The organism is Stenotrophomonas sp. PD6 (genome assembly GCF_049199305.1).
GTDB lineage: Bacteria > Pseudomonadota > Gammaproteobacteria > Xanthomonadales > Xanthomonadaceae > Stenotrophomonas.
Genome location: NZ_JBLZQD010000006.1, coordinates 98,342 through 182,120, shown reverse-complemented (window position 1 = coordinate 182,120; position 83,779 = coordinate 98,342). Strand labels below are relative to the sequence as shown.

Annotated in this window: 60 protein-coding genes, 1 pseudogene and 1 riboswitch; of the genes and pseudogenes, 22 read left to right on the top strand and 39 right to left on the bottom strand. The window is 66.1% G+C overall.

All coding sequences use genetic code 11. The annotated features are described in order from the left end of the window. Nucleotides 1-131: 131 nt before the first annotated feature. From ACOZHM_RS11240 to ACOZHM_RS11210, 7 genes are all read right to left on the bottom strand, one after another. Complete coding sequence (locus ACOZHM_RS11240) at nucleotides 132-3,056, bottom strand: TonB-dependent receptor domain-containing protein (protein WP_421569332.1); 2,925 nt, start codon at nucleotides 3,054-3,056, stop codon at nucleotides 132-134. Nucleotides 3,057-3,189: 133 nt separating this feature from the next. Further along, nucleotides 3,190-4,140, bottom strand: coding sequence for a FecR family protein (locus tag ACOZHM_RS11235; protein WP_421569401.1), 951 nt, complete (start codon nucleotides 4,138-4,140; stop codon nucleotides 3,190-3,192). 20 nt (nucleotides 4,141-4,160) lie between these two features. Then, complete coding sequence (locus ACOZHM_RS11230; RefSeq protein ID WP_421569331.1) at nucleotides 4,161-4,658, bottom strand: RNA polymerase sigma factor; 498 nt, start codon at nucleotides 4,656-4,658, stop codon at nucleotides 4,161-4,163. A gap of 81 nt (nucleotides 4,659-4,739) precedes the next feature. After that, entirely contained in the window at nucleotides 4,740-5,408 is a 669-nt protein-coding gene (locus tag ACOZHM_RS11225) for a glutaminyl-peptide cyclotransferase (protein ID WP_421569330.1), read from the bottom strand. 45 nt (nucleotides 5,409-5,453) lie between these two features. Next, the gene (locus ACOZHM_RS11220; protein ID WP_421569329.1) at nucleotides 5,454-6,674 is read right to left on the bottom strand and encodes a helix-turn-helix domain-containing protein; all 1,221 of its coding nucleotides are present in this window, start codon (nucleotides 6,672-6,674) and stop codon (nucleotides 5,454-5,456) included. Nucleotides 6,675-6,759: 85 nt separating this feature from the next. After that, nucleotides 6,760-7,260 (bottom strand): hypothetical protein, encoded by a 501-nt coding sequence (locus ACOZHM_RS11215; RefSeq protein WP_421569328.1) that lies wholly within the window; start codon nucleotides 7,258-7,260, stop codon nucleotides 6,760-6,762. Nucleotides 7,261-7,299: 39 nt separating this feature from the next. Next, nucleotides 7,300-7,806 carry a hypothetical protein gene (locus ACOZHM_RS11210; protein WP_421569327.1) on the bottom strand — a complete coding sequence of 169 codons (507 nt, stop codon included), beginning with the start codon at nucleotides 7,804-7,806 and terminating at the stop codon, nucleotides 7,300-7,302. 188 nt (nucleotides 7,807-7,994) lie between these two features. Here ACOZHM_RS11210 and ppa point away from each other — a divergent pair, with 188 nt between their 5' ends. Together ppa and ACOZHM_RS11200 are read left to right on the top strand one after the other, a co-directional pair. Continuing rightward, on the top strand, nucleotides 7,995-8,531 hold the full coding sequence (gene ppa, locus ACOZHM_RS11205; protein WP_421569326.1) for an inorganic diphosphatase: 537 nt from the start codon (nucleotides 7,995-7,997) through the stop codon (nucleotides 8,529-8,531). A gap of 151 nt (nucleotides 8,532-8,682) precedes the next feature. After that, entirely contained in the window at nucleotides 8,683-9,804 is a 1,122-nt protein-coding gene (locus tag ACOZHM_RS11200) for an HDOD domain-containing protein (protein WP_421569325.1), read from the top strand. Between the two features lie 150 nt (nucleotides 9,805-9,954). Here ACOZHM_RS11200 and ACOZHM_RS11195 read toward each other — a convergent pair whose 3' ends face one another. The 5 genes from ACOZHM_RS11195 to thiC form a co-directional block, all read right to left on the bottom strand. Next, nucleotides 9,955-12,807: a TonB-dependent receptor gene (locus tag ACOZHM_RS11195; protein WP_421569324.1), complete on the bottom strand. Its 2,853-nt coding sequence runs from the start codon at nucleotides 12,805-12,807 to the stop codon at nucleotides 9,955-9,957. 68 nt (nucleotides 12,808-12,875) lie between these two features. Beyond that, entirely contained in the window at nucleotides 12,876-13,757 is an 882-nt protein-coding gene (locus ACOZHM_RS11190) for a helix-turn-helix transcriptional regulator (RefSeq protein WP_421569323.1), read from the bottom strand. 123 nt (nucleotides 13,758-13,880) lie between these two features. Further along, complete coding sequence (locus tag ACOZHM_RS11185; protein ID WP_421569322.1) at nucleotides 13,881-16,193, bottom strand: winged helix-turn-helix domain-containing protein; 2,313 nt, start codon at nucleotides 16,191-16,193, stop codon at nucleotides 13,881-13,883. 273 nt (nucleotides 16,194-16,466) lie between these two features. After that, on the bottom strand, nucleotides 16,467-17,144 hold the full coding sequence (locus tag ACOZHM_RS11180; protein ID WP_421569321.1) for an ion channel: 678 nt from the start codon (nucleotides 17,142-17,144) through the stop codon (nucleotides 16,467-16,469). A 133-nt stretch (nucleotides 17,145-17,277) separates the two neighbouring features. Beyond that, nucleotides 17,278-19,155, bottom strand: coding sequence for a phosphomethylpyrimidine synthase ThiC (gene thiC / locus ACOZHM_RS11175; RefSeq protein ID WP_421569320.1), 1,878 nt, complete (start codon nucleotides 19,153-19,155; stop codon nucleotides 17,278-17,280). 114 nt (nucleotides 19,156-19,269) lie between these two features. Further along, nucleotides 19,270-19,371, bottom strand: a riboswitch (TPP riboswitch). 220 nt (nucleotides 19,372-19,591) lie between these two features. Here thiC and ACOZHM_RS11170 point away from each other — a divergent pair. Further along, nucleotides 19,592-21,163 carry a BCCT family transporter gene (locus tag ACOZHM_RS11170; protein ID WP_421569319.1) on the top strand — a complete coding sequence of 524 codons (1,572 nt, stop codon included), beginning with the start codon at nucleotides 19,592-19,594 and terminating at the stop codon, nucleotides 21,161-21,163. Between the two features lie 821 nt (nucleotides 21,164-21,984). Here the strand turns inward: ACOZHM_RS11170 and ggt are convergent. Both ggt and ACOZHM_RS11160 read right to left on the bottom strand, forming a co-directional pair. After that, nucleotides 21,985-23,703 carry a gamma-glutamyltransferase gene (gene ggt, locus ACOZHM_RS11165; RefSeq protein WP_421569318.1) on the bottom strand — a complete coding sequence of 573 codons (1,719 nt, stop codon included), beginning with the start codon at nucleotides 23,701-23,703 and terminating at the stop codon, nucleotides 21,985-21,987. A 73-nt stretch (nucleotides 23,704-23,776) separates the two neighbouring features. Beyond that, nucleotides 23,777-24,121, bottom strand: a complete 345-nt coding sequence (locus tag ACOZHM_RS11160) for a hypothetical protein (RefSeq protein WP_421569317.1) — start codon at nucleotides 24,119-24,121, stop codon at nucleotides 23,777-23,779. Between the two features lie 76 nt (nucleotides 24,122-24,197). Between ACOZHM_RS11160 and ilvC the strand changes: the two genes are divergently transcribed. From ilvC to leuB, 9 genes are all read left to right on the top strand, one after another. Further along, a complete protein-coding gene (ilvC, locus tag ACOZHM_RS11155) occupies nucleotides 24,198-25,172 on the top strand; it encodes a ketol-acid reductoisomerase (RefSeq protein ID WP_145479266.1) in 975 nt (324 codons plus the stop codon). Between the two features lie 39 nt (nucleotides 25,173-25,211). Then, on the top strand, nucleotides 25,212-26,948 hold the full coding sequence (ilvG, locus tag ACOZHM_RS11150; RefSeq protein ID WP_421569316.1) for an acetolactate synthase 2 catalytic subunit: 1,737 nt from the start codon (nucleotides 25,212-25,214) through the stop codon (nucleotides 26,946-26,948). Beyond that, complete coding sequence (locus tag ACOZHM_RS11145; protein WP_421569315.1) at nucleotides 26,932-27,192, top strand: ACT domain-containing protein; 261 nt, start codon at nucleotides 26,932-26,934, stop codon at nucleotides 27,190-27,192. Before ilvG ends, ACOZHM_RS11145 begins: the two co-directional genes overlap by 17 nt. 138 nt (nucleotides 27,193-27,330) lie before the next feature. After that, nucleotides 27,331-28,428 carry a threonine dehydratase gene (locus ACOZHM_RS11140; RefSeq protein ID WP_421569314.1) on the top strand — a complete coding sequence of 366 codons (1,098 nt, stop codon included), beginning with the start codon at nucleotides 27,331-27,333 and terminating at the stop codon, nucleotides 28,426-28,428. Beyond that, nucleotides 28,425-29,978 carry a 2-isopropylmalate synthase gene (locus ACOZHM_RS11135; RefSeq protein ID WP_421569313.1) on the top strand — a complete coding sequence of 518 codons (1,554 nt, stop codon included), beginning with the start codon at nucleotides 28,425-28,427 and terminating at the stop codon, nucleotides 29,976-29,978. Before ACOZHM_RS11140 ends, ACOZHM_RS11135 begins: the two co-directional genes overlap by 4 nt. A gap of 10 nt (nucleotides 29,979-29,988) precedes the next feature. After that, nucleotides 29,989-30,771, top strand: coding sequence for a class I SAM-dependent methyltransferase (locus ACOZHM_RS11130; RefSeq protein ID WP_421569312.1), 783 nt, complete (start codon nucleotides 29,989-29,991; stop codon nucleotides 30,769-30,771). Nucleotides 30,772-30,819: 48 nt separating this feature from the next. After that, nucleotides 30,820-32,241: a 3-isopropylmalate dehydratase large subunit gene (leuC, locus tag ACOZHM_RS11125; RefSeq protein ID WP_421569311.1), complete on the top strand. Its 1,422-nt coding sequence runs from the start codon at nucleotides 30,820-30,822 to the stop codon at nucleotides 32,239-32,241. Beyond that, nucleotides 32,241-32,819: a 3-isopropylmalate dehydratase small subunit gene (gene leuD, locus ACOZHM_RS11120; RefSeq protein WP_421569310.1), complete on the top strand. Its 579-nt coding sequence runs from the start codon at nucleotides 32,241-32,243 to the stop codon at nucleotides 32,817-32,819. The genes leuC and leuD overlap by 1 nt, the downstream gene beginning before the upstream one ends. Next, nucleotides 32,809-33,867: a 3-isopropylmalate dehydrogenase gene (leuB, locus tag ACOZHM_RS11115; protein WP_421569309.1), complete on the top strand. Its 1,059-nt coding sequence runs from the start codon at nucleotides 32,809-32,811 to the stop codon at nucleotides 33,865-33,867. Before leuD ends, leuB begins: the two co-directional genes overlap by 11 nt. A gap of 142 nt (nucleotides 33,868-34,009) precedes the next feature. On the opposite strand, the gene ACOZHM_RS11110 is transcribed toward leuB, so the two are convergent. Further along, nucleotides 34,010-37,168: an efflux RND transporter permease subunit gene (locus ACOZHM_RS11110; RefSeq protein WP_421569308.1), complete on the bottom strand. Its 3,159-nt coding sequence runs from the start codon at nucleotides 37,166-37,168 to the stop codon at nucleotides 34,010-34,012. Nucleotides 37,169-37,172: 4 nt separating this feature from the next. Then, nucleotides 37,173-38,303: an efflux RND transporter periplasmic adaptor subunit gene (locus tag ACOZHM_RS11105; RefSeq protein ID WP_421569307.1), complete on the bottom strand. Its 1,131-nt coding sequence runs from the start codon at nucleotides 38,301-38,303 to the stop codon at nucleotides 37,173-37,175. A gap of 122 nt (nucleotides 38,304-38,425) precedes the next feature. Here ACOZHM_RS11105 and ACOZHM_RS11100 point away from each other — a divergent pair, with 122 nt between their 5' ends. From ACOZHM_RS11100 to ACOZHM_RS11090, 3 genes are all read left to right on the top strand, one after another. After that, on the top strand, nucleotides 38,426-39,097 hold the full coding sequence (locus ACOZHM_RS11100) for a TetR/AcrR family transcriptional regulator (protein WP_421569306.1): 672 nt from the start codon (nucleotides 38,426-38,428) through the stop codon (nucleotides 39,095-39,097). 136 nt (nucleotides 39,098-39,233) lie between these two features. Continuing rightward, nucleotides 39,234-39,881 (top strand): protein-L-isoaspartate O-methyltransferase family protein, encoded by a 648-nt coding sequence (locus tag ACOZHM_RS11095; RefSeq protein ID WP_421569305.1) that lies wholly within the window; start codon nucleotides 39,234-39,236, stop codon nucleotides 39,879-39,881. 16 nt (nucleotides 39,882-39,897) lie between these two features. Next, nucleotides 39,898-41,262: a TolC family outer membrane protein gene (locus ACOZHM_RS11090; protein WP_421569304.1), complete on the top strand. Its 1,365-nt coding sequence runs from the start codon at nucleotides 39,898-39,900 to the stop codon at nucleotides 41,260-41,262. Between the two features lie 192 nt (nucleotides 41,263-41,454). Here ACOZHM_RS11090 and waaA read toward each other — a convergent pair whose 3' ends face one another. Continuing rightward, on the bottom strand, nucleotides 41,455-42,753 hold the full coding sequence (gene waaA, locus ACOZHM_RS11085) for a lipid IV(A) 3-deoxy-D-manno-octulosonic acid transferase (protein ID WP_421569303.1): 1,299 nt from the start codon (nucleotides 42,751-42,753) through the stop codon (nucleotides 41,455-41,457). Between the two features lie 96 nt (nucleotides 42,754-42,849). Between waaA and ACOZHM_RS11080 the strand changes: the two genes are divergently transcribed. Then, complete coding sequence (locus ACOZHM_RS11080) at nucleotides 42,850-43,770, top strand: LpxL/LpxP family Kdo(2)-lipid IV(A) lauroyl/palmitoleoyl acyltransferase (RefSeq protein WP_421569302.1); 921 nt, start codon at nucleotides 42,850-42,852, stop codon at nucleotides 43,768-43,770. A 193-nt stretch (nucleotides 43,771-43,963) separates the two neighbouring features. On the opposite strand, the gene ACOZHM_RS11075 is transcribed toward ACOZHM_RS11080, so the two are convergent. From ACOZHM_RS11075 to ACOZHM_RS11060, 4 genes are all read right to left on the bottom strand, one after another. Next, nucleotides 43,964-44,413 carry an REP-associated tyrosine transposase gene (locus ACOZHM_RS11075; protein ID WP_421569400.1) on the bottom strand — a complete coding sequence of 150 codons (450 nt, stop codon included), beginning with the start codon at nucleotides 44,411-44,413 and terminating at the stop codon, nucleotides 43,964-43,966. Nucleotides 44,414-44,583: 170 nt separating this feature from the next. After that, nucleotides 44,584-45,906 carry an O-antigen ligase family protein gene (locus ACOZHM_RS11070; protein ID WP_421569399.1) on the bottom strand — a complete coding sequence of 441 codons (1,323 nt, stop codon included), beginning with the start codon at nucleotides 45,904-45,906 and terminating at the stop codon, nucleotides 44,584-44,586. Next, nucleotides 45,887-46,999, bottom strand: coding sequence for a glycosyltransferase (locus tag ACOZHM_RS11065; RefSeq protein ID WP_421569301.1), 1,113 nt, complete (start codon nucleotides 46,997-46,999; stop codon nucleotides 45,887-45,889). Before ACOZHM_RS11065 ends, ACOZHM_RS11070 begins: the two co-directional genes overlap by 20 nt. A 16-nt stretch (nucleotides 47,000-47,015) precedes the next feature. Next, nucleotides 47,016-47,213 (bottom strand): zinc-finger domain-containing protein, encoded by a 198-nt coding sequence (locus ACOZHM_RS11060; RefSeq protein ID WP_411852073.1) that lies wholly within the window; start codon nucleotides 47,211-47,213, stop codon nucleotides 47,016-47,018. A gap of 326 nt (nucleotides 47,214-47,539) precedes the next feature. Here ACOZHM_RS11060 and ACOZHM_RS11055 point away from each other — a divergent pair, with 326 nt between their 5' ends. Next, nucleotides 47,540-50,890: a GH92 family glycosyl hydrolase gene (locus tag ACOZHM_RS11055; RefSeq protein ID WP_421569300.1), complete on the top strand. Its 3,351-nt coding sequence runs from the start codon at nucleotides 47,540-47,542 to the stop codon at nucleotides 50,888-50,890. Between the two features lie 659 nt (nucleotides 50,891-51,549). Here the strand turns inward: ACOZHM_RS11055 and ACOZHM_RS11050 are convergent. Together ACOZHM_RS11050 and ACOZHM_RS11045 are read right to left on the bottom strand one after the other, a co-directional pair. Further along, the gene (locus ACOZHM_RS11050) at nucleotides 51,550-53,838 is read right to left on the bottom strand and encodes an NADP-dependent malic enzyme (protein ID WP_421569299.1); all 2,289 of its coding nucleotides are present in this window, start codon (nucleotides 53,836-53,838) and stop codon (nucleotides 51,550-51,552) included. A 254-nt stretch (nucleotides 53,839-54,092) separates the two neighbouring features. Beyond that, on the bottom strand, nucleotides 54,093-55,454 hold the full coding sequence (locus ACOZHM_RS11045) for a dicarboxylate/amino acid:cation symporter (RefSeq protein WP_421569298.1): 1,362 nt from the start codon (nucleotides 55,452-55,454) through the stop codon (nucleotides 54,093-54,095). Nucleotides 55,455-55,714: 260 nt separating this feature from the next. On the opposite strand from ACOZHM_RS11045, the gene ACOZHM_RS11040 reads away from it, so the two are divergent. Continuing rightward, nucleotides 55,715-56,887: an OprO/OprP family phosphate-selective porin gene (locus tag ACOZHM_RS11040; RefSeq protein WP_421569297.1), complete on the top strand. Its 1,173-nt coding sequence runs from the start codon at nucleotides 55,715-55,717 to the stop codon at nucleotides 56,885-56,887. A gap of 50 nt (nucleotides 56,888-56,937) precedes the next feature. Here the strand turns inward: ACOZHM_RS11040 and ACOZHM_RS11035 are convergent, their stop codons facing one another. After that, nucleotides 56,938-57,597: a hypothetical protein gene (locus ACOZHM_RS11035; RefSeq protein WP_421569296.1), complete on the bottom strand. Its 660-nt coding sequence runs from the start codon at nucleotides 57,595-57,597 to the stop codon at nucleotides 56,938-56,940. Between the two features lie 157 nt (nucleotides 57,598-57,754). Between ACOZHM_RS11035 and ACOZHM_RS11030 the strand changes: the two genes are divergently transcribed. After that, nucleotides 57,755-60,409, top strand: coding sequence for a PAS-domain containing protein (locus ACOZHM_RS11030; protein ID WP_421569295.1), 2,655 nt, complete (start codon nucleotides 57,755-57,757; stop codon nucleotides 60,407-60,409). 176 nt (nucleotides 60,410-60,585) lie between these two features. Here the strand turns inward: ACOZHM_RS11030 and ACOZHM_RS11025 are convergent, their stop codons facing one another. The 15 genes and pseudogenes from ACOZHM_RS11025 to ACOZHM_RS10955 form a co-directional block, all read right to left on the bottom strand. Continuing rightward, on the bottom strand, nucleotides 60,586-60,921 hold the full coding sequence (locus tag ACOZHM_RS11025) for a hypothetical protein (protein ID WP_421569294.1): 336 nt from the start codon (nucleotides 60,919-60,921) through the stop codon (nucleotides 60,586-60,588). Between the two features lie 451 nt (nucleotides 60,922-61,372). Next, nucleotides 61,373-61,735, bottom strand: coding sequence for a hypothetical protein (locus ACOZHM_RS11020; RefSeq protein ID WP_421569293.1), 363 nt, complete (start codon nucleotides 61,733-61,735; stop codon nucleotides 61,373-61,375). Nucleotides 61,736-62,775: 1,040 nt separating this feature from the next. Continuing rightward, the gene (locus tag ACOZHM_RS11015; RefSeq protein WP_421569292.1) at nucleotides 62,776-63,183 is read right to left on the bottom strand and encodes a hypothetical protein; all 408 of its coding nucleotides are present in this window, start codon (nucleotides 63,181-63,183) and stop codon (nucleotides 62,776-62,778) included. Then, on the bottom strand, nucleotides 63,180-63,530 hold the full coding sequence (locus tag ACOZHM_RS11010; RefSeq protein ID WP_421569291.1) for a hypothetical protein: 351 nt from the start codon (nucleotides 63,528-63,530) through the stop codon (nucleotides 63,180-63,182). Before ACOZHM_RS11010 ends, ACOZHM_RS11015 begins: the two co-directional genes overlap by 4 nt. Nucleotides 63,531-63,675: 145 nt before the next feature. Next, complete coding sequence (locus ACOZHM_RS11005; protein WP_421569290.1) at nucleotides 63,676-64,284, bottom strand: hypothetical protein; 609 nt, start codon at nucleotides 64,282-64,284, stop codon at nucleotides 63,676-63,678. A gap of 90 nt (nucleotides 64,285-64,374) precedes the next feature. Then, complete coding sequence (locus ACOZHM_RS11000; protein WP_421569289.1) at nucleotides 64,375-64,833, bottom strand: ankyrin repeat domain-containing protein; 459 nt, start codon at nucleotides 64,831-64,833, stop codon at nucleotides 64,375-64,377. 333 nt (nucleotides 64,834-65,166) lie between these two features. Next, the gene (locus ACOZHM_RS10995; protein ID WP_421569288.1) at nucleotides 65,167-65,511 is read right to left on the bottom strand and encodes a hypothetical protein; all 345 of its coding nucleotides are present in this window, start codon (nucleotides 65,509-65,511) and stop codon (nucleotides 65,167-65,169) included. 259 nt (nucleotides 65,512-65,770) lie between these two features. Beyond that, on the bottom strand, nucleotides 65,771-66,061 hold the full coding sequence (locus tag ACOZHM_RS10990; protein WP_421569287.1) for a hypothetical protein: 291 nt from the start codon (nucleotides 66,059-66,061) through the stop codon (nucleotides 65,771-65,773). A 421-nt stretch (nucleotides 66,062-66,482) separates the two neighbouring features. Beyond that, nucleotides 66,483-69,153: pseudogene (locus ACOZHM_RS10985) on the bottom strand (RHS repeat-associated core domain-containing protein); the annotation flags it as partial. A gap of 958 nt (nucleotides 69,154-70,111) precedes the next feature. Further along, nucleotides 70,112-74,740: an RHS repeat-associated core domain-containing protein gene (locus tag ACOZHM_RS10980; RefSeq protein ID WP_421569286.1), complete on the bottom strand. Its 4,629-nt coding sequence runs from the start codon at nucleotides 74,738-74,740 to the stop codon at nucleotides 70,112-70,114. Between the two features lie 450 nt (nucleotides 74,741-75,190). Then, a complete protein-coding gene (locus ACOZHM_RS10975; protein WP_421569285.1) occupies nucleotides 75,191-75,691 on the bottom strand; it encodes a hypothetical protein in 501 nt (166 codons plus the stop codon). A gap of 571 nt (nucleotides 75,692-76,262) precedes the next feature. Further along, nucleotides 76,263-76,916, bottom strand: a complete 654-nt coding sequence (locus ACOZHM_RS10970) for a LuxR C-terminal-related transcriptional regulator (protein ID WP_421569284.1) — start codon at nucleotides 76,914-76,916, stop codon at nucleotides 76,263-76,265. 57 nt (nucleotides 76,917-76,973) lie between these two features. After that, a complete protein-coding gene (locus ACOZHM_RS10965; protein WP_421569283.1) occupies nucleotides 76,974-78,032 on the bottom strand; it encodes an ABC transporter substrate-binding protein in 1,059 nt (352 codons plus the stop codon). After that, complete coding sequence (locus tag ACOZHM_RS10960) at nucleotides 78,029-79,414, bottom strand: sensor histidine kinase N-terminal domain-containing protein (protein ID WP_421569282.1); 1,386 nt, start codon at nucleotides 79,412-79,414, stop codon at nucleotides 78,029-78,031. Before ACOZHM_RS10960 ends, ACOZHM_RS10965 begins: the two co-directional genes overlap by 4 nt. Then, nucleotides 79,401-80,090 carry a response regulator gene (locus ACOZHM_RS10955; protein ID WP_421569281.1) on the bottom strand — a complete coding sequence of 230 codons (690 nt, stop codon included), beginning with the start codon at nucleotides 80,088-80,090 and terminating at the stop codon, nucleotides 79,401-79,403. Before ACOZHM_RS10955 ends, ACOZHM_RS10960 begins: the two co-directional genes overlap by 14 nt. 217 nt (nucleotides 80,091-80,307) lie before the next feature. Here ACOZHM_RS10955 and ACOZHM_RS10950 point away from each other — a divergent pair, with 217 nt between their 5' ends. From ACOZHM_RS10950 to phbB, 3 genes are read left to right on the top strand one after another with little or no spacing between them, the layout of a single operon-like run. After that, on the top strand, nucleotides 80,308-81,489 hold the full coding sequence (locus ACOZHM_RS10950) for an OprO/OprP family phosphate-selective porin (protein ID WP_421569280.1): 1,182 nt from the start codon (nucleotides 80,308-80,310) through the stop codon (nucleotides 81,487-81,489). Nucleotides 81,490-81,522: 33 nt separating this feature from the next. After that, nucleotides 81,523-82,848 carry a CitMHS family transporter gene (locus ACOZHM_RS10945; protein ID WP_421569398.1) on the top strand — a complete coding sequence of 442 codons (1,326 nt, stop codon included), beginning with the start codon at nucleotides 81,523-81,525 and terminating at the stop codon, nucleotides 82,846-82,848. 16 nt (nucleotides 82,849-82,864) lie between these two features. Beyond that, complete coding sequence (gene phbB, locus ACOZHM_RS10940; RefSeq protein ID WP_421569279.1) at nucleotides 82,865-83,605, top strand: acetoacetyl-CoA reductase; 741 nt, start codon at nucleotides 82,865-82,867, stop codon at nucleotides 83,603-83,605. The last annotated feature ends 174 nt before the right edge of the window (nucleotides 83,606-83,779 follow it).

Here is an 83,779-nt window from a genome sequence, read left to right as displayed (position 1 = left end):
GGTTTGAGAGCGGGGGTTCGGTGGCACACCCTTGGGGGGGCGCTACTTGGTGATAGCGGGGGTGCGGGGGCACACCCTGGGGGTGTCGCTAGGGTGTGGCGCGGCGGTTCACCCGCCGCGCCTTGTCCTGATCAATACCGCCAGGTCAGCGCGAGGCGCATGATCCGGCCCGGTGCCGGCATCACGCCCAGCGCCAGTGGGTCCAGGTAGTAGCGGTCGGTCAGGTTGTCCACGTTGAAGTCCAGCGCCAGCCGCTCGCTGGCCTGCCAGCTGGCGAACACGTCCACGATGGTGGCCGGCCGGTACAGCTGCTGGATCGCCGACAGGCCTACGTTCCACTCCTTGTCCAGCTTGCTGATCGGCCCGCCGTTGTGGATGACGCGGGTGCCGAAGCTCAGCCGCTGGTCGAGCAGGCGCGCGCCCAGGGTCAGGTTCGCCGTGTAGCGCGGCGGGTTCTGCGTATTGCTGTAAGACCCTTCGAAGCCACCGTCCACGCAGTCCGGCGTGTTGGCCAGCTCCTCGATCTTGCGCTGCACGCCGTACGCGCGCCGCTCGGCGGCGATGTCCGGGGCGCAGGTCTTGGCCTCGAAGTAGTAATGCGCCGAAAGATCGGCGAACACCTTGCCGCCGTCATAGCTGGACTGGAACTCCAGCCCGGACACCTTGAAGCGGTCGATGTTGCGGATGTACCCCGCCGACAGCGTGCGGTAATCGCGGGTGATCAGGTCGTCGATGCGGGTGTTGAAGTACGCCAGCTTGAACGCGGCCTGGTCGCCTGCCCCGAACAGATCATTCCTGACCGTGCTCACGCCCACTTCCCAGGTGCCTGCGCGCTCGGGCTTGAGCTCGTCGCCTACCGGCTTGGCGGCGGTGAACAGACCGAGCGTGCTTTCGAACAGGCTGGGCAGCTTCACGCCTTCGGCGTACTTCACGTACACCATCGTCTCGTCGTTGAAACGGTAGGTGACGCTGGCCGTCGGCATGAACGCGCTGTCGGTGCGCCGGATCGGCTGCGACCAGGTCCAGCTGGTCGGCACGATCAGGTCTTCGGTGGCGGTGACATCGTGGAAGTTCCAGCCGCTGATGTCGGCCACGGTGCCCTTCTTGTACGGCGAGGCCAGCAGCGAGGCTTCGGTGAACTGGCCGTTCGCATCGGGATACCAGTTGAGCATGGCGATGCGCTGCGCGCGCCACGCCGGCAGCGCCGGGTTGCCGTTGAGCAACTGGGTGTAGCGGTACTGCCCGATCACCTCTTCGCCGTCCGGCGTGGCCAGCCGGTTGCGGTCATGGATGCTGACGCGGTTGAAGCGCCCGCCCACCAGCAGCTCCCAATGCTCGTCGGGCAGCCACTTCATCGATGCCACCGCGCTGTATTCCTTGCGCTCGGCATTGCGCAGGAAGCGGTTGTTGATCAGGTCGTCATGCATGATCGGCGAGTCGCGGCCCGGGCCGACGTCCTCGTCGCTGTACGACACGCCATAGTCGAAGGTGAACAGACCGGCGCTGTCGGTGGCCACGTGCGTGGTGTTGGACACGTCCAGGCCGAAGCGCTGCTGCTGCATGCCGTTGCGGTAGGCGTCCTTGTAGCCCGGGTCGGTATTGAAGGTCGGGCCGTCATACCACTCGGTGCGGCGGTCGAAATACCACGGCGTGATGCCGGTGAGGCCGTTGTACATCAGGCTGTCGGCGTCGGTGTACCAGAGGTTGGCCTTGAGATCGACGACGTCGTTGTCCGGGTTGAAGCGGTAGCGCAGGTTGTAGGCATCCATGTCCACGCTGCCCGGCTCCCACTGCGGCACGCGGTCGCGGTCCACGCGGATGATCTGCGAGGCCATGATCTCGCCCTGCCGCCCGCTGTAACGGCGGTAGCCGGCTTCCAGGGTCTGGCTCTCATCGATCCGCCAGGTGCCCTTGAGCAGCACCGAATTGGACTTGGACGAGGTGTTGAAGACCTCGGTGTTGGGCGGATTCAACGGCGCGAGCGTGCGCCGCGTCTGCGGGAAATCGTCGTAGCCGTGCTTGCCGGAATAGTAGTTGCCGGTGTCGCGCCAGGCGTAGGCTGCAACCAGGTCGAAACGGTCCCAGTGTTTGGCGCCGGCAATGTTGAAGAACTGCCCGCCCAGGCTGTTGCGGTGGGTGCCCGGCGTGCCGCCGTAAGCCGGCAGGTCACGCGCGCTGCCGTTGGACACGCCGCTGCGCACGCGCAGACCGCTGTCCTGGCCGTCGCGCAGCACGTCGCCGGCGTTGAGCGTTTCCATTTCCACCACGCCGCCGATGCCGCCGGACGCGTTGGCGCCCAGGCTCGGGCCCTTGGTGACGGTGAGGCTGGAGATCAGGTCCGGGTCGAGGTAGGTCCGCTGCGACTGCCCGGCGTACCCGCGATAGGTGTCCATCGTGGACTGGCCGCCGTCGATGATCACCGGGATGCGGCTCTGGCCCTGGATGCCGCGGATGTTGAGGTCCAGCGCATTGGCGCTGCGCGGATCGCCTGCGGTGACGCCGACCACGCCCTTGACGATGTCGGCGGTGGACGTGCCGCGGAAGCGTTCAATCGTGGCGCGCGGCACGAACACGCTGGAGCCGGCGTTGCGGTACACATCCAGCGCGCGCTCGGCATCGCTGCCGGCATCGAATTGATCGCCGGCCACGCGCAAGGGCGCGCTGACGATCACGCCTTCGGCGCGCGCAGCAGGCGCGGCACGCTCCAGCGTGACCGCACCGGCGCCGACCGCACGCGGCGCAAGACCACTGCCCTGCAGCAGCTGCGCCAACGCGGCCTGCGCGTCGAGCGAACCGCTCACCGCCGTGGAGTTCACCCCCGCCGCGAGCGCCGCCGGATAGGCGACCTGCACGCCGGACTGGCGCATGTAGCTGCGCAGCGCATCGGCCAAGGGTTGGGCGGGAATGTCGAAGCGGTGCGTGGCACGCGTCATGGCGCTGTCGGCGGACTGGGCCAGCGCCGGCAACACGCTCACCGGTACCAGGCCGGCAGCGAGCAGCGCGATGCAGAGACGGGACGGGCGCGGACGGCGGCCCGGTCGGGAAGTGGGGTGCATGTTGAAACCTGTTGAAGAGGCGATGCCGTGGACACGGCGTCCCCGCACGGGGTGCGGGCGCTGCGAAGTACGTGGCGGCGGCGGGTACGTTCGGGGGTAAGACGAATGGGAAAGGCCATTCCCCAAGACCGCGTCAGCGATCGGCAGGCGCCACGATCGCCACGCCCATCGGCAGCCGCGTGATGCGCAGCCCGGCAGACATGGCCAGCGCATCCAGCGCCTGTTCGGGCTGGTCGACGCGCAACGCGGCGTTGACCGCGGGCAGTGCCGCAAGATCGCCGCGCAGGAAGGTCGGGCCGGACCGGTAGCGCGCGATCTGCGTTACGGCATCGGCCACGTCGGCCGTTTCCAGCAGCAGCTCGCCATCGCGCCAGGCCGCGATCCGGTCCGGCGCCACGTCGCTGCGACGTGCGACCCGGCCATCGGGCGTGAATCCGGCGCGCTGCCCGGCCAGCAGATAGGTCCAGCCGCCGTCGGGCGTTGCCGCGATCCGCACCTGCCCCTGCGAGACCTCGGTGTCCACCCCGTGCGCGGTGCTGGCCACGGAGAACGCCGTGGCGATGTCCTCCACTACCCCACCCTGTGCGGTGACCCGGAACGGCTGCTCGCGGCCCGGGGCAACCTCGAACCACACCCGCCCGCGCAGCAGGCGGATGGTGCGCTGGGTGTCGTCGTACTCAACCGCAATGGCCGAATCCGCATCCAGCACCGCACGGCTGCCATCGGGCAACGCCACCGTGGTCACTTCATCGGTCGTCAGGTGATCGGCGCGCAGGCGCAGCCAGGCATCCGGTGCGACCCAGACCAGCGCCAGCGCGGCTGCCAGGGCCAGGCCGATGCGCGCAACGCGTCGCCGCGGCGGCGCCGCTGCGGCCGGGGCCTCGCCGACGGCGCGCCACAGCTGGCGTTCGAATTCGAAGGTACGCCGGTGCCCCGGCGCCGACAGCCAGCGCTCGAATTCCTGCATGCGCGGCTCGTCCACCGCGCCGGACGCCAGCCATGCGATCCAGGCCTGCGCTTGTTCGGCGACCAGGTCGGGATGGGACGGCGGTGGCGGTGCGGCTGGGGTGTCGTGCGGGCTCATGGCTGGCGTGGCGTGGCGGGTCAGGCGTTGCGCGCCCACGCCAGTCGTTGCAGCGCGGCGCGCACATGGTTTTCAACGGTGGTCACCGACACCCCCCGACGCCGGGCAATTTCCGCCTGGGTCAGGCCCTGCAGCCGGTTGAGGCGGAAGATCGTGCGGGTGGGCTCGGGAAGATGATCGGCCGCGGCCAGTACCCGCTGCAGCTCATCCTGTGCCATCGCCTGCTCTTCCGTGGACAACACCTCATCCGGCCCCCACAGGTAGTGGTCGGCCAGCAACCGCGCGCGGCGGCTGCGCTCCCGGCCATGGTCGGTGGCAAGGTTGGTGGCCAGACGGTACAGATAGGCGCGCGGGTTGTCGATTGCCACGCCGCCATCGACCCCGCGCGCCTTGAACCAGATCGCCTGGATCACGTCTTCGGCGCTGCCGTCGCTGCCCAGGATGCGCTGCACCAGGCGCAGCAGCGCCGGGCGTTCGCGGATCAGCAGTTCGGTCAGCGTGGCGGCGTTGGAGGACATGCGAAGGCGGCGCGGCGGACCGCGCCGGTCGATCCGGGGGAGAGGCGCGGCATGTTACGCCTCAAATGAGAATGAGTCACGTTAAGCGCGGGGCCGGCGCACCGCACGCACCACGCCACTGCGGCCCCCGCCGCAGTAGAACAGCCCGGCACCGTCGGCCTCCACGCCGCTCACATGCATGCGTTCGGGCATGCGCAGCTGTTCCAGCACCTGCCCGCTGGTGGGATCCACCCGGCGGATGTCGCTGTGCTCGCCATCATCGGTGCCGTGCCAGAGCTGACCGTCGACCCAGGTCACGCCGGTGACGAAGCGATCCGATTCGATGGTGCGCAGTATCTGGCCGGTGGCCGGATCGATCTGGTGGATGCGGCGTTCCCGGTACTGCCCGACCCACAGGCTGCCATCCGCCCAGGCCATGCCGGAATCGGCGCCCGCGCCGGGCGCGGGGATGGAGGCCAGTACCTCGCCGCTGCGTGGGTCGATCCTGTCGATGCGCGCTTCGGCAATCTGGTACAGGTGGGTGCCGTCGAAGGCGGTGCCGGCGTCGCACGGCACGGCCAGCGAGCGTACCGGCCGCCCGCTGTCCGGGTCGAACGCCAGCAGCGCCGCGCCGGTGGCGGCCCACACGTAGCGTCCATCGAAGCTGACGCCGTGAATGCAGTCGGCACCGTCGAACGGCCCGTATTCGCGCGCCACGTCGGCGTCGTGAACCTGTGGTGCGGCGGATGCGGCAAGGGGTGCACTGTTCATTGCGGATTCTCCTGGCACGTCCGTCATGGGTGCCTGCGAAAGACACTAGTCGCCCGGCAACGATCCCGGGAGTAACAAGATCGTCGTGAATCCGGCCAGCGGCGCCGCCAGCCAGCGCTGCGTGCGCCCCCGCCCGTGCGCGCGCGCCTGCCCGGAATCTTCGAGTGCCACCAACGCCCGCTGCACCGTGCGCTGGCTGGTGCCCAGCGCCAGGGCAAGCGCGGAGGTAGACCACGCCGCGCCGTCCGCCAGCAGCGCAGCCACCGCCGCCTGCTCACCGTCGATCGGCGGTGCCAGCACCGCCACCTCCTGGCCGGGTGCTGCCTGCAGCCGGTACCCGGTGGCAGTCGCCTCGATCCGCAGCAGCCCCTGCACCAGGGCGCGTGCCCGGCCGATGTCCACCCGCAGCCGCGCGCGGTGGGCATCGTCGGCATCGCGCAGGCGGAACACCTGCGCAATCAGGTGATCACGGTCTACCCCGCCCGGCCACGCTTCACCCAGCGCGCGCAGCAGCGCGAAGGGCAGCGGGCGCCGGGCCAGGGATCGCCACCGGCCACCTGCCCACACACCGCGCCGGCAGCCGTCGATCACGCAGCATGGCGAGGCGAGCAGTTCCTGCACGGCAGCCAGGTCCAACAGGCGCTCGGCACCGCCGTCGGTCCTGCGCGCGGCGGGCCGGGCCAGCTGCTGCCGCGCCTGCGCCACTTCTGCCTGCAGTGCGCCAATGCCCGAGGCCTGCGCTGCAGCGCTGGCGTCATTGAGTGCGGCCGTGGCCTGTTCCATCTGCAGGGCATGCGCCGCGAGCGCGGCGTCGGTCAGTGCCGCCATGGCCGCCAGCGCGGGCGTCAAGGCGCGTCCCTGCAGCTTGGCCAGCGCCTCGGTCGCCTCCTGGCGCCGCCCCAGCAGCAGCCAACGCCGCGCCAGGATCAACCAGGCCTGCAGGGCATTGTGGGGATCGGCGCGTGCCTCCAGCGCAGTGGCCGCTGCCCGCAACGCCGCGCTGGAGCCGGCCAGATCGCGGAGTGCCAGGGCCACTTCCGCCTCGGCTACCACGCAGCGCGCCCGCGCCAGCACCTCGTCGGCGCCGAACCCGCGCCAGGCCAGCCGAAGCAGCTCACGCGCCCGCTCCAGTTCGCCCAGCTGGGCCATGGCCACCCCGCGCAGGGCAAGCGCGGGCGGGTCCGTGCGCAGGGCGACGTTGCCCAAGGCGGTCAGGACGTCGCCTGCGGCGAGGGCGCGTGCGGCGGCGGCAAGGAGCGAATCCATCGGCGCAGACTAGCGTAGGCGGTGCCGTCGCTCGTAAACGGTGCCCACGGCTTGCCGGCAAGCGGCAGCAACGGCACGTTTGGGCTCACGAGGGCGACTGGTGCAGGGTCAGGCAGTCACCCACCGCTTCGTAGACGCTGGTGCCGGCGCCGGGCAGGCGCGCGAAGATCGCGTTCGGCCCGGCCAGCGCGTTGAACAGCGTCTCGACCGACGTCCCGGCGGGAATGGGCAGGCGACACAGCCAGGTGGGCTGGCGCGCCACAATGCGCCCGGTCTGCTCATCCACCTCCACCTCGCTGGCGGCGAATGCCCACCGGCACTCGCTGACAGATCCGGTGGCACGTTCCACCGCGCAGCGCAGGCGGAACGCTTCGATGTCGCTGAACTCCCCTTCGCAGAAGGTATCGGCGCAGACGTTGTCGAATCCGACGGCCAGCCGGCGCGCAAGGTCGTGGAACCTGTCCCAGTTGGCCTGCACGGTGGGGAAATCGACCAGGTCGACATGGGTGGACGCAGCGACGGCCGGCGCCGGGGTGAACGCGGTGGCCAGCAGGAGGGGAAGCAACCGCAGGGACAGCTTGATCATCGAACGACTCCTTCGGAGAGGGACGGCCCGGGGCGGGCCTCAGGGCAGGCAGTCCTGCAGCGCGTCGAACAGGGATCGACCCGAACCGGGCAGGACGTTGAACAGGTGGCCGGAGCTGTCGGGTTGCCAGTCCAGCGCGCCCAGGAAGGCGGTCACCGGCAGGCCGCGCGGCAGCGGGACGGGGCAGAGCCAGTGGCGGACATCGGTCCGCAGCGCGCCGGTTCCCGGATCGACCTGGTCACGACTGGCCGCGACGGGTAGACGGCAGTGGCGGATGCTGTCCGAGCGGGTGTCGACCACGCAGCTCAGACGCAGCAGGCGGTAGTTGGCATAGCCGCCGGAACAGAAGAAATCGGCGCATATGTCGTTGAATTCATAGATGATCCAGTCATTCAGCTCATGAAACTGCCTGTCGCCGGGCGTGTCATCGGGGCCGACCCGGTCGGCCAGGTCGATATAGCGCGGCGCGGCGGCCGTCGCCGCGAGCGGCAGCAGCACGGCCGTGCCAGCGAGAAGGCAACGCAGCGGCATCGGGACGGTCGGCATCGCACAGTCTCGGGGGTGGAGGAGCCCCCACACTGCGCCTCGGCCATGCCCGCCGGGATCGGCGGGAAGCGCGCTGGCGGGTCGGAAAGCACCGCCCGGCCACGTCGGTGAGCGCCGGCCTGCACGGCGGGCGGCAAACGCATAAAATGGGAGGTCTTATCGCGACAATCCCCCTCTCGGAGCACACCATGGGTCTGGAACTCGTCTCGCCCGGCAAGAACCCGCCGGAAGAAATCAACGTCATCATCGAGATCCCGAAGGACTCGGAGCCGGTCAAGTACGAAGTGGACAAGGAAACCGGCGCGATCTTCGTGGACCGCATCCTGTCCACCCCGATGCGCTACCCCTGCAACTACGGCTACGTGCCCAGCACCCTGTGCGGTGACGGCGACCCGGCCGACGTGCTGGTGGTGCTGCCGCTGCCGCTGGTGCCCGGTTCGGTGGTGCGCTGCCGTCCGGTGGGCGTGCTGAAGATGAGCGACGAAGCCGGCAGCGACGAGAAGATCCTGGCCGTGCCGATCTCCAAGGTGTTCAGCGGCTACGCGCACGTGGAAGACATCGAGCAGGTGTCCAGCCACTGGCTGGAACGCATCGGCCACTTCTTCGAGCATTACAAGGACCTGGAGAAGGGCAAGTGGGTCAAGCTGGACGGCTGGGGCGGCGCCGCCGAAGCCAAGCAGATCCTGGTGGACGCGCACAAGCGCTACCTCGCCGAGCCGCGCTGAGCCCGGCTGCCCCGCTCCGGCGCCTGCCGCCGGAGCGATGGGCATCACGTTTTTACGATGCGGCACATCACTCTTTGTGCCGGATTGGGTACATTGCGACTTCAACACCGTCCACGGTGCGTTTCACCGTGGTCACCCAGGGGACTGTGTCGTGCGTATTCTGCTAGTTGGGGACGAAGCCAGCCTGTCGGCTGAGCTGATGGATTTCATTGCCGATCTTGGGGAAGAGTGGCAGCCGCTGACGGCGCCGGATGGCCAGTCAGCCATGAGCATCGTGGCGTCCACGCCGATCGATGCGGTGATTGCCTGCCCCGTATTGCCCGATCTCACGGCCACCACGCTGCTGGGCCAGATCCGGACGCTGCGTCCGGAGACGATCCGCATTGCACTGGTGGACGCCGCCCAGGGCAACCGGCCGCCGCCGGCACGCCTGATCGGCGTGGCCCACCGTTTTCTGCCGTTGCCGCTGGCACCGGAAGTGCTGCTTGAAGCGCTGACCAGCCTGGAAGAGCTGCGTGAACTGCTGGACAGCGCGCGCCTGCGCAGCGCCATCGGCCGCATCGAAAAGCTGCCCTCGCCGCCGCACCTGTACCTGAGCCTGACCCAGGCGCTGGAGCATGACGACGACACCGATACCGCCGACGTCTCCAAGCTGGTCTCGGCCGACCCGGCCATCGCCGCGAAGGTGCTGCAGCTGTCCAATTCGGCGTTCTTCAACAGTGGCCGGACCATTTCCGACCTGCGCACGGCCGTGACCCGGCTGGGCCTGGCAACCCTGCGCGACCTGGTGCTGGCGAGCGAAGTGTTTTCCGCATCGCCGCTGTCCGGCGCCGAACGCAACGCGCTGCAGCAGCGTGCGCTGCTGGCCTCGCGGCTGGCAGCGAAACTGCTGCCCGATTCCAGCGCCGAGCTGGGCGCGACCGCCGCGCTGCTGGCCGATATCGGCCTGCTGCTGCCGGGCGTGCGCAACGAACGCACGGAACCGGCCAGCGACGCCGACCCGCGCCCGGGCCACAGCGAAGCCGGTGCCTACCTGCTGGGCCTGTGGGGCCTGCCGATGCCGATCATCGAGGCGGTGGCGTTCCACCTGCAGCCGCAGCGCTCGAACACGCGCAGCTTCTGGGTGACCGGTGCAGTGCACGTGGCGCTGGCGCTGGTCAACGGCGACCCGGTGGACGAGGAATACCTGCAGCGTGCCGGCGTGCTGGGCAAGCTGCCGCAGTGGCGTGACCACGCCAATGGGTTGATGGGGCTGGCTACAGCCGACGCCTGATTCTTCAACCGAAGATCAACGGCCGGCCAACGGCCGGTGCTACCGAAAAGCCGACCTTTGCAGGTCGGCTTTTTCTTTGCCCTTCGGGCAAAGAAGAAGGGCGGCCCTTGCGGGCCGCCCTTCTTTTTATTGCACCAGTGGTTCGATGGATCAGAACTTCTGGGTGTACTTCATGTACAGGAAGCGACCGATATCGAAGCCGCCGTAGTAGGCGAAGCTCGAGTTCGGCGCCGAGTACATCAGCGGACCCTTGTGGTCGAACACGTTGTTCGCGCCCAGGGCGATGGTGGCATCCCACGGTGCCTTCCAGCTGACCTGCAGGTCGTGGAAGGTGTTGGAGCCGGTCTTGCGCAGCGGGTCGGCTTCGCCATTGGCCATGTGGTCCGGAGCATTGCACCAGAACTCGCCGGTGTCGATGCAGCCTTCCTTCATGCCGGAGTAGTAGCGCGCGGTGTAGTTCACACCGAAATCGCCGTACTGCCAGTTCACGCCCAGGTTCGAACGCACGCGGAACAGGCCGGCTTCGCCGACACGACCGATCGTGATGTTGTCGCCGGCAGCGTTCTGGCCCAGCTCGTCGTACTTGGCCATGTAGCTGGTCTGCCAATCGATGTTGAACTGGCCGATGGCCAGCTCCGGCAGACGGTACTTGACGCCCAGGTCGTAACCTTCGGTTTCCATCTTGCCGAGGTTGGCGGTGCCGTAGGTGATCGCGCTGACGTGGCCGTCATCGGCACGCACGACGCTTTCGCAACGGGCGCTGTTACCCAGCACATAGCAGTCACGCAGGATGCGGTCGACGCTGTCAGCAATGATCATGTTGCTGATTTCGTAGCGGTACCAATCCAGCGAGACGTCCAGGCCCTGCACCCAACGCGGGCTCCAGACCAGACCCATGGTCTTGCTCTTGGAGGTTTCCGGCGACAGGTTCGGGTTGGCACCCGAGATGAACTGGTCACCCGACTGGCACGGCAGGGTCGAGCACGGCCGGTTGCCCTGGCCCAGCTGCACGTAATCGGCCGGAACGCCAGCGGCGGAGCACGCACCGTTGCCGGCAACGCTGCCCGGCGCGGTGGTGCCGCACGGATCGATGTACGACTCGAAGCTCGAGCTAAGGCCACCGTACAGGTCGCTGATGGTCGGAGCGCGGAAGCCCTCGGCGTAGGTGCCGCGGACCAGCAGCTCGTCCATCGGACGCCAGGTCAGACCGAACTTGCTGTTGGTGGTGCCGCCGAAGTTGCTGTAGTCCGAATAACGGCTGGCAACATTCAGGGTCAGTTCCTTGGCGAAGGCCATGTCGGCCAGGATCGGCACGTTCAGTTCGAGGTAGACCTCGTTCAGATCGTACTCACCCTGGGTCGGCTTCTGGCCCAGGCCGGTGGACTGGCCCGACTGTGCGAAGGCGTCCGGGGTGTAGCTGCCTTCTTCCTTGCGGTGCTCCACGCCCACGGCGAAGCCGAGGTCGCCGGCCGGCAGGGTCACGATGGAACCGGCCAGGTTGGCGGTGAAGCTGGTGGTCTTGGTGACGCCACGGGTGGTGTAGGTCGGGAACAGGAAGCTCTGCAGTTCCGGATCCGACAGCGAACCGGCGCCATCAACGCCGTACGGCAGCAGCGGGTTCCACGGGCGGCAATCGCCCAGGACCGGGCTCGCCGCGGTGCCGCAGCGGGCAACGCCGCCGGCATCGATGTACGACGGACCGAGCGCCTGCTTGGCTGCGATCAGGCTCATGTCGCCGTAGTTGGACTTGATCGACTCGTTGCGGTTCCACAGCGCGCCGACGTCCCAATCGAAGGTCTTGCCGGCCAGCTCGAAGTAGCCGCTGACGGTCGGGGCGAAGCGCAGGGTCTTCAACTGGCTGTCGGTGGTGCGCGGCACTTCCCACAGGCGGCGACGGAAGTCGACGTTCTGGCCAACCGGGTTGAACGCGCTACCGGCGGTCAGCGGGGTGGAGAACGAGGACGACTGGTACGGGTAGCCGGCGATCTGCTGGAACGTGTTGCGCTCGTTGTAGAGCACATCGGTGTTCAGGCTGATGGTGTCGGTGAAGTCGTAGGTGCCGTTGATGTACAGCGACTTGCGCTCAACACCGGTCAGCAGGGTCATCTGCTGGTTCGAGTTGGCGTACTCGTCCGGGGTCAGCTCGTGGTAGTCGTTCGGGTTGGTCGGGTTGCCGCCCTGGTTCAGGGTCTGCCACACCGCCGTCTTGGAGGTACGCGAGCAGTCATAGACCAGCGGGTTGCACCAGCTGCCGTTCTGGCTGATCGGGCTCCAGTCTTCCGAGGTCGACAGCGGGCCGAGGCTGCCATCACGGCTGTACCAACGGTCCTTGGCCCACACCGGATCCTGCTTGGAGTATTCGGCCGACAGGGTCAGGCTGCCGCGCTCGCCGGTGGCACCCAGGGTCATCGAGTACTGCTGGCTCTGGCCATCGCCCTGGTCGTACTGGCCGATGTAGACGCTGGCTTCGCCACCGTCGACGTTCTTGCGGGTGATCACGTTGACCACGCCGGCAATGGCGTCGGAACCGTAGATGGACGACGCGCCGTCCTTCAGGATTTCGATGCGCTCGACGGCCGACATCGGGATCTGGCTCAGATCCTGCAGACCGGCGGTGGAGGCGCCCAGGCGCTTGCCGTTCATCAGCACCAGGGTGCGCTCGGCGCCCAGGTTACGGATGTCGACGTAGTAGCCGCCCACGTTCTCGCCCGAAGCCAGCGACTCCGAACGCGAGATGGCCGGCGAACCGGCCGAGGTCAGGTTGTTCAGCACGTCGGCGACGCTCGAGAAGCCCTGCTTTTCCAGGGATTCGCGGGTCATCGTCAGGATCGGCTGCTGGGTCTCCATGTTGGCGCCGCGAATGCGCGAGCCGGTGACCGAGATGCGATCGAGGTCAGTGGTGCCGGAGGCTGCTTCCTGTGCCGAGGCAAGGCTCGGCACGAGCGCCAGCGCAATGCTGGCCGGCAGAAGACCCAGCCGCACTGCGGGAGTACGAAAATTCATCAATCTCTCCAAGGTACGTTAGTAGCGTGTTAAACCGCCTCGGAAAGTTACGATTGCGTTACCGTTAATTATTTGCGCGATGCCACGGGACGCTTTGCCGACTTTGGCGGAAGCATTCCGCCGGTCTGGCGGAAGCCCGATGCCGACTGCCCGAAACGGGCGCGGAACGCACGTGCGAAGCTGCAGCAGTTGTCGAAACCGCTTGCGGCAGCGACTTCGCCGATCATCATGTCGGTGTCGCGCAGCAGGTCGGCGGCACGTTCCAGGCGCAGGCGCGCCGAGAGCGACTGCGGGCTCTCTTCGTACAGGCTCTGGAAGGTTTTGGACAGATACCAGCTGGAGAAGTTGGTCAGTTCGGCCAGCTCGCCGATGCGCACCACGCGGTGGCTGTTGCCTTCCAGGAACAAACGCGCACGCTGCATGCGGCCGAACACCTGGCGCTTGCGCAGACGCGAACGGCCCGGGCAGCGCTGCACGCCGGTGGCGAGTGCGCCCTGCAGCGAGGCCAGGTGCAGCAGCACCGGGCGCAGCGACTGCGCCGGCTGGCCATCGGCGAGCGCTTCACGCCACAGGCGCAGGGCAACCCGCACTTCGCTGCGCGACATGCTGCCGCGGCCGGCATAGAGGCTGCAGTCGGCCAGCTCGCCGAGCGCGCGCAGCGCTTCGGGGGTCAGGCTCAGGCCGATGCACAGACCATCGCGTCCGGCCTGGATCATCGGCTTGGATTCCTTCTCGAACGCAATCCACTCGCGCTGGCGCAGCCGGAACTTGCCTTCCTTCGATTCCACCCAGGCGCTGCCGCGCAGCTGCATCCACACGGTGAACGTGGTGCCGGCGGTCTGCAGGCTACCCAGCCGGGCCACGCCCAGGCAGGTCGGCAACGGGCCGTCGTCGACGATCTTGTCCAGGGAAAGCGATTGGCCGCGATCGGCGAGAGTGAGCTGACGCATGACGTGCACCGGGGTTTGCCGTTATGGGGCACCCGTTTTGCCAAATCAGGCGGTCAGCGTCAGGAACGAACGACGAGATTGATCCGAATTCGACACGAGGTCGGCACGAAAGAATCACGAAGGCTATTTTGCCTTCCAGAACAATACGTTGCTGATCGACGAGAACACCGGACGCGGGGGTTCAGGCATCGTCATCACGCCGATGTCGGCACCGTCGGCCACCGCCAAGGCCAGGTACAACGCGCTGCCGTCCGGCTGCGCACTGAATCCGTTGCCGGCGCTGAGCCGTTCGGTGTCCAGGCAGTACTCGGCGCCGGCCGACGGCGCACTCATTCGTACAAACGCGGTCGCGCACTCGGCGCTGGTGGACAGGTAGTCCAGGCTGCCGTCGCGGGCTACGGTCCAGGTCCGGTAGCGCCAACGCGAGGGCCGGTCCTCACTGACCTGGCGGATGCTGGCCGGATCCAGGCGCGCATCGGCCGACCACAGCCCGCCGGCCGACAGCCGCGTAAACAGGACGCGCTGGTGGGCGGTATCGAACCGTGCCTGCGACACGCCATCGATATGCCCCAACAGTTTCCAGGGGGTGCTGCGCCGGTCGAACAACGACAGCCGCATGCGCTCGTCCTGGTCACGCTCGACCACCAGCACGTGGTCGTTGTCGCCGGCATACAACGCCTGCAGCGGCTGCGCTACGGGCACTGGCAACACCACCACCTGTTCGTCGCGCGGCGACACCTCATAGATGACCGGCCGCGCCTGCGCGTCGCGGCCTGATACCAGCAGATGCGTGCTGTCGGCCGACCAGTCGGCGGCCTGGCGGGTTTCCGGGCGCAGGCCCTCCACCGGGCGCAGCGACTCCGGGCGCGACAGGTCCGCCCACCACAGGCCGTAGTTGCCCGAACGGTCCGAGGTAAACACCAACTGCCGCCCGTCCGGCGCCAGCATCGGCTGGCCATCGCGGCCGTTGGACGGGAACAGGCGCTCGGGCGTGCCGGGGCGCCCGTCGGCGACCGGCACCCGGAACAGGCCGAACTGCGCCTTGCGGTGCACGAACGCCAGCATGTTGTTGTGCCGCGACAGCGCAGGCGACTGCGCATCGTCGATGCCCACGTCGCGCAACGTACGCGTCTCGGTATCCAGTTCGTACAGCCGCGCCTCGCTGTCCACGCGGCGGCCGAACACGATGTGGCGGCTGTCGCTGCGCCAGGCCCAGCCACGGATTTCAGCCGAATCGTCGGTGAGCTGCTCGGGCACCCCACCCTGCGCCGGCAGGCGCCACAGGTCGCCGATCTGCGGGTTGCGCACGAACACGATCCAGCGCCCGTCCGGGGAGAAGCGCGGGGCGTAATCGAAACTGTCTTCGGCCACCACATAGTTCAATGCGGTCCACTGGCCACTGGCGATATCCAGCACGCGGATGCCGCGATGGGCATACCGCCCGGCCAGCGAGCCGAACACCAGCCCACGCCCGTCCGGCGTCCAGTCGAAACTGAGCAGTTCGGTGCCATCACAGCGCGTCACATGGCGCAGCGCGCCCCCGGTGGCGCTGCCGATCAACACCTCGCAGCTGGCTTCGGGCCCGAACCGGGCGAAGGCGATCTCGCGCCCGTTGGGCGACCAGTTCGGAAAGCGGTCCGAGTGGCCCGACGGCGTGTCGGCCAGCGCACGCGCCGGCGCATTGCCCGAGGTCTGTACCTTGATGGTGCTGCCCCCATGGGCGGTGCCGTCGGCCTCGTAGGCAACCTGGGAGCCGTCCGGGGACACCGTGGGATAGGTTTCAAAGCCGGAGGTGGCCGTGATCAGCCGGTACGGGCGCTGCGGGCTGCCCACCACGCGGCTGCCGTCGGCCAGCACGCCACTGCCGCCCGCCTGCTGCTCAGGACGCTGCAGCAGCAGCGCGGTCATCACCAGCAGGGCAACGACCATGCCGAGCCCGATCGCCAACAGAACGTAGCGACGCATGCGCCGCCAGCGGCTGCGCGGGCGCGGCACGGGGCTGGCCGCCGCAAACACCGCCGCCAGCGCGTCACGCTCGTCTTCGCTGGGCGCCGCGTCGTTCGTGCTCCCGGCAACGGGCTCGGCCAGCTCCGTCACCGGCTGCAGCAACCGATAGCCGGACTTGGCGATGGTTTCGATATAGGCCGCGCCGCTCTCGTCGTCGCGCGCGAACGCCTTGCGCAGCTGGGTGATGGCCTGGGTGAGCACATCGTTGGTGGGCAGGGTGTCCGGCCAGACCTCGGCAAACAGCTCGTCGCGCGTCACCACGGCACCGGGCACGCGCATCAGCACGCGCAGCACGCCCAGCGCCTTCGGCGTGAGCCGGCGCACACGACGCGCACCATCCACCATCACTTCACGCGATGAGATCGTGATCGTGCAGTCGCCGATCCTGATGCGGTCGGCAATGGGTGGCCCACTCTCTATGCTGATCATTCCGGTGCTACGTACAACAGCAGGACAACAGGAATGCAGCATTCATCGAATCAACTACCGATCGAACGAACCGCCAGATTCCGCACAAGCCATCAGCGCAAAGCGCAAAAACACTGAAGGGCGATAATCCTAGCCTATGCAGGTTAAACCGCGCCTGTGCGCGGGGACGACATCAGGCCCTCTCTCGCCGACGAATCCACATAAACTGCTTCACTATTCGCGCCTTCGGGCGCGAATTTTTTATGTTCGATTCAGAATTATTTTATCTTTGATTCAGTTTCGCGCGTTGCGGATCATGGTCAACCCGACCAGTCGCGACACCACCAGCGCCACGTACATTACGCCCGCGAACTGCTCCAGCATCACCAGCGCCCGCGCCTGCGGATGAACGGGGACTACATCGCTGAGTCCTACGCCTGACAGAAGACTGAAGCTCAGATAAAGCAGCTCCATCCACGTGCGCAGCTCACTCTCGCTGGTGGCCATGAAGCTGCCGGGGTACCACTGCTGGCACACCGCGAAGGCGAACGCGAATGCCCACGCCAGCAACGTGAAGGTGGCACCGGCGGCGAACAGCTCGTCGCGGGTGACCTTGTGGTCCTGCAGCATGTAGGCGATCAGGCTGCCGGCGGTATAGAAGTACAGCAGGCATTCGAGCAGCTGCGCCGTGGTGACCAGGGTCGGCCGGCCCAGCAACGCGCCGGCGACGGAGAACACCACCGAGGGAATGGCCAGCACCAGCGCCACCCACATGCCCAGCGGGCTGCGCCGCACCACCCACAACGCCAGGCCGAGCACGGCGATACCGAACGCGCCGAACAGCGCCCGGCCCGCGCCGGACTCGTCCATGGCCGGGTACAGCAGCACGCCCAGCAGTTGCACGCCAAGCAGCCAGGCCGAGGGGTGCCGGCGGGCGATGGCCAGCCATTTGGTGGTGCGTGCGATCGCCATCGTGGTGGTCCCTGCCCCTGTGTCGGTGGGCCGAAGCTTAGCGGAGCGCGCACCGAGGCGGCATGATGGCCGCCCCGGCACCCGCGCGTTTGGCGGGTCATGACCCTATGGCGTCACGACCAATGGTCGTGACCTACCCCGGTCGGTAGACCTCGGCGCCCAGTTCGCGGAACTGCGTGGACTTCTCGGCCATGCCGGCCGCCAGCGCCGCCTGCTCGTCCAGCCCCTGCCCCGCCGCATAGTCGCGCACGTCCTGGGTGATCTTCATCGAGCAGAAATGCGGGCCGCACATGGAGCAGAAGTGCGCCAGCTTGTGCGCATCCTTGGGCAGGGTCTCGTCGTGGAACTCCTTGGCCTTCTCCGGATCGAGGCCGAGATGGAACTGGTCCTCCCAGCGGAACTCGAAGCGTGCCTTGCTCAGCGCGTTGTCGCGCACCTGCGCGCCCGGGTGGCCCTTGGCCAGGTCGGCGGCATGCGCGGCGATGCGATAGGCCATGATGCCGTCGCGCACATCCTGGCGGTTGGGCAGGCCCAGGTGCTCCTTGGGCGTGACGTAGCAGAGCATGGCGGTGCCATACCAGCCGATCATGGCCGCACCGATCGCGCTGGTGATGTGGTCATAGCCCGGTGCGATGTCGGTGGTGAGCGGCCCCAGCGTATAGAACGGCGCCTCGCCACATTCGCGCAGCTGCTTGTCCATGTTCTCCTTGATCAGCTGCATCGGCACATGGCCGGGGCCCTCGATCATGGTCTGAACGTCATGTTTCCACGCGATCTTGGTCAACTCGCCCAACGCTTCGAGTTCACCGAACTGCGCGGCGTCGTTGGCATCGGCGATGCAGCCGGGGCGCAGGCCATCGCCCAGCGAGAAGGTCACGTCGTAGGCCTTCATGATCTCGCAGATGTCCTCGAAGCGCGTGTAGAGGAAGTTCTCGCGGTGGTGGGCCAGGCACCACTTGGCCATGATCGAACCGCCGCGCGAAACGATGCCGGTCACGCGCTTGGCGGTCAGCGGCACGTGGCGCAGCAGCACACCGGCATGGATGGTGAAGTAGTCCACGCCCTGCTCGGCCTGTTCGATGAGGGTGTCGCGGAAGATCTCCCAGCTCAGTTCTTCCGCGCGCCCGTCCACCTTTTCCAGCGCCTGGTAGATCGGCACCGTGCCGATCGCCACCGGCGAATTGCGCAGGATCCATTCGCGGGTTTCGTGGATGTGCTTGCCGGTGGACAGATCCATCACGGTGTCGCCGCCCCAGCGGATCGCCCACACCAGCTTCTCCACCTCCTCGGCGATGCCGGAGGACACCGCGCTGTTGCCGATGTTGGCGTTGATCTTGGTCAGGAAGTTGCGGCCGATGATCATCGGCTCGCTTTCGGGGTGGTTGATGTTGTTGGGCAGCACCGCGCGGCCGCGTGCGATCTCCTCACGCACGAACTCGGGCGTGATCGAAGCGGGAATCGATGCCCCGAACGACTGGCCCGGATGCTGCATCAGCAACGCCTTGTCGCGGATCGCCTCGATGCGCTGGTTCTCGCGGATCGCCACGAACTCCATTTCGGGTGTGATGATGCCGCGCCGGGCGTAGTGCATCTGCGTGACGTTGGCACCGGCCACCGCGCGGCGCGGCTGCAGGCGCGAGGGGAAGCGCACTGCGTCCAGGCGGGCGTCGGTTTCGCGCGAACGCCCGAACGCCGAGCTCAGCCGCTCCAGCAGCTCGGTGTCGCCGCGCTCGGCCACCCAGCCCGCGCGCAGCGCCGGCAGGCCGGTGGACAGGTCGATGCGGGCCTCCGGATCGGTATACGGACCCGATGTGTCGTACACCGTCAGCGGCGCGTTCTCTTCGCCGCCGAACAGGGTGGGCGTGCGGGTCAGCGCGATCTCGCGCATGGGCACCTGCAGGTCGCTGCGCGAACCCGCCACGTGGATCTTGCGCGAGCCGGGAATGGGTCGCGTGACCGATTCGGACAGCTGCTGGGCCTGTTGCTGCAGGGCGGAAGGGTGTGCGTTCATCGGGCATCGTCCTGGGTTATCGGTGCGAGGGTTCGCACGGCAAGGGACGAAGCGGCGGCGCACGGCAGGCGCACGGCGCGCGGATGCCAGGCGGGGAGCTGGGCGGCGCGGTGCATCGGCTGTTGCGAAGCTTCCCTACGCCGGTATCAACCGGATCAGGTTCGAAGGGACTGTCTCAACCGTGGCCACCTGGCCGCGGTACCCCCGCTTCGGGGCGGATTAGACCACAACCACGGCGAAGTTGCCTCGCCGCGTGTAGCCAGGCGCGCACCGTGAACAGGGTTGTCATGCCGCATTGGCTAGACTGCCGCGCAGCGACGCCGCTGCTGCGCTGTCCGCTGTGTCCGGCTCGACCGGCCCGAATCATGCCAGTCGTTGCCGCCGTGCCGCTGGAGACTGCGAGCTGCGGCTCGCGCCTGTACGGAGACGCGCCTGCATGGTGTTCCGAATTTCAATCGCACTGGTGCTGTTGCTGGTGCTGGTCGCCGGCGTCGCGCCGGGCCCGTTCAACACCGTGGTGCAGAGTGGCCTGGTGCATATCATCCGCAGCACCGGCTGGCTGTATCTGCTGGTGGTGTTCATCACCCTTTCGTTCCTGCTCTACCTGGCGTTCGGCCGGCTGGGCTCGCTGCGCATCGGCGGTGAGGATGCCGAGCCCGACTTCTCCAACGCCAGCTGGATGTCGATGCTGTTCGCCGCCGGCATGGGCATCGGCCTGGTGTTCTGGGGCGCGGCCGAGCCGGTCTCGCACTTCGTCACCCCGCCCGAAGGCCTGGCCCCGCAGAGCATGGAAGCCGCCCGCGCCTCGATGCGCTACGCCTTCTTCCATTGGGGCCTGCACCCGTGGGCGATCTACGCCCTGATCGGCCTGGCCATGGCGTGGTTCCAGTTCAACCGCAATGGGCGCGGCCTTGTCAGCGACCTGCTGCAGCCCCTGATCGGCGCGCATCATCGCGGCTGGATCGGCACCGTGGTGAACGTGGCCGCCGTCGTGGCGACCGCAATCGGCGTGGCCACCACGCTGGGCTTCGGCACCATCCAGATCGCCGCCGGGCTGGAGCGCGTGTTCGGCATCCACGCCGGCGTCCCGCTGCAGCTGACCGTCATCGCGGTGGCGTTCGTGCTGTACATGGCCTCGACCACCAGCGGCGTGCACCGTGGCATCAAGTGGCTGTCCAACATCAACCTTGCCCTGGCCGCCCTGCTGCTGGCGCTGGTGCTGGTGCTGGGTCCGACCGGCTTCATCTTCGACACCTTCACCACCACCATCGGCGCCTACCTCAACCAGCTGGTGACCATGAGCCTGCGCATGTCGCCGTTCTCGGGCAGCACCTGGGTGGCAGACTGGACGATCTTCTACTGGGCCTGGTGGATCGCGTGGGCCCCGTTCGTGGGCTCGTTCATCGCGCGCGTGTCGCGCGGGCGCAGCATCCGCGAGTTCGTGCTGGGCGTGGTGATCGCGCCGAGCCTGCTCGGCTTCCTGTGGTTCTCGGTGTTCGGCGGCACTGCGTTGTGGTCGCAGATCTTCGGGCATGTGGACCTGGTGCAGGCGCTGGGCAACGGCTACGAGACGGTGCTGTTCACCATGTTCGACAGCCTGCCGATGCCCACGGTGCTCTCAGTGATTGCGCTGGTGCTGCTGATGATCTTCTTCGTCACCTCGGCCGACTCGGCCGTGCTGGTGCTGGCCAGCATGTCCACCGACGATGCGGGCGACCCGCCGCTGTCGCGCAAGATCACCTGGGGCGTGGCCATCGCCCTGATCGCGGGCGCGCTGCTGCTTGCCGGCGGGCTGGACGCGCTGCAGGGCATGATCACCATCGCCGCCCTGCCCTTCGCGCTGCTGATGTTGGCGGTAATGTGGTCGCTGTACCGCGTGCTGGACATGGAATACCAGCTGCAGCGCCGCCGCGCGCTGCGCGCGCGGCGGATGATGGATGCGTGGATCGAGCGCGAGATTGCCGCGCAGGAAGAGACACGCGATGAGGCGTCGCGGGCGGATACCTAGCGCTCAAGAGCAGCGTTTCAGTTTCTGCGTGCCGGGGCGGCCGTCGGGCAGCCACGCTCCGGGACACGCCGTGAACCCTTCCTTATGAGGCATCGCGAGCAGATACCTGGCGCTCAAGAGCAGCGTTTCAGTTCATCCGTGCTGGGGCGGCCGGCGGGCAGCCCCGCTCCGGGACACGCCGTGAACCCATCGTTATGAGGCATCGCGAGCGGATACCTAGCGCTCAAGAGCAGCGTTTCAGTTCATCCGTGCTGGGGCGGCCGGCGGGCAGCCCCGCTCCGGGACACGCCGCAAGTACGTCCTTGTAGGCTGCTCCAAAACATCCATGTTTTGGAGCGTCCCTCCGGGGGCTACCCGCCGGCCGCCCCCGATAGTTGGTCGCGTGCGGATACGAAGAGCAGACACGCACGGCGTGTCCCTACGCGGCGGTTACGCCGAATGGGTCTGGGGTCGGTTACGCCGCACGGGCCTGGGCCGGTAGATTCGGTTCCCGAACGAATGCACGGAACCCACCAACGTCCGGTAACGCAGGAAAAATAATCGGCATCGCCGTTGATCTTCCGTGGCCACCAACACACCGTCGAGGGTCGGCGGGGGCGGGTTTGCGGGACTGTAGAAAACATGGATGTTTTCTACAAGCCTCCAAGGACGGATTCACGGCGTGTCCCGCAAACCCGCACCCGCCGGCCCAGCTCAGGCCATGATTGAACCAACGGCTGTTCGCACAGATGCATGAAGCAGCCGGGCAGAGCCCGGCTCTACGCGGAGCAGAAAGCAGCCGGGCATCGCCCGGCGATACGGCGATCCAGGATCGCCGTGGGTCAGTAGCCTGCCGCCTGGCCGTCCTTGCGGCTCTCGGAGGCGCCGTAATACACACCCGTTTCCGGGTCGCGCATGATCGCCTGGTAGCCACCGTACGGGCCGTCGGCGAACACCACGCGGTGGCCCTTGCGCATCAGTGCGCGCACCGTCTCGTACGGGTAGCCGGTCTCCAGGTTCACTTCACCGCCATCGCTCATCGCCGTGGCCTGGCCGGTCGGCTCCGTCGAGCCCTCATGCTGGATGCGCGGCGCGTCGCCGGCTTCCTGCAGATTCATCCCGAAGTCCACCAGATTCATCACGATCTGCGCGTGGCCCTGCGGCTGCATCGCCCCGCCCATTACCCCGAAACTCATCCACGGCTTGCCGTCCTTCGTCACGAAGCCCGGAATGATCGTCTGGAACGGGCGCTTGCCCGGCGCGTACCCATTCGGGTGGTCCTTGCGCAGCACGAACATCTCGCCACGATCCTGCAGAATGAAGCCCAGCCCCGGCGGCGCCATGCCACTGCCCATCCCGCGGTAGTTCGACTGGATCAGCGACACCATCATGCCGTCGGCATCGGCGACGGTCATGTAGATCGTGTCGCCCTCCTCCAACTGCTTCGGCGTGCCCGGCTGCACCTCACGCAGCGCCTTGTCCATCGAAATCAGCTTGCGTCGCTCCGCCGCATATTCCTTCGACACCAGCTTCGCCACCGGCGCCGGCTGGAACGCCGGGTCGGTGTAGAAGCGCGCACGGTCCGCGAACGCCAGCTTCTTCGCTTCCACGAACAGGTGCACATGCTCCGGCGAGCCGAACGCAATCTTCGAGAAATCGTAGCCTTCCAGCACGTTCAGAATCTGCAGCGCCGCAATGCCCTGGCTGTTGGGCGGCAGCTCCCACACATCGTAACCACGGTAATTGCTGCTGACCGGCTCCACCCACTCACCGTGGTGGCTGGCCATGTCCTCATAGCTCAAGTAGCCGCCATTGGCCTTGAAGTACGTGCCGATCGTGCGCGCGATGTCACCCTTGTAGAACGCATCGCGGCCGCCCTGCGCAATCTGCTCCAGCGTATTGGCCAGGTTCGGGTTCTTCCACAGCTCGCCCTTGCGCGGCGCATGCCCGTTGATCGTGAACTGCTCCTTGAAGCCCGGGTACTGCGACAGCTTCGGCACCGAACGGTCCCAGTAGTACGCGATCACCTCCGCCACCGGATGGCCCTCGCGCGCATAGCGGATCGCCGGGGCCAGGTTGTCGGCCATCGGCTTGCGCCCGAAGCGGTCGTGCAGCGCGAACCAGCCGTCCACCGCGCCCGGCACCGATACCGGCAGCGGCCCGGTCGGCGGAATGTCCTTCAACCCGCGGCGCTGGAACTCGGCCAGCGTCAGCGACTTCGGCGAGCGGCCCGAGCCGTTGTAGCCGTACAGCTTCTGCGTTTTCGGGTCCCACACGATCGCGAACAGGTCGCCGCCGACCCCGTTGCCGGTCGGCTCCATCAGCCCCAGCGCGGCGTTGGCCGCGATCGCCGCATCCACCGCCGAGCCGCCGCCCTTCATCACATCGAGTGCGATCTGGGTGGCCAGCGGCTGCGAGGTGGCGGCCATCGCGTGCGGGGCGATCACCTCCGAGCGGGTGGCGAAGCCGTGGCCGGTCACCCGGTCGGCGGCGGAAGACAGCAGCGGCAGCGCGCAGAGCAGTGCGGTGGCCAGGACGGCGCGGGCAAGGGGTCGGGGCACGGGAGGGAGTTCCTGGAAGGAGGTCAGCCCTCGATGGTCGCCGCTGCGGGCCGTCGCGCACATCCGACAATGGTCATGCAAAGGGCCGTCCACGACAGTCGAATCCGCGCAGAAACCACGCTTCAAAACTTGAATTGGCGTTCACCGGAACGCTTTCAGCCGCAACCATCCTTATGCGGCGCGGCTTTGCGCTGGATACAGGCGAAACCGTTGGAAATTGTGGGAACACGGTTGACAGCGGCAAAACCGCTGTGGTTTTCTCGATCACATGTTGCAGCGCCACACGCCCATTCGCGAATCCATCGAGCCCGCCGGTTCCGGCGCGGTCTCCATCCGTTCGCTTCTCGTCCTCGTACTTATTACCCAACCAACAGGTGCGGGACGGACCGGCGTGTAAGTAGAACTGCCAGGTATCCATCAAAACCCGCACCCACCCAGGTGCGGGTTTTTTCGTTTCAGAACCCTCCGATTCTTCCTCCAAAGGACCTCCCCCCATGAGCACCAACGACCTGCCCCAGATCAAGATCGCTGTTGTCGGCTACGGCAGCCAGGGCCGCGCGCACGCACTGAACCTGCGCGAATCCGGCTTCGACGTCGTCATCGGGCTGCGCCCGGGCGGCCCCACCGAGGTCAAGGCGCAGGCCGACGGCTTCACCGTGAAGGCGCCGGCCGAGGCCGTGAAGGACGCCGACCTGGTCGCCGTGCTGACCCCGGACATGGTGCAGAAGAAGCTCTACGAAGACGTGCTGGCGCCGAACATGAAACAGGGCGCCGTGCTGCTGTTCGCCCACGGCCTGAACGTGCACTTCAACATGATCGCCCCGCGCGACGACCTGGACGTGGTGCTGGTCGCGCCCAAGGGCCCGGGCGCCCTGGTCCGCCGCGAGTACGAAATTGGCCGTGGCGTGCCGTGCATCTGGGCCGTCTACCAGGACCGCAGCGGCAAGGCCGCCGAGTACGCCCTGGCCTACGCCACCGGCCTGGGCGGCGCGCGCGCCAACCTGATCGAAACCACCTTCAAGGAAGAAACCGAAACCGACCTGTTCGGTGAGCAGGCCGTGCTGTGCGGCGGCGCCTCCGCGCTGGTCCAGGCCGGTTTCGAAACCCTGGTGGAAGCCGGGTACCAGCCCGAGATCGCCTATTACGAAGTACTGCACGAACTGAAGCTGATCGTGGACCTGTTCTACGAAGGCGGCATCACCCGCATGCTGGAATTCATCTCCGAAACCGCGCAGTACGGCGACTACGTCAGTGGCCCGCGCGTGATCGACGCCGGCACCAAGGAGCGCATGAAGGCCGTGTTGACCGACATCCAGGACGGCACCTTCACCAAGAACTGGGTGGCCGAGTACGAAGCGGGCCTGCCGAACTACAACAAGTTCAAGCAGGCCGACCTGGAGCATCCGATCGAGAAGGTAGGCAAGGAACTGCGCGCCAAGATGGTCTGGTTGCAAAGTCAAGCCGCGTAACCGCGCGGCTCCCCCACCCGCTTTCGCAAAGGTCACCGCATGAACACCTCCGCACACAGCACCGCGCCCCGTAATGGCGCACGCTGGTTGACGCAGGCCCTGGAAGCCGAGGGCGTCGACACGCTGTTCGGCTATCCGGGCGGCACCATCATGCCTTTCTACGACGCCCTGGTGGATTCGGGGCTGAAGCACATCCTGGTCCGCCATGAGCAGGGCGCGGCACTGGCCGCCAACGGCTACGCCCGTGCCAGCGGCCGGGTCGGCGTCTGCGTGGCCACCTCCGGCCCGGGCGCGTCCAACCTGGTGACCGGCATCGCCGACGCGATGCTGGACTCGGTGCCGATGGTCTGCATCACCGGCCAGGTCGCCACCCCGCTGCTGGGCACCGACGCGTTCCAGGAACTGGACGTGTTCGGCCTGACCCTGCCCATCGTCAAGCACAGCTGGCTGGTGCGCTCGGTCGACGACCTGCCGCGCGTGGTCCGCGAGGCCTTCCGCATCGCCCGCGAAGGCCGCCCCGGTCCGGTGCTGATCGACCTGCCCAAGGACGTGCAGGTCGCCGACGCCAGCCACCTGCCGGTGCACGTGCCGGAGACGGTCAACCCGCCGGTGGCCCCAAGCGACGCGGCCCTGGCCGACGCCATCGCCGCGATCCAGGCCGCCGAGAAGCCGGTGATCTACGCCGGCGGCGGCGTCGCCCTGGGCGATGCGGTGGAAGACTTCCGCGCCTTGGTCGACGCCACCGCCATCCCCACCGTGCTGACCCTGCGTGGCCTGGGTGGGCTGCCGGCGCACCACCCGCACTACCTGGGCATGCTGGGCATGCACGGTACCCGCGCGGCCAACATGGCCGTGCAGGAAAGCGACCTGCTGGTGGTGGTCGGCGCGCGCTTCGACGACCGCGCCACCGGCAAGTTGAACGAGTTCGCGCCGTTTGCCCGCGTCATCCATATCGACGCCGACGCGTACGAGATCTCCAAGCTGCGTACCGCCGATGTGGCGGTGCCGGGCAATGTCGGCACCGCGCTGCGTGCGCTGACCGCGGCACTGCCCAGCGCAGCCGCCTCGCAGCAGGCGTGGCGCAAGCGCTGCGCCGGGCACCGCGAGCGCTTCGCCGCCCGCTACGACGCACCGGGCGCGCACATCTACGCCCCGGCACTGCTGAAGCGCCTGAGCGAAGTGGCCCCGGCCGACGCGATCATTGCCTGCGATGTTGGCCAGCACCAGATGTGGGTGGCCCAGCACTGCCGCTTCAACCATCCGCGCAACCACCTGACCAGCGGCGCGCTGGGCACCATGGGCTTCGGCCTGCCGGCGGCGATGGGCGCGCAGTTCGCCTGCCCCGACCGCACCGTGGTGCTGGTCTCCGGCGACGGCAGCTTCATGATGAACGTGCAGGAGCTGGCCACCATCGCCCGCTGCCGCCTGCCGGTGAAGATCGTGCTGCTGGACAACAGCTCGCTGGGCATGGTCCGCCAGTGGCAGGAACTGTTCTTCGCCGAGCGTTATAGCGAGATCGACCTGTCCGACAACCCGGACTTCGCCGCACTGGCCCAGGTGTTCGGCATTCCGGCCACCCGCATCGAGAACCGCGATGACGTCGAAGGCGGCCTGGCCGCGCTGCTGGCCGAACCGGGCCCGGCCCTGCTGCACGTGGCCATCGACGCGCGCGCCAACGTGTGGCCGCTGGTGCCGCCCAACAACGCCAACAGCACGATGCTGGAAAGCAACCCCGCCCATCAGTCCCAGGAGTTCCCCCATGCAATACCGGCTTGACCTGGTGCTGGTTCCGGCCGAAGGCGCGCTGCTGCGCGTGATCGGCATGGCCGAACGCCGTGGCTTCGCACCGCGCGCGATCGTGGGTGCGCCCAATGCCGCCGACGACGGCCGCTGGCACCTGCAGCTGGTGGTGGACAGCACCCGGCCGCCGGAGACGTTGTGCCGCCAGATCGAGAAGATCTACGACTGCGTTTCGGTGCGGATCAGTGCGCTGGAATCGGGTAGTGGAGTGAACGTATGAACGCCCGCGCCGTGGTTTCGGTGCCGGTACGGGGGGGTCTTCTTCAAGGCTCCTCGCCGCCGTACAGCCGCACGGTTCGTTTCCGCGAAGCCACCCATGGGGTGGCTCTACGCCGAGCCTGCAACCTACGGAGTGGCCATGCCGGCTAGCCGTACCCCGCAGGAACCGGAAGTAGGCGATGTAAGCGTCGCCGACGTGCTGGCCGCGCAGGCGCGGCTGCGCCGGTTCCTGCCGCCCACGCCGCTGCACTATGCGGAGCGGTTCGGCACCTGGCTGAAGCTGGAAAACCTGCAGCGCACCGGTTCCTACAAGGTGCGGGGCGCATTGAATGCACTGCTGGCCGGGCGCGAGCGCGGCGATGACCGCCCGGTGATCTGCGCCTCGGCCGGCAACCACGCCCAGGGCGTGGCGTGGTCGGCCTACCGCCTGGACATCCCGGCCATCACCGTGATGCCGCACGGCGCCCCGGCCACCAAGATCGCCGGTGTCGCCCACTGGGGCGCCACCGTGCGCCAGCACGGCAACAGCTACGACGAGGCCTACGCCTTCGCGCGCGCCCTGGCCGACCAGCACGGCTACCGGTTCCTGTCTGCGTTCGATGACCCGGACGTGATCGCCGGCCAGGGCACGCTGGGCATCGAACTGGCCGCGCATGCACCGGACGTGGTGATCGTGCCGATCGGCGGCGGTGGGCTGGCGTCGGGCGTCGCGCTGGCGCTGAAGTCGCAGGGCGTGCGCATCGTCGGCGCGCAGGTCGAGGGCGTGGATTCCATGGCCCGCGCGATCCGTGGCGACGTCCGCGAGATCGCGCCCGTGGCGACCCTGGCCGATGGCGTGAAAGTAAAGATTCCCGGCTTCCTGACCCGCCGCCTGTGCAGCGCACTGCTGGACGACGTGGTGATCGTGCGCGAAGCCGAGCTGCGCGAAACCCTGGTGCGGCTGGCACTGGAAGAACACATCATCGCCGAGGGTGCCGGCGCCCTGGCGCTGGCCGCCGGCCGGCGCGTCGCCGGCAAGCGCAAGTGCGCGGTGGTGTCCGGCGGCAACATCGATGCGCTGGTGCTGGCCCAGCTGCTCGCCGACATCCGCCCACGCGCGCCGCGCAAACCGCGCCGGCGCGCCAGCGAGCGAACACGGCCCCCGCTACCGACCGTACTCGCGCCCTCCCCCCATTCCTTACCCCTTCCTGCTTCTGCCATCCCATCCGACCTTGCCGTCGAGGAGACCTCCTGGTGACTACGCCCAACTCCCCCCGAATTCGAATTTTCGATACCACCCTGCGCGACGGCGAACAGTCGCCGGGCTGCAGCATGAGCCCGCAGCAGAAGCTGGTGATGGCCCGCGCACTCGACGAACTGGGTGTGGACATCATCGAGACCGGCTTCCCGGCCAGCTCGCAGTCCGACCGCGACGCCATGGCCATGATCGGCCGTGAAGTGCGCCGCCCGACGCTGGCGGTGCTGTCGCGCTGCCTGGCCGCCGACATCGAGACCTCGGCCAAGGCGCTGGAGGCCGCGGCCAACGCGCGCCTGCATGTGTTCCTGTCCACCAGCCCGCTGCACCGCGAGCACAAGCTGCGCATGAGCCGCGAGCAGGTGCTGGAATCGGTGCACAAGCACGTCAGCCTGGCCCGCAGCTACATCGACGACGTGGAATTCTCGGCCGAAGATGCCACCCGCACCGAGGAAGACTTCCTGATCGAGGTCGCCCGTGTGGCGGTCGCCGCCGGCGCCACCACCATCAACCTGCCCGACACCGTGGGCTTCACCACCCCGGAAGAAATCCGCGGCATGTTCCAGCGCGTGATCGCCGGCGTGCCGGACAGCGACCGGGTCATCTTCAGCACGCACTGCCACAACGACCTGGGCCTGGCCGTGGCCAACTCGCTGGCCGCCATCGAGGGCGGTGCCCGCCAGGTGGAATGCACCATCAACGGCATCGGCGAGCGCGCCGGCAACTGCTCGCTGGAAGAGCTGGCCATGGTGCTGAAGGTACGCAACGCCTTCTACGAGGAAGACACCCGCATCAACACCCCGCGCATCGTCTCCACCTCGCAGCTGCTGCAGCGCCTGGTCGGCATGCCGGTCCAGCGCAACAAGGCCATCGTGGGCGCCAACGCCTTCGCGCACGAATCGGGCATCCACCAGCACGGCATGCTGCGCCACCGTGGCACCTACGAAATCATGCGCCCGGAAGACGTGGGCTGGGAAAACTCGCAGATGGTGCTGGGCCGCCACAGCGGCCGCGCGGCGGTCGAGGCACGCCTGCGTGCGCTGGGCTTCTGGCTGGAGGAAGAAGAGCTGAAGCTGGTGTTCGAACAGTTCAAGACCCTGTGCGAACAGCAGCGCGTGGTGACCGACGCCGACCTGCAGGTACTGATGCAGGGCAGCTCCACCCAGAACGGTTACCGCCTGGCCTCGATGACCATCAGCGACGTGGGCAGCCGTGCCAACGCGCTGGTCGAACTGTCCGATCCGGACGGCAACCGCGTGGCCGAAACCGCGCAGGGCGACGGCCCGGTGGACGCGCTGTTCGGCGCACTGGCGGCTGCCACCGGCGTGCAGCTGATGCTGGACAGCTACCACGTGCACAGCGTGGGCATCGGCGCCGATGCACGCGGCGAAGCCAACCTGAGCGTGCGCCACGACGGCGTGGAGTACGAAGGTACCGGCACCAGCCGCGACATCATCGAAGCCTCTGCATTGGCCTGGCTGGACGTGGCCAACCGCCTGCTGCGCCAGCGCCAGGCCAGCGCCGAACAATCCGCGGCCACTGCCGCCGCCTGAGGAAGCAACCATGAGTGCCTTCGACAGTCCGTATGCCCCCGACGCCACCCAGCAGTGGAATGCGCACGACTACGCCATCGACGCCGGCTTCGTTCCGCTGCTCGGCGGCGCGGTGGCGCGCCTGCTCGATCCGCAACGCGGCGAGCGCATCCTCGACCTGGGCTGCGGCGATGGCGTGCTGAGCTTCGACCTGGCACTCAGTGGCGCCCATGTCACCGGCATGGACAGCTCGCCCGAGCTGATCGGCGGCGCGCGCGCACGCGGCATCGACGCGCACCTGATGGACGCGCACGCCATGACCTTCGAACGCCGCTTCGATGCGGTGTTCAGCAATGCGGCACTGCACTGGATGCGCGAGCCGGACAAGGTGATCGACGGGGTGCGCCGTGCCCTGCGCAGCGGCGGCCGCTTCGTCGCCGAGATGGGCGGCCAAGGCAACGTGGCCACCATCACCAGCGCGCTGCAGGCCGCCCTGTGCAGCAACGGCCATGCGCTGCCCGCGTTCCCGTGGTACTTCCCCAGCGACGACGAATACGCCGAGCGCCTGCGCGCGCACGGTTTCCAGGTGCGCCACATCGAGTGCCTGCCGCGCCCGACCGTGCTGCCCACCGGCATGCAGGGCTGGCTGCGCACGTTTGCTTCTCCCTTCCTGGTCGGGTTGGATGCGGCCCAGCGCCAGCGCGTGCTGGATGACACTGTGGCGCTGCTGGCGCCGACCCAGCGCAACGGGCACGGCCAGTGGACCGCCGATTACGTGCGGCTGCGCTTCGATGCGCGGCTGCGTACTTCCTGAAAGATCCGAACCGCCCTATCGTCACACGAACCACAGCAAGGCCATTCCATGACCCCAGCTCCCCGCACCCTGTACGACAAACTGTGGGACGCCCACGTTGTCGTGCCCGAATCGGACAGCGCGCCCGCCGTGCTGTACATCGACCTGCACCTGATCCATGAAGTGACCTCGCCGCAGGCCTTCACCGAACTGCGCGAGCGCGGCCTCTCCCCGCGCCGCCCGGACCGGACCAAGGCCACCATGGATCACTCCACCCCGACCCTGCCGGCCGGGCCTGACGGCAAGCTGCCGTATGCCAGCGCAGCCTCCGAGGCACAGGTGGCGATGCTGGCGCGCAACTGTGCCGAGTACGGCATCGAACTGTTCGACCTGCAGTCGGCCAACCGCGGCATCGTGCACGTGATCGCGCCCGAGCAGGGCTTCACCCAGCCGGGCATGACCATTGTGTGTGGCGACAGCCACACCTCCACCCACGGGGCGTTCGGCGCGCTGGCGTTCGGCATCGGCACCAGCGAAGTCGGCCATGTGCTGGCCACCCAGTGCCTGCTGCAGCGCAAGGCCAAGACCATGGCGATCACCGTCGATGGCGCGCTGGCGCCGGGCGTGGGCGCCAAGGACGTGGTGCTGCACATCATCGGCGTGATCGGGGTCAACGGCGGCACCGGCCATGTGCTGGAATTCCGTGGCAGCGCGATTGAGGCGATGGACATGGAGCAGCGCATGACCCTGTGCAACATGTCGATTGAAGCGGGCGCGCGCGCCGGCATGGTGGCGCCGGACCAGGTCACCTTCGACTGGGTGGCCAACACCCCGCGTGGCCCGAAGGGCGTGGAGTTCGACATCGCCGTGGCGCAGTGGACGCAGCTGCGCAGCGATGCCGGCGCGCGCTTCGACGTGGAGGTCCACATCGATGCGGCCGACATCCGTCCCACCCTGACCTGGGGCACCCACCCGGGCACCGCCATCGCCGTGGACGCGCCGATTCCGGCGGCCAACGATGCGGCCGACCAGAAGGGCCTGGACTACATGCACTTCCACGCCGGGCAGACACTGGCCGGTACGCCGGTGGACGTGGTGTTCGTCGGCTCGTGCACCAACGGCCGGCTGAGCGACATGCGCGAAGTGGCGCAGGTGCTGCAGGGCCGCCGCGTCGCCACCGGCGTGCGCATGCTGGTGGTGCCGGGCTCGGAGATCGTCAAGCGCCAGGCCGAGGCCGAAGGCATCGACGCCATCGTGCGCGCGGCCGGTGCCGAATGGCGTGAGCCGGGCTGTTCGATGTGCATCGCCATGAACGGCGACCTGGTCGCCCCCGGCCAGCTGGCCGTGAGCACCAGCAACCGCAACTTCGAAGGCCGCCAGGGCCCCGGCTCGCGCACGCTGCTGGCGTCGCCGATGACGGCCGCCTGGGCGGCGGTAAACGGCCGCGTGGCCGATCCGCGTGAACTGTATGCCGCACAGGAGGTGGCCTGATGAGTGGCTTCCGCACCCTGACCTCGACCAGCGTGGTGCTGCGCGAGACCAACATCGATACCGACCAGATCATTCCGGCCCGGTTCCTGTCCACCACCGAGCGCGTGGGCTTGGGCAAACACGCCTTCAATGACTGGCGCTGGCAGGCCGATGGCGCGCCGAACCCGGCGTTCGCCTTCAACCAGCCGCACAACGCCGGGCGCAGCATCCTGCTGGCCGGGCGCAACTTCGGCTGCGGCTCCTCGCGCGAACATGCGCCGTGGGCGCTGACCGACCTGGGTCTGCGTGCGATCGTGAGCAGCGAAATCGCCGATATCTTCCGCGGCAATTCGCTGAAGAACGGCCTGCTGCCGATCGTGCTGGCCGAGGCCGACGTGCAGGTGCTGATGCAGCGCCCGGACGACGAACTCACCATCGACATCGCCGCGCGCGAGCTGCGCACGCCCGATGGCCGTACCTATTCCTTCCCGCTGGACGGCTTCTCGCAGACCTGCCTGCTGGAAGGCGTGGACCAGTTGGGGTATCTCTTGGGGCGTGTCCCCGAAATCGAACGCTACGAGAGTGAACATGCACGCTGAGATTGTCGTATTGCCCGGTGATGGCATCGGTCCCGAAGTCGCCGCTGCCGCTGTTGCGGTGCTGGGCGCGGTGGCCGAGCGCTTTGGCCACACCTTCCACTTCAGCGAACACGATATCGGCGGCATCGCCATCGACCGCCATGGCGAGCCGCTGCCGGCCGCCACACTCGACGCCTGCCGGGCCGCCGATGCGATCCTGCTGGGCGCGGTAGGTGGCCCGAAGTGGTCCGACCCGAATGCCAAGGTGCGCCCGGAACAGGGCCTGCTGGCGATCCGCAAGGCACTGGGGCTCTATGCGAACCTGCGCCCGGTGCGCACCCACCCCGCCGCGCTGGGCGCCTCGCCGATCAAGGCCGAGCTGCTGGAAGGCGTGGACTTCGTGGTGGTGCGCGAGCTCACCGGCGGCATCTATTTCGGCGAGAAGACCCGCACCGCCGACACCGCCAGCGACCTGTGCAGCTACAGCGTGGGCGAGATCGAGCGGGTGATGCGCAGTGCGTTCCGGCTGGCGCAGCAGCGCCGCGGCAAGGTCACTTCGGTGGACAAGGCCAACGTGCTGGAAACCTCGCGCCTGTGGCGCGACGTGGCGGCCCGGATCGGCCGTGAGGAATTCCCGGAGATCGCGCTGGAGCACCAGCTGGTGGATTCGATGGCCATGCACCTGCTGGCCAAGCCGCGCGAGTACGACGTGATCGTGACCGAGAACATGTTCGGCGACATCCTCACCGATGAGGCCTCGATGCTGGCCGGTTCGCTGGGGTTGTTGCCATCGGCGTCGCTGGGTGAGCCGGGTGCGGTCGGCATCTACGAGCCGATCCATGGGTCCGCGCCGGACATTGCCGGCAAGGGCATTGCCAACCCGTACGCCACGATCTTCAGCGCCGCGATGCTGCTGCGCCATTCGTTGGGGTTGGAGGCCGAAGCGGCCGCCATCGAGGCGGCCGTGCATGCGGCGTTGGATGATGGGGTGTTTACTGCGGACCTGGCGGCGAAGGGCCAGGCGGTGAGCACGAGTCAGGCGACTGATGCGGTGCTTGCGCGTTTGTAATTCGCGGTAACGATCGTAACGACGGGGTAGAGCGGACTGTTAGTCCGCTCTACCCCGTCGAATGCCACCCGTCGGGGATCCCGATGGGACCGCCCGCCGGGATGCCACACCCTCTCGGGGTGTGGCATGGCCCGACGAGGCGCTATTGCGCCTCGTCGGGCTTCACCCGGAACCACGCCGCATACAGCGCCGGCAGGAACACCAGGGTCAGCACGGTGCCGACAATCAGCCCGCCCATGATCGAGATAGCCATCGAGCCGTAGAACGCGCTGCGCGACAGCGGGATCATCGCCAGCACCGCCGCCAGTGCGGTCAGTACGATCGGGCGGAAGCGGCGCACCGTGGCATCGATGATCGCGTGCCAGCGGTCATGGCCCGCATCGATGTCCTGCTGGATCTGGTCGATCAGAATCACCGAGTTGCGCATGATCATGCCCGCCAGTGCGATCGTGCCCAGCAACGCCACGAACCCGAACGGCGCACGGAACAGCAGCAGGAACAGCGTCGCCCCGATGATGCCCAGCGGCGCGGTCACCAGCACCATCGCCGCACGCGAGAAGCTGCGCAGCTGCAGCATCAGCAGCGTGGCCACCACGATCAGGAACAGCGGCATGCCGGCCTTGATCGAGTTCTGCCCACGTGCCGAATCCTCCACCGTGCCACCGGTCTCCAGCAGGTAGCCGGACGGCAGTTCGGCGCGGATGCCATCCAGCGTCGGCAGGATCTGCTGCACCACGTCCAGCGCCTGGCTGTTGTCAGCGATGTCCGCACGTACCGTCACCGTCGGCAACCGGTTGCGGTGCCAGATGATACCGTCCTCGAACACGTACTCCAGCCGCGCCACCTGCGACAGCGTCACCGAGGTGCCGCTCGCCGTGGGAATGGCCAGGCTGCCCAGCATGTCCAGGCGTACCCGTTCGTTGTCCGGCCCACGCAGCAGCATCTCGATCAGGCGGTTGCCTTCGCGATACGTGCTCACGCTCGTGCCCGACAGCGAGGTGCCCAGCAGCTGGCTCACCTGCGCACTTGTCACCCCCAGCGCGCGCGCACGGTCCTGGTCGATCACCAGCCGCACCACCTTGCTCGGCTCGCTCCAGTCCAGGTTGACGTTCATCACGTGCGGGTTCTCGCGCACCTTGGCTTCCACCTGGCGCGCAATGGCCTGCACCTGCTCGATGTGCTCGCCCGAGATGCGCATCTGCACCGGGTAGCCGACCGGCGGGCCGTTCTCCAGCCGGGTCACGCGCATCTGCACGTCCGGGAACTGCGGAATCACGTCCTTCAGCAGCCAGGCGCGGGTGGCCTCACGCGCTTCGGCGTTTTCGGTCAACACCACGAACTGCGAGAAGTTGGTGGCCGGCAACTGCTGGTCCAGCGGCAGGTAGAAGCGCGGCGAACCCGTGCCCACGTAGGCCACGTAGTTGCTGATGCCCTCGCGGCCCTTCAGCAGCTTCTCCAGCTTGGTCGCCTGCGCCTGGGTGGCCTGCAGCGAGGCACCTTCGGCCAGTTCGATGTCCACCATCAGCTCCGGCCGGGTCGAATCCGGGAAGAACTGCTGCGGCACAAAGCGGAAGATCAGCAGCGAGAACACGAACAACGCCGCCGTGGCCGCGATCACCCACCAGCGGTGGCGCAGGCATGCATCCAGGAAGCGCCGGAAGCGCGTATAGAACGGCCGCTGGTACGGGTCATGATCGTGCGCCAGTTCCTTCGGCGCGATCCAGCGCGCGAATGCCGGGTAGCGGTCGGCCCAGCGCAGGCGCCTGGCGTGCCAGCGCCCGGCCAGGCTTTCCGGCTTCGGCGGCTGCGGATTGAACAGGTCCGGCAGCATCTTGTCGCCGAGGTACGGAATGAACAGCACCGCGGCGATCCACGACACCACCAGCGCGATGGTCACCACCTGGAACAGCGAACGGGTGTACTCACCGGTACTGGACGCGGCCGTGGCGATCGGCAGGAAGCCGGCGGCGGTGATCAGCGTACCGGTCAGCATCGGGAAGGCCGTGCTCTCCCAGGCGAAGCTGGCCGCGCGCAGGCGGTCGTAGCCCTGCTCCATCTTGGTGGCCATCATCTCCACCGCGATGATCGCATCGTCCACCAGCAGGCCCAGCGCCAGCACCAGCGCGCCCAGCGAGATCTTGTGCAGGCCGATGTCGAAGTAGTGCATGACGAAGAAGGTCATCGCCAGCACCAGCGGAATGGTCACGCCCACCACCAGGCCGGTGCGCAGGCCCAGCGAGAAGAAGCTGACCAGCAGCACGATCACCACCGCCTCGGTCAGCACCTGCACGAACTCGCCGACCGATTCTTCCACCGCGTGCGGCTGGTCGGAGACCTTGCGCAGCTGCATGCCGGCCGGCAGCGTCTTCTGCAGGCGCTCGAACTCGGCGTCCAGGGTGGCGCCCAGCTTGAGGATGTCGCCGCCGTCCTTCATCGCCACCGCGATGCCAATGGCGTCTTCGCCCATGAAGCGCATCTTCGGCGAGGCCGGGTCGGCGAAGCCGCGCTTGACCTCGGCGATATCGCCCAAATGCACCGTGCGGTCGCCGGCCTGGATCGGGAAGCGGCGGATGTCGTCCACGCTCTTGAACTGGCCGGTTACGCGCAGCTGCACGCGGTCGGTGGGAGTTTCGAAGAAGCTGGTGGCGGCCATGACATTCTGGTCGGCCAGCGACTGCTGCACCTGCTGCAGCGACACGCCCAGCGTGGCCAGCTTGGTGTTGGACAGCTCGATCCAGACCTTCTCGTCCTGCAGGCCCTCCAGCTCGATCTTGCCCACGTCCGGCACCCGCTGCAGCTCCAGCTGGATGCGGTCGGCGTAATCGCGCATGACCGCGTAGTCGAAGCCCTGCCCCGTCAACGCATAGATGTTGCCGAACGTATCGCCGAACTCATCGTTGAAGAACGGGCCGACGATTTCGCGCGGCAGGGTCGGCTTGATGTCGCCCACGCGCTTGCGCACCTGGTACCACAGGTCGGGAATCGCCTTGGAACGCAGGCTGTCGCGGGCCACGAAGATCACCTGCGATTCGCCCGGGCGCGAGTACGAGCGGATGAACTCGTACTGCCCGGTGTTGAGCAGGGCCTTCTCGATCGGCTCGGTGACCTGCCGCGAGACCTGCTCGGCGGTGGCGCCCGGCCACATCGTGCGTACCACCATCACCTTGAAGGTGAACGGTGGATCCTCGGACTGGCCCAGGTGCTTGTACGACCACGCGCCGATGATCGCGAAGGCCAGCATCGCGAACAGCACCAGCGCGCGGTTGCCCAGCGCCCATTCGGAAAGATTGAAGCGGCGCACGGGGTCAGTGCCCCTTGGCTGCGGCAGCGGGGGCAGCGGCCGGCTTCAGCACCGGGCGATTCTGCCGGTCCACCGGCGTCACCGTCTGGCCCTCGCGCAGCAGGTGCCCACCGGCAGCAACGACCCAATCCTGCGCGGCCACGCCGGACAGCACCGGCACCGCATCGGGGCCATAGGCGCCCACCGTGACCGGCGTGGCCTTGATCGCGCCGTTGGACGGATTGACCACCCACACGCTGGCGGTGCCATCGGCGCCCCGCAGCACCGCACCCAGCGGCAGCTGCAGCGTGCCGGTGCGGCCGGCGGCGGCGAACACGCGCGCGCTCTGGCCGAGTTCGACTTCCTTCGCAGCATCCGCCGAGAGGCTGACCCGGGTGGCGTAGGTGCGGGCCTGCGCATCGGCGGCCGGTGCGATCTCGCGGATCGTGCCCGGCAGCATCTGGCCCGGCTTGTTCCACAGTTCCACCTGCACTTCCTGGCCGACCTGGTAATCGCGGATGTTGCTTTCCGGCAGCGCGATCAGCACCTCGCGGCCACCGTCGGCGGCCAGCGTGAACACCGTCTGCCCGGCGCCCACCACCTGCCCGGCTTCGGCCTGGCGGCTGGCGATCACGCCGTCGGCCGGCGCGCGCAGCTGCGCATAGCCGGTCTGGTTGCGGGCCACCGCCAGGTTGGCGCGGGCGGCGTTGGCCTGGCCCTGCGCGGCCTTGTAGGCGGCGGTCTGTGCGTCGAGCGTCGACTGGCTGACCAGCTGCTGCTCGGCGAGCTTGGCGTAGCGCTTCTGGTCATCGCGGGCGCGCACCAGGTCGGCTTCGGCAGCGGCCAGCTGCGCCTGCGAGGCGCTTGCCTGCGAGGCGAAGTCGGCCGCATCCAGTTCGGCCAGCAGGTCGCCCTTGCGCACGCGCTGGCCGGCATCGACATGGCGTTTGACCAGATTGCCGCCCACCCGGAACGACAGCGGGCTCTCCTGCAGGGCATGGACCTCGCCCGGGTACGCCGCCACTTCCTGGCCGCTCACCGTGCCCGGCTGCACCACCAGCACCGGGATCGGCGCGGCCGGCTCGGCGTCCTGTTTGCCACACGCTGCCAGCATCAACGCCAGCAGCCCACTGCCTATCCATCGCAAGTTGTTCATGAGGTCCTGGACCTTGAGTACCGGGGGAGACCGTCTGGAAGCGACACTCTATTCCATGACGGCTAATAGTGAACCAGTCGGTATAGTATAAATATCGAACCGATTGGTCTAGTATTGATTGAATGACTGATCCGACCACTTCCGCAGCGCCGCCCAAGCCCTCCGCCAAGGCCGCCGGACCCGGCCGCCCGAAGGATCTTGGCAAGCGCGCGGCGATCCTGGACGCGGCCAAGGCCCTGTTCGTGGAGCAGGGCTACAGCGGTGTCAGCATGGATAGCATTGCCGGGCAGGCGGGCGTGTCAAAGTTGACCGTTTACAGCCATTTCGGCGACAAAGAGACCCTGTTCACCGAAGCAGTGAAGTCCACCTGCGTCGAGATGCTGCCCGACGCGCTGTTCGTCACCGACGCCGACGGCGCGCTGGACGAGCAGCTGCTGGGCATCGGCCGGGCCTTCTTCAACATGATCACCTCGCCGGCCGCGGTGGCCGTGCAGCGGGTCATGATGGCGCCCGATACCGACGACCGCATCCGCGAAATGTTCTGGCTGGCCGGCCCGCAGCGGACCAGCGATGCGCTGGCCGAATTCCTGCGTGCCCGTACTGCCCGGGGCGAACTGGAGATCGTCGACTTCCAGACCGCGGCCCTGCAGTTCTTCACCCTCATCAAAGGGGAGCTGCATACGCATATGATGTGCGGGCTGCGGCCGGCCCCGGCCGAGTGCGACGCGGACGCCCACGTGGCGGCCTGCGTCGCCTTTTTCCTGAGGGCGTACGCCACCCGCCCGGGGCTGTAACACCAATATGAATGGACCGGAGGTCGCGGTGACTTCCGGCACTGCGACCCCGGCGCGACGGCAGCGATGCTCTCAGCGCGCCGCCGGCTCCCGGCACCGGTAAAATGGCCGGCCCACTGCGCTGGATTAGAACCTCATGACGATCGATTACGCCCACGCCCGCGAACTGATGGTTGAACAACAGATCCGTCCCTGGGACGTGCTGGAAATTCGCGTGCTCGATGTACTGGCACGTTTGCCGCGGGAGGCGTTTGTCGCTGAATCGCACAAGGCCCTGGCTTACGCCGACATCGAACTGCCGCTGGGCTTCGGGCAGAAGATGATGAAGCCGGTGATCGAAGGCCGCACCCTGCAGGCGCTCGACCTGCAGCCGGGCGACGAAGTGCTGGAGATCGGCACCGGCAGCGGCTACCTCAGCGCCTGCATGGGCGAACTGGCCCGCGAAGTGCTGAGCCTGGAAATCCAGCCGGAACTGGCCGCCGGCGCACGTGCGCGCCTGGATGCCGCCGGCCTGGGCAACAACGTCCGCATCGAGACCGCCGACGCGCTGAGCTGGGACACCGAGCGCCGCTTCGACGCCATCTGTGTCACGGCCGCGGTGGACACCATCCCGTCACGTTTCACCCAGTGGCTGCGTCCGGGTGGGCGTCTGTTCGTGATCCACGGCAAGTCGCCGGTCATGGAAGCGGTGCTGGTCAAGACCGATGGCAGCACTGAGTCGCTGTTCGAAACCGATATCGATTACCTGCGTGGTGCCGCTCCGGCGCCCCAGTTCCAACTCTGAGTCCAAGGAAGCCGCAATGATCCGCCGATCCCTCGCTATTGCGCTGGCCGCCGCCCTGCTGCCGATGACCGCCTCTGCCGCCGACCTCCTGCAGGTCTACGAAATGGCGCGCAACGGCGATCCGCAGCTGTCCGCGGCCGAATCGACCCGTCTGTTCGACAAGGAAGGCGCCGTGCAGGCGCGTGCGGCCCTGCTGCCGCAGATCAACGGCGAGGCCTCGCTCACGCAGAACCGCGTCACGCCGAACCACGACGTCAGCTCGACCTCGTTCACCACCAAGAACCGCAACTACGGCCTGAGCGCGTCGCAGACGCTGTTCAACTGGACGCAGATCTCGAACCTGCGCTCTCAGCGTGACCTGAGCAAGGCGGCGGACTTCACCCTGGATTCGGCCAACGACAGCCTGATCGTGCGCACCTCGGCGGCGTACTTCAACGTGCTGGTGGGCATTGAATCGCTGTCGGCGGCACAGACCAACGAAGCGGCGGCCAAGAAGCAGTTCGACTTCGCCGACAAGCGCCTGGAAGTGGGCCTGGCGCCGATCACCGACGTGCATGAAGCGCGCGCCCAGTACGACCAGGCCCGCGCCAACACCATCATTGCGCAGAACACCCTGGCCGACGCCTACCAGGCGCTGACCGAACTGACCGGCCAGCCGGTCACCGACCTGCGCGCACTGCCGGCCGACTTCCGCCCGGAACTGCCGGCCAAGTACGCCACGGTCGACCAGCTGGTCACCGAAGCGGTCACGCAGAACCCGGCGCTGAAGGCGCAGGAGCTGAAGGTGAGTGCGGCCGAGTCCGGCGTGTCCGCCGCGCGTGGCGGCCACTACCCGACCCTGTCGCTGGGTGCCAGCGCCGGCCGTTCGGCCAGCTGGGGTGACGTGGTGGGCAGCGGCTCGAACTTCAGCCCGGACCAGCGCAGCAACAGCATCGGCCTGACCCTGAGCGTGCCGATCTTCTCCGGCGGCGCCACCCAGTCCGGCGTGCGCCAGGCCCTGGCCCAGCGCGACATCGCGCAGGACGGCTACGAGCAGCAGAAGCGTGCCCTGGACCGCAATACCCGCAATGCCTACCAGACCCTGGTTGCCGGCATCAGCGAAGTGGAAGCGCGCCGCCTGGCCGTGGTGTCGGCGCAGAGCGCCTACGACGCCTCGCAGGTCGGCCTGGAAGTGGGTACCCGCACCGTGCTGGACGTGATCCAGAACCAGCGCATCCTGTTCTCGGCCCAGCTCGAGTACGCCAACGCCCGTTACACCTTCCTGCAGAACCGCCTGCAGCTGGGCCAGGCCGTCGGCACGCTGGACATCGCCGACCTGCAGGACATCAACCGCCTGCTGACCCAGCAGGCTGCCACGCCGAGCACCCAGGTCAACAACTGATCGCGGTGTAAGGCGGGAAGGAAAAGCCACCCAATCGGGTGGCTTTTTTGTTTTGCGGCGTAGAGCCACCCCATGGGTGGCTGCCTTTGCTTCCGACACCGCGCAGCCACCCATGGGGTGGCTCTACCGGGGAATTCCGCGCCGCACAGCCACCCATGGGGTGGCTCTACCGCGTCGGGGTCGGCTTGTCGTTCAATTCAGCGGGGGCGGCAATCGCGGGGCAATCAGCTCCACCGTGCGCTTCAACGCGCCCCGGCCATTGCTGACCAGCGCGCAGCCCGCGCTGGCCATGTCTTCGCGTGCGTCGGGATCGCGCAGCAGGGTAAGCAGTGCATCGCCCACGCCCGCCGCGTCATCGGCGATCACCACCGCACCCGCCTCGCGCATGCGCCGGGAGATCTCGGCGAAGTTGTGCAGGTGGGGGCCGGTGACCGTTGCAGTTCCCATCGCGGCCGGTTCCAGCAGGTTGTGCCCGCCGATCGGCTGCAGGCTGCCGCCGACGAAGGCGACCTGCGCGCAGCCATAGAACGCCATCAGCTCGCCCAGCGTATCGATCACGAACACGTCGCTGTCGGCCTGCGGCCATTGCTGCTGGCGGCGCGTGCTGACCTTCCAGCCCTGCTCGCGCGCGAGGGCCTCCACGCGCGGGAAGCGTTCGGGATGGCGCGGGGCCCATAGCAGCAGCAGATCGGGAATCTGCTGGCGCAGCCGGCGGTGCAGGTCGATGGTGGCCTGCTCCTCGCCTTCATGCGTGCTGGCGGCGATCCATACCGGCCGCGAGCCGGGCACCGCCGCATGGAAGTGCGCGGTGAACTCGCGCACGTTGGGCGTGGCGATGTCGAATTTCAGGTTACCCAGCGGCTGCACCTGTTCCGGCAGCGCGCCGAGCTGGATGAAACGCTCGGCATCGTCGGCCGATTGCGCCGCCACGCAGGTCACGGTGCGCAGCGTGCGTCCGATCAATGGACGCAGCAGCCGGTAGCCGCGCAGCGAACGCGCCGACAGCCGCGCGTTGAGGATGTATACCGGAATGCCACGGTCGCGGCAGCCGAACAGCAGGTTCGGCCACAGCTCGGTTTCCAGGATCAGCGCCAGGCTGGGCTTGAAGTGGCCGAGGAAGCGGCCGACGCTGCCGGGGACGTCGTACGGCAGGTACACATGGTCGACCGCATCGCCCCACAGCGCACGCACCCGCTCCGAGCCGGTGGGGGTAATGGTGGTGATCACCCAGCGGATGTCCGGGCGCAGCGCGCGCAGCGCGTTCACCAGCGGCGCGGCCGCGTTCACCTCGCCCACCGACACCGCGTGCAGCCACACGCGCGGCTGCGCACTGGGGTGCGGGTAGGAGGCGTAGCGTTCGTCCCAGCGCTGGAAGTACTCGCGCACCCGGAAACCGCGCCAGACCAGGTGGTACACGGTGATCGGCAACAACAGGTACAGCACGGCCGAATACAGGCCGCGCAGGATCCATTCGACAGGGCTTTTGCGCATGCGCAGAGGATACGGGAGCGGCACCGGGAAAGACATGCAGGCCTGGCGGGTGGCCCGCCTGACGCACCGTCGAGACGCATGTCTTAGAATCGGGGCATGTCAGATAACGCTTCCACCGCTACCCGCCCGTCGCTGCGCAATCCCCGCCACTGGCCGACGTTCGCCTTCATGCTGGGCGCCTTCGCCATCGCCCGGCTGCCGTGGGGCCTGCAGCGCGCCTTGGGCCGGGGCGTGGGCACCGTGGCCTACCGGCTGGCCAGCAGCCGCCGCCGCGCCGCCGAGGTCAACCTGAAGCTGTGCTTCCCGGAGAAGGACGACGCCTGGCGCCAGCGCCTGCTGCGCGACAGCTTCGATGCCCTGGGCGTGGGCATCTTCGAATTCGCCCGGGCCTGGTGGGGCAGCATCGACAGCATCCGCCCGAAGGTGCAGATCGAGGGCCTGGAGCACCTGCACCGGATGCAGGCCGAGGGCCGCGGCGTGCTGCTGGTCTCCGGCCACTTCATGACCCTGGAGATGTGCGGGCGCCTGCTGTGCGACCACGTTGATCTTTCGGGCATGTATCGCAAGCACCGCAACCCGGTGTACGAGTGGGCGGTGAAGTTCGGGCGGCTGCGTTATGCCAAGGCGATGTATGCCAACGAAGACATCCGTGCCACCGTGCGCCACCTCAAGAAGGGTGGGTTCCTGTGGTACGCGCCGGACCAGGACATGCGGGGCAAGGACACCGTGTTCGTGCCGTTCTTCGGCCAGACCGCCTCAACCATTACGGCCACGCACCAGCTGGCGCGCATGACCGGGTGCGCGGTGATTCCGTACTTCCATCGTCGCGAGGGCGGCAAGTACTTTTTGAAGATCGGCGCGCCGCTGGAGAACTTCCCGAGTGAGGATGTGGAAGCGGATACCGCGCGGGTCAACAAGGCGATCGAGGACATGGTCCGCGAAGCGCCGGACCAGTACCTGTGGATCCACCGCCGCTTCAAGCGCCAACCGGGTGGCCGCAGTAATTTCTACAAATAACGGGTAGCGCCACCCCATGGGTGGCTGCGCGATGCAAATCAATTGGTAGAGCCACCCCATGGGTGGCTGCGCGATGCGAATCAATCGGTAGAGCCACCCCATGGGTGGCTGCGCGATGCGAATCAATCGGTAGAGCCACCCCATGGGTGGCTGCGCGATGCCGGAACGTAGAGCAGCCACCCATGGGGTGGCTCTACCAGACCGGCCAGCGCGACCACGCGTGAGGGTACTCACCCGGCGCTACGGACAATCCTGCTCTGATCGGGTTGGCAACAATGTACTGGGCAGCCGTTTCCAGCGATTCATCGGTACGCAGGGCGTGATCGTAATAGCCGCGCTGCCATACTGGTCCGCAATCCAGATGCGCGTTCAACAGTCGGCTACTACGCGACTTGAGTAAATTCATGCAGTTGGGCAACGTCCCCTTCTTCAACTGCATCAACCAGTGCACGTGGTCGGGCATCACCACCCACGCCAAACTGTAGCTGCAGCCGCTGCGCTCCACGTGACGCAAGGCTTCGATGACAGCCAATGCGTTTTCATTGCACTCGAATAATCGGCGCCGGTTCAGGGTCACCGTCGTCAGCGAGTAGATGTACTCGGCTTGGGAGACGCGACCGCGCTGGAGTCGTGGGCTGGCCATACCTCCATCCTGCAGAAACAGCGGCATGGAACGGCATCACCAAGTGCCGCGTCCGCCTCTCAGGGAAACCCGTGGAGCCACCCCATGGGTGGCTGCGCGATTCCGGAACGTAGAGCAGCCCCCCATGGGGTGGCTCTACGGGCGCGAAGCGCCGTTGCGCACGCCCCCTCTCAGGGTTCGTCGCGGGCCAGCAGGCTGCCTGCGTACAGCGCCGCCAGCAGCAGGGTCAGGCCACCCCAGAAGGTGGAATAGAACGCCAGGTGGGTGTTGAACGGGAACACGGTGACCGCCAGCGCCAGCATCGCCGGGCGCGCGCGGTCACGCGCTGCCAACGGCGCGAAGCGCCACGCGCGCCATGCCTGCGCGGCCGCCGCCAGCCACAGGAGGAGGCCGAGCACACCGGTTTCAGCCAGGATCTCCAGCACGATCTGATGCGCATGCAGCGCCGGCCCCTCACCCCACACCTCCTGCTGGTCCGGGTGCGGGTTGCACTGCGGGTACGCATCGCGGAAACCACGCGCGCCCACGCCGTTGATCGGGTGCTGCTCGATCATGCACCCCGCCGCAGCCCAGATCTGCGCGCGCCCGGACAAGGCCTGGTTCACGCCATCGCTCTCGCCTTCCCACGCCATCGCGGTGCGCTCCAGCCGCTCGCGCACCTGGTGCGAGCCGGCGGCCAGCGCCACCGCCGCCGCCAACCCCACCGCCACGCAGGCCAGCAGCCCGCGCGCGCCCAGCAGGCGCCAGCCGGAAAACACCAGCACCAGCGCATAGGTCAGCCAGGCCGCACGCGAACCGGCCAGCACCAGCACCGCGCCCACCGCAGCCGCCACCAGCATCCAGCCCCAGCGGCCAAAACGCGCGGCAGCAGCAAACAACAGGAACGGCGACAGGCTGGCCAGCACCTGGCCGAACTTCAGATTGCACGGCCCCAGCACACCGCTCAGGCGATCGGCCGCCGCCATCTCTGCCGGCGGGCACAACCCATGGCCACTGATGGCCCACTTCAGCTGGTCCATCGACCAGAACAGCGCGCTGGTGCCGAACGCGGCCTGCGCCAGCGCATCCAGCGCCCATACCCCGGTGATGATCGCGATGCCCTTCAGGGTCAGGGCGCGCCGCTCAGGCGTGGCCACCGCAATGGCCACCAGCCACATGAAGGGCAGATAGCGCAGCCCGGCGGCGGTCTTGCGCCACGCGGTGCCGGGATCGATCGCATCGAAGGCGGAAAACGCCTGCGGCAACCAGTAGCCCAGGAACAGGATGCTGGTCAGCGCCCACGCGGGGCTGCTGAGCATGCGCTGCTTGCCTTGCAGGCGCAGCTGCACCATCCGCGCAGCCGCATACAGCGCACCCAGCCCCAGCGTGGTTTCGGCAATGCCGGGCAGCGGCAGCAGCGCGACGAACGCGATGACCCACCACGGCGCCCAGCGGCCCGCACGGAAGCCCGGCGAACCCGGCGCCTTGACCGGCTCAGCCAGCGAGGGAGGTATAGAGCTGGAGCGTGTCACGTTGCATCGCCTGCAGGGTGAACGGAATCCGCGTGGGAAGCGCGGGCGGCTGCGCCAGCAACTGCTGCGCGCGGGCCAGCAGCGCATCGGCATCGCCCAAGGGTACCGCGCCGGATGGCTGCAGTTGTTGCAGCAGCTCACCAACACCGCCGTGGTTCCAGCCCAGTACAGGTCGGCCCACCGAGAGCGCCTCGACCACGGTGCGGCCAAACGCCTCGGCCTTGTCCGACAGCTGCAGCACCAGATCGCTGGCGGCATAGGCCTCCGCGATTCGCGCGGTAGGCGCGGTCATCAGCACGGCGTCGGCCACGCCCAGGCTGCGCGCCTGCGCCTCCAGCTCGGCCACATAGCGCTCGCGCCCCGGCTCACGCGTGCCCGGCATCCACAGCCGTGCGGGTATGCCGGCGGCGTGCAGCCCGGCCAGCAGCGCGAGTGCATGCCGATGGCCCTTCAGCCGCGTACCGCGACCGGGCAGCAGCAGCAGCGGCGCATCACCGGCCAGTGCCGGGTGCTGCGCGGCCACCGCCAGGCGCGGGCGCCGGTCCTGCCGGCCAACGCGCGGGAACTGCGCGGTATCCACGCCGCGCGGAATCACCTGCAGGCGCTCCGGCGGCACGCTGGGGTAATGAGTGCGCACGAAGTCGCGCACGCAGTTGGACACGCAGATGACCCGTTCACCGCTGGTCATGACCGCGCTATAGCGGCTGGGCGAATTGAGCCCATGCACCGTGGTCACCCAGTGCGGGCGAACGGCCGCCGGCAAATTGCGCACTGCATACAGGCCCAGCCAGGCGGGCAGCCGCGAACGCGCATGCACGATGTCCGCGCCGGTCTCGGCCAGCAGGTTGCGCAGCGTGCGCACGTGGCGCAGCGTCCACAGCGATTTTTTGCCGATATCCAGCGTGAGGTGTTCGGCACCACTGGCCAGCAGCGGCTCGACCAGGCGACCGCCCGCCGACACCACGATGGCGCGATGCCCGGCCGCGACCAGCGCGGCGGCAATTTCCAGCGTAGAGCGCTCAACCCCGCCGGAGTGCAGCGCCGGCAGCAGCTGCACCACGGTCAGTCGGCGCACGTTCGGTTCCGCCCGCTCAGTCGGCCAGCACGAAGACCGAACCGCAGTACGGGCACGCGGCTTCGCCGTTGGGCTCGTCTTCGATCGGCAGGTACACGCGCGGATGCGAGTTCCACAGCGCCATCTCCGGCGTCGGGCAGCTCAGCGGCAGATCGCTGCGGTGCACGGTGTAACGCTTTTCGGCATTGGCGGGCGCGGTGGCGGTATGGCTCATGGCGGGGGCACGGAAAGGAATTGCGAGGGCCTCGATTCTAGCACCCGGGGCGGTGGGCGCGCCGTGGCCGGTTCGGCACGGGACGCACCATGGAAAACGCCAATATGCGAATTTCCCGGGTTTAGATCGAACTAATTTCACTTGCCAGACCCGCTCCGGGTGTTGCAGGATCGGATGCGTTCCGATCAAACCCCCGATCGCATGGCCCGTCCCCCGCCGGACCTGCATCGCTTCGACTGCCCCCATGGGCGGCCGGCGCGGTGCTGTCTGCCGAGGTCGCCGATGCGGGCTTCGCCTGCCGCCAGTCCCACCCGGGAGATCCCTGCATGACCCTGCCGCACCCCCGTCCTGCCCGCCACGCCCTGCTTCCGCTGGCCCTCGCCCTGGCCTGCTCGGCGGTCGCCCTGCCCGCCTTCGCGCAGGGCCTGCAGACCTCCTTCGAGCCGGGCGAACCCGCCCCGCAGGCCAGCAAGGGCAGCGTGCAGCTGAAGATCGGCAAGGGTCCGGAGGCACCGTATGCGGCCAAGCCCGGCGTCGGCTACAGCGGGCTGCGCGCCCTGCACTACGCCAGCGCCGGCGGCACGGCCAGCAGCCGGCTGTTCGCCACCGACGTGACCATCGACGCCGACACCACGCTGTCCTGGCTGGTCCTGCCGGAGATCGTCGGCGACGACACGGTGGCCTCCACCTATGTCTCGCTGGACCTGGTGCTGGACGATGGCAGCCGCGTGTCGGCCAGCGCCGCGCGCGACCTGCACGGCATCGCACTCGGCGCCAAGGCACAGGGCGATTCCAAGACCCTGTACCCGCAGCAGTGGGCGCACAAATCGGTGCGCCTGGGCGATGTGGACGCGCTGCGCGGCCGCCGCGTGGTCGCCATCGAGCTGGACGTGGCCAGCGCCGCCAACGCGCCGGTTTCCGGCTGGATCGACGACGTGCGCCTGGACAGCCAGCCGCGCACCGCACCGGCACGCGCGTCGGACTGGGTGCTCACCACCCGTGGCACACAGGCCAACGGCACCTTCTCGCGCGGCAACAACTTCCCCGCCACGGCAGTACCGCACGGCTTCAACTTCTGGACCCCGGTGACCGATGCCGGCGCGTTGAACTGGCTGTACCGCTGGAACGAGCAGAACAACGCCGCCAACCGCCCGCAGCTGCAGGCGCTGGCGCTGAGCCACCAGCCCAGCCCGTGGATGGGCGACCGCCAGACCTTCCAGGTGATGCCGTCGGCCAGCCGTGGCGTGCCCGAGGCCGACCGCAGCAAGCGCGCGTTGTCGTTCGCGCGCGACAACGAAAGCGCGCGCCCGTACCGCTATGCGGTGCGCTTCGACAACGGTATCGCGGCCGCGATCGCACCGACCGACCACGCCGCGCTGTTCCAGTTCGAGTTCCCCAAGGACGGTGACGCCAACCTGCTGTTCGACAACGTCGACGCACGCGGCGGCATCACCCTGGACGAAGCCACGCAGACGCTGTCGGGCTACACCGATACGCGCAGCGGCCTGTCCAACGGCGCCACCCGCATGTACGTGGTGGCCAGCTTCGACCGGCCGTGGCGCAGCAGCGGGCGTATCAACACCGGCCGCCCCACCGGCTACATCAAGTTCGACCCGGGCAGCGACCGCCGGGTGACCATGCGCATCGCCACCTCGCTGATCTCCGTTGAACAGGCCCGCCACAACCTGGCGCTGGAGCTGGCGAGCGACGACACCCTCGATACCGTCGCCGCCCGCGCGCAGGACGCGTGGGACCAGCGCCTGGCGCGATTCGACATCGGCCAGGCCAGCGACGACCAGAAGACCACGCTGTATTCCAGCCTGTACCGCCTGTACCTGTACCCGAACTCCGGGCATGAAAACGCCGGCACCGCCGCCGCACCGGACTGGCGCTACGCCAGCCAGGCCAGTGCCGCCGAGGACAACACCGATGGCAGCGCGGTGCGCAGCTTCGCGCCGATCCGCGATGGCAAGGTGTACGTCAACAACGGCTTCTGGGACACCTTCCGCACCACATGGCCGGCCTACACGCTGTTCACGCCGGACGACGCCGGCGCGCTGGTGCAGGGTTTCCTGGAGCAGTACCGCGCCGGCGGCTGGGTGGCCCGCTGGTCCTCGCCCGGTTATGCCGACCTGATGGTGGGCACCAGTTCGGACGTCGCCTTCGCCGACGCCTACCTCAAGGGCATCAAGGGCTTCGATCCGGATGAGGCGTACCAGGCCGCATTGCGCAACGCCACCGTGGTGCCGCCGGACCGCCACGTCGGCCGCAAGGGCATGGACAAGTCCACCTTCCGCGGCTACGCCAGTGCCGACGTGCATGAAGGCATGTCGTGGACGATGGAAGGCGCGCTCAACGATTTCGGCATCGCCAACATGGCCACCGCGCTGGCCAAGCGGGCCGACAGTCCCGCCGCGCGCGAACGCTACACCACCGAGGCGGCCTACTTCCGCGCTCGCGCCGGCACCTACGCCACCGTGTTCGACCCCGCCGCCGGTTTCTTCCAGGGCCGCAAGGAAGACGGCAGCTGGCGTGTGGCTGCGAAGGACTACGACGCACGCGTGTGGGGCCACGACTACACCGAATCCAACGGCTGGACGTTCGCCTTCACCGCCGCGCATGACGGCGAAGGCCTGGCCGGCCTGTATGGTGGCCGCGCCAAGCTGGCCGAGAAACTGGATACGTTCTTCAGCACGCCTGAAACGGCGGATCCCAAGTTCTCCGGCTCCTACGGCGGCACCATCCATGAAATGACCGAAGCGCGCGATGTGCGCATGGGCATGTACGCGCACAGCAACCAGCCCTCGCACCACATTCCCTGGATGTACCTCTACGCCGGGCAGCCGTGGAAGACCCAGCAGCACGTGCGCGAGATCCTGTCGCGGTTGTACGTGGGCAGCGAGATCGGCCAGGGCTACCCGGGCGATGAAGACAATGGCGAGACCTCGGCGTGGTACGTGCTGGCCTCGCTGGGCCTGTACCCGCTGCGGATGGGGTCGCCGGAGTACGCGATTGGTTCACCGGCCTTCAAGCACGCCCGGGTGGAACTGCAGGGCGGCGCGGTGTTGACCGTGAATGCCCCGGAGAATTCGGACCGCAACCTCTACGTTCAGTCGCTGAAGATCAACGGCCAGCCGTGGACCAAGACCTGGGTGCCGCATGAGGTGATCGCCAAGGGCGCGACGCTGGACTTCGAAATGGGCCCGGCGCCGTCGACCTGGGGCACGGGGCCGGACGATGCGCCGCGTTCGTTGACCGCGCGTGGTGAGCGCCCGGCGCTCCTGCATGACCTGCTGGGCAGCGGTGCGCGGGCGCAGCTGGACGATGGGCGGGTGCTGGCCGCGCTGACCGATGATGACGCGGGCACCGTGGTGCCGTTCGGCGGCAAGGGCAGCATTGTGTTCACCGGGGTGGCCGATGGTTCGCCGTCGATGTACACGCTGACCAGCGGCAATGCGCCGATCCGGGGCGGCAAGTGGACGCTGGAGGCGCGCAAGGCCGGTGGCAGCTGGGTGGCGCTGGACCAGCGCAGCGGTGAAACGTTCGAGTGGCAGCAGCAGACCCGTCCGTTCCGGATTGCCAAGCCGGGCCGTTATGCCGAGTACCGGTTGCGGATCGAGGGGCCGGGGCGGATGCAGCTGGCCGAGGTGGAGTTGCTGGCGCCAGCCGCGCCGTAATGAAACGGGGGCGCGATTAGCCCCCCCGTTCCGTAGAGCCACGCCATGCGTGGCTTAGCGGTGCCGGACCCGATGGGTAGAGCCACGCCATGCGTGGCTTAGCGGTGCCGGACCCGATGGGTAGAGCCACGCCATACGTGGCTGCGCGGCGCCAGACCCGATCGGTAGAGCCACGCCATGCGTGGCTGCGCGGTGCCTGATCGAACAGCAGCCACGCATGGCGTGGCTCTACGCCGGGTGGGGCCGATGCCCCCACCCCGGGGGTTCCTCGCCGGTCAGCGGGCGCCGACCAATCCTGCGTACAACGCGAACAACTGCTTGAAATACCGCTTTGCAGGACGAGTGCGCATGGCGCCGTTCCAGAGGGGGGGAAATGGTCGGGCCCAGGGTGGCGGGGTCCAGCGGACCGCCGCCACGGCCGGGCCGCGTGGGGGTATTGGGCACTGGGGAGGTTGCAGCGCGGTGACGGTTGGGCTGCGGGTTCGTTGCGGTTCAACGTTGGTTGGTACGGGCACCCTCAAATGCAAAAGGGACCGGTGCGGTGCACCGGTCCCTTCTTCAAGGTCTACCGACTAACAGTCGGTAGCTACCCAATCCGCGTTTCGCGTTGCGAAACCGGACCGCGCGATGCGCGGTAACAACTGGATTAGGTGAAGGCCTCAGGCCTTCTCCGATTCCAATTGCTTGCGGATTTGCGCATCCACCGCCGCGATCGCGGTCATGTTGAGCACGCGGCGCGAGGTCGCGCTGGTGGTCAGGATATGCGCCGGCTTGGCCACGCCCATCAGGATCGGGCCGATCGCCACGCCGTCGGTGAACACGCGCACCAGGTTGTAGGCGATGTTGGCCGCTTCCAGGTTGGGCAACACGAACAGGTTGGCGCGGCCCTTCAGCGTGCTGTCGGGCAGCAGCTTCTGGCGCAGCGCCTCGTCCCACGCGGTGTCGCCCTGCATTTCACCGTCCACATTCAAACGCGGGTTGCGCTTGAGCAGCAGCTCACGCACGGTGCGCATCTTCAGCGCGTCCTTGGAATCGTGGCTGCCGAAGTTGGAGTGCGAGAGCAACGCCACCTTCGGCTCGATCCCGAACAGCTTCATGCGGTAAGCCGCCTGCAGCGTGGCCTCGCAGATCTGCTCGGCGGTCGGATCTTCCTGCACATGCGTGTCCACGAAGAAGAACACGCCCTGCTGGTTGATCACGCCGGTCATGGCCGAGGTCGAGGTGACCTTCGATTCCAGCGGCAGCACGCTGCGCACGTAGCCCAGCTTCTTGTGGAAGCGGCCCACCACGCCGGTCAGCAGCGCATCGGCTTCGCCGCGTGCCACCATCACCGCCGCGATCAGCGTCGGGCGCGAGCGCATCAGGTTTTTGGCCGCCGCCACCGTCACGCCGCGACGGCCAGTCAGGTTGTGGTAGTACTGCCAGTAGTCGTTGAAGCGCGGGTCGTCGTTGATGTTGGTCACGTCGAAATCGACGCCGGCCTTCATGCGCAGGCCCATGCGCTCGATGCGCGATTCGATCACGTCCGGGCGGCCGATCAGGATCGGGAAGGCCAGGCCTTCGTCGACCACGTTCTGCACCGCGCGCAGCACCACTTCTTCCTCGCCTTCGGCATACACCACGCGCTGCTTGTCGGCGCGCGCACGGTCGTACACCGGCTTCATCATCAGGCTGGTGCGGTAGACGAACTGGGCCAGCTTTTCGCGGTAGGCGCCCATGTCGGCCACCGGGCGCTCGGCCACGCCCGAATCCATCGCGGCCTGTGCCACGGCGGCCGACAGCTCCACCAGCAAGCGGCGGTCGAACGGGCGCGGAATCAGGTAGTCGCGGCCGAAGCTCGGCGTTTCATCGCCGTAGGCCGAGCCCAGGTCGCTGGCCTCGCGGCGCGCCATCGCGGCAATCGCGTGCACGCAGGCGATCTTCATCTCTTCGTTGATCGCGGTGGCACCCACGTCGAGCGCGCCGCGGAACAGGTAAGGGAAGCACAGCACGTTGTTGATCTGGTTCGGGTAATCCGAACGACCGGTGCCGATCAGCGCGTCCGGGCGCACGCTGCGCGCCACTTCCGGCATGATTTCCGGGGTCGGGTTGGCCAGCGCGAAGATCACCGGGTCCTTGGCCATGGTCTTGACCATGTCCGCGGTGAGGATGCCCGGGGCCGACAGGCCCAGGAAGATGTCCGCGCCGTCCACGATCTCGGCCAGCGTGCGCTTGTCGGTATCGCGCGCGTAGCGCGCCTTCTCCGGGTCCAGGTCGGTGCGGCCGGTGTGGATCACGCCCTCACGGTCGAACGCCAGGATGTTTTCCTTGCGCAGGCCCAGCGAGACCAGCATGTTCACGCAGGAAATGCCTGCCGCGCCCATGCCGGTGGTGGCCAGCTTCACGTCTTCGATCTTCTTGCCGGTCACTACCATCGCGTTAAGCACGGCCGCGCCGACGATGATCGCCGTGCCGTGCTGGTCGTCATGGAACACCGGAATATTCATGCGCTCGCGCAGCTTGCGCTCCACGATGAAGCACTCCGGCGCCTTGATGTCTTCCAGGTTGATGCCGCCGAAGGTCGGCTCCAGCGAGGCGATGATGTCGACCAGCTTGTCCGGATCGTTCTCGTTGATCTCGATGTCGAACACATCGATACCGGCGAACTTCTGGAACAGCACGCCCTTGCCTTCCATCACCGGCTTGCCGGCCAGCGGGCCGATGTTGCCCAGGCCCAGCACGGCGGTGCCGTTGGAGATGACGGCGACCAGGTTGCCGCGGGCGGTGAGCTCGCTGGCCTGCTGCGGGTCGGCCAGGATGGCTTCACAGGCGTGTGCCACGCCCGGCGAATAGGCCAACGACAGGTCGCGCTGGGTCAGCATCGGCTTGGTCGCCGTGACCTTGATCTTGCCCGGCGGCGACATGCGGTGATAGTCGAGGGCGGCCTGTTTGAAATCTTCGTTGGACATCGCTTTCTGCAGATGAATGGGCGAGAGGAACAGGGGATCATACCCCCGTTGGCGTGGGTGGACCTGTCGCTACGCTGTCGCGATCATGCTGCGACCGCACATATCGAAGGCCGTGCGCAGGCGTATGCAACGCCAGACTGCCGGAACCCGATGACAGCCCGCATCACCAGAATACCTGCGAAAAAGGCAGGGTCGTACCGCCCAAGGGGGGAGCGGCACGACCCTGCAACACACACATCGAGGGGGAGGCGTGTTCAGCGGACCGGGGCAGGCAGCGGCGCGGTCAGCGGCGACGGCAGGTCGTCGGTGGCCAGCGGCGGCAGCTCGGCTTCGCGGCCATCCAGCGCCAGGGCCAGGCGGTCGCGGTCCAGCGCGCCTTCCCAGCGCGAGACCACCACCGTGGCCACCGCGTTGCCGATGAAGTTGGTCAGCGAGCGGCACTCGCTCATGAAGCGGTCCACGCCCAGGATGAGCGCCATGCCGGCCACCGGCACCTCCGGCACCACCGCCAGCGTGGCGGCCAGGGTGATGAAGCCGGCACCGGTCACGCCGGCGGCGCCCTTGGAGCTCAGCATCGCCACCAGCAGCAGCGCGATCTGGTGGCCCAGGGTCAGTTCGGTGTTGGTGGCCTGGGCGATGAACAGCGCGGCCAGGGTCATGTAGATGTTGGTGCCGTCCAGGTTGAACGAGTAGCCCGTGGGGACCACCAGGCCCACCACCGACTTGCTGCAGCCGGCCTTTTCCATCTTCTCCATCAGCGAGGGCAGCGCCGATTCCGAGGACGAGGTGCCCAGCACCAGCAGCAGCTCGGCCTTCAGGTAGCGGGCCAGCTTGAACACCGAGAACCCGCACAGGCGGCAGACCACGCCCAGGATGACCGCCACGAACAGGAACGCGGTGAGGTAGAACGAGCCCACCAGCCAGGCCAGGTTGATCAGCGAGCCCACCCCGTACTTGCCGATGGTGAAGGCGATGGCACCGAAGGCGCCGATCGGGGCGGCCTTCATCAGGATGTGGACCAGGCGGAACACCGGCGCGGTCAGCGCCTCCAGGAAGGTCAGCACCGGGCGGCCCTTCTCACCCACCAGGGCCAGCGAAATGCCGAACAGCACCGCCACGAACAGCACCTGCAGGATGTTGCCATCCACGAACGCGCTCACCAGCGTGGCCGGAATGATGTCCATCACGAAGCCGGTGAGGGTCAGCTCGTGGGATTTTTCCACGTAGCTGTGCACCGCCGTCTGGTCCAGGTCGGCCGGGTTGATGTTCATGCCGGCGCCGGGCTGGACCACGTGCGCCACCACCATGCCCACGATCAGCGCCAGGGTGGAGAAGAACAGGAAGTAGGCCATCGACTTGGCGAAGACCCGGCCCACCGTGCGCAGGTGGGTCATGCCGGCGATGCCGGTCACGATGGTCAGGAAGATCACCGGGGCGATGATCATCTTCACCAGCTTGATGAAGCCATCGCCCAGCGGCTTCAGCGATTCGGCGAAGGCCGGCTCGTAATGGCCGAGGATGGCGCCCAGGACGATGGCCACCACCACCTGGAAATACAGCTGGCGGTAGAACGGCAGCGGCTTGGCCGCAAGGGGGGCAGCGGTGGGAACGTGCATGGGAAGCTCCGGCAGTGTCACGGTGGATGCCGGCCGCGGACGGCGGCATCGGGCGTCGTCTTTTTACGCCCAGCGCACCGCTACGCAGATAACCTATTGGTACTAGCCCCCCGGTTCAGCCCCCGCCAGTGCCTACACTGCAAGGGCACCGCGCCCCCACGGCGGCGGGTTGCCGCGTCATCCGGAGCCATCTGGCCCCACAGTTTCACCGCGCGCGGCCGTTGTTGTTCTGCCCCCTTTTTGAAGCCAGCCCTGAACCCATGCGCCTGCCCCCCCTGTTTATTGCCCTGACCGCCCTGACCGCCCCCGTGGCCGCCTCCGCAGCCGATTACGACTGGGACAACTGGCCGACCAAGGTCGCCTTCAGCGACGGCACCGAACTGGCCGCCACCGCCAACATCGCCTACGACCTCAACGACTTCTCCGGCGCCGACGCGTTCGAAGATGACGATGCGGTGCGCCGCAAGGAGTTCGGCGCGACCCTGAAGAAGAAGGGCGTGTACGACGCGATGGTCTATTACGACTTCCAGGCCGACACCTGGCTGGACGTCTTCTTCCGCTTCGAAAGCAAGGCCGTGTTCGGCAAGGACGTGGGCCGCTTCCGCTTCGGCTACATGAAGACCCCGGTCGGCCTGGACGCCAACACCTCCTCGCGCGCCGGCAGCTTCATGGAAACCGCCCTGCCCGTGCAGGCCTTCTACGCCGGCCGCCGCACCGGCGCCGAGTGGGTGCTGGAGCGCCCGCAGTACCTCATGCAGGTGGGCGCCTATGGCGGCAAGGACCTGCAGGGCGACAACCCGGGCACCACCCAGGCCGTGCGCGGCGTGTGGACCCCGGTGAAGGCACCGGGCGATGTCATCCACCTGGGCCTGGCCTATTCGCAGGAAAACCCGCGCGGCTACCGCGATGGCCGCGACGTGCACCATGAAGCCAGCGCCCGCCTGCGCGCGCGCCCGGAAGCCGGCCTGACCGACATCCGCCTGGTCGATTCCGGCGCCCTGGTCACTGCCGACCAGATCCGCCGCACCGGCCTGGAAGGCATCTGGATCCACGGCCCGTTCTCGCTGCAGGCCGAAGCGCTGCAGACCACCGTCACCCGTGACGGCAAGCCGGACTACACCGGCAGCGGCCAGTACGCGCTGGCCAGCTGGGTCGTCACCGGCGAATCGCGCCCGTACGCTGCCGGCGCCGTGGCCAACATCAAACCGGCCCATGACTATGGCGCCGTTGAGCTGCTCGCCCGCTACAGCCGCATCGACCTGGACGACGGCGACGTGCTCGGCGGCCGCCAGCACGACTGGACCGTGGGTGCCAACTGGTACCTGACCAGCCACTTCAAGTTCCAGGCGAACTACGTGTGGGCCGACGCCAGCCGTCGCGGCGTGCGCACCAAGCCGGAAATCTTCGAACTGCGCGCCCAGGTTCACTTCTGATAGACAGCGGCAGGGCGTTTGAAGCGCCCTGCCGCAGCCGCGCTGTCACGCTAGCCGGTGCAGTCCTTGTCGTAGGGGAAATCGATGATCGCCTTATCCTCATCCTCGCCCCCTTTATTGGGAGCAATGAGAAGTTGGATGAAGATGTCCTCTTCCTTAGGCGCCCTTGTCCCTCCCAACGGCCTGGCGCGGGCACTCACGTCAACGGCAAGATGCGTGCTGACCCTGTCGCTGTCAACGAAACACACTGACGGTGAGCGGTCTCCCCCGCCTCCCGCGACGCGACTCAAACCGCTCCGGAAGGATTCACTCGGGTTGAATGGAATGAAACGCATGCATTTTACGCCGCCGGCTTGTGCCGTACCGGCGTACTTCATGACTGCGGGATCACGACGCTTGTAACCGACATACAGCACCGCCGATGCCAAGCTGTAGGACTTCTCGATTTCCGCCCACGTCAGGGCGGGTTTGCCCCTGAGATCCACAACATAATCCGTTGTCGAAAGATCTGGCCCACGCCGCATTTCTTCGGCTGTCAGCCCAGGGACGTTGTTGCCTGGCGCCGATGCATCCGCGTCCATCCGCGCACGCGGATGCTCCTTCACAGACTCAAGAATGACCTGGGAATGCCCCGCCTGGCACTGGAGGGCACTGGCCTGACCAGACAGCATCAGGGTACAAAGCACCGGAAACATGAGTACACGTTTCATGTGAAGCTCCTTGCGTAACCCTTGCGTAACCCTTGTCGGATAAACGCTTCCCCCCCTGCCGCGACCAGGGTGGACGGCAGACTACGCGGCGCTACTATCCCACCGCAGTGTCGATGCACCGTGAGTGCTTTCCTCTCCCCAGATCCGCCCGGATGACATGTACCGCGTCTCCCGCTACCGCCCGCTGCTGCTGACCCTGCTGGTCATGATCGGCGGCACCCTGCTGGCCGCCCTGGTGGCCGGCCGCTATGCCCAGCAGCGCGCCCTGGCGGCCGAAAGCGCCCAGGTACAGCGCCAACTGGATCTGTACGCGCAGACCCTGCAGCAGCGCATCGACCGCTTCCGCACCCTGCCGGAAGTGCTGGCGCTGGACCCCGACCTGCAGCAGGCCGTGCGGCAGCCGTTGAATGACGCCGAACGCCACCGGCTCAACCTGAAGCTCCAGCAGGCCAACAACGTCACCAGCGCTTCCACCCTGACCCTCATCGACCGCCATGGCGTTGCCGTGGCGGCCAGCAACTGGGACCAGCCCACCACCAACGTGGGCGAGGACTACAGCTACCGGCCGTATTTCCAGCAGGCCATGGCCACCGGCAGCGGGCGCTTCTACGGCACCGGCATGACCACCGCCGTGCCGGGCTACTTCCTGTCGCAGGCCATCCACGATGCGAACGGCGCCGTACTGGGCGTGATCGCCATCAAGATCGAACTGCGCGCACTCGAACAGGAGTGGCTGCAGAGCACCGACATCGTCTTGGCCAGCGATGCCCACGACGTGGTGTTCCTGGCCAATGGCGATGCCTGGCGTTATCGCCTGCTGCGCCCACTGGCGCCGGCCGAACGCAGCGAAATGCTGGCCACCCGCCAGTACGCCGACCGTTCGCTGCAGCCGCTGCGGGCGCGCACGCTGGATGTCCTGAGCGACGGCGGCCGCATGGTGCGGCTGGAACAGCCCTCACTACCGCGCCCGATGCTGTGGCAGACCTACACCCTCACCGACCCGCAGTGGAAGCTGCACCTGCTGCACGATGCCGGCGCCAGCGCCGCCGTGGGCCGCAGCACCGCGCTGGCGGCCGGCGGCATCTGGCTCGCGCTGTGCTTCCTTTCCCTGTTCGTGCAGCAGCGGCGGCGGCTGGCCTCGCACCGCCAGCGCAGCCGGCGCGAGCTGGAAGCGGTGCTGCAGCAGCACGCGCAGGAACTGCGCACCGCGCAGGACGGCGTGCTGCAGGCCGCCCAGCAGGCCGACAGCGGCCTGAGCCGCAGCCTGGCCCACCTGCCACAGGGCGTGGTGGTGATCGACAGCGAGCAGAAGCTGGTGGCGTGGAATGCGCGGTATCTGGAATTGTTCCGCTTCCCGCCCGACCTGATCCGCGTGGGTCGCCCCATTGAAGAGGCATTCCGCTACAACGCGCGCCGTGGCCTGCTGGGCCCCGGGCCTGTGGATGAGGCGATCGAGCGCCGCCTCAATCACCTGCGCAGCGGCCGCCCGCATATGCGCGAGAGCGAGAAAGACGACGGCACCGTGCTGGAGATCCGCGGCAATCCCCTGCCCGACGGCGGCTTCGTCACCAGCTATGCCGACATCACCGCCTACAAGAACACCGCGCGTGAACTGCGCTCGCTGGCCGACGCGCTGGAGCACCGCGTGGCCGAGCGCACCCGCGACCTGGATGAGGCGCGGCGCGAGGCCGAGCGGGCCAACCGCTACAAGACCCGCTTCGTGGCCTCGGCCGTGCACGACCTGCTGCAGCCGCTCAATGCCGCGCGCATGTTCGTCTCCGTGCTGCGCGGCAAGCTGAGCGGCGATGCGCGTGAACTGAGCGAACATGTGGATGCCGCGCTGGCCGCGCAGGATTCCATCCTCAACAGCCTGCTGGATATCTCGCGGCTGGAGTCCGGCACGTTGCAGACGCATGTGCGTGCGTTCGCGCTGTCGCCCCTGCTGGAAACACTGGCGCGCGAATTCGGCATTGCCGCCGAAGGCCGTGGCCTGCAGCTGGACTGGGTGGATACGCGCGCGGTGGTGGTAAGCGATGAAGCGCTGCTGCGCCGCATCCTGCAGAACTTCCTCTCCAATGCGCTGCGCTATACCCCGCGTGGGCGCGTGCTGATTGGCTGCCGGCGGGTGGGCGACCAACTGCGCATCGAAGTGCACGACCAGGGCCCGGGCATTCCCGAGAGCCTGCAGGGCGAGATCTTCGAAGAGTTCCGCCGGTTGGATGACGGCGTGGACCAGGAACGCGGCGCCGGCTTGGGGTTGGCGATTGTCGAGCGTATCGGCCGACTTCTGGGGCACCGCATCAGCCTGCGCTCCACACTGGGGCGTGGCAGCGTGTTCGCAGTGACGGTGGCGATGGGCGATGCGGCGGACATTCCCGCACCTGCGGCGGTGCCGATCGCGGCCCCTGAGCCCGGCGACGACAGCCCGCTGCGCCGCTGCCGGGTGTGGAGCATCGATGATGATCCGCGCGTGTGTGCAGCAACGCGCGCGTTGCTGGAACGCTGGGGGTGTTCGGTCGAACTGGCGGATGGACCACAGGCGGCGCTGGAGATCGCCTCTGCGCTCAACGTGCCGCAGTTGTTGCTGCTGGACGTGCGCATGGGCCAGTGGCACGGGCCGGATCTGTATGAGGAGCTGTGCACCCTGTGGCGTGCGCGCCCGCCGGTGATTCTGGTGACCGCCGAACGCGACGATGCGTTGAGGGCGCAGGCGATGGAGAACGGATGGGGGTTCCTTTCCAAGCCGGTACGCCCACCGGCGTTGCGGGCGTTGATGACGCAGTTGTTGGTGCGCCACCGCGAAGCTCGGTAGGGTCGGACTCCGGTCGACTGCACGTAACACTGATCGGCGCGAAGAACGCATGACCCAAAAACGAAACGCGCGCTTTCGCCAACGGTCATGCCACCACCGAACGGTCCAAAACGGGCGGCGGTCGATAGGGATGCGACCCTACCAGGAGGCACCCCACACGGTTCGACAATGCCGCCCTACTCCAACACCTCGCCCGTCGTCACATCCAACACCCGCCGCTTCTTCTTCGGCGCGTGATCCTGATACCGGTACGGCACCACCACAGGCGTCTCATCCAGCTTCAGCGTGACCCGCTTGTGCGCCACCTCCACGAGTACACGCGCACCCACTGGCAGCTCGAACCGCTCCAGCCACATACCACGCAGAACGATGCATGGAATGCGGCCACCGTCCGGCAGATCATGGCCTGCGGGGTGCTTGAGCGATCCAACACGCAGGCGCTCGGGCGCACACATGCCGATGCGCGTTTGGGGTTGTTGGCTTGAGGGTGAATCCGGCTTTGAACGACGCATATGCCACCTCCGAGGAAGTCTCCCTCGCCGGAATGGCGAGGGAGTCGGGAGGCTGAAATCCGCTTGAACGCGCACGGCATGACGTATTTCCGCGAAGGTGTTGTATTTCGCCACCCTCCCGACATAGGACGTCCACACTTTAGCGCTCAAGGAGGTTTCAGGCTCCGAGGCAACACCATGCGCAATGCTGCACGCGAAGGGAAATTGCTTGTTCCGAATGATAGACGAGCTTCGGTTGATAGGAACTAACGCATGTCGCAATGCGCCTGAAGCCGCAAACGATCATTGCGCGCACGAACAGCCACCGAACCCGACTGGGTAGAGCGGACTGTTAGTCCGCTGCCGTCCGCATGCACGCGTGCCCCACCCGAAACCCAGCGGACTAACAGTCCGCTCTACCCCGCCGGTTTGTGAGCTACCACGCGCGGCCGGTTGATCGCCGCCCCCCTCATCAGTACGCCCCGACACAACTCCAGTCGTCGGGCCCCAACTCGCTTGTCCGCCCGCATATGTTGCTCCCCGGGCCGTAGTATTTGAAATTGATCTCATACCGCTCCGGGGACGAAGAACGGTAGAAGATCCGTACCGGGTTCTCAGGCGATCCCAGCACTTCGCCTTCAAGGTTCGGATCGATCTCACTGAGTGAGGTCGGATACCCTCCGTGCGCTTGGTAGTACACGTCGACCCGCTGCACGACGCCATTGGCTATTGCCCTGGCCTGCTCAGCACGCGGCCCCTCCCCTGGCGCATCACAGCCCGAGAGGAACATGCTCGCTGCGAGCATCGCCAGCACACACATGAACTTGGATCTCACGCCCTGCTCCAAGAGATGGGAGGTCGACTCCCAGAAGCCACGCCACAGTGAAAGCCAAAAAGACGGCCTGTCTCGTCATTCCGCGCCGGGAGCGTGCTCCGAGTAGTCAATCGTCCTTGTCACCACTCCATTTCGGTCATACCACCGCCATACCCCAGCCTTTCGTCCAGACTCGAATTGGCCCCGCAAATGAATGTACCCATCCTCTGCGGCCACAAAAGGCCCGTCAGCGATTTCGCACGCCTTTGATGCGCCGCCCTTACCCCATGGCTCTATCTTCAGACGAGCGGGCTTGGCGCATTCGACTTGCTCATCTTCCAGCGGATTCGCTGAAGCCCCCCCCGCTGATCTTCAGCACACGAAGAACATAGAAGCGCGATGAAAATGAGAACAGAGTGGTTACGCATACTCACCTCAACCCCGGAACCTTCGAACTTAGCCGACGAAGATGGACCCTACTGCGTCAACGAGGCGCAGCGCGACGCCACATGAGACTAACCGATACAGCTACAAGCTCCATGACAACGTATGTGGCACCCAGCAGAGCCACAGCCAGCCAACCCGAAGCGACACCAGGGCCACAATGCACAGAAGTCAGGCAGTGGGTAACACGCGCGAAGACGAAGGCGTCCAGACACAGAAGTGCAAGTAGCGCCACTGCAATCAGAAGTCTCAAGTATCGGGAAGGGACCCCACGGCTAGCGAAGATGATCCCGCTACGCACCGTCTGCACCACCCGGAAAGGAATTATTCCGATTGCCAGTAGTCCGATCCCACCGAGTAAGTAGAGGACGAGGTCCACAGACACCTCTTTCATGGAGTTCTCCCTACCTGCTTTCGTAGATTTCCGAGCCAGAAGATCCCAGCTTCAATGTCGCCACTTCCCATCACTCTTCCACTCTGGCAGCGCTCGACGGCATCTTCCTATACCACGTGGGTTCCCAACCATGGCCCCGATCACGTCAAACTCCGTTGATTGCCCGAACGGTGTTTACGTCGCTCCGCCTGCGTCATGGCCAGATTCCGCACGCCCGTCGACCCTAACCTTCTCCCGCTCCCGCGCAGGCCCTTTTCACCTGAGCCAAGACGGTTTCATGAGCACGATGACCAACCAGCTTCTCGACCAGACTGCCACAGTTCGCGCTTAGCTTGGTTGGCCCGGGATAGATCATGAGGGCCCCTCCCCTATCGACTCCATCGATGTAGAGAACGGCGCACTGATCCTTCTCGTTGATGACTCGGATAGCCCTCGTCCGATCACCACTGAACTCCTGGCTACCGGCCTCGCACATTTCCCCGTAGTAAAGACCGTTCATGTCGCCATAGATGGGCTTCGCCTGGAGCTCACCTCTAGTACCGTCATCACACGCCGCAACCAACAGCGCGACAGACAGCATCGCCGAACGATGAATGAAGGTGCGCACAGTTGGGCCCATCAGCATGGTCATGACTGGACTCCGCCCCGGGCCACCCAGGCGGCCGCGTCTTTTGACCTGAACATTCGATAGTTCCAATAGGCATCTCGATCTCGAAGAAAACTCGAGAACTCAGGGGTCTCCAGTACACGCAGTTGCGTCATTGAGATGTTGTACCGGTAGAAGAATCCCAGGAGATCATGCACCTCACGCCGACTGAGCAGCGCTCTGTCAATGACGATGTACAGGGTGTCACCGCGCCCGTAGAAGCGCCTCACACATTCCATCCGTCCGAGCCAGTCAAAGAAGCACTGTTCATCGTGCGTCGAGTAGTACTTGACTCTCACCGCCTCTAACTCAACCAATTGATCACTGTCCATCCGAGTCTAGCTCCTTGATCCAGTGCAGGGAGCTGCGCTGGATTTACATTTGGATGCATGCAACGCGCGCAATACCGTGGGACTGGCGCGAATCCCATGCCCCCCAAAGATGGCGGGCACGCACCCGTTGGTGAATGGCCCCCAATCAATTCGTTGGGTTCGCTTCATCAAAGGGGGAGTCGGTGGGGCCTGGCCGCCCCTCCCATGCGCCCAACCCAGCAAGCTGCGCGGGAACGGCCCGAATGACCATATCTACGTTCTCCGCTCCAGGACATTCCTTGGGGAAACCGAGTGGCGAACTCAACGGAATGGGTGCACTCACCCTGATGGCGATCATCTTCCTGGTCAGCGATAGAACCTCCACCTCCCCCGACTCCGCCCGCCCATAGCAGCCCCGCTTCCCGGCGAACGCGCTTGACCCTCTGCTGAAGAACACCCGTGCCACGCCGTCGTCCAGCGAGAGCTGGTCTCCTGCCTTCAGGTTCGCCGGCAAATAGACAGTCATCTTGCGAAAGCTCGCGCCGTCTGTCTTCCAGGAGCGCTTGTAGAGCCTGAGAGCAACTACGGTGCCAACACCCGATTCAATTCGGTGGCATGAAAACTGCAGCTCTCGAGTGCCAACGTCGAGGCACCCATCGGTCACAGAGCCGGCATTCTCAACAAAGAACGCCGACTTCTCCGCGGCGGCGGTGCCGCCCGAGATCACCAAGCCGGCAAGGATCGCCCACGCTCGAAAGCTACCACCAGCATCCATACTCCGCTCCATTGGATTCGCTCCGACCTTGGAGAATTGGCTAACCCTGCCACATCCAGGCCGTGGCGAGACTCAGACATTCCACGAAGATCACGTTCCGCCTTTGCACGGCCCTAGACGGGCCAGAACTTTCGCATCGGCGTACTCCTGTGCCATCTGCCTTGGTGTCTCTCCACCCTTTCCCGCACCGCAGGGGTCGGCGCCGGCTCGAAGAAGGATATCGATTACACGATCATTCTTCATGCTCACCGCCCACAGGAGTGGAGTATTGCCACGACCATCCTCTGATTCCACGTCGGCTCCATGAGCAAGAAGCCAATCAACCGACGCATCCGCGTTGTTCGCGATGCTGAAGTGAAGCGGGCGGAACCCGTCCAGACGTGTCTTGTCGACATCCGCGCCCTGCGCAACAATCTCACTGATTTTCTGTTGATCCTGAAGCCTCAAGGCATCGTAGAACTCCTGCGCTTGGGTCGTAGGACCACACGCCGCGAGCGATAGCGCGAGGACAACAACGAGGCTACTGGTGGCGAGAGTTCTTTTGGTCATGGTGTAGGCTCGAACTGCAGAAGCTCCCAAGTGATGTCTAAAGGTCGCACGGGCAGCCGGCATGCCAACTCAGCCCTTCAGGGCCCAGCGCCTACCGCCATTGCTACTACGCGCCCGCCATGAGCATAGAAGCAAATGCTCGAGCCATCATCGTAACCACAGACCACCTCAACCGCGAGTCGGCCCAGCATCACCTGCAATGTGTGGGTCAAGGTTGATTGGCCTGTACGCATGCGCTCCACGCGCCCTCAGAGGATAGGGCTGACAACTAGCGGAGCACCGTAAGGCGGAGCTGAATGCACTGAAGCTTGGCTCTTACGAATGAGCAATCAGCTACTTCTTCTTCTGGAGTTCGCCGACATCAATTCCATTCGAATGAGGCTGACGACTGCCGATAAGGAACTCTCTCGACTGATATCTTTCGCCGTTTTCGCAATCAACCTCAAAGAAATAGGGAGCTGCCTCAGGCCCAACAACCATCATCATCGGCACTGAAAAGTTTGCTGCGACCACTTTGCCCATTGAGCTTTCGCCAGTACGTGCCGAAACAGCATCCATCTTGCAGACGACACCTTGAAGATCGTCGACCTCGACCTCAGGAAGCCTCCCACTCACGCGAACAATCAGATCGCCGCCAGTGATCGCACAAGCAGAGAACCCGAGCACTACCAGCGCCATCAACAGGCCCAACCTCATTCCATACCCATCTTCACTCTTCGTGAACTCGTTACGAGGGGCTCTTGTTGGCGGTGCTGAGCCTGCTGGATTCGTGCAATTCAAGGTAACTCCAATCACAGACCAATTGCTGTTGATACGGCTCGCGCGAAGCTCCCGATGTGGCGGTGTAGCAGACGTCCAGTTCACCCACTGACAGAATAACCGGCCGATCCCTCCGTTGACCGGCCCCTCCTCAAGACGCAGCGACGCCACATCCAGCCTAAGTTTTCTTCTTAAGAAATATGCACAGGGCAAGCACTACAGCAATGAGAATTTGAAGAAAGAGCACCGGGCGGATCTGGAGAAACATGGCCCCTGCACCAATCCCGATCATGTCCTGCCGGGTCTGGGATGCAGCCACTCGCGCCAGTATGTGCACCCATACGTATGCACCAAGGCTCATGGCAAGTATCCCCATCACCGAAAACGCTCTGCGCGTGTGCGTCTTCGCTGTAACGGAAAGGTACCCAAAAATTCCCAGGAGAATCACGAATACAGCAACCAATATCATCATTTTTTCATCTCCCACATCCGCAGCCAACAGACTTAAAGCCAGCCATCTCCTCAAACGCTCTTACCGTGCCTGCGTCGATATCAGCACGGCTATCCGCATCCCAATCATATGGCCGACCTTGACCAAAGTCTTCGAGATCGAAGACCATTCCGGCGGCGCTCGTTACCGCCCAACCCAAGGGTCCCCACAAGTATGTGGCGCCATAACCAGCCACATAGTTTCCAAAGCTCTCCGCGGTTAGAGTGTTCCCCTCCACAATGAACGTGTCCCGTTCCAACAGCGTCCGGTCACTATTGTTTGCCTTGTAGTCAAGAAACACCATGCTATTCAGAAACACCATCGTCGGACCGAATGGGCTCTTAGCGCTGCGTCGCGCATATGCCAGCACTTCGTTTGTCTCACATGCCGTATATGCTTTTAGGCCAAGACGATCAATCAAACTCTCAGGGCGACCATTTGCATAGCCATAGGTGCTAAGCCCTGCTACCAGCCCAATCGGGTCACTCTGAGAGTACCGCCCCACTGCCGGATCATAGTCGCGCTGGTAGTTGTAGAACATCCCACTCGCATCCGTCGCCTGCTGCCCCGGGAAGCGCAGCGCCAACTCAAACTCTACCCCATCGCCATCAGGGTCCCCGGTCGGCGCCTGATTGCCGAACACTTCACTCTTGTTGCTCCACTCCCAGATCGCAACGTCCCGAACCGGATCGATTGCCACACGTGGGGTGCCCAAGTGATCGGGCTGGATGTAGGCCAGCTCCGGTACGCCGGTCGCTGCAACACTGAGCAGCGCAACTGGGTAGCTATCCAGCCAGATCGCCTGCTGCACCGGTGACCCGCTGGCGCTGTAGTTGCCCAGCCACTGGCCCGCTTCGTCGTACAGCGTGACCTGCGCGCTGCCCGCCGTCGGCGTGCGAAGTACCCGCTCGCCACGGTGGTTGTACGTGTACGCCTCCAACACCGCACCGGCCTGCTTCACCTGGCTCATGCGGTTGGCATCGTTGTAGACGTACTCCTTGCCGCCAATGCTGACGGTATTGCCTGCCGCATCGTGGTTGCGCGCCTCACCGTCTACCGCCAGCAGGCGATGGCTGTCAGCCGGGTAGGTGTAGCTTGCGGTACCGCTGGCGGTGGTCAGCGACGTCCGGTTGCCGGTGGCGTCGTAGCCGTAGGTCTCGATCGGCGTACTGGTGGCGCCATCCTGGGTCTGGGTCAGGCGGCCCAGTGTGTCGTAGGCATATCTGGCCTGCAGGGTGGAGCCCGTGCCGTTCTTCAGCTCGGTGATGCTGCCCACCGGGTCGTAGCCGAAGCCCAGCGACAGGCCGCCGGCGGCGGGATCATGCACCGCCTGCGGGCGGTAGTCGGTGTCCACCGGGCGCTGCAGCTGCCGGCCATTGCCGTACGTCCAGCCGGTTGCCGGGCCGAAGGGTGCATGGGTGACGTTGCTCACCACCAGCTGGCGCGTCTGCCCCGGGCGGGTCAGGCCGACCTGGCTGATGCGGCCAAGGCTGTCACGCACGTAGTCGGCGATGCTGCCATCGGGATAGGTCAGCTGGGCAAGACGTCCACCCGGGGTGTAGGCGTAACGCAGGGTATTGCTCACGCCGTTGACGGTCTGCACCTTGCGGGTGATCTGCCCGAAGCGGTCGTAGCAGTAAGCCGTGCTGCCGCCTGCGTGCAGCACCTGCGCCAGGCGGCCTTTGGCGAAGCGCTCGCTCGCTGCGCATGCGGCCGGGGCCGTGTCGTAGGTGTAGCCGATGCCTAGATTCGGGTCCGGATAGGCGACGCCGGTCAGGCGGTTGAGCGCGTCGTAGTAGTAGGTGGCCGTGACGCCGCGTGCATCGGTGCGGGTCTTGCGGTTGCCCGCCGCATCCACGGTGAAGCCGGTGCCGCCACTGTCCGGGCTGGCCTGCCCGGTGAGGTCGCCGAAGCCGTTGTAGGCATAGCTGGTGTGCAGACCCTTGGGGTCGGTGACCTGGGTGACCTGGTCCAGCGCGTTGTAGCTGGATTTAATCTCGGCCGCGATGCCACCTACGTCCTGCAGGATGCGCGCGAGACGATTCAGCGGGTCGTGCTGCTGGGTGGTCACCCGCTGCAAGGCGTCGGTCACGCTGGCGGGGTTGCCCCCTGCGTCGTAGGTGAACGCGGTGGCGTGATTGCCGGCGTCCTTCAACGTGGTCAGCTGGCCCAGCGTGTTGTAGATGCGGGCCAGGGTGCGGCGCAGCGTACCGCCGGCGTCTACCGTATCTTCGTTGAGACGGTTGCCGGCGTTGTCGAGCGTGTAGTGGACCGTATTGCCCGCGTTGTCGGCAATGTCGGTGAGGCGCTGGGCCGCGTCGTAGATGTAGGTGACCGTGCTGCCGTCGGGCTCGGTGACTTCCTGCACCTGCCCTGTGGGCCAGTAGCTGATCTGGGTGGTGCGGTTGCTTGCCGGCGTGTCGCCACGCACGCTGACCGAGGTGGGCCAGCCGCGCGGGTGGTAGGTGTAGTCGGTGATGACCCCGTTGCTGTCCACTACCGACAGCGGGCGGCCCACGGTGTCGTAGGCTAGCGTCTGCACGGTCTGGGCCAACGCGTTGCTCACGCTGAGCAGATCGCCCTTGCGGAAGTTGCAGGTGCCTGTGCTGCCAGTCGCGCACCCGGCATCGTCGGCGGCGTAGTAGCTGTAGGTCACCACGTCGCTCACGTCGGTGCGCGGGCCGTCCACCTGCTTGAGCAGGCCCAGCACCGGGCACAGCCACATCGGCCGCCTCGCAGTAGCTCAGCGTGGTGGTGCGCACCTGGTTGGTGGTGGTGTCGCGTACGGCGATGGTGGCCGGCTGCAGGCGTGCGTTGCGGGTAATGTGCGTTTCTCGGTTGCCAACGCGGCTGAGCGCCACACGGTTGCTGGCCACGACGGTCTGGGTTTCGATGACGCGCTGTTCGGGCAGGCCGACTGCCTCGGTGGCAGTCTGCACGCTCACCGGTTGCCCGCTCACCGTGTCGGTACCGGTGCCATACACGTACTTGGTCTGGATGCCACGGCGGTCGGTGACGGTGTTGAGGCGGCGACGGAAGTCCTGCGCGGCCGGGTAGTAGGTGCGGCCGAGCTGGCGATAAACCAAGCATTACAACAGAGTAGCTCTCATCGCTTGTTACGTAGGATAGGTAGTGCAGTCCTTTCTCAGCATCCAGGTCCACAGCGATGTTGCGGGCGTCGCCTGGAACCGACGTCCCCGCAACTACTGAATAGTCGTTTGACTGCTGCATCTCGCTCAGCGACTCGTAATTCCGGCCTCTTCCCTCACAAGCGGCAAGGCAGATGAGCGCCGCCAGAATTGGCACGCACGATTTAGAGATCATTCAACCACCTAGTCCGAAATCCACTTCTTCAGAATCGCGCGCGGTGTCTGCGGGACGAGCTATTCATCGCGGCGGAGACCTCCCAACCCTTCGCCGCGCCATACAGATCGAGAGCTGTATCACCACCTTCTGGTCGGTCCGGATGATGCAAGTAGAGCCTATCCAACAACGCTAAAGAAGATTACGGCGCGGTGAGGAATGGTCTTTTGATCCCTCCCTGCGATTCCAGCAATACCCACAACTTATGGCGTACCCCTATACGGACCGAGAGGGACTGCTGGAGTAGATCCACAGCGCAGAAGCAGAGTTGCACAATCAGCAGGGTAGACAGGAACATCCATGCGCCCCACTGGTCTCACACCCCGCTCAACCCCGCTACCATCCGCAGCCGTGAGGTATGACCTTCGATGAGCGCGCCTCAGTGACACTCATGTGATCGAGATGTCGAAGGTCTTACCGCCGCTATGCCGTCCCTTACGTAGCCAACACGTCCGTGATAGCAGACTTTCAACACATAGTTTGTCTTGTCTGGATAGATGAAACCAAGAATTGGAAGTGCGGTCTCTGAGGATCCAATAACACGCCCGGCATCGACATCATCATAGATAAGCATGGCAGACTGAGGCACCACCTCTTTGCTAGGCGGCTGGCACCCAGCTGCACTGGCAGCAGCGGCCATTGCAATAATATTGATGAGCATTGACCTCATTCTACGCTCCTCTTATGCACTTCAGAAGTGTCGAACATCCACCACATAAAGTGGTTGAGTGACTCAGGAAGAATCAAATTGTAGGGCGGCATGCGAAGTCCGTTCTCACGCAGACACTCTTGTATAGGCGTGGCGCAGTTGTTGGTCAATGCAGAGTAGCTTTCCCTTGGGCGGCTCAGGCACGCCGCCACACTGCGCTCCACCTCTGGACGCAGATTTAGCGTGTGCTTTATTCCGCTCCTAAGCTCCAGTTGCTTCGATACGTAGTCATTGGAAATATAGTTTCCTCCCGGCCCGAATGAATAGTCCGTGCCAAGTGACGTTGCGGACACATGACCAAAGGAAGAGTGCAACTTTCCATAGCTTGGCACTCCGCCCTCATACGGAAGCGGCATCCAGACCCATACGTCGATGAGACCGCTGGGGTCGAACTTTGTAGTTGGCCTCCCCGAGGCGTAAGCATAGCCGCTTATGCCGCCTGCGAGCCCAATCGGATCACGTTGCGAGTATCGCCCTACAGACGGCTCATAGTCCCGCTGATAGTTGTAGTACATCCCACTTGCATCCGTAGCCTGCTGCCCTGGAAACCTAAGAGCGAGCTCGAACTTTACGCCATCGCGATCCGGATCTGTGTTCGGCATCTGATTTCCAAATGCTTCGCTCGCCATGCTCCATTCCCAGATCGGAACACCACGAGCCGGATCGATCACAACACGGGGAGTCCCCAGATGATCAGGCTCAACTCGGGCAATCTCCGGAACACCCGGCGATGGGCTGCTAATGACTGCCACTGGGTAGTCCCCCATCCAAATGACCTGCTGGAGCGGCTGACCTGTCGCGCTGTAGCTCCCCAACCACCGCCCGGACTCATCGTACATCGAGGTCTCCGCAGCTTTGCCCACAGGCATACGCAGCACCCGCTCGCCAAGGTGGTTGTACGCATACGACTCCGCTGGCATGCCGCCATAAGAGACGTTGCTCATGCGGTTGGCGTCGCTGTAAGAGAATTGGCGACCGCCAATGCTGAGGGTGTTGCCCGCTGCATCGTACTGACGCTCCTCGCCCGCCACCGACTTCAGGCGATGGCTGCTTCTCTCATACTGATAAAGGTCGGTGCCGGCAGCAGTGGTCAACGATGTCCGATTGCCGGTAAGGTCATACGTGTAGCTCTCAATCGGCACATTGGTCTGGCCGTCCTTGGTACGAACAAGGCGCCCCAAACTGTCGTAGTCATATTTGGTCAGAGCATTCTCGCCGTCGCCGCTCTTCACTTCGACGATTGCGCCCACGGGATCGTAGGTAAACGCCAACGAAAGACCGCCGAAAGAAGGCGACGTCAGCTTCTTGGGACGATAGTTCTGATCCAAAGAGCGACTGAATGTGCCGTCCAGCCCAAAGCTCCCGTAGCCCCAGCTTGTGATAGCCCCCATTGATGCGTAGCCCACACTACCAACCACGACCTGACGCGGCTGGCCCGGGCGAGTCACGCCGACCGAAGAAATGCCAGCCTGGCTCCATGCATAATCAACCTCGCTACCGTCCGGGTACGTCATCCTTTCGAGCCGACCACCCCAGGTGTACGCATACCGCACGGTACTGGAAACACCGTCAATCGTTTGCACCTTACGGGTGATTTGACCGTAGCCATCTCGGCAGTACTCCGTGCTCCCGTGCGCATGGCGGACACTGCTCAAGTATCCCGTCGCAGTACGTTCGGTACTGGTGCAAACCGGCGGAGCAACATCATAAGAGTAGCCCACATCCATGCTGGGATCCGGATACGCGATGCGTGTCAGCCGATTCAGTGCGTCATAGTAGTACGTACTGGTAACGCCTCGCGCGTCGGTTCGCGTCTTCAGGTTGCCGGCAGCATCGACAGTGAAGGTTGTGTTTCCACTGTCCGGACTGACTTCTTTGATGACATCCCCAAAACCATTGTATGCGTAACCAGTAGCCAGCCCTTTGGGGTCAGCTATGTAGTCAATCTCGTCGTAGACGTTGTAGCCGAATTCGATCAGAGCACCAACGCCGTCCGCATCCTGGGTGGTCCGTACACGGCGATTGAGTGAGTCGTACTCGTGCAGGGCTACTCGACCGCGTGCATCTGTAGCACTCGAAAGATTGCCATTCACATCGTACTTGAACGAAGTCCCATTACCCTCCGCATCCATGATCGCTGTCAATTGACCCAGCGAGTCATAGGTGCGGCTCAGTGAGTACTCCGAGGGAACCTCATCGCGAATGCGGTTACCCGCATCATCCAGCACAAACTGAAGTGTACGACCGGCCTCACGATAGCCGCTCAGACGCTGGGCAGAATCGTAAAAGTAGTCACTGAAGCCAATACCAGCACGGTACTGGCGCTTCAGCTTTCCTGTGGGGTAGTAGAGCATCTGGGATACATCACGCGATGGCGTTGCGACCCCAATGTTCTGCGCCAGCGTCACCAAGCCACGCGCGTTGTATCCGTACGAAGACTTCGAGCCATTCGCGTTCTTGACCGACAATGGGCGCCCGGCGCGGTCATACTGAAGAATCTCAACCGAGTGCCCTAGCGCATTTGTAACGCTCTTGAGATCACCCTTCAGGTACCAGCACGTACCCAGATCATCTGGGTTGAAGCAGCTTGCTGGGGCGTTGTAGTAGCGGAACGTGACCACGTCACTCACATCAGTTCGAGGCCCGTCGATCTGCTTGAGCAGGCCAAGTACGGGGCAGTCTCCGCCCGCGGCAACGTCTGCAGCCTCGCAGTACGCATAGGAAGTAGCGCGCTTCGCACCGTTTGACATGTCAACTGCCGTGACACTGATAGGCTGAAAGCGTGCATTGCGGACTATTCGAGTATCTCGCATTCCCGCAGTGACACGCACAAGGCGATTACTTACAACATCTCTGGAGATGAAGGTATAGCGCTGCTCGCGCTCGCCCATCGATTCTTCGACGTACCTCACGCGAAGTTCCCGGCCACCGGCATCCTCGTCGACACCCATCGCCGCGCCGTAGTTTGTAATGACACCCTTTCGGTCAACGCGCTGCGTCAATGGACGATAAAAGTCGGGTGACCCCTCATAGTAGTAACGACTCTCTGCACCCTCATGGTCCGATACGGTGGTGACCTTTCGCGGGTATCCAGACTCGGCCGCTCGTGACAAGCCATATGTAGTTTCCCTTCCAAGCGCATCCTTGACCGTCGTTCCTTCAGGGCCGTAGGAGAGCCTTACGCCATCAACGCCGACATCTGCCGAGCCGCAATCTGGCGAATGACGGCTGCACACGACCCGGCCCTGCTCGTCGTAGCCAAACCAACTGTAGCGACTACCGTCCTCGACGGTTACGCCGGTCAGGTAGCGCGGGAACCTTGGGTCTTCGTAGTGATAGCTTCGACGATTCCCATCGCCATCGTTCATGGCCATGACCTGGCCATCTTCAGTGTATTCGTAGCTCGCAACGCGCGTTCCGTTCAGGGACAGCGAACTGATCAAATGACTGTCTGATGCAGCTTCATACTGAAACGAAAGGGATCGCCCCGTATGGTGCGTGATTGATAGCAGGCGGCCTTGGGTATCGTACAGATAGGCGAGCTGCCCCCCATCCTCACCTACACGGGACTGAATCTGCCCATTCGCGTTGAATGTAAGCACCTCCGTCTCACGGGAGAGCCGCCAACCCGTACCGCTTCGGACAAGCCGATCTCCACTTTCGTCCATGGCTTCGTACCCACCCATCACAGAGTAGAAGGCCAAGTGGGTGCCGTCTGCCTCGATCAATCCCATCGAGTTGTTGCCGATGGCGAGGCGAATGTTGTGCGAGTGCGTCCAGTTGGAACCAAATCCACCGCCCGGCGTTGATGTCATGGACTGGAAGTAGCGAGTGAACCGGAGCCAGCTGTACTCAAGGTCCAGCTCGGGTTGCGACTTATTGCCCGTAGTTGGCTCGCATGGATTTCCCACCAAGCACTGATTGGTGATGGGACTGGTGGTGTAGATCATCACCGTACTTGCGAGCGACTCGTAGTACGGATTTAGGTCACAGGCTTGGATATCTTGGCGCCATGCCATCATGCCTGGATTGGGGCATCGAACGTCACGCACTTGGTAAACGTTGGAATTTGCGCCGTAGCCCACGCAGTTTCCGTTGGCAATGAAGTACTGTAGCGTGCGGTGCGAGGCTGATATCAACGAAGCACTCCCATCGGGGCCAGTTGAATCAACCCTCCACTCTCCGGGGGTGATCTGGGTTGCAGGGCAGCCGGCTGCAGATGCGTATCGATCCCTGATCGCCTGCAACATGGCTTCTTCGCTGTCGTAGTCGTGATTTACGAAGCGGTATTTCCACTCGGTTTTGATGAGCTCCATCGGTCTCATACGATAGAAGTATGTGACCTCCTGACTGCTCATCTTTGTGTCAGCAACGTGCCATTTGAATGGCTCGTCCTGCTCGGAGCCCGTGCCGACCACAGCCTCGATGGCCTGCTGCGCCTGTTGTTCTGTTCGGAATGGCTGGTCAATGCCGCCAACCTTCCATACCTTGGTGACCTCTTCGGCATATGCAACCGAGGTCACGGAGAGTGATACAAGCAGAGCGACCGCATAGCGATGCAGTGTCGAAGGCGCAGAACGCAACATCTCGATACTCCTATCCTGGAGAGGAACTAGTCCATTGATGGTGTCTTTCTGCCCAACTGCCGCATCCAGCTATCTGGAATTACGCAGGCAGGCAATTGGGAATGTGTATGAACGACGAGCGAGCTCCGGTCAAGACATGCAGGCTGAATTTCCTCAAACTTGCATGCGACAAATTGTCCGAGGCGGGATATTTTCACGCTATGGCGGGCAGTTCCACAGCGCTTTCATTTCAACTTCGCATACATAGCTGAGAGATAGAAATTCGCCTGAGTCGACGCTTTCAGCCACTTTTGCGCAACCCTGCATTGACATCTTCAAGCGGCCGCCCAATGCAGGCCACGCCCGCAATCCCCACGCTTGCGCAGTGGCAAGTCGGTCGCGAAGAACAGCGGGCTAACAGTCAGCCCTACCGATGCCGTACGTGTTCCGTACGCGTGCTCTAGCAACGATCTACCGCCCTCTTATCGCCGCTGCGATGAGGGCGAGTCCTTCTTCCAGCACTTCACTTGCATTTTCGGCGTTCGCTGCTGACACCTCATCCGCCCCCAGCCCCGCGAACTCCGCAACCTCGCAGCGCGAGAAGTACACATCGTAGGTGTCGGATAAATCTGCACGGAAGATCTCACGGGTTCCCGAGAACGTTCGAGATAAATCCGTCAACAGATTCCAGATATCGATCATCAGTTCAGGATCGACGGCTGCGCGCTCACGAATGCAGCGCAGTGCACCATCCAGATCGAAATAGGATTCGCAGCCAACGCTTGCACCAGCATCGATGCGATATATCTCTTCAAGCAGACCAGAAAGGCTGTCGGCGCACAGAACGCCCTCCTCCGTCGCCCAGAAATAGGCCGGTCCGTCCGGGGCTTCCCATGCAAGCCATGTATCAGTCCGGTTGGCACGAACTCTGACGGGAAACACTTCTCGCTCGAGGGTTGACTTGCTGGTCACTGGAGGCCTCCGGCATTGGCTGGCTTCGAGCATTTCATGACGAAGGCCTGATTGCGTTTTTATAGCAAGGGTATTGGCGCGGGCAACGCAGAGCGGAGTGCTGAAGCGTGCTCGTAAGACGGACCGCTGGTCTGCTGACGATTGCGCCGTGGCGGGCGTCTCGGGGGAAGCAGCGGACTAACAGTCCGCTCTACCCCGTCGTGGCTATCGCCTGCGTTTTCTTTTACGGCGTTTGCGCGACCGGAGGCAAGAGCGTGTCTTCGGTTTGGGTCATGCCATTATCGCGATGATGGGCCATATCGGCAGTCGATTGGGATGCGACCCTACCGAGCGCGGGCGATCATTTGTTCGGGCGCCGCCGTGTCTGCGCATGCGACGGGTTTGTTCGGGGGTGGCCGTGTCTGCGCCTGCGACGGGTTTGTTGGCGGATGCCGTGCCGGCACATGCGACGGGCTTGTTCGGCCGACGCCGTGTCTGCACATGCGACGGGCTTGTTCGGGGGACGGCGTGCCTGCACATGCGCCGGGGTAGAGCGGACTGTTAGTCCGCTGCCGTTCGCATGGCGCTGCTTCTACGTCAGGTCTGCGCCTGCGTCGCCTTCCGGTTCCAGTGCCTTTACCAGTACGGCCGCCTGCGTTCGGCTGTGGCATTCCAGCTTTTTCAGGATGGCGGTGACGTGCACTTTGACGGTGTTTTCCGCCAGGCCCAGCTCGTAGGCGATCTGCTTGTTGAGCAGGCCGTCGGCCAGGCAGAGCAGTACGCGGAATTGCTGCGGGGTTAGCTGCGCCAGGCGGGCTGCCAGGAGGGCGTCGGATTCGGAGCGCTCCGGGGACATGGCCGGGAACCAGAGGCCGCCGTCGAGTACGGTCTGGACGGCCTGGCCGATGGCCTCGGCCGGGGCGGATTTGGGAATGAAGCCGGCGGCACCGAATTGCTGGGCGCGGCGGATGACGCGTGGGTGGTCGTTGGAGGAGACGATGACGACCGGGATGTCGGGGTGGGAGCCGCGTACGTGGAGCAATGAGGAGAAGCCGCGGGCGCCCGGCATGGTGAGGTCGAGCAGGACCAGTTCGATTTCCGGGGTCTGGTCGAGGGCCGTCTCCAGGGATTGGGCACTGGCTACTTCGATCACCTGTACTGCGGGGAGGGCCTGGCGCAGGGAATGTACGACGGCGGCGCGTAGCAGGGGGTGGTCGTCGGCTACGAGGATGGTGATTTCGCTCATGGCCGTATTGTAGGGGCAGTTTGGTGGGGTGTTGGGGCACCCACCCATGGGGTGGCTCTACGGGACGTTTTGCGGGGCCTGGTGTCTTGTGCTGCCCTTCCAGGCGTCCAGGAACTGGCGGCGCTTGAGGGCGTCCAGGTAGACGAGCAGGCCCGGGCCTAGTTGGATCGGGCGGTAGCTGCGGCCCGGGGCGCTGTCGCGTTGGGTCGGGAGGATCGAGCGTAGGCGGGCTTCGCGGGACAGGACCTGCTGGCCTCGCGATGACAACAGGTAGTCGAGGAAGCGGCGCGCCTCGGGTGCGTTGCGGGTGGTTCGCGGGATGATGGCGGTGCGCAGCACGACGAGGGTGTAGTCCTCCGGTTCGACGATGCCCAGCGGGGCGCCCGCGTCTATGCGCGCCTGTGCGTAGGAGCCCAGTACGTTGTAGACCAGCGATAGCTGGCCGCTGCTCACGCGGTCAAGCAGGACGCCGGTGCGCTCCTCCAGCTGCACCCGGTTGTCGCCCAGCGCGCCCAGCAGTGCGCCGGCCATGCTGCCGCGCTGGCCGTCCTGGGTGGCCAGCAGGTAGCCCACGCTGCTGCGTTCAACGTCGTAGGTGCCCACCTTGCCCGCCAGCGGTGCGTCCGGCGCGCGCAGCAGTTCCAGCAGTTGGCGGCGGGTGCGCGGCACGCGTGCGGCCGGCAGGGTATGGGTGTTGTAGACGATGGCCACCGGTTCGTAACTGATGCCGAAGGCCTCGTGGCGCCACTGCGCCCATGACGGCAATGCCTCGGTCTGCGCGGAGCGGTGGGCCAGTGCATACCCGTCGTTGACGAGCTTGGCCTGCAGGTCCATGCCGCTGCTGATCAGCATGTCCGGCCCGTTCGCGCCGCTGCGTTCGCGCAGGTAGCGCGCGTACATGTCCTGGGCGATCACATCCTCGTAGATGATCTCGGTACCCGGATGCAGGCGCTGGTAATCGGCGATGACGGTGGCGAACACTTCGATGTCGGTCGAGCCGTGGATGCGCAGCTGCGCCTGCACCGGCCCTTTGGCGGCGAAGCGCTGGGTCTGGCCGGGATCGGCGGCAACGTTGCCGGCGACGAGCAGCAGGAGCAGGGAAAGCAGGATCTTCATGCATGCAGCCTTGGCAGGCGGATGGTGGCGACCAAACCGCCGCCGGGCCGGTTGCTCAGGTCGATGTGACCGCCGTGGCTGTCCACCACGCGCTTGACGATGGCCAGGCCCAGCCCTGCCCCACCCGGCGCGGCATCCTCGCCGCGCGCGAAGCGCTCGAACACGCGCTCGGCGTCGCCCGGCGCAATGCCCGGGCCGTGGTCGGCGATGGTCACCACGCACTGCCGCGCATCCTCGGTGAGCGCGAGCTGCAGTACGCCATCGCCGCCGTACTTGAGGGCGTTGTCGATGAGGTTCTTGATCGCCTCGCGCAACAGCAGCCCATCGCCCTGCACCCACGCCGAGGCCACCCCCACCGCGAGCTGCACGCGCGGTGCGGGCAGTGCCTGCGGCAACGCTTCATGCAAGGCCTGGTGCAGGGTTTCCACCATGTCCACCGGCGCGAAGCGCTGCAGGTTGGAGCGGTGGATGACACTGGCATCGCTGAGCAGCTGGTTGAGCAGGCGGCTCATGTGGGTGGCATTGCGGTCGATGGCCACCAGGCTGCGGCGCATGTCTTCGGGGTCGTCATCGTCCAGCGCCAGCTGCGCCTGTGCACGCAGCGCCGCCAGCGGGGTGCGCATCTGGTGCGCGGCCTCGGCCATGAAGGCGCGCAGGGTCTCGTTGCTGCTCGAAAGACGCGCCATGAAGCGGTTCAACGCGGCCACCATCTGGTCCATCTCGCGCGGCACGCGTGCGTCCAGCGGGCTCAGGTCGGACGGCTCGCGCCGCGACAGCTCGCGCTCCACTTTCACCAGTGGGCGGAACGCGCGGTGCACGCCGAAGGCCACCAGCGCCAGCGACAGCAGCGAGAGCACGCCGATGGCCAGCAGGGCGCGATTGACGATGTCCTGCGCCACCGCCTCGCGCGCGCGGCGGGTCTGGCCGACCTGCACGCGGATGTCGGCCTGCGCCGACGGCGAGGACACGCGCCGCGACACCACCACGAAGCGCACGGTCTCGCCGCTGTAAGGCGCGTCGAACAGTTGCGGCTGGTCGCTGGGTGCGCGCGGCGGTGCGGGCAGGTCGCCATAGCCGGTGACGGTCTGGCCGCGCGCGTCGAACACGCGGTAGAACACGCGGTCTTCCGGCGCCATCGCCAACAGGTCGAGCGATGCATACGGCAGGTCCACCTGCCACTGCGCATCCACCAAGGCCACCGAATCGATGATCGACAGCGCCGAGGACACCAGCAGGTGATCGTAGGAGCGGTTGGCGGCACGCTGGCCGTAATCGCGTGCGCCAAACAGCAAGGCCACCGCAAATACCGCCAGTAGCGCGCCCAGGTACAGGGTGAGGGTGCGCCGCAGCGAGCTGGGCGCGCGGGGCTCAGCCTTCGGCATGGGCGGCGCCGTCGATGGCCTCTAGCAGGTAACCGCTGCCGCGCACGGTAACGATGCGCAGCGGCGCGTCGGCCAGCTTGCGGCGCAGGCGGCCCACATACAGTTCGATGGCATTCGGGCCGGCCTCGTCGTCGAAGCCGAACAGCCCGTTGCCGATCTCGTCCTTGCCCACTACATGGCCCAGCCGCCCCATCAGGATTTCCAGCAGGCGGTATTCGCGGTTCGGCAGCTCGATCGGCTGGCCGTCCAGGCTGACCCGGTGCGAGGCGTTGTCGAACTGGAAGCCGCCGATCTGCACCACTTCGCTGGCCTGGCCGCGCGTGCGCCGCAGCAGCACGCGGCAGCGCGCCTCGAATTCGCGGAAGTCGAAGGGTTTGCCCAGGTAATCATCTGCCCCCACGTCCAGCGCCTGCACGCGGTCTTCGATGCCGTCGCGGGCGGTGAGCATCAGCACCGGGGTGGCATCGCCGCGCTCGCGCATGCCGGCCAGTACGCGCAGGCCGTCCAGTTTGGGCAGGCCGATATCCAGCACCACCAGGTCGAAGCTCTGGTAGCGCAGCACGCTGGCGGCGGCCAGGCCGTCGTTCTGCCAATCCACCGCGTGGCCACTGCGGCGCATGCGGCGGACGATGGCGTCGGCCAGGTCCGGGTTGTCTTCGACCAGCAGGATGCGCATGGGGCGGATATCGGAAACGGTGCGGGAATCCTAGCGCGAGCGGGGTGTTCCGTGGGTTGCGCTGCGCTGCAGCAGACGCCGACAGGTGGATGACAGCTTCCCCGCTCTAGGCTGCGCCATCGCGTCGCACCCCGGTGCCGATGCGTCCACCGACAACCTGCGGGCTGGCGGGGCCACCGTGCCCTGCCCTCCCACTGCCATGTACCTGGGAGGGTTCATGCACTTCGATCTCCTGCGTCGCCGCGGGCTGGCCGCCTGCGCCCTGCTGTTGCCCGTCGCCCCGCTCTGGGCCGCCGACGATGCCGATGCCGACCGCCCGGTCACCGCCACCGTGGGCGGCCGCCTGCACTTGGATTTCGCCGATTTCGACAACGATTCGCGCGGCACGCCGAACAAGGACGATACCGAGATCCGCCGCGCCTGGGTGGATGTGTCGGGCAAGTTCTTCGTGGTGGACTACAAGCTGGAGGCCGATTTTTCGGGCGACCGCGTGGAGGCCAAGGACGTCTACGTCAGCCGTGATTTCGGCGGCGGCAAGCTCAGCGTGGGCCAGTTCAAGCAGTTCTTCTCGCTGGATGACCGCACCGGCTCCAACTACGGCAGCTTCCTGGAGCGCGGCAGCGCGGGCACCACGCTGGCGCCGCTGTACCGGCTGGGTGCGTCGTGGCAGACGGTCAAGGGCGACACGACCTGGGCGGCCAGCGCCTACAGCCTGGAAAGCATCGACGCCTGGCAGGTGAAGGGCCGCGCGGCCGGTGGGCGTGCCACCTGGGCACCGGGCGCCACGGCCGGCGACGTGCTGCACCTGGGCCTGTCGCTGGCGCACGAGCGCTACGACCACCCCGGCGCCGACGGCGCGCCGGGCCTGAAGATCCGGCCGCGCCCGGCCGGGCATCTGTCCGACAACAGCCGCCTGACCCTGGCCGACTTCTCGGCCGGCCGCGACACCGACGTCAACAAGTGGTCGCTGGAATACGCGCAGGTGCGCGGGCCGCTGTCGTGGCAGGGCGAGTTCAGCGGTGCCACGTTCGACGACGGCAGCCAGCGCGCTACGGTGCTGGCCGGCTACGGCATGCTCAGCTGGTTCGTCACCGGCGAGTCGCGCGGCTACGACCGCAAGACCGGGCGCTTCGCGCGCATCAAGGACATCCGCCACAAAGCCGGTGCGTTCGAGCTGGCGCTGCGCTACGACCAGATGCGCGGCGACCAGCACCTGATCGGCCAGCCGGACCTGATCGACGCGCGCACCGAATCCTGGACGCTGGGCGGCAACTGGTACATGCGCCCGAACCTGCGTTTCATGCTCAACCTGATCGACAGCCGCAACCGCGACCACCTCGCGGCAGCCACCGTGGACCACACGCGCGCGGTCACCGGCCGCCTGCAGTTTGATTTCTAACCCCACCCCTACGTTGCAAGGAGTCCGCAGATGATGCTCAGCATCCTCGGCTTTGGCATGGTCATTACGTTCATGTACTTGATCATGAGCAAACGACTGTCGCCGCTGGTCGCCCTGATCACCATTCCCATCATCTTCGCGCTGGTCGGCGGCTTCGGCGCCGACATCGACGAGATGATGCTGGAAGGCATCAAGAAGATCGCGCCCACCGGCGTAATGCTGATGTTCGCCATCCTGTACTTCGGGGTGATGATCGATGCCGGCCTGTTCGACCCGCTGGTGCGCATCATCCTGCGCCTGGTGAAGGGCGACCCGATGAAGATCGTGCTCGGCACCGCCGCACTGGCGATGCTGATCTCGCTGGATGGCGACGGCTCGACCACGTACATGATCACGGTGTCGGCGATGCTGCCGCTGTACCAGCGGCTGGGCATGAACGCGTTGAACATGACCTGCGTGACCATCCTGGCCGGCGGCGTGATGAACCTGACCCCGTGGGGCGGCCCGACCGCGCGTGCGGCCACGGCACTGCACGTGGACCCGGCCGATGTGTTCGTGCCGCTGATTCCGTCGATGGTGCTGGCCTGCATCGCGGTGCTGGGACTGGCCTGGTACCTGGGCCTGAAGGAGCGCCGCCGGCTGGGCGTGGTGAAGCTCCCGAGCGGCGGCAGCTGGATGGACTCCAGCGTGTCCGACGACGGCGCGCTGCCGACGGTGGAAGATGCCGAAGACATCAAGCGGCCGAAGCTGCTGTGGGTGAACCTGGCGCTGACGCTGGCGCTGATGACGGCCCTGGTGCTGGGCGTGCTGCCGATGCCGGTGCTGTTCATGGTGGGCTTCGCGATCGCGCTGGTGATCAACTACCCGAACCTGGCCGAGCAGCGCCGCCGCGTGGTGAACCATGCCGGCAACGTGCTTTCGGTGGTGTCGCTGATCTTCGCCGCGGGCATCTTCACCGGCATCCTCAACAACACCGGCATGGTGGAGGCGATGTCGCGCAGCTTCCTGGCGATCATTCCCGATGCCTGGGGTCCGTACCTGGCGGTGATCACGGCGCTGGCGTCGATGCCGTTCACCTTCTTCATGTCCAACGACGCGTTCTACTTCGGCGTGCTGCCGATCCTGTCCGAGGCCGCCGGCAACTACGGCATCACTCCGGTGGAGATGGCGCGCGCCTCACTGGCCGGGCAGCCGGTGCACCTGCTCAGCCCGCTGGTGCCGTCCACGTACCTGCTGGTGGGGTTGGCGAAGGTGGAATTCGCCGACCACCAGAAGTTCACGCTGAAGTGGGCGGTGCTGATTTCGCTGGTGCTGATGGCCGGCGGCCTGCTGTTCTCGCTGTATCCCTTCGCTGCCTGACCCCGGAGAATCCGAGATGACCCTTCGTATCGCATACGTCACCAGCGGCATGGGCAGCGTGGGCACCGCCATCTGCCAGAAGCTGGCCCGCAACGGTCACACGGTGGTGGCCGGCTGTGCACCGAACTCGCCGCGCAAGGCCGGCTGGCTGCGCGAGCAGCGTGAGCTGGGCTTCGACTTCATCGCCTCGGAAGGCAACGCGGCCGACTGGCAGTCCACGGTGGCGGCCTTCACCAAGGTCAAGGCCGAGGTGGGCGAGATCGACGTGCTGGTCAACAACGCCGGCGGCAGTCGCGACGTGCTGTTCCGGCAGATGAGCCAGGACGACTGGAACGCGGTGATGGGCTCGAACCTGCATGCGCTGTTCAACATCACCAAGCAGGTGATCGACGGCATGGCCGCACGCGGCTGGGGCCGCATCGTCAATATCGGCTCGGTCAGCGCGCACAAGGGCCAGATCGGCCAGGTCAACTTCGCCACCGCCAAGGCGGCGATGCACGGCTTCAGCCGTGCGCTGGCCAATGAAGTTGCCACGCGCGGAGTAACGGTGAATACCATCTCGCCCGGTTACATCGCGAGCCAGTCGATCAGCAGCTTCCCGCCGGATGTGTTGGATCGCCTGGCCGGTTCGGTACCCATCCGCCGGCTGGGCAAGCCCGAAGAGGTGGCCAGCCTGTGCGCGTGGCTGGCGTCGGACGATGCGGCGTATGTGACCGGCGCGGATTACGCGGTGAACGGCGGGTTGCATATGTTTTGATGCCATGCCCGCCGCGACGGCGGGCATGGCATCGGTAGCGGCCCCCCCGGGGGGGGGGGGGGGGGGGGGTTGGGCCGCGTACCCCCCCCCACCCCCAGGGCCACCCGGCCCCCCCTGGTGGCTGAAACCCCCCCCCCACGGGGGGGCGTACCCCCCGGGGGCGCGCCCCCAAAA

What these genes read in the sequence shown, in the direction of transcription:
- ACOZHM_RS10970 (WP_421569284.1), bottom strand. Translation starts at nt 76,916, where the DNA reads ATGAGCGAAATCACCATCCTCGTAGCCGACGACCACCCCCTGCTACGC.
- ACOZHM_RS11040 (WP_421569297.1), top strand. Translation starts at nt 55,715, where the DNA reads ATGCGCCTGCCCCCCCTGTTTATTGCCCTGACCGCCCTGACCGCCCCC.
- ACOZHM_RS11180 (WP_421569321.1), bottom strand. Translation starts at nt 17,144, where the DNA reads ATGGCGATCGCACGCACCACCAAATGGCTGGCCATCGCCCGCCGGCAC.
- ACOZHM_RS11105 (WP_421569307.1), bottom strand. Translation starts at nt 38,303, where the DNA reads ATGAACAACTTGCGATGGATAGGCAGTGGGCTGCTGGCGTTGATGCTG.
- ACOZHM_RS11090 (WP_421569304.1), top strand. Translation starts at nt 39,898, where the DNA reads ATGATCCGCCGATCCCTCGCTATTGCGCTGGCCGCCGCCCTGCTGCCG.
- ACOZHM_RS11185 (WP_421569322.1), bottom strand. Translation starts at nt 16,193, where the DNA reads ATGATCAGCATAGAGAGTGGGCCACCCATTGCCGACCGCATCAGGATC.
- ACOZHM_RS11100 (WP_421569306.1), top strand. Translation starts at nt 38,426, where the DNA reads ATGACTGATCCGACCACTTCCGCAGCGCCGCCCAAGCCCTCCGCCAAG.
- thiC (WP_421569320.1), bottom strand. Translation starts at nt 19,155, where the DNA reads ATGAACGCACACCCTTCCGCCCTGCAGCAACAGGCCCAGCAGCTGTCC.
- waaA (WP_421569303.1), bottom strand. Translation starts at nt 42,753, where the DNA reads ATGCGCAAAAGCCCTGTCGAATGGATCCTGCGCGGCCTGTATTCGGCC.
- ACOZHM_RS10960 (WP_421569282.1), bottom strand. Translation starts at nt 79,414, where the DNA reads ATGCCGAAGGCTGAGCCCCGCGCGCCCAGCTCGCTGCGGCGCACCCTC.
- ACOZHM_RS11130 (WP_421569312.1), top strand. Translation starts at nt 29,989, where the DNA reads ATGAGTGCCTTCGACAGTCCGTATGCCCCCGACGCCACCCAGCAGTGG.
- ACOZHM_RS10990 (WP_421569287.1), bottom strand. Translation starts at nt 66,061, where the DNA reads ATGATATTGGTTGCTGTATTCGTGATTCTCCTGGGAATTTTTGGGTAC.
- ppa (WP_421569326.1), top strand. Translation starts at nt 7,995, where the DNA reads ATGGGTCTGGAACTCGTCTCGCCCGGCAAGAACCCGCCGGAAGAAATC.
- ACOZHM_RS11055 (WP_421569300.1), top strand. Translation starts at nt 47,540, where the DNA reads ATGACCCTGCCGCACCCCCGTCCTGCCCGCCACGCCCTGCTTCCGCTG.
- ACOZHM_RS11030 (WP_421569295.1), top strand. Translation starts at nt 57,755, where the DNA reads ATGTACCGCGTCTCCCGCTACCGCCCGCTGCTGCTGACCCTGCTGGTC.
- ACOZHM_RS11140 (WP_421569314.1), top strand. Translation starts at nt 27,331, where the DNA reads ATGCCGGCTAGCCGTACCCCGCAGGAACCGGAAGTAGGCGATGTAAGC.
- ilvC (WP_145479266.1), top strand. Translation starts at nt 24,198, where the DNA reads ATGAGCACCAACGACCTGCCCCAGATCAAGATCGCTGTTGTCGGCTAC.
- ACOZHM_RS10995 (WP_421569288.1), bottom strand. Translation starts at nt 65,511, where the DNA reads ATGGCGCTGGTAGTGCTCGGGTTCTCTGCTTGTGCGATCACTGGCGGC.
- leuD (WP_421569310.1), top strand. Translation starts at nt 32,241, where the DNA reads ATGAGTGGCTTCCGCACCCTGACCTCGACCAGCGTGGTGCTGCGCGAG.
- leuB (WP_421569309.1), top strand. Translation starts at nt 32,809, where the DNA reads ATGCACGCTGAGATTGTCGTATTGCCCGGTGATGGCATCGGTCCCGAA.
- ACOZHM_RS11210 (WP_421569327.1), bottom strand. Translation starts at nt 7,806, where the DNA reads ATGCCGACCGTCCCGATGCCGCTGCGTTGCCTTCTCGCTGGCACGGCC.
- ACOZHM_RS11235 (WP_421569401.1), bottom strand. Translation starts at nt 4,140, where the DNA reads ATGAGCCCGCACGACACCCCAGCCGCACCGCCACCGCCGTCCCATCCC.
- ACOZHM_RS10955 (WP_421569281.1), bottom strand. Translation starts at nt 80,090, where the DNA reads ATGCGCATCCTGCTGGTCGAAGACAACCCGGACCTGGCCGACGCCATC.
- ACOZHM_RS11075 (WP_421569400.1), bottom strand. Translation starts at nt 44,413, where the DNA reads ATGGCCAGCCCACGACTCCAGCGCGGTCGCGTCTCCCAAGCCGAGTAC.
- ACOZHM_RS11095 (WP_421569305.1), top strand. Translation starts at nt 39,234, where the DNA reads ATGACGATCGATTACGCCCACGCCCGCGAACTGATGGTTGAACAACAG.
- ACOZHM_RS10950 (WP_421569280.1), top strand. Translation starts at nt 80,308, where the DNA reads ATGCACTTCGATCTCCTGCGTCGCCGCGGGCTGGCCGCCTGCGCCCTG.
- ACOZHM_RS10980 (WP_421569286.1), bottom strand. Translation starts at nt 74,740, where the DNA reads ATGTTGCGTTCTGCGCCTTCGACACTGCATCGCTATGCGGTCGCTCTG.
- ilvG (WP_421569316.1), top strand. Translation starts at nt 25,212, where the DNA reads ATGAACACCTCCGCACACAGCACCGCGCCCCGTAATGGCGCACGCTGG.
- ACOZHM_RS10965 (WP_421569283.1), bottom strand. Translation starts at nt 78,032, where the DNA reads ATGAAGATCCTGCTTTCCCTGCTCCTGCTGCTCGTCGCCGGCAACGTT.
- ACOZHM_RS10945 (WP_421569398.1), top strand. Translation starts at nt 81,523, where the DNA reads ATGCTCAGCATCCTCGGCTTTGGCATGGTCATTACGTTCATGTACTTG.
- ACOZHM_RS11215 (WP_421569328.1), bottom strand. Translation starts at nt 7,260, where the DNA reads ATGATCAAGCTGTCCCTGCGGTTGCTTCCCCTCCTGCTGGCCACCGCG.
- ACOZHM_RS11050 (WP_421569299.1), bottom strand. Translation starts at nt 53,838, where the DNA reads ATGTCCAACGAAGATTTCAAACAGGCCGCCCTCGACTATCACCGCATG.
- ACOZHM_RS11045 (WP_421569298.1), bottom strand. Translation starts at nt 55,454, where the DNA reads ATGCACGTTCCCACCGCTGCCCCCCTTGCGGCCAAGCCGCTGCCGTTC.
- ACOZHM_RS11230 (WP_421569331.1), bottom strand. Translation starts at nt 4,658, where the DNA reads ATGTCCTCCAACGCCGCCACGCTGACCGAACTGCTGATCCGCGAACGC.
- ACOZHM_RS11220 (WP_421569329.1), bottom strand. Translation starts at nt 6,674, where the DNA reads ATGGATTCGCTCCTTGCCGCCGCCGCACGCGCCCTCGCCGCAGGCGAC.
- leuC (WP_421569311.1), top strand. Translation starts at nt 30,820, where the DNA reads ATGACCCCAGCTCCCCGCACCCTGTACGACAAACTGTGGGACGCCCAC.
- ACOZHM_RS11190 (WP_421569323.1), bottom strand. Translation starts at nt 13,757, where the DNA reads ATGCGTCAGCTCACTCTCGCCGATCGCGGCCAATCGCTTTCCCTGGAC.
- ACOZHM_RS11145 (WP_421569315.1), top strand. Translation starts at nt 26,932, where the DNA reads ATGCAATACCGGCTTGACCTGGTGCTGGTTCCGGCCGAAGGCGCGCTG.
- ACOZHM_RS11005 (WP_421569290.1), bottom strand. Translation starts at nt 64,284, where the DNA reads ATGGATGCTGGTGGTAGCTTTCGAGCGTGGGCGATCCTTGCCGGCTTG.
- ACOZHM_RS11240 (WP_421569332.1), bottom strand. Translation starts at nt 3,056, where the DNA reads ATGCACCCCACTTCCCGACCGGGCCGCCGTCCGCGCCCGTCCCGTCTC.
- ACOZHM_RS11160 (WP_421569317.1), bottom strand. Translation starts at nt 24,121, where the DNA reads ATGGATACCTGGCAGTTCTACTTACACGCCGGTCCGTCCCGCACCTGT.
- ACOZHM_RS11195 (WP_421569324.1), bottom strand. Translation starts at nt 12,807, where the DNA reads ATGAATTTTCGTACTCCCGCAGTGCGGCTGGGTCTTCTGCCGGCCAGC.
- ACOZHM_RS11015 (WP_421569292.1), bottom strand. Translation starts at nt 63,183, where the DNA reads ATGACCATGCTGATGGGCCCAACTGTGCGCACCTTCATTCATCGTTCG.
- ACOZHM_RS11010 (WP_421569291.1), bottom strand. Translation starts at nt 63,530, where the DNA reads ATGGACAGTGATCAATTGGTTGAGTTAGAGGCGGTGAGAGTCAAGTAC.
- ACOZHM_RS11170 (WP_421569319.1), top strand. Translation starts at nt 19,592, where the DNA reads ATGGTGTTCCGAATTTCAATCGCACTGGTGCTGTTGCTGGTGCTGGTC.
- phbB (WP_421569279.1), top strand. Translation starts at nt 82,865, where the DNA reads ATGACCCTTCGTATCGCATACGTCACCAGCGGCATGGGCAGCGTGGGC.
- ACOZHM_RS11060 (WP_411852073.1), bottom strand. Translation starts at nt 47,213, where the DNA reads ATGAGCCATACCGCCACCGCGCCCGCCAATGCCGAAAAGCGTTACACC.
- ACOZHM_RS11035 (WP_421569296.1), bottom strand. Translation starts at nt 57,597, where the DNA reads ATGAAACGTGTACTCATGTTTCCGGTGCTTTGTACCCTGATGCTGTCT.
- ACOZHM_RS11080 (WP_421569302.1), top strand. Translation starts at nt 42,850, where the DNA reads ATGTCAGATAACGCTTCCACCGCTACCCGCCCGTCGCTGCGCAATCCC.
- ACOZHM_RS11225 (WP_421569330.1), bottom strand. Translation starts at nt 5,408, where the DNA reads ATGAACAGTGCACCCCTTGCCGCATCCGCCGCACCACAGGTTCACGAC.
- ACOZHM_RS11025 (WP_421569294.1), bottom strand. Translation starts at nt 60,921, where the DNA reads ATGCGTCGTTCAAAGCCGGATTCACCCTCAAGCCAACAACCCCAAACG.
- ACOZHM_RS11000 (WP_421569289.1), bottom strand. Translation starts at nt 64,833, where the DNA reads ATGACCAAAAGAACTCTCGCCACCAGTAGCCTCGTTGTTGTCCTCGCG.